This is a genomic window from Bordetella pseudohinzii (assembly GCF_000657795.2).
Classification (GTDB): domain Bacteria; phylum Pseudomonadota; class Gammaproteobacteria; order Burkholderiales; family Burkholderiaceae_B; genus Bordetella; species Bordetella pseudohinzii.
Genome location: NZ_JHEP02000016.1, coordinates 1 through 108,062 on the forward strand (window position 1 = coordinate 1; position 108,062 = coordinate 108,062).

Annotated in this window: 98 protein-coding genes; 59 read left to right on the plus strand and 39 right to left on the minus strand. The window is 68.3% G+C overall.

Going from position 1 to position 108,062, the window contains the following annotated elements; genetic code table 11:
• Window positions 1–292: 292 nt before the first annotated feature.
• The gene (gene yghU, locus L540_RS17875; protein ID WP_043214927.1) at window positions 293–1,159 is read right to left on the minus strand and encodes a glutathione-dependent disulfide-bond oxidoreductase; all 867 of its coding nucleotides are present in this window, start codon (window positions 1,157–1,159) and stop codon (window positions 293–295) included.
• A gap of 99 nt (window positions 1,160–1,258) precedes the next feature.
• The gene (locus tag L540_RS17880; RefSeq protein WP_043214926.1) at window positions 1,259–1,924 is read right to left on the minus strand and encodes an alpha/beta hydrolase; all 666 of its coding nucleotides are present in this window, start codon (window positions 1,922–1,924) and stop codon (window positions 1,259–1,261) included.
• Between the two features lie 242 nt (window positions 1,925–2,166).
• Between L540_RS17880 and L540_RS17885 the strand changes: the two genes are divergently transcribed.
• From L540_RS17885 to L540_RS17915, 7 genes are all read left to right on the plus strand, one after another.
• Window positions 2,167–3,270 carry an NAD(P)/FAD-dependent oxidoreductase gene (locus L540_RS17885; RefSeq protein ID WP_043215582.1) on the plus strand — a complete coding sequence of 368 codons (1,104 nt, stop codon included), beginning with the start codon at window positions 2,167–2,169 and terminating at the stop codon, window positions 3,268–3,270.
• The gene (locus tag L540_RS17890) at window positions 3,251–3,550 is read left to right on the plus strand and encodes a (2Fe-2S)-binding protein (RefSeq protein WP_043214924.1); all 300 of its coding nucleotides are present in this window, start codon (window positions 3,251–3,253) and stop codon (window positions 3,548–3,550) included. Before L540_RS17885 ends, L540_RS17890 begins: the two co-directional genes overlap by 20 nt.
• On the plus strand, window positions 3,547–5,010 hold the full coding sequence (locus tag L540_RS17895; RefSeq protein ID WP_082149685.1) for an NAD(P)/FAD-dependent oxidoreductase: 1,464 nt from the start codon (window positions 3,547–3,549) through the stop codon (window positions 5,008–5,010). The genes L540_RS17890 and L540_RS17895 overlap by 4 nt, the downstream gene beginning before the upstream one ends.
• 135 nt (window positions 5,011–5,145) lie before the next feature.
• Window positions 5,146–5,481, plus strand: a complete 336-nt coding sequence (locus L540_RS17900; RefSeq protein ID WP_043214922.1) for a YcgJ family protein — start codon at window positions 5,146–5,148, stop codon at window positions 5,479–5,481.
• A gap of 103 nt (window positions 5,482–5,584) precedes the next feature.
• Entirely contained in the window at window positions 5,585–6,037 is a 453-nt protein-coding gene (locus L540_RS17905) for a MarR family winged helix-turn-helix transcriptional regulator (RefSeq protein WP_043214920.1), read from the plus strand.
• Complete coding sequence (locus tag L540_RS17910; RefSeq protein ID WP_043214918.1) at window positions 6,034–7,227, plus strand: multidrug effflux MFS transporter; 1,194 nt, start codon at window positions 6,034–6,036, stop codon at window positions 7,225–7,227. The genes L540_RS17905 and L540_RS17910 overlap by 4 nt, the downstream gene beginning before the upstream one ends.
• Window positions 7,228–7,296: 69 nt before the next feature.
• Window positions 7,297–8,391, plus strand: a complete 1,095-nt coding sequence (locus L540_RS17915; RefSeq protein WP_043214916.1) for a branched-chain amino acid aminotransferase — start codon at window positions 7,297–7,299, stop codon at window positions 8,389–8,391.
• Between the two features lie 84 nt (window positions 8,392–8,475).
• On the opposite strand, the gene L540_RS17920 is transcribed toward L540_RS17915, so the two are convergent.
• Window positions 8,476–9,585: an HPP family protein gene (locus tag L540_RS17920; RefSeq protein WP_043214914.1), complete on the minus strand. Its 1,110-nt coding sequence runs from the start codon at window positions 9,583–9,585 to the stop codon at window positions 8,476–8,478.
• A gap of 171 nt (window positions 9,586–9,756) precedes the next feature.
• Between L540_RS17920 and L540_RS17925 the strand changes: the two genes are divergently transcribed.
• The gene (locus tag L540_RS17925; protein WP_043214912.1) at window positions 9,757–10,338 is read left to right on the plus strand and encodes a flavin reductase family protein; all 582 of its coding nucleotides are present in this window, start codon (window positions 9,757–9,759) and stop codon (window positions 10,336–10,338) included.
• Between the two features lie 87 nt (window positions 10,339–10,425).
• Here L540_RS17925 and L540_RS17930 read toward each other — a convergent pair whose 3' ends face one another.
• The 7 genes from L540_RS17930 to L540_RS17960 form a co-directional block, all read right to left on the minus strand.
• Entirely contained in the window at window positions 10,426–11,022 is a 597-nt protein-coding gene (locus L540_RS17930) for a DUF2894 domain-containing protein (RefSeq protein ID WP_043214911.1), read from the minus strand.
• Window positions 11,015–11,671, minus strand: a complete 657-nt coding sequence (locus tag L540_RS17935) for an OmpA family protein (RefSeq protein ID WP_043214909.1) — start codon at window positions 11,669–11,671, stop codon at window positions 11,015–11,017. Before L540_RS17935 ends, L540_RS17930 begins: the two co-directional genes overlap by 8 nt.
• Complete coding sequence (locus L540_RS17940; RefSeq protein ID WP_043214907.1) at window positions 11,668–14,493, minus strand: DUF802 domain-containing protein; 2,826 nt, start codon at window positions 14,491–14,493, stop codon at window positions 11,668–11,670. Before L540_RS17940 ends, L540_RS17935 begins: the two co-directional genes overlap by 4 nt.
• Window positions 14,494–14,503: 10 nt before the next feature.
• Entirely contained in the window at window positions 14,504–15,199 is a 696-nt protein-coding gene (locus L540_RS17945) for a DUF3348 domain-containing protein (RefSeq protein WP_043214905.1), read from the minus strand.
• Between the two features lie 125 nt (window positions 15,200–15,324).
• On the minus strand, window positions 15,325–15,708 hold the full coding sequence (locus L540_RS17950; protein ID WP_043214903.1) for a DUF1090 domain-containing protein: 384 nt from the start codon (window positions 15,706–15,708) through the stop codon (window positions 15,325–15,327).
• Window positions 15,709–15,746: 38 nt separating this feature from the next.
• Window positions 15,747–17,786 (minus strand): FUSC family protein, encoded by a 2,040-nt coding sequence (locus L540_RS21620; RefSeq protein WP_082149687.1) that lies wholly within the window; start codon window positions 17,784–17,786, stop codon window positions 15,747–15,749.
• Window positions 17,783–18,238 (minus strand): MarR family winged helix-turn-helix transcriptional regulator, encoded by a 456-nt coding sequence (locus L540_RS17960; RefSeq protein WP_180961770.1) that lies wholly within the window; start codon window positions 18,236–18,238, stop codon window positions 17,783–17,785. The genes L540_RS21620 and L540_RS17960 overlap by 4 nt, the downstream gene beginning before the upstream one ends.
• A 387-nt stretch (window positions 18,239–18,625) precedes the next feature.
• Here L540_RS17960 and L540_RS17965 point away from each other — a divergent pair, with 387 nt between their 5' ends.
• Together L540_RS17965 and L540_RS17970 are read left to right on the plus strand one after the other, a co-directional pair.
• A complete protein-coding gene (locus tag L540_RS17965; protein WP_082149688.1) occupies window positions 18,626–20,446 on the plus strand; it encodes an ABC transporter ATP-binding protein in 1,821 nt (606 codons plus the stop codon).
• 154 nt (window positions 20,447–20,600) lie between these two features.
• Entirely contained in the window at window positions 20,601–22,070 is a 1,470-nt protein-coding gene (locus L540_RS17970) for an amino acid permease (RefSeq protein WP_043214902.1), read from the plus strand.
• 13 nt (window positions 22,071–22,083) lie between these two features.
• On the opposite strand, the gene L540_RS17975 is transcribed toward L540_RS17970, so the two are convergent.
• Window positions 22,084–22,353 carry a hypothetical protein gene (locus L540_RS17975; protein WP_043214900.1) on the minus strand — a complete coding sequence of 90 codons (270 nt, stop codon included), beginning with the start codon at window positions 22,351–22,353 and terminating at the stop codon, window positions 22,084–22,086.
• Between the two features lie 165 nt (window positions 22,354–22,518).
• Between L540_RS17975 and L540_RS17980 the strand changes: the two genes are divergently transcribed.
• The 3 genes from L540_RS17980 to L540_RS17990 all read left to right on the plus strand — a co-directional run bounded on the left by L540_RS17980 (window position 22,519) and on the right by L540_RS17990 (window position 24,989).
• Window positions 22,519–23,160 (plus strand): hypothetical protein, encoded by a 642-nt coding sequence (locus L540_RS17980; RefSeq protein ID WP_131726020.1) that lies wholly within the window; start codon window positions 22,519–22,521, stop codon window positions 23,158–23,160.
• Window positions 23,161–23,274: 114 nt separating this feature from the next.
• Window positions 23,275–24,264, plus strand: a complete 990-nt coding sequence (locus L540_RS17985; RefSeq protein WP_043214897.1) for a tripartite tricarboxylate transporter substrate binding protein — start codon at window positions 23,275–23,277, stop codon at window positions 24,262–24,264.
• A 17-nt stretch (window positions 24,265–24,281) separates the two neighbouring features.
• Complete coding sequence (locus tag L540_RS17990; protein ID WP_043214895.1) at window positions 24,282–24,989, plus strand: class II aldolase/adducin family protein; 708 nt, start codon at window positions 24,282–24,284, stop codon at window positions 24,987–24,989.
• An 18-nt stretch (window positions 24,990–25,007) separates the two neighbouring features.
• Here the strand turns inward: L540_RS17990 and L540_RS17995 are convergent, their stop codons facing one another.
• A complete protein-coding gene (locus L540_RS17995; RefSeq protein ID WP_043214893.1) occupies window positions 25,008–25,424 on the minus strand; it encodes a VOC family protein in 417 nt (138 codons plus the stop codon).
• A 98-nt stretch (window positions 25,425–25,522) separates the two neighbouring features.
• Between L540_RS17995 and L540_RS18000 the strand changes: the two genes are divergently transcribed.
• From L540_RS18000 to L540_RS18025, 6 genes are all read left to right on the plus strand, one after another.
• Complete coding sequence (locus L540_RS18000; protein ID WP_043214891.1) at window positions 25,523–26,578, plus strand: RNA methyltransferase; 1,056 nt, start codon at window positions 25,523–25,525, stop codon at window positions 26,576–26,578.
• A gap of 135 nt (window positions 26,579–26,713) precedes the next feature.
• Window positions 26,714–27,892 carry a CaiB/BaiF CoA transferase family protein gene (locus L540_RS18005; RefSeq protein WP_043214890.1) on the plus strand — a complete coding sequence of 393 codons (1,179 nt, stop codon included), beginning with the start codon at window positions 26,714–26,716 and terminating at the stop codon, window positions 27,890–27,892.
• A gap of 34 nt (window positions 27,893–27,926) precedes the next feature.
• The gene (locus L540_RS18010; RefSeq protein WP_043214887.1) at window positions 27,927–28,661 is read left to right on the plus strand and encodes a FadR/GntR family transcriptional regulator; all 735 of its coding nucleotides are present in this window, start codon (window positions 27,927–27,929) and stop codon (window positions 28,659–28,661) included.
• Window positions 28,662–28,675: 14 nt separating this feature from the next.
• On the plus strand, window positions 28,676–29,491 hold the full coding sequence (locus tag L540_RS18015) for an enoyl-CoA hydratase (protein WP_043214885.1): 816 nt from the start codon (window positions 28,676–28,678) through the stop codon (window positions 29,489–29,491).
• 139 nt (window positions 29,492–29,630) lie between these two features.
• The gene (locus L540_RS18020; RefSeq protein WP_231584881.1) at window positions 29,631–30,593 is read left to right on the plus strand and encodes a Bug family tripartite tricarboxylate transporter substrate binding protein; all 963 of its coding nucleotides are present in this window, start codon (window positions 29,631–29,633) and stop codon (window positions 30,591–30,593) included.
• Window positions 30,594–30,754: 161 nt separating this feature from the next.
• Window positions 30,755–31,480 carry a pyridoxamine 5'-phosphate oxidase family protein gene (locus L540_RS18025; protein WP_043214882.1) on the plus strand — a complete coding sequence of 242 codons (726 nt, stop codon included), beginning with the start codon at window positions 30,755–30,757 and terminating at the stop codon, window positions 31,478–31,480.
• Window positions 31,481–31,787: 307 nt separating this feature from the next.
• Here L540_RS18025 and L540_RS18030 read toward each other — a convergent pair whose 3' ends face one another.
• Window positions 31,788–33,884: a TonB-dependent siderophore receptor gene (locus tag L540_RS18030; protein WP_231584891.1), complete on the minus strand. Its 2,097-nt coding sequence runs from the start codon at window positions 33,882–33,884 to the stop codon at window positions 31,788–31,790.
• 175 nt (window positions 33,885–34,059) lie between these two features.
• Complete coding sequence (locus tag L540_RS18035; protein WP_048026604.1) at window positions 34,060–35,784, minus strand: SulP family inorganic anion transporter; 1,725 nt, start codon at window positions 35,782–35,784, stop codon at window positions 34,060–34,062.
• Between the two features lie 145 nt (window positions 35,785–35,929).
• On the opposite strand from L540_RS18035, the gene L540_RS18040 reads away from it, so the two are divergent.
• The gene (locus L540_RS18040) at window positions 35,930–37,153 is read left to right on the plus strand and encodes an MFS transporter (RefSeq protein WP_043214880.1); all 1,224 of its coding nucleotides are present in this window, start codon (window positions 35,930–35,932) and stop codon (window positions 37,151–37,153) included.
• Here the strand turns inward: L540_RS18040 and L540_RS18045 are convergent.
• Window positions 37,131–38,015, minus strand: coding sequence for a LysR family transcriptional regulator (locus L540_RS18045; protein ID WP_043214879.1), 885 nt, complete (start codon window positions 38,013–38,015; stop codon window positions 37,131–37,133). The two genes, L540_RS18040 and L540_RS18045, sit on opposite strands and share 23 nt — an antisense overlap.
• Window positions 38,016–38,119: 104 nt before the next feature.
• On the opposite strand from L540_RS18045, the gene argC reads away from it, so the two are divergent.
• The 5 genes from argC (at window position 38,120) to L540_RS18070 (ending at window position 44,508) form a co-directional block, all read left to right on the plus strand.
• Window positions 38,120–39,055: an N-acetyl-gamma-glutamyl-phosphate reductase gene (gene argC / locus L540_RS18050; RefSeq protein WP_043214877.1), complete on the plus strand. Its 936-nt coding sequence runs from the start codon at window positions 38,120–38,122 to the stop codon at window positions 39,053–39,055.
• A 68-nt stretch (window positions 39,056–39,123) separates the two neighbouring features.
• Window positions 39,124–40,524, plus strand: coding sequence for a DUF2252 domain-containing protein (locus L540_RS18055; RefSeq protein ID WP_043214875.1), 1,401 nt, complete (start codon window positions 39,124–39,126; stop codon window positions 40,522–40,524).
• Between the two features lie 236 nt (window positions 40,525–40,760).
• The gene (locus L540_RS18060; protein WP_053073240.1) at window positions 40,761–43,022 is read left to right on the plus strand and encodes a TonB-dependent receptor; all 2,262 of its coding nucleotides are present in this window, start codon (window positions 40,761–40,763) and stop codon (window positions 43,020–43,022) included.
• A gap of 47 nt (window positions 43,023–43,069) precedes the next feature.
• Window positions 43,070–43,813: a tetratricopeptide repeat protein gene (locus L540_RS18065; protein ID WP_043214873.1), complete on the plus strand. Its 744-nt coding sequence runs from the start codon at window positions 43,070–43,072 to the stop codon at window positions 43,811–43,813.
• 11 nt (window positions 43,814–43,824) lie between these two features.
• A complete protein-coding gene (locus L540_RS18070; RefSeq protein WP_043214872.1) occupies window positions 43,825–44,508 on the plus strand; it encodes a Fe2+-dependent dioxygenase in 684 nt (227 codons plus the stop codon).
• Here L540_RS18070 and L540_RS18075 read toward each other — a convergent pair.
• The 4 genes from L540_RS18075 to L540_RS18090 all read right to left on the minus strand — a co-directional run bounded on the left by L540_RS18075 (window position 44,483) and on the right by L540_RS18090 (window position 49,158).
• Window positions 44,483–45,733, minus strand: coding sequence for a TIGR03862 family flavoprotein (locus L540_RS18075; protein ID WP_082149689.1), 1,251 nt, complete (start codon window positions 45,731–45,733; stop codon window positions 44,483–44,485). The genes L540_RS18070 and L540_RS18075 overlap by 26 nt on opposite strands.
• A 50-nt stretch (window positions 45,734–45,783) precedes the next feature.
• Entirely contained in the window at window positions 45,784–46,575 is a 792-nt protein-coding gene (locus tag L540_RS18080; RefSeq protein ID WP_048026606.1) for a DUF2950 family protein, read from the minus strand.
• 2 nt (window positions 46,576–46,577) lie between these two features.
• Entirely contained in the window at window positions 46,578–47,900 is a 1,323-nt protein-coding gene (locus tag L540_RS18085; RefSeq protein ID WP_082149690.1) for a DUF3300 domain-containing protein, read from the minus strand.
• Between the two features lie 97 nt (window positions 47,901–47,997).
• Window positions 47,998–49,158 (minus strand): metallophosphoesterase, encoded by a 1,161-nt coding sequence (locus tag L540_RS18090; protein ID WP_043214868.1) that lies wholly within the window; start codon window positions 49,156–49,158, stop codon window positions 47,998–48,000.
• 98 nt (window positions 49,159–49,256) lie between these two features.
• Here L540_RS18090 and L540_RS18095 point away from each other — a divergent pair, with 98 nt between their 5' ends.
• Entirely contained in the window at window positions 49,257–49,565 is a 309-nt protein-coding gene (locus tag L540_RS18095; RefSeq protein ID WP_043214866.1) for a putative signal transducing protein, read from the plus strand.
• A gap of 31 nt (window positions 49,566–49,596) precedes the next feature.
• Here L540_RS18095 and L540_RS18100 read toward each other — a convergent pair whose 3' ends face one another.
• The 3 genes from L540_RS18100 to L540_RS18110 all read right to left on the minus strand — a co-directional run bounded on the left by L540_RS18100 (window position 49,597) and on the right by L540_RS18110 (window position 52,858).
• Complete coding sequence (locus L540_RS18100) at window positions 49,597–50,838, minus strand: MFS transporter (RefSeq protein ID WP_043214864.1); 1,242 nt, start codon at window positions 50,836–50,838, stop codon at window positions 49,597–49,599.
• 141 nt (window positions 50,839–50,979) lie between these two features.
• Window positions 50,980–51,312, minus strand: coding sequence for a DUF4148 domain-containing protein (locus L540_RS18105; RefSeq protein WP_043214862.1), 333 nt, complete (start codon window positions 51,310–51,312; stop codon window positions 50,980–50,982).
• Window positions 51,313–51,469: 157 nt separating this feature from the next.
• On the minus strand, window positions 51,470–52,858 hold the full coding sequence (locus tag L540_RS18110; protein ID WP_043214860.1) for a GntP family permease: 1,389 nt from the start codon (window positions 52,856–52,858) through the stop codon (window positions 51,470–51,472).
• Between the two features lie 141 nt (window positions 52,859–52,999).
• Here L540_RS18110 and L540_RS18115 point away from each other — a divergent pair, with 141 nt between their 5' ends.
• On the plus strand, window positions 53,000–53,611 hold the full coding sequence (locus L540_RS18115; RefSeq protein WP_043214858.1) for a glutathione S-transferase family protein: 612 nt from the start codon (window positions 53,000–53,002) through the stop codon (window positions 53,609–53,611).
• On the opposite strand, the gene L540_RS18120 is transcribed toward L540_RS18115, so the two are convergent.
• Complete coding sequence (locus L540_RS18120) at window positions 53,596–54,663, minus strand: NAD(P)H-dependent flavin oxidoreductase (protein WP_043214856.1); 1,068 nt, start codon at window positions 54,661–54,663, stop codon at window positions 53,596–53,598. The two genes, L540_RS18115 and L540_RS18120, sit on opposite strands and share 16 nt — an antisense overlap.
• A gap of 17 nt (window positions 54,664–54,680) precedes the next feature.
• Window positions 54,681–55,526, minus strand: a complete 846-nt coding sequence (locus L540_RS18125; protein WP_043214852.1) for a LysR family transcriptional regulator — start codon at window positions 55,524–55,526, stop codon at window positions 54,681–54,683.
• 127 nt (window positions 55,527–55,653) lie between these two features.
• Here L540_RS18125 and L540_RS18130 point away from each other — a divergent pair, with 127 nt between their 5' ends.
• Window positions 55,654–56,610 carry an adenosine deaminase gene (locus L540_RS18130; RefSeq protein ID WP_043214850.1) on the plus strand — a complete coding sequence of 319 codons (957 nt, stop codon included), beginning with the start codon at window positions 55,654–55,656 and terminating at the stop codon, window positions 56,608–56,610.
• A 21-nt stretch (window positions 56,611–56,631) separates the two neighbouring features.
• On the opposite strand, the gene L540_RS18135 is transcribed toward L540_RS18130, so the two are convergent.
• Both L540_RS18135 and L540_RS18140 read right to left on the minus strand, forming a co-directional pair.
• Window positions 56,632–57,120, minus strand: coding sequence for a cupin domain-containing protein (locus L540_RS18135; protein ID WP_043214848.1), 489 nt, complete (start codon window positions 57,118–57,120; stop codon window positions 56,632–56,634).
• Between the two features lie 23 nt (window positions 57,121–57,143).
• Entirely contained in the window at window positions 57,144–58,031 is an 888-nt protein-coding gene (locus L540_RS18140) for a LysR family transcriptional regulator (protein WP_043214846.1), read from the minus strand.
• Between the two features lie 119 nt (window positions 58,032–58,150).
• Here L540_RS18140 and L540_RS18145 point away from each other — a divergent pair, with 119 nt between their 5' ends.
• From L540_RS18145 to L540_RS18165, 5 genes are all read left to right on the plus strand, one after another.
• Entirely contained in the window at window positions 58,151–59,002 is an 852-nt protein-coding gene (locus tag L540_RS18145) for an isocitrate lyase/PEP mutase family protein (RefSeq protein ID WP_043214844.1), read from the plus strand.
• Between the two features lie 34 nt (window positions 59,003–59,036).
• Window positions 59,037–60,002 carry a tripartite tricarboxylate transporter substrate binding protein gene (locus tag L540_RS18150; protein ID WP_043214843.1) on the plus strand — a complete coding sequence of 322 codons (966 nt, stop codon included), beginning with the start codon at window positions 59,037–59,039 and terminating at the stop codon, window positions 60,000–60,002.
• Window positions 60,003–60,109: 107 nt separating this feature from the next.
• Window positions 60,110–61,609, plus strand: a complete 1,500-nt coding sequence (locus L540_RS18155) for an ABC transporter substrate-binding protein (protein ID WP_043214841.1) — start codon at window positions 60,110–60,112, stop codon at window positions 61,607–61,609.
• 14 nt (window positions 61,610–61,623) lie between these two features.
• Complete coding sequence (locus L540_RS18160) at window positions 61,624–63,420, plus strand: gamma-glutamyltransferase family protein (RefSeq protein ID WP_197085669.1); 1,797 nt, start codon at window positions 61,624–61,626, stop codon at window positions 63,418–63,420.
• A 5-nt stretch (window positions 63,421–63,425) separates the two neighbouring features.
• Window positions 63,426–63,830 carry a hypothetical protein gene (locus L540_RS18165; RefSeq protein ID WP_048026608.1) on the plus strand — a complete coding sequence of 135 codons (405 nt, stop codon included), beginning with the start codon at window positions 63,426–63,428 and terminating at the stop codon, window positions 63,828–63,830.
• 68 nt (window positions 63,831–63,898) lie between these two features.
• Here L540_RS18165 and L540_RS18170 read toward each other — a convergent pair whose 3' ends face one another.
• From L540_RS18170 to L540_RS18180, 3 genes are all read right to left on the minus strand, one after another.
• Window positions 63,899–64,459 carry a MarR family winged helix-turn-helix transcriptional regulator gene (locus tag L540_RS18170; RefSeq protein WP_043214838.1) on the minus strand — a complete coding sequence of 187 codons (561 nt, stop codon included), beginning with the start codon at window positions 64,457–64,459 and terminating at the stop codon, window positions 63,899–63,901.
• Window positions 64,460–64,494: 35 nt separating this feature from the next.
• The gene (locus L540_RS18175) at window positions 64,495–66,174 is read right to left on the minus strand and encodes a collagen-like triple helix repeat-containing protein (RefSeq protein ID WP_043214837.1); all 1,680 of its coding nucleotides are present in this window, start codon (window positions 66,172–66,174) and stop codon (window positions 64,495–64,497) included.
• Window positions 66,175–66,465: 291 nt separating this feature from the next.
• Window positions 66,466–68,166 carry a ShlB/FhaC/HecB family hemolysin secretion/activation protein gene (locus L540_RS18180; RefSeq protein ID WP_043214835.1) on the minus strand — a complete coding sequence of 567 codons (1,701 nt, stop codon included), beginning with the start codon at window positions 68,164–68,166 and terminating at the stop codon, window positions 66,466–66,468.
• 437 nt (window positions 68,167–68,603) lie between these two features.
• Here L540_RS18180 and L540_RS18185 point away from each other — a divergent pair, with 437 nt between their 5' ends.
• The 18 genes from L540_RS18185 (at window position 68,604) to L540_RS18270 (ending at window position 85,556) form a co-directional block, all read left to right on the plus strand.
• Window positions 68,604–69,410 carry an MHYT domain-containing protein gene (locus tag L540_RS18185; RefSeq protein WP_043214832.1) on the plus strand — a complete coding sequence of 269 codons (807 nt, stop codon included), beginning with the start codon at window positions 68,604–68,606 and terminating at the stop codon, window positions 69,408–69,410.
• A 138-nt stretch (window positions 69,411–69,548) separates the two neighbouring features.
• A complete protein-coding gene (locus L540_RS18190; protein WP_043214830.1) occupies window positions 69,549–69,761 on the plus strand; it encodes a Flp family type IVb pilin in 213 nt (70 codons plus the stop codon).
• Between the two features lie 144 nt (window positions 69,762–69,905).
• Window positions 69,906–70,394: an A24 family peptidase gene (locus tag L540_RS18195; RefSeq protein WP_231584884.1), complete on the plus strand. Its 489-nt coding sequence runs from the start codon at window positions 69,906–69,908 to the stop codon at window positions 70,392–70,394.
• Window positions 70,355–70,780, plus strand: coding sequence for a TadE family protein (locus L540_RS18200; protein ID WP_231584886.1), 426 nt, complete (start codon window positions 70,355–70,357; stop codon window positions 70,778–70,780). Before L540_RS18195 ends, L540_RS18200 begins: the two co-directional genes overlap by 40 nt.
• A 1-nt stretch (window position 70,781) precedes the next feature.
• Window positions 70,782–71,237 carry a TadE family protein gene (locus L540_RS18205; RefSeq protein ID WP_043214825.1) on the plus strand — a complete coding sequence of 152 codons (456 nt, stop codon included), beginning with the start codon at window positions 70,782–70,784 and terminating at the stop codon, window positions 71,235–71,237.
• Complete coding sequence (cpaB, locus tag L540_RS21915; RefSeq protein WP_043214823.1) at window positions 71,234–72,178, plus strand: Flp pilus assembly protein CpaB; 945 nt, start codon at window positions 71,234–71,236, stop codon at window positions 72,176–72,178. Before L540_RS18205 ends, cpaB begins: the two co-directional genes overlap by 4 nt.
• A gap of 35 nt (window positions 72,179–72,213) precedes the next feature.
• Window positions 72,214–73,557 (plus strand): type II and III secretion system protein family protein, encoded by a 1,344-nt coding sequence (locus L540_RS21920; RefSeq protein WP_048026610.1) that lies wholly within the window; start codon window positions 72,214–72,216, stop codon window positions 73,555–73,557.
• Window positions 73,554–74,894, plus strand: coding sequence for a P-loop NTPase family protein (locus L540_RS18220; RefSeq protein WP_043214821.1), 1,341 nt, complete (start codon window positions 73,554–73,556; stop codon window positions 74,892–74,894). Before L540_RS21920 ends, L540_RS18220 begins: the two co-directional genes overlap by 4 nt.
• 14 nt (window positions 74,895–74,908) lie before the next feature.
• Window positions 74,909–76,273 carry a CpaF family protein gene (locus L540_RS18225; protein ID WP_043214819.1) on the plus strand — a complete coding sequence of 455 codons (1,365 nt, stop codon included), beginning with the start codon at window positions 74,909–74,911 and terminating at the stop codon, window positions 76,271–76,273.
• Window positions 76,270–77,184 (plus strand): type II secretion system F family protein, encoded by a 915-nt coding sequence (locus L540_RS18230; protein ID WP_043214817.1) that lies wholly within the window; start codon window positions 76,270–76,272, stop codon window positions 77,182–77,184. The genes L540_RS18225 and L540_RS18230 overlap by 4 nt, the downstream gene beginning before the upstream one ends.
• 9 nt (window positions 77,185–77,193) lie before the next feature.
• Window positions 77,194–78,192, plus strand: a complete 999-nt coding sequence (locus L540_RS18235) for a type II secretion system F family protein (RefSeq protein WP_043214815.1) — start codon at window positions 77,194–77,196, stop codon at window positions 78,190–78,192.
• Window positions 78,193–78,200: 8 nt separating this feature from the next.
• Window positions 78,201–79,076: a tetratricopeptide repeat protein gene (locus L540_RS18240; RefSeq protein ID WP_197085670.1), complete on the plus strand. Its 876-nt coding sequence runs from the start codon at window positions 78,201–78,203 to the stop codon at window positions 79,074–79,076.
• Window positions 79,077–79,094: 18 nt separating this feature from the next.
• Complete coding sequence (locus L540_RS18245) at window positions 79,095–79,529, plus strand: DUF3613 domain-containing protein (RefSeq protein WP_231584888.1); 435 nt, start codon at window positions 79,095–79,097, stop codon at window positions 79,527–79,529.
• Window positions 79,530–79,537: 8 nt separating this feature from the next.
• On the plus strand, window positions 79,538–81,718 hold the full coding sequence (locus L540_RS18250; protein WP_043214812.1) for a TadG family pilus assembly protein: 2,181 nt from the start codon (window positions 79,538–79,540) through the stop codon (window positions 81,716–81,718).
• A 9-nt stretch (window positions 81,719–81,727) separates the two neighbouring features.
• Window positions 81,728–83,110: a sigma 54-interacting transcriptional regulator gene (locus tag L540_RS18255; protein ID WP_043214810.1), complete on the plus strand. Its 1,383-nt coding sequence runs from the start codon at window positions 81,728–81,730 to the stop codon at window positions 83,108–83,110.
• A 103-nt stretch (window positions 83,111–83,213) separates the two neighbouring features.
• Window positions 83,214–83,909, plus strand: a complete 696-nt coding sequence (locus tag L540_RS18260) for a DUF2968 domain-containing protein (protein ID WP_043214807.1) — start codon at window positions 83,214–83,216, stop codon at window positions 83,907–83,909.
• Between the two features lie 69 nt (window positions 83,910–83,978).
• Window positions 83,979–84,419 (plus strand): DUF1178 family protein, encoded by a 441-nt coding sequence (locus L540_RS18265; RefSeq protein ID WP_043214805.1) that lies wholly within the window; start codon window positions 83,979–83,981, stop codon window positions 84,417–84,419.
• Between the two features lie 147 nt (window positions 84,420–84,566).
• The gene (locus L540_RS18270) at window positions 84,567–85,556 is read left to right on the plus strand and encodes a porin (RefSeq protein WP_043214803.1); all 990 of its coding nucleotides are present in this window, start codon (window positions 84,567–84,569) and stop codon (window positions 85,554–85,556) included.
• A gap of 53 nt (window positions 85,557–85,609) precedes the next feature.
• Here L540_RS18270 and efp read toward each other — a convergent pair whose 3' ends face one another.
• The 3 genes from efp to L540_RS18285 all read right to left on the minus strand — a co-directional run bounded on the left by efp (window position 85,610) and on the right by L540_RS18285 (window position 88,621).
• Window positions 85,610–86,167, minus strand: a complete 558-nt coding sequence (gene efp / locus L540_RS18275; RefSeq protein ID WP_043214801.1) for an elongation factor P — start codon at window positions 86,165–86,167, stop codon at window positions 85,610–85,612.
• 159 nt (window positions 86,168–86,326) lie between these two features.
• On the minus strand, window positions 86,327–87,415 hold the full coding sequence (gene earP, locus L540_RS18280) for an elongation factor P maturation arginine rhamnosyltransferase EarP (protein WP_043214799.1): 1,089 nt from the start codon (window positions 87,413–87,415) through the stop codon (window positions 86,327–86,329).
• 6 nt (window positions 87,416–87,421) lie between these two features.
• On the minus strand, window positions 87,422–88,621 hold the full coding sequence (locus L540_RS18285) for a DUF2863 family protein (RefSeq protein WP_043214795.1): 1,200 nt from the start codon (window positions 88,619–88,621) through the stop codon (window positions 87,422–87,424).
• 163 nt (window positions 88,622–88,784) lie between these two features.
• Here L540_RS18285 and L540_RS18290 point away from each other — a divergent pair, with 163 nt between their 5' ends.
• A complete protein-coding gene (locus L540_RS18290; protein WP_082149693.1) occupies window positions 88,785–89,567 on the plus strand; it encodes a DODA-type extradiol aromatic ring-opening family dioxygenase in 783 nt (260 codons plus the stop codon).
• Between the two features lie 65 nt (window positions 89,568–89,632).
• Here L540_RS18290 and acnA read toward each other — a convergent pair whose 3' ends face one another.
• Together acnA and L540_RS18300 are read right to left on the minus strand one after the other, a co-directional pair.
• A complete protein-coding gene (gene acnA, locus L540_RS18295; protein ID WP_043214790.1) occupies window positions 89,633–92,338 on the minus strand; it encodes an aconitate hydratase AcnA in 2,706 nt (901 codons plus the stop codon).
• A 232-nt stretch (window positions 92,339–92,570) separates the two neighbouring features.
• The gene (locus tag L540_RS18300; protein WP_043214789.1) at window positions 92,571–93,173 is read right to left on the minus strand and encodes a transglycosylase SLT domain-containing protein; all 603 of its coding nucleotides are present in this window, start codon (window positions 93,171–93,173) and stop codon (window positions 92,571–92,573) included.
• A 248-nt stretch (window positions 93,174–93,421) separates the two neighbouring features.
• On the opposite strand from L540_RS18300, the gene L540_RS18305 reads away from it, so the two are divergent.
• Entirely contained in the window at window positions 93,422–95,617 is a 2,196-nt protein-coding gene (locus L540_RS18305; RefSeq protein WP_043214788.1) for a TonB-dependent receptor, read from the plus strand.
• 55 nt (window positions 95,618–95,672) lie between these two features.
• On the opposite strand, the gene acnB is transcribed toward L540_RS18305, so the two are convergent.
• Window positions 95,673–98,264 (minus strand): bifunctional aconitate hydratase 2/2-methylisocitrate dehydratase, encoded by a 2,592-nt coding sequence (gene acnB, locus L540_RS18310; RefSeq protein WP_043214787.1) that lies wholly within the window; start codon window positions 98,262–98,264, stop codon window positions 95,673–95,675.
• A 130-nt stretch (window positions 98,265–98,394) separates the two neighbouring features.
• Here acnB and L540_RS18315 point away from each other — a divergent pair, with 130 nt between their 5' ends.
• Together L540_RS18315 and L540_RS18320 are read left to right on the plus strand one after the other, a co-directional pair.
• A complete protein-coding gene (locus L540_RS18315) occupies window positions 98,395–99,027 on the plus strand; it encodes a 3'-5' exonuclease (protein WP_180961707.1) in 633 nt (210 codons plus the stop codon).
• A complete protein-coding gene (locus L540_RS18320; RefSeq protein WP_043214786.1) occupies window positions 99,014–99,361 on the plus strand; it encodes a nucleotide pyrophosphohydrolase in 348 nt (115 codons plus the stop codon). Before L540_RS18315 ends, L540_RS18320 begins: the two co-directional genes overlap by 14 nt.
• Here L540_RS18320 and L540_RS18325 read toward each other — a convergent pair.
• Window positions 99,358–99,648 carry an antibiotic biosynthesis monooxygenase family protein gene (locus L540_RS18325; protein ID WP_043214783.1) on the minus strand — a complete coding sequence of 97 codons (291 nt, stop codon included), beginning with the start codon at window positions 99,646–99,648 and terminating at the stop codon, window positions 99,358–99,360. The genes L540_RS18320 and L540_RS18325 overlap by 4 nt on opposite strands.
• Window positions 99,649–99,832: 184 nt before the next feature.
• Here L540_RS18325 and L540_RS18330 point away from each other — a divergent pair, with 184 nt between their 5' ends.
• Both L540_RS18330 and L540_RS18335 read left to right on the plus strand, forming a co-directional pair.
• Entirely contained in the window at window positions 99,833–100,714 is an 882-nt protein-coding gene (locus L540_RS18330; RefSeq protein ID WP_043214781.1) for an EamA family transporter, read from the plus strand.
• Complete coding sequence (locus L540_RS18335) at window positions 100,711–101,481, plus strand: sulfite exporter TauE/SafE family protein (protein ID WP_043214778.1); 771 nt, start codon at window positions 100,711–100,713, stop codon at window positions 101,479–101,481. Before L540_RS18330 ends, L540_RS18335 begins: the two co-directional genes overlap by 4 nt.
• 12 nt (window positions 101,482–101,493) lie before the next feature.
• Here the strand turns inward: L540_RS18335 and L540_RS18340 are convergent, their stop codons facing one another.
• Window positions 101,494–103,875 (minus strand): DUF3772 domain-containing protein, encoded by a 2,382-nt coding sequence (locus L540_RS18340; protein ID WP_043214777.1) that lies wholly within the window; start codon window positions 103,873–103,875, stop codon window positions 101,494–101,496.
• 95 nt (window positions 103,876–103,970) lie between these two features.
• Complete coding sequence (locus tag L540_RS18345; protein ID WP_043214774.1) at window positions 103,971–104,891, minus strand: LysR family transcriptional regulator; 921 nt, start codon at window positions 104,889–104,891, stop codon at window positions 103,971–103,973.
• Between the two features lie 225 nt (window positions 104,892–105,116).
• On the opposite strand from L540_RS18345, the gene L540_RS18350 reads away from it, so the two are divergent.
• Window positions 105,117–106,634, plus strand: coding sequence for an acetyl-CoA hydrolase/transferase family protein (locus L540_RS18350; protein ID WP_043214770.1), 1,518 nt, complete (start codon window positions 105,117–105,119; stop codon window positions 106,632–106,634).
• Window positions 106,635–106,665: 31 nt separating this feature from the next.
• Here L540_RS18350 and L540_RS18355 read toward each other — a convergent pair whose 3' ends face one another.
• Window positions 106,666–107,616: a LysR substrate-binding domain-containing protein gene (locus L540_RS18355; RefSeq protein ID WP_043214768.1), complete on the minus strand. Its 951-nt coding sequence runs from the start codon at window positions 107,614–107,616 to the stop codon at window positions 106,666–106,668.
• A gap of 93 nt (window positions 107,617–107,709) precedes the next feature.
• Here L540_RS18355 and L540_RS18360 point away from each other — a divergent pair, with 93 nt between their 5' ends.
• Window positions 107,710–107,910 carry a hypothetical protein gene (locus tag L540_RS18360; protein WP_043214766.1) on the plus strand — a complete coding sequence of 67 codons (201 nt, stop codon included), beginning with the start codon at window positions 107,710–107,712 and terminating at the stop codon, window positions 107,908–107,910.
• Window positions 107,911–108,062 lie beyond the last annotated feature (152 nt).

Here is a 108,062-nt window from a genome sequence, read left to right on the forward strand (position 1 = left end):
GGGTGTCTGACACCGCTGCGCGGGCCGCCGCCAGCCTCGCCGCCATGGCGGAGCCGTTGCCGCGGTGTCAGGCGCCGCCAGGCGCTGCCGGGGATGGCGAGGGCGTGCCACTGGGTGTCTGACACCGCTGCGCGGGCCGCCGCAAGCCTCGCCGCCACGGCGGAGCCGTTGCCGCGGTGTCAGACACCGCCAAGCGCTGCCGGGCATTGCGAGGGCGTGCCGCTGGGTGTCTGACACCGCTGCGCGGGCCGCCGCAAGCTTCGCCGCCATGGCGGAGTCGTTGCCGCGGCACTCAGGCTTTATCCGCCGTCTTGGTATCGAAGTCGCTGGCGTCGTGGCGTTCGCGCAGTTGTTCGGACAGCGGGCCGCGCAGGCGGTTGACGATGCGGCCGCGTTCGACGGCGGGGCGGGCGAGCAGGGCGTCGGCCCAGCGCTGCACGTGGCGGTATTCGTGCACGGCGAGAAAATCGGCCGCGTCATAGAGCCAGCCCTTGATGAGGCCGCCATACCAGGGAAAGACGGCGATGTCGGCGATGGTGTATTGGTCGCCGGCAAGGTATTCGTGTTCGGCCAGGCGGCGGTCCAGTACGTCGAGCTGGCGCTTGGTTTCCATGGTGAAGCGGTCGATGGCATATTCGATCTTCACGGGAGCATAGGCATAGAAGTGGCCGAAACCGCCGCCGACATAGGGCGCGCTGCCCATCTGCCAGAACAGCCAGGACAGGCATTCGGCGCGTTGCGCGGGATCGGCGGGCAGGAAGTCGCCGAATTTCTCGGCCAGGTAGAGCAGGATGGCGCCGGATTCGAACACCCGTATCGGCTTGGCGCCCGAGCGGTCCACCAGGGCCGGGATCTTGGAGTTGGGGTTGACGTCGACAAAGCCGCTGCCGAACTGGTCGCCTTCGCCGATGCGGATCAGCCAGGCGTCATACTCGGCCTGCTTGTGGCCGCGCGCCAGCAGCTCTTCGAGCAGGATGGTGACTTTCTGGCCGTTGGGCGTGCCCATGGAGTAGAGCTGCAGCGGATGGCGGCCCACCGGCAGGGCTTGCTCGTGGGTGGCGCCCGCGATGGGACGGTTCAGGCTGGAGGCGTTGGAGGCGGTGCTGGCGCTGTGCTTGTTCCAGGTCCAGACCTTGGGCGGGAGGTATTCCGTCGTCATGGGTGCGCGTTCCGTTGGGAGGGTGACAAGGGGGATTCTGCCGTGTTTTCCGGCCGGCTTGCCGATTACCCCTACCGCGTCCGCCAGTTTCCGCGGCCTTCAGGCGGCCAGGTGCTGGCGCACCAGGTTCAGCAGCAGGGGCAGGCAGCGGGAAAAAAAGTGGTCCGCGCCCGGCACCACGATGACTGGATGGCCGCTGGGCCGCGCCCAGTCCAGCAGCGGGGCCAGCGGCGCCTGGGCATCGTTTTCGCCATGGATGAGCGCGACATCTTCGGGCAGTTGCGGCGTATCGTAGACGCGCTCGGCCGGCACTTCGCCCACGGGCAGGCCGGCCAGGACCACGCGGTCGGCCGGTGTGCCGGCATCCAGCAGCGCGCGCGCCACGCGGGCCTGGACGTAGGCGCCAAAGGAGAAGCCCACCAGGGCCAGGGGCAGGGCGGGGGCCTGGACGCGCAGGGCGCGCGCCAGGGCCAGGATGTCTTCGCTTTCGCCGTCGCCATGGTCATAGCGGCCGGCGCTGCCGCCCACGCCCCGGAAGGCCGGCCGCAAGGCCAGCCAGCCATCGTCGCGCAGTCCGTGGGCCAGGCGGTGCGGGATCTTGTGGCGCGGGCTGCCGCCCAACAGGGGTTGGGGATGGGTGATCAGGGCGATGCCGCGCGGCGTCTGGGCCGGCGCGTCGGCCAGCACTTCTATGTCGCCGGCCGGACCGGCAAAGACATGGGTTTCGGTCTTGCCGGCGGCAGCGGCGAGGACGGATCCGGGCATGGAGGCTCCATGGATTGAGGCAGCCGCCATGGTAGCCGGCCTCGTGGACGAATTCGACCGCCCACTGAGGCGGGCCATTGAAGACCCAGCCGATCTTGCGGTAGAAACGCATACCCTGCGTGGCGGGCGCCAGCCTGCCGCGCACCCGTTCAATATGAGCAGAGCTGGACATGAGCACACAGGGCAGTCAGAAAGGTTATATCCCGGCCGCCGGCGAGGCAGGCGCCGAGGCCGATGTCATCGTGGCCGGCGCGGGCATGGTGGGCGCGGCCATTGCCTACGGCCTGGCGGGCCAGGGCCAGCGCGTGCTGCTGGTCGATGGCGGCGACACCGACTATCGCGCCGCCAAGGCGAACTTCGGGCTGGTGTGGCTGCAGGGCAAGGGCTACGGCAATCCGGACTATCAGCGCCTGTCGCACCGTTCGGTATTGGATTGGCCGGACTTCGCGCGCGAGCTGCAGGCTGAAAGCGGCATCGATCTGCAATACGAGCGCCAGGGAGGCCTGCATTTCTGCCTGGGCGAGGCGGAGCTGCGGGCGCGCGCCGAGCGCATGGACGCCTGGCGCCGCCAGTCGCCCGAGGCCGGCGATAGTGTCAGCGTGCTGGCGCGCGACGAGCTGCTGCGGCGCTTTCCGGGCCTGGACCTGGGGCCTGAGGTCAGCGGCGCCAGCGTGGGCGAGCTGGATGGGCATGCCAACCCGCTGCGCCTGCTGGCGGCCTTGCAGGCGGTCTTTCTGGCGCGTGGCGGCACGCTGTGGGGCAATGCGCCGGTGCGCGTCATCCGGCCTCTGGACGGCGGCGGCTTCGAGATCGAGGCCGGCGGGCGGCGCGCGCGCGGCGCGCGGCTGGTCATCGCCGCCGGGCTGGGCTCGGCCGCCCTGGGCGCGCAGGTGGGGCTGGCGCTGCCCTTGCGCCCGCAGCGCGGCCAGATCCTCGTGACCGAGCGGCTCGCGCCGCTGCTGCCCGTGCCGGCCAGCAGCATCCGCCAGACCGGCGAGGGCACCGTGATGGTGGGGCTGACCCAGGAAGAGGTCGGCTACGACCTGTCCACCACCACGAACGCGGCCGTGCACATGAGCCGCAATGCCTTGCGCATCCTGCCCGCCCTGGCCCAGGCCAGGCTGGTCCGGCACTGGTCCTGCCTGCGCGTCATGACGCCCGACGGCTGTCCGGTCTATGCGCAATCGCGGCAGTTTCCCGGCGCCTTTGTCGCGCTATGCCATTCCGGCGTCACGCTGGCCGCCTTGCATGCGGGCCGTTATGCCCGCGCCCTGGCGGCGGGCGCCCCGCCTTCCTTCCTCGATGTCTTTCATCATGAGCGCTTCCATGTTCAGAAAGTTGCATGAATCCGGTGCCGCGTCTGTGACGCTCACCATCGACGGCCAGCCCGCGCAGGCCGAGCCCGGCGAGAGCGTGGCGGCGGTGCTGCTGCGCCAGGACGACATGCCGGCCAGCCGCAGCACGCCGGTCAATGGCAGCCCGCGCGCGCCCTATTGCATGATGGGCGTGTGCTTCGAATGCCTGGCCATCATCGATGGCGTGGCCTCCACCCAGTCCTGTATGGTGCCGGTGCGCGAAGGCATGCGCGTCGAACGCCAGCATGGCAAGCGGAGCGTGCGGGCATGACGCGCGAATTCGATGCCGTGGTGATCGGCGCCGGCCCGGCCGGCATGAGCGCGGCCATTCGCCTGCGCGAGCAGCATATGCGGGTGCTGGTGGTCGACGAGCAGCCCGCCCCGGGCGGCCAGATCTGGCGCGCGGTGGAAACCGTGGCGGGCACGCGCACCGGGCGCCTGCTGGGCGATGAATACCGCGCCGGCGCGGCCCTGGCCGAGCGTTTCCGCCAGTGCGGCGCCGTCTACGAGCCGCTGACCCAGGTCTGGCAGATCGAGAGCGGCTGGCAGGTCTATATGACGCAGGGCGGGCGCGCCCAGGCCGTGCGCGCGGGCCAGGTCCTGCTGGCCATCGGCGCGCAGGAGCGGCCCGCGCCTTTCCCCGGCTGGACCTTGCCGGGCGTGCTGACCGTGGGGGCGGCGCAGATTCTGCTCAAGACTTCCAATCAAGTGCCGGCCGGGCCGGTATGGGTGGCCGGCAGCGGTCCCTTGCCCCTGTTGTACATGGCGCAGCTGCTGCGCGCCGGCGGCCGGATCGCCGGCTGGCTGGACACGGCGGCGCCGGGCGCCTGGCGCCGCGCCTTGCCCTGGGCCGGCGCGGCCTGGGCTTCCTGGAGCGAGATCCGCAAAGGCCTGGGCTGGCTGCGCGAACTCAAGGCCGCCGGGGTCAGGCGCGTGCGCGGCGTGACGGCGCTGCGCGCGCTGGGCGAGGGCGCCCTGCGCGAGATCGAATACACGCTGGCCGACGGCAGCCCGCGGCGCGAAGCGGCCTCGGTGCTGCTGTCGCACGAGGGCGTGGTGCCCTCCATCCATATGACGCGCGCGCTGGACTGCGATCACCATTGGGATGCGCGCCTATCCTGCCTGGCGCCCGATCTGGACGATTGGGGCCAGACCAGCCGCGAAGGCGTGTATGTGGCCGGCGACGCGGCCGGCATCGGCGGGGCGCTGGCGGCCTGCGCGCGCGGCGAGCTGGCCGCGCTGGGCATGGCCCAACAGGCCGGGCGCATCACGGCGCGGGCGGCCGGGCAGGCCGCCGCCCCGCTGCGCGAAAAACTGCGCAGCCTGTTGCGCATCCGGCCCATGCTCGATGCGATCTACCCGCCGCGCGCCGGGATCTTCAACCCGCCGGACGAGACCATCGTGTGCCGCTGCGAAGAACTCACGGCCGGCGACATCCGCCGCGCCGCGCGCATCGGCCAGCCTGGACCCAATCAGGTCAAATCCTATACCCGCGCCGGCATGGGGCCCTGCCAGGGCCGCCAGTGCGGCTACACCATTGCCCACATTGTCGCCGCCGAAGAAAAACGGCCGGTCTCGGAAGTGGGTTTCTTGCGCATCCGGCCGCCGCTCAAGCCCCTGACGCTGGGCGAACTGGCCTCGCTGGACATCGGCGGCGACGCGGCGGTGCTGGCCGGCGCGCCCGAGTCGCCGGGCGAAATGCCGGCTGGCGGCGGAGAGCCGCGGCCGTAAGCGCAGGGGGTTGTGGGTTGACCCCTCTGGGCAGGCCGCCGTGCGGCGAGCGGCAGATGCCAGCCATGGGCCGGAGGGTATATTTTGCTGTCCGGCCCCTCCGGGCCATGCCGTTCCCCGCACAAGGAGATCCCCATGAAGATCCCGTTTCTGGTCCTGGCGTTGGCCGCCGCGGCGGCGCAGGCCGCGCCCGCCTTGCGCACGCCGCGGGTCGGTGTGTTGTGCGACAGCTATTTCTGCGCGGACCAGCAGGGGGTTTCCCGCGAGTTGACGCGCAAATACCTGGGCGCCGAGGCCGCCGCCCGCTTGCCGGCGCAAGGCGAATTCGACCGTGGCGCCTTCACTTTTGCCACAGGCCTGTTCTGCGACACCCGGGAGCGCGTGTGCCGCGAGGACCGCTATTTCGGCCCCGACGGCAAGCGCAGCGGGGCCGTGGATCCGGTTCATACCCGGCTGCTGTTTCCCCAATGAAACGGCTCGGTTGGGGGCGGCGCAATTCAACGATGCATCCAGAAGGCATAGGCCTAAATTAATGGAATACAATTAGTTTGTATGCCATCTAATTAAGCCTTCCATGCCTGATTCCTCCTCCGCCGCGGCGCGCTTCGGCTCGCTGCTGTCCCAGGCCGCGCGCAGCTGGCGCCGCGCCGCTGATCGCCGCCTGCTTCCCTTTGGCCTGACCGACGCCACCTGGCTGCCGCTGCTGCGTGTTTCGCGCGCCGGCCGCCCGATGCGTCAGAAAGAATTGGCCGCCTCGCTGGGCCTGGACGGCTCGTCCATCGTGCGGGTGCTCGATGCGCTGGAAGCTGGCGGCCTGTTGGCCCGGCGCGAGGATCCCGAGGACCGCCGCGCCAAGGCGCTGACCCTGACGCCGGCCGGCCAGGCCGTGGTCGAGCAGGTCGAGGCCGTGGCGCGCCAGGTGCGCGAGGTCGCGCTGGCCGATCTGCCGTCCGAGGAGGTCATCCGGGCCTGCGCCCTGCTCGAACGTATCTGCGAGCGGCTGGACGCCGAAGGGGAGGGCGTATGAACACGTCCGTGCCCCGCGTGCAGCTATGGATGCTGGCCGTCTTCACGTTCAGCGGCACGCTGGCCATGCATATCTTCGTGCCGGCGCTCGCCATGGCCGGCAAGGATCTGGGAGCCAGCAATGCTTCCATGCAGATGACGGTCAGCCTCTACATCCTGGGGCTGGCCGGCGGCCAGCTGATCTACGGGCCCTTGTCGGATCGCTTTGGCCGGCGCCCGGTGCTCATGGGCGGCCTGGTCGTCTACACCCTGGCCGGCCTGGCCGCGGCCCTGGCGCCGGACGCCCATGCCCTGATCGCCGCCCGGCTCTTCCAGGCGCTGGGCGGCTGCGCGGGCCTGGTGCTGGCGCGCGCCATCGTGCGCGACACCGCGACCGACAATTCGGCCGCCAAGCGCCTGGCGCTGATGAATATGATGGTGATGATTTCGCCGGCGCTCGCGCCCCTGGTGGGCAGCTTTCTGGCGGCCACGCTGGGCTGGCGCTCCATCCTGGCGGTGCTCTGCCTGCTGGGCGTGGCCAATTTGCTGCTGGCCTGGCGCAAGCTGCCCGAGACGCTGGTCCAGGCCGCGCCGCTGACGCCGGCCAGGCTGCTGCGCGACTATGGCGCGCTGTTCCGCTCGCGGCGCTTCGTGGGCTATACCCTGGGCGGCGGCTGCGCCACGACGTCGATGTATGCCTTCGTGGCGAGCGCGCCCTTTATTTTCATTGACCAGCTGCACCGCCCCGAGCACGAGGTGGGCGTCTATCTGGCCCTCCTGGTCTCCGGCGTGTGGCTGGGCAATGCGGTGTGCGGCCGCCTGCTCAATGTCATCCCCATCGACCGCTTGCTGACGGCCGGCAATCTCTTGAGCGCCGCCAGCGTGCTCACGCTGCTGGGCTGTGTGCTGGCCGGGGTGATGGACACCACGCTCACCATGACGCTGATGTTTATTTTCTGCGTGGGCGCGGGCGCCTGTTCGCCGGCGGCGCTGACGCTTGCCATGAGCGTCAACCCGCAGGTGATAGGCTCGGCCTCCGGCCTGTACGGTTGCACCCAGATGGCCATCGGCGCGATCTGCACCAGCCTGGCGGGCCTGGGCGCCTCGCCGCTGCGCTCGGCCGTGCTGGTGATCGCCGTGGCCTGCGTGCTGTCGCAGCTGGCCTTGCGCATGGCGCAGTCCCGCCCCGGCGACCGCCAGGCCGCACATTGATTTTTACGGCGCCCGCATTGGCGTTATGCTCTGCGAGTCGCGTACCCCTGATGAGAGCTGGAGACAGAAATGAGTCAAGACCAACCCAAATTCCTGCTTGAGCGTCACCCGAATCCGGTGGCGCCCGCCGAGCGCGAGCGCCTGCTCCAGGACCCGGGGTTTGGCCGGATTTTCACCGACCACATGGCCACCGTGCGCTACAGCGCCGACCGCGGCTGGCATGACGCCAAGATCGTCGCGCGCGGCGATCTGAACCTCAACCCCTCGACCCTGGTGCTGCATTACGCCCAGGAGATCTTCGAGGGGCTGAAGGCCTATCGCCTGCCCGACGGCGGCGCGACGCTGTTCCGCCCCGACGCCAATGCGCGGCGCTTTCGTAACTCGGCCGCCCGTCTGGCCATGGCCGAGCTGCCCGAGGACCTCTTCGTCGAATCCGTCGAGGCCCTGGTGCGCCTGGAGCGCGACTGGATCCCCTCGGCCGACGGCGCTTCGCTCTACCTGCGCCCCTTCATGATCGCCACCGAGGTCGCGCTGGGCACCAAGCCGTCGGCCGACTATCTGTACGCCGTCATCGCCTCGCCCGTGGGCGCTTACTTCAAGGGCGGCGGTTCGGCCGTCACCATCTGGGTCTCCGACAACTACACGCGCGCCGCGCCCGGCGGCACCGGCGCGGCCAAGTGCGGCGGCAATTACGCGGCCAGCCTCCAGGCCCAGGCCGAAGGCGCGCGCGAAGGCTGCGACCAGGTGGTCTTCCTCGATGCGGTCGAGCGCCGCTGGGTCGAGGAGCTGGGCGGCATGAATGTCTTCTTCGTCTTTGCCGACGGCTCGCTGCAGACGCCGCCCTTGACCGGCACCATCCTGCCCGGCATCACCCGCGACTCGCTGATCACCCTGGCCCGCGACCTGGGCATGACGGTGCGCGAAGAACCGTATTCCATCGACCAATGGCAGGCAGACGCCAAGAGCGGCAAGCTGGTCGAGTCCTTTGCCTGCGGCACGGCCGCCGTGGTCACGCCCATCGGCCAGGTCAAGGGCCGCAAGCACGGCTTTACCATCGGCACGGGCGGCGCGGGCGACGTCACGCTGCGCCTGAAGGCCGCCTTGCAGGACATCCAGCGCGGCCGCAGCGCCGACAAGCACGGCTGGCTGCACAAGGTGGACTGAAACCGCGCGCCCGGACCGCTTCCCGGAGCGGGGCGATGCGCCAAGCCTGAGCCCGCCGGCTCAGGCTTTTTTATTGGCCGAGACTCAGGCCGCCAGCCGCTGCGGCGCTTCCTGGGCCAGGGTCATCTGGTAGAGGGCGGCGATCAGGTCCGATTGGGTGATCAGGCCCTGCAGGCGGCCGGCCGCATCGAGCACGGGCACGCAATGCAGGCCGTCGGCCATGGGGCGCGCAAGCTCGACGGCGGGCAGGTCGGGCGTGGCGAAAGCGCCTTCGGAGCGCATGCATTCGGCCAGCGCCGCGCCGCGCGCCTGGCCGGCCAGGGCGTCATGCTCGGCCAGGAGGCCCAGGTATGCGCCGCTGGCGGTGTCGACCACGGGCAGCACGCCCAGGCGGTGGCGGCGCATGAGGTTCAGCGCGTGCTCCAGGTTGTCATGGGCGTGGAGGCTGACGACGTCGCGCGACATGATGTCGGCGCAATGGACCCTGCCGTGGCGGCGCGTCGCGGCGCGGGTTTCGGCCGCCAGGACGATGGCCTGCAGATCTTCTTCGCTGATGTCCAGCAATTCGTCGCGGGCCGCCAGGGTCTGGCGCAGGTCTTCGGGGGAGAAGCCCAGGCGTTGGCTGGGAATCGGATCGCGCGTCTGGTGCGGCGTGGCGCTGTCCTGCGGGCGCCGGGGGTAGTGGCGCTTGAGCAGGCCGTTGAAGGCGATGGCGATGCTGACCAGCACCAGGGAGTTGATGCCCACCGGCCAGAGCGCGAAGCCAAAGCCCAGCTGGCTGACGGCGGGGCCGCCCAAGACGGCGGTCAGGGCCACGGCCCCGCCCGGCGGATGCAGGCAGCGCAGCGCGAACATGGCGGCGATGGCCAGGCTGCCGGCCATGGCGGCTGCCCAGGCGGTGTCGGGGATATACAGGGCGCAGGCCACGCCCACCAGGGCGGACACGATGTTGCCGCCCAGGATGGACCAGGGCTGGGCCAGCGGGCTGGCCGGCGCGGCAAAGAGCAGGACGGCCGAGGCGCCCATGGGCGGAACGAACCAGGGACTGGCCTGGCCGAGGGCGTGGCGGCCTATCCATTCGGTGCACAGCAGGCCGAGCAGCGCCCCGATGGCGCCGTAGCATTTTTCGCGGGGGCTGGCCCCCACGGGGACGGGGGCGAAGGCGCGCAACCAGTTGGCGAAGCGGGCAGACAAGACTTTCTCCTCGTGGCCGGCCGGCCACGCGGGGGAGGACTGTAGCATGTGCGCCCAACCCGAATCTGAATAAGCTTATGACGCGCCGGCCGCGAGCTGGCGGGCGGGTCCGCATTTTGGTTCAATCGGCAGGCCGTCCGCGGGGCGGGCGGCCGCTTCCAGGAGCATGCGATGACGTCCTCTCATTTCCGGCCGGTGGCGCTTGAGCACGCCAGCCGCCTCATCAATCACGGCCCCACGGTCTTGATCACCACGCGCCATGGCGCGGTGCGCAACATCATGGCGGCGGCCTGGTCCATGCCGGTGGAGTTCACGCCGCCGCGCGTGTCGGTGGTGATCGACAAGCACACCTATACGCGCGAGCTGATGCAGGCCAGCGGGCATTTCGGCCTGCTGATCCCGGGCGCGGCGCTGGCGGACCTGACCTATGCGGTGGGCAGCGTGTCCGGCCGGCAGGGCGACAAGTTCGCGCGCCATGGCATCGAGGCTTTCGAGGGGCCGGCGCTGGGCCTGCCCCTGGTCGAGGCCGGCATGGCGGCCTGGATGGAGTGCCGCTGGATCCCCGAGCCGCATACCGAGGACGCCTACGATACCTGCTTTGCCGAGGTGTTGAGCGCGGCCGCCGACAGCCGCATCTTCGCGGACGGGCACTGGCATTTCACCGAGGCCAACCGCGAGCTGCACACCTTGCACCACCTGGGCGCGGGCAATTTCGCGGTGGCCGGCACGCCCATCAAGGCGCGCGGGGGCTAGTCAGGCGGGCGCGGCGCTCAGGTGTTCGTGGAGAATGGCCGAGCCGATGGCGATGAGGGCCAGCCCGCCCAGGCTTTCGGCGGGATCTCAGGGCGTGGATGCGGCCCGGCCCGGACGCCGCTTTGCCGGCTTGCCCGCGCTTGCCTTGGGCGTCGGCGCGGGCGCCGTGTTCAGGCGTTCCAGCCAGGACAGGGTTTCCACATAGGCCATGAACTGATGCAGATAGTCGGGCGAGAGCGCGCGCATGTGCGACAGCGCCCGGTGCACCAGGTGGTCGGAGTTCAAGGGGCCGGCGTTCTCCGGCAATTGCTCCAGGGATTGGCGCAGCTGCTGGTCGGCGCTCAGGCGCGTCCAGATGGCGCGGAAGGCGTCCAGCAGCGGCAGCTCGGGGTAGTGCTCGCGCAGCTCGCCGGGCGGCATCGCGGCGCGTTCGGCGATATGCGCCAGCAGGTCGGGCAGCGCGCTGGCGGCCGTGGCGGGCGGCTCGGCCGCGGCCGGCGTTTCGGCCAGGCGGGCATCATAGTCTTCGATGAGGCGCGCCAGCTTGTCTTCGACCACCTGGCGCGCGCCGCCCGTGAGCTGGCCGGCGCGCCGCGCCAGGGCCTCGAGCAGGGCGAAACGCACCGGGTCGGCGCGATGGGCGCCCTGCTCGCGCCAGGCCTGCAGGCGGGCCGCGCTATCCACCCGCGCTGCCTTCGGGCTGGCCGGCGCCGGTCTGGCGCGGCACCGGCGCGATTTCCACGCGGCGATTCTTGGCCCGGCCCTCGGCATCGGCATTGGAGGCCACGGGCTGCTGCGCGCCGAAGGCCGCCGCGAACAGCGTGTTGGCGGGCACGCCGGCCTCGATCAGCGCGCGCGTGACGGTCAGCGCGCGCTGGGCGGAGAGGTCCCAGTTGTCGGCAAAGCGCCGGTTGAACTCGCTGACGGGCTGGTTGTCGGTAAAGCCGCTGACCATCAGCATCTCGTCGCGGTTGCGCAGATAGGCCGTCAGCGGCGCGGCCAGGCTCTTGAGCACGTCGCGTCCTTCAGGCTGGAGCTGGTCGGAATTCAGCGCGAACAGCACGCTGCCGCTGATGCCGATGCGGCCGTCGACCAGGGTCACGCGGCCGGCGGCCAGCGGGCCGGCCAGGGCCTGCTCCAGCGTCTCGCGCCGCTGCGTCTCGGCCTGGCGCTCCTTGACCTCTTCGTCCAGCTTGACCGAAAGCTGCAATTGCAGGCCGATGATGCCCACCAGGATGAGCACGAAGGCGCCCAGCAGCACCGACATCAGGTCGCCAAAAACCGCCCAGGCGGGGGCCGGGGTGTCCGGGCCGGCGTCGAGCTCGTCTCTCATGCGGCCTCGGCGCCGTCGCGGTTGAGCTGCCGCAGTTCATGCATGATCTGCTTTTGCGACAGCAGGGAAAGATCGACGACCTCGCGGGCCTGGGCCACGTAATAGGCCAGCTGCTCATCGCTGCGGGCCAGCGACTTGGCCAGCGCCGATTCGATGCGCTCCAGCTGGGCGACCAGCTTGACGTTGGTTTCGTCGAACAGGCGCACGGCCGCGCCCAGGGCTTCGCCCAGGCTTGCGACCTCGACCGCGCTGCCGGTGACCTGGTCGGCCACGGCGCCCAGCTTGCCGGTCTCGCCTTCGACGTGTTCAGTGAAACGCCGGCCCACGCGCTCGAGCAGTTCGGACGAGGAGGCCACCAGCGCATCCACCGCGCCGCGCTGTTCGTGGCTGGCGTGGTTGATGGCCTTGAGCAGTGTATCCACGGTGTCCAGGAGATGGCCGCGCTCCTGCAGCATGGCGTTGTCGCGCGCCATGCTGTCGGAGAGCTGCTGGCGCAATTCGGCCAGCATGCCGGCGGCGGCCTTGGGCGCTTGCGAGGCGGCTTCCAGCAGGCGCTCGATCTCGGCGATCATGCGCTCGGACTGCGCCGCGGCCTGGGTCGTGAGGCCGCCGACGGCGGCCGAGAAGTTGTCGCAGATCTCCTGCTGACGCGCCAGGGTGCGGTTGCCGGTGTCTTCCCATTCGGCGCGTAGCGCCGCGGCCACGCCGGCCAGCGATTCGGTCCAGGCGGCCAGGCGCGCCTCGTCGCGCGCCGCCAGTTCGCCGTGCAGGCGGCCATGGGCCTGATCGACCGTGGCCAGCAGCGAGGCCGAGTGGCCTTCGAAGCGTTCGGCCGCCGCATCCAGGGCGGCGCGGTGGGCGTCGGCCAGCGCGCCGCTGGCCGCATCGTGGCGCGCCAGGGCTTCGTGCCAGGCCTGGGCCAGTTGCTCGGTGGTCTGGTCCATGCGGGCGGCGACCTGGTCGACCAGACCGGCCGAACGGGTCTCGAACGCCGTCGCGAAGCCATCCAGCGTCTCGCGCAGCCGCGCGGCCAGCTGGGCCTGGCCCTGCGCCTGGTCGGCCAGGGCGGCCTGCCAGCCCCGCAGGGCGCCGGCCGTGCCTTCGGAGACGGCCAGGGCCGCGCCGTCCAGGCGGGCGGCGATGTTGTCGACGAGGCTGCCGGAGCGCGCCTCGAAGGTGGCGCAGAAGTGTTCCAGCGCGGCGCGCAGCCCCTGGGCCGCGTCCTGCTGGCCGCGCTGCTGCTCGCCCAGCGCCGCCTGCCAGGCGCCCAGGGCGGACTGCACATTGCCGGCGATGGCGCCGGCCGTGCCGTCCAGGCGCAGGCCCACGCTGTCGACCAGGGCCGTGGCGCGGCTGTCGAAGCCCGTGCTGAATTGCTCCAGGGCCTGGCGCAGGTCCCCGGTCAGGGCGGCCTGGGCCGTCTGCTGTTCGGCCAGCGCGGCCTTCCAGATGTCGGCCACGCCGGCCGTGGTGGCCGCGACGCTGTCGGTGGTGCTGGTCAGGCGAGCGGCCACGTCGTCCAGCAGGCGGGCCGAGCGGGTTTCGAAGGTGGCGGCAAAGCGGCCCAGCGCGGCGTCGAGCGCTTCGGCCTGGGCGGCCTGTCCCTGGCGCTGCCGGTCCAGCGCCTCGCTCCAGGCCTGGGCGGTGGCCTGCGAGCTGGCGGCCAGGGCCGAGGTGGTGTGCTCCAGGCGGGACGAGACATCGGTCAGCAGGGCCGAGGCGCGCTGCTCGAAGCCGGCGGCGAAGTGTTCCAGCGCTCCGCGCAGGTCCTGGTTGAGCGCCTGGTTGGCCGTGGCCTGGCCGGCCAGGGCCTGGGTCCAGTGGCCGGCCAGGGCCGCGCTGGTGTGTTCCAGGCGCTCGGACAGGCGGTCCATCTGCTGCTGCAGGGCCTGGGTGACGGTGTCGCGCCAGGCGGTGGTCTCGCGCGCCAGCGTCTGCATGGCGCTCTGCACGGCGGGCTGGATGGCCGCGCCGGCGGCCTGGGCGCTTTCGGCCACGCTGTGCGTGAGCGCGGTTTCCACCGAATCGGCCAGCCGGCCGTAGACGGCCTCGGTCTTGCCGTGGAAGGCTTCCTGGCCGGCCAGCAGGCGCTGGTTCAGGGCCTGGCTCTGGCTTTCCATCGCGGCCATCATGGCCGCCAGTCGGTCGGCCAGCAGCGGCAGGGCCTCGGCCTGGCCGCGCAGCAGCTTGAAGCTTTCTTCGCGCTGGTGGGCCAGCGAATAGCCGCGCAGCGTCGTGGCGGCCTTGGTGTCGAGGTATTCGCCGGCCTGCAGGCGGGCGCGGCGGCACAGGGCCGACAGCAGGCCCAGCATGGCCGAGGCCGCGACCCCGGCCACCGAGGTGCCGAAGGCAAAGCCCAGGCCCTTGACCGGCGCGGCCAGCGAGGCGCGCATGGCGGTCAGGTCGGTGGCGCTTTCGAGGGCCAGGCCCGTGCCGCGCAGCGTCGCCACCATGCCCAGGAAGGTCCCCAACATGCCCAAGAGCACCAGCAGGCCCACCAGATAGGGGGTGAGGGCGGGGCCGGGCAGGCCGGCGCGTTCGCCCTCGATGCGCAGCCTGGCCGCATTGCGCAGGCTGGGATGCAGGCCGTCCAGCCAGCTGCCCAGCTGCGCCGGCGCCTCGGCCAGGCCCTCCAGGGCGCGCGTCAGGCCGCGCGTGGCCTGCTGGTAGCGCAGCAGTTCCAGGGCGCCGGCCAGGTAGCAGACCCCGATCAGGGCGGTGATGGACAGGGCCAGCGGATTGCTGCCGATGTAGCCGGCGCCTATCCAGCCGATGGCGGCCAAGCCCGCGAGGAAGACGATGAGGGGGAGGATGCGAGTCATGAGGGCCTGATTAGCGGGCGCGAAGGGCCGCAAGCAGCCCCTCGACCGGTTGTAGTCGAACATCCAGTTCGGCGAGCAATACGCTCTGCATGTCCTTGCGGAAACGCTCTAGCCAGCCGCCCCGGCGGGCGTCGGGCTGTTCCGCCGGCGCGGCCGCTTCGGCCTCGCGCAGGCGGTTGAAATGCTTTTCGAGCAGCCCCGGCACGGCCGCCAGCAGGCTGCGCTCTCGCGGCAGCAGGCCGCGCTCCATGATGGCGTCCATCACGGCCAGCTGCGTGAGCGCCGGCGTGCTGGCCGCCAGCGTGGCGCGCAAGCGCGTGCGCAGGTTGCCGATGCGCGTCTCCATGGTCTGCTGCAGGGCCAGGTAAAGCTGCCGGTAGGTCTTGTAGTCGTCTTCGGCGGGCGCGTCCTTGGCCTGGAACGGCGAGGGGCCGCGCTGCTTGATGTCGCGGGCGATGGCGTTGGACAGGCCGGCGCGCAGCAGGATGAGGTCGCGCTCCTGGACGCGGTCCAGGCGGGCCTCGCCGGGCACGGGCTTGCTGTTGAGCGCCGCGGCCAAGGCGAGGCCGTCGGTCCAGCCCAGCCATTGGCTGAGATGGTCCGACAGGAGTTGGCCGGATTCGGGAACATCGGCGTCGGTCAATCGGGTCAGCAGACGGATGAAAGCCGGTCCGCCGACGCCGGGGCGCCGGGACGATTGCACCATGCAGCAGAACCAAAAAGCCAGGAGTTTACACGCGCCCGGGCGCCGTGCCCGGCCGCGCGCGCGCGATCGAGCCGATAGGTCCGAGCCTGTAGCAATATTTCACAAAAGCCGGGAGGGCGCCGGCTTCAGCGATAGACCTCGGCCCGCGCCTGCTGTAATTCGTGCCTGGCCTCGTCCAGCTTGCGCTGCGCCTTGGCGATGTCCTTGACCTTGCCTTCGGCTTTTTCTTCGGCCAGTTCGGCCTCGCGCTCCTTGACCTTGGCCTCGGCGGCGCGGACCTTGTCCTCGCGTTCGCGCTGCAGCTGGGCGTCATTGCAGTCCTGCGAGGCCGACAGGGCGCGCTCCAGGCCGCGCAGCCGCTGGGTATTGCCGGTTTCACGCGCGTAGGCGATCTCGCGCTCGATGGCCTGCTTCTTGGCCGCGCAGCCGCGCGGCACCTCCTGGGCCTGGGCGGCCGCGCTGCCCAGGCAGAGCGCCAGGGCCAGGGGGGCGTGCTTGATGAATGACATGCCGGCTTCCTCCGCGTCAAAAGCCAAGCATACCGGTCCTAGCCGCGGTAAGGCGGCGCGGCGCCGAAAAACGCCAGCCGCAGACCGGCCAGCGCGGCGAGGATCTCCGTCAGCCCGCGCGCCGGGGGCGCCAGCCTGACCTGGGTCAGGGCGGTGTCCAGATAGCGCAGGGTTTGTTCGTCGGGCCCTTCGCGGCGCTTGCGCCGGGCATCGAACAGGCGCGCCATCGCGCCCAGCAAGTCGTCCATGGCCGCGCGCGAGGCCAGCGGCAGTTCGCCGCGCAGGCGCTGCAGTTCCACCAGATTGACGGCCGCGCCGAACTCGAAACTGGTGCGCAGCGCCCGGGCGCGCACGGCGGGCGCGGTGGCGCTGGCGCGCGGGGCCAGCATGGCCACGCGGTCATACATGCGGCGCGCGAAGGAGTCGCGCGTGAGCGCCACGCGGCCGCGCGCCACCTCGCCGAGTTCGGCCCAGCCGCCGGCGATCAGGCGGCGCACGCTGGTGTCGGGATTCATGGCGCGCACAAAGCTGATGACGATGGTGGGAATGGCGAAGCCGATCACCGAGGCGATGGCCCCGTTCAGATAGGTGTCGAAGACTTCGCTCTGCACGTTGTGCAGGTTCAGCAGCAGGATGCTGTTGGCGATCATGGGCAGCGCGATGCCGAAATGCGCCATCGAGGCCTGCATCATGCCCAGCGGCAGCAGGAACACGGCCAGCACCATCACCAGCAGCGCGAAGTGATGGATCATGGGCAGCAGGCCGAAGAGATAGAGCGCCACGATGAGGGCCGACAGCAGCGTGCACTGCAAAAAAGTCTTGAGCGCCGGCACCGGGTCGTCCATGAAGGACAGGATGCAGGAGCCGACCGAGGCCATCTGCACGGCGAGCACGCCGGAGGGCCAGCCCGTGCCTATCCAGACCAGGGCGCAGAAACCGACGGACAAGGCGGCCGCCACGCCGCAGCGCAGCGCCACGCCATGGTCGCGCAGCTCTCCGCCGTGCAGGTGGCGGGCCACGCGCCGGCGCGGAGCCTCGCCGCGCCGGATGTGGCTCCAGAGGTCGTGCGCGTCCTGGCGCAGCTCGATGAGGCGCTCCAGGCGCATGGCCAGGCTGCCGCGCAGAATGCTTTCCCAGGCCGCCGTGCCGGGCCGGCCGTCGGGCGCGGCCGTGCGCAGGCGGGCGATGGCCGCGCGCAGGGCCTGCAGTTCGGCGGCATCGTCGGCGCCGGCGCGCAGCCAGCGTTCAAGCACCGTGGTCAGCTCGGCGATGTCGGCCGGACGCTGGCCGCCGGCCAGGCTGGACAGCGCCGTGACGCGGTCGGAGATGGCGCCGATGATGGGCAGCATCAGCGACATGCGGTCGTGCAGCACGCGCAGCGCGCCTTCGCCCCCGCGCAGCTGGGGCTTTTCGTAGGCCAGGTGGACAAAGAGGGTGCGCAGCTCGGTCACGCCGGCGGCCAGCTGCTGCATGTCCTGCGGCAGGCGCTTGCGGCCTTCTTCGCCGTGCAGGCTGTCGATCAGCAGCTTGGCCGAGTCGCGCAGCCAGCCCTCGATGCGCATGGCGATCAGGCCGCCGACGTGACGCGGCAGCACCAGATGGCTGACCAGGGTGGCGCAGAGGATGCCCACGGTGATTTCTTCGCAGCGCGCCAGGGCCGTGTCGAACACATTGAGCGGTTCGGTGGCGCTGGCGAAACCGACGATGGCGGCGGTGTAGCCCGCCAGCATGAAGATGTAGCTGCGCGGGCGCCGGTCCAGCATGGAGACGTACAGGCACAGGCCGACCCACAGGGCCAGCACGCCCGACATGAGCAGCGGCGCGTTGACCAGCCGCGGCACGATCAGCACGGCCACGGCCGCGCCGAACAGGGTGCCGATCACGCGGTAGATGGCCTTGGAGGTCAGGGCGCCGGACAGCGGATGGGCAATGATGTAGGCCGTCGCCATGGCCCAGGCCGGCCGCTGGAAATCCAGGCACAGCGAGATGTAGAGCGCCAGCATGGACGCGATGAAATTCTTGGCCGAGAAAATGGCGTCGTTCAGGCTGGGGCGGTAGCTCAAGATGCGCGCGATCATGCTTCGTGGCCTGGCGCGTTGAGGGTTTCGAGCCGCTGCTGCACGGCGCGCAGCACGCGCTCGGCGGTGGCGAGTTCGGCCGGATCGATGCCGCTGACGACTTCGGCGCGCACGCGATCGACGATGCGCGCGATATCGGCCGCCTTGGCCTGGCCCGCGGCCGACAGGGTCACGCAGCGGGCCCGGCGGTCCTCGGGGTCGGCCAGCCGCTCGATGAGGCCGGCGGCCTGCAGCGCATCGATCACGCGCACCAGCGAGGCGCCTTCGATGCCGATCTCGTCGGCCAGGACACCCTGGCGCAGCGGCACGCCATGCACCCGCAGCACCAGGAGCGGCCAGGCGGTTGCCTGCGACAGGCCCTCGACAGCCAGGGCCTGGTCGATGCGCTTGCGCCACTGGCGCCCGCTATTGACCAGCAGGCGCCCGATGGAGGCTGAGGGAGGAGGGGACATGGCGGGCTCGATTATATAGTTAGCATTCTAAATGTTATCATACTAAGCATATCTGTGGTTTCAAAACCACGCGCCCGCTGCGCAACCTCATGGTTTTCCCTGGGGCGCCGCGATAGAATGCGCAATATCGGCGCAACGCCGATGTTTTTGCCCTTTATCACCCTCAACACACAGGGAGGCTGGAAGATGCACAAGCAAGCCCACCCGCGCGTGTTCCCGCGACACGCTTAAGTCGTCGCCCGCGCGGCCTCCGCTCCCGGCTCCCGCCTGGCGCGCGGACCGCCGCAAGCCGTCCCGACCCTCCCGACATCCTGAGCCGCCACAGCCGCGGCCGCCAGCGATTTCCCTTTCTCTATCGAGCGCCGGTCTGAAGGCCGGTTTACCAATATGGCTAGAACCAACAAAGAACGACGTGGCCAGACATTCCGCAATGTGCTGGGATTCACTTTCCGCCATTGGGCCAAGCAGCCCGGGCGCCTGACCATCGTGGCCGTGATGGCCTTGCTGTCGGCCGTGGCCGACGTGCTCACCCCCATGTACGCCGGCCGCCTGGTCGACGCCGTGGCGTCGGGCGCGCCGGGCGATGCAACCGCCTGGCAGGCCGCGCTGACCGCTTTCTGGCTGCTGGTGGCGCTGGGCGTGGGCGGCACCCTGCTGCGCCAGGCGGCATTCCAGAACATCATTCCCTTTACCCTGAGCATGATGCGCGGCATGGCCACCGACGCCTTTCATCGGGTGCAGCGCCTGTCTTCGGACTGGCATGCCAACAGTTTCGCCGGCTCCACGGTGCGCAAGATCACGCGCGGCATGTGGGCGGTCGACCTGCTCAACGACACCCTGCTCACGGCCCTGCTGCCTTCCTTCGTGATGCTGGTGGGCGCGACCGTCCTGCTGGGCCTGACCTGGCCGGTGATGGGGCTGGTGGTGGGCCTGGGCGCGGTGCTGTACATCGGCGTCACCGTCATCATGACGCTGCGTTTCGTGGCGCCGGCCGCGCGCCTGTCCAATGCCTGGGACACCCGCATGGGCGGCGCGCTGGCCGACGCCATCAGCTGCAACGCCGTGGTCAAGGCCTTTGGCGCCGAGGCGCGCGAAGAAACCCGGCTCGAAGGCGTGATCGCCAAATGGCGGGTGCGCACGCGCCGCTCCTGGGTGCGCGCGACCATCAACGGCGGCCTGCAAGGCGCCATGATGACGGCCATGCAGGCGGCCATGATGGGCGCCTCGCTCTACCTCTGGGCCAATGACAAGGCCAGCGTGGGCGACATCACCTTTGCGATGACGATGTTCTTCGTTCTCAAGGGCTATCTGCGCGAAGTCGGCATGGACCTGCGCAATCTGCAGCGCTCGGTCAACGACATGGAAGAACTGGTCATGCTGGACCGCCAGCCGCTGGGCGTGGACGACCGTCCGGGCGCGCGCGCCATCAAGGTGAGCGCGGGCGAGATCCGTTTCGACCACGTCACCTTCCGCTACGGGGCCCAGCAGCGGCCGCTGTATGAAGATTTCTCCATGCGCATCGCGCCGGGCGAGCGCATTGGCCTGGTGGGGCATTCGGGCTCGGGCAAGACCACCTTCATCAAGCTCATCCAGCGGCTGTACGACGTCGACAGCGGACGCATCACCATAGACGGGCAGGACATCGCCCAGGTCAAGCAGGCCTCGCTGCGGCGCCAGATCGCCATCGTGCAGCAGGAGCCCATCCTGTTTCATCGCACGCTGGCCGAGAACATCGCCTACGCGCGCCCCGACGCCTCGCGCGCCGAGATCGAAGAGGCCGCGCGCCAGGCCAGCGCCCATGACTTCATCATGGCGCTGCCCAAGGGCTATGAGACCCTGGTGGGCGAGCGCGGCGTGAAACTGTCCGGCGGCGAGCGCCAGCGCGTGGCCATCGCGCGCGCCTTCCTGGCCGATGCGCCCATCCTCATCCTGGACGAGGCGACCTCCAGCCTGGACAGCGAAAGCGAAGTCCTGATCCAGGAGGCCATGACGCGGCTGATGCAAGGGCGCACCACGCTGGTCGTGGCCCACCGCCTGTCCACGGTGCGCGCCCTGGACCGCCTGCTGGTGATGGACCATGGCAAGGTCGTGGAAGAGGGCAGCCACGACATGCTCATCCGCCGCGAGGGCGGCATCTACCGCCGCCTCTTCGAGCGCCAGGCCCTGGAATTGACCAAGGGCCTGGAGGATGTGCTGCTGGAGGTCTGAGCCCGGCCGCGGCCGATTGCGCCGCGGCCGCGGCTTGAAGTAATGTCGGCCAGGGGCGGGCAGGCTTGGGTTATGCTCGCCGGTTTTCCGGCCGCCTGGCGGCCGCAGCCGGAGGATAGTCTTGACGCCAACGCCTTCCCGCCGGGCCCAGGGCATGCCCGCCGCCTCGGTCAGCACGCCCACGGGCCTGAGGCGCACGCTATCGGCGCGCCATCTTTCCATGATCGCGGTCGGCGGCTCCATCGGCACCGGCCTGTTCGTGGCCTCGGGCAACACCATCGCCCAGGCCGGCCCGGGCGGCGCCCTGCTGGCCTACGGCCTGGTCGGCCTGATGGTCTACTTCATCATGACCAGCCTGGGCGAGCTGGCCGCCAGCATGCCCGTGTCCGGTTCCTTCGCCACCTATGGCGCGCGCTATGTCGAGCCGGGCTTCGGCTTCGCCCTGGGCTGGAACTACTGGTACAACTGGGCCGTCACCGTCGCCGTGGACCTGGTGGCCGCGCAGCTGGTGATGGCCTATTGGTTCCCGGACGTGCCGGGCGTCTATTGGAGCGCGCTCTTCCTGGCCATCACCTTCGGCCTGAACGCGCTGTCGGCGCGCGGGTTCGGCGAGGCCGAGTTCTGGTTCTCGCTGATCAAGGTGATCGCCGTGCTGGTCTTCATCGCCATGGGCGTGCTGATGCTGCTGGGCATCGTGCGCGGCGGCGAAACCGGCGGCTGGCATAACTGGACCGTGGGAGACGCGCCGTTCGCCGGCGGTTTCGCGGCCCTGATCGGCGTGGCCATGGTGGTGGGCTTTTCCTTCCAGGGCACCGAGCTCATCGGCATCGCCGCCGGCGAATCCCGGAACCCCGCGCGCGACCTGCCGCGCGCCGTGCGCCAGGTATTCTGGCGCATCCTGCTCTTCTATGTCCTGGCCATCGGCGTGATCGGCCTGCTGATCCCCTACACCGATCCGCAGCTGCTGCGCAACGAGGTGGGCGATATCGCGGTCAGCCCCTTCGCCCTCATCTTCGACCGCGCCGGCCTGCTGGCGGCGGCTTCCATCATGAACGCCGTGGTGCTGACCTCGGTGCTGTCGGCCGGCAATTCGGGCATGTATGCCGCCACGCGCATGCTGTATGCGCTGGCTCGCGAAGGCAAGGCGCCGGCCTGCTTCGGCCGCGTCTCGGCCCAGGGCGTGCCGGTCATGGCGCTGCTGGCCACGACCGCCATCGCGGCGCTGTGTTTCTTGTCCTTTCTGTTCAGTCCCAACGAGGTCTATATCTGGCTGCTGAACACCTCGGGCATGACGGGTTTCATCGCCTGGCTGGGCATCGCCATCAGCCACTACCGTTTCCGGCGCGGTTATCTGGCCCAGGGCGGCAGGCTGGAAGCGTTGCCCTATGTCTCGCCTTACTTCCCCTTCGGCCCATTGTTCGCCTTCACGCTTTGCCTGGTCATCACCCTGGGGCAGAACTACCAGGCTTTCCTGCAGGACCGCATCGACTGGACGGGCGCGGCCGCCACCTATATCGGCATCCCGCTCTTTTTCCTGATCTGGGGCGGCTATCGCCTGGCCCGAGGATCGCGCTTCGTGCGCTATGCCGAGATGGATTTCCCCATCCGCCGGCGCGAAAGCTGAAGCGCGGCGCGGCTCAGATCTTGCTGCCCTGGGTCACGGCCAGGGCCAGGTGCAGCGTCTCGGTGATGCGCTTCTTGGCCGCGGCCTTGTCCCCGGCCGGCAGGGCCAGGCTCCTGGCCAGATATTGCAGCAGCGAGTCGGCCACGTCTTCCAGGACGCCCAGCGCTTCTTGCGGTTTTTGCTGGCGCATGGCGAACAGCGCGATATGGGCGGCGTTCAGGGCCAGGTCGCCCAGGGCTTGCGGGTCGGTGGCGTTGGCGGGCGGGGTGGCGGATGCGCTCATGGTGTCGGCTCCTGTGGCCAGAGATGCGGCGACGGCGGCGAACGCCGGCGCCAAAAGGCGAGACTATAGGGAAAACGGGTCCGCGGAACAAACCGGCCGCCGCGGGCGCAAGTTCGGCGCGCTTGAGCCGTTATAGACGCGAACGCACTGAACAGGTTGTGGAACGTGGAAATCCTCTGGAAAATCATCCCCGTGCTGGCCGCCGTCGTTGCCAGCGCCAAGATTTTGTACGAGCTGGCCCTGGGTGGCCGGGGCCGCCTGCGCGAGGAGTACCGATTCGCGCATGATTTCATGCAGCAATTGAAGAACGAGCCCGATATGCATCCCTTTGTCAGGGACAAGGGATACCAGGCGATCGCGGGAGACGCCAGCCTGGCGGCCGAAGAGGTCGCCTATCTGCTTTCGCTCGAAAACCCGGGTCGGGCGCTCAGGGACTATGCCTTGGGTCGTCCCTATCTTGAACATCTTACGGCACAGGGCAATCTGCGCCTGGATTTCCGGCCCGAGTATAAGAGCGCATATGCACGGGGGTGGCGCAAGCTGCTCTACAGTGCCCTTTATTTCGGGCTGGCTTCGACGACGTTTGCGCCGCTCTATTTTTCCGCGGCGCTCGGCATGAGCGTCATGCAGTCCCTGGCCGTCTTCCTGGCCAGCATACCGATTTTCTTCTGGCTGGCGCGCATGGCCCTTACCGCGGCGGTGCGTGTGCACCGCGCGGAAAAACTGGTGAAGAACCAGGCCAGGCACAGCCAGCGCATCGTCATTGCGCCGACGCGGCCCGCCAGCGCCAGGCTGGTGGTCAAGTAGGCGCAGCGCCCGACATACGGATCTTCGTATGGATAATAAGAAAATATGATTTGAACCGGCATGGCTGTGTCCACATAATGGCCGCACTCTAATAATTCCCATGCGGAGACAAACATGCCCACAGCCAAGCTGCTGCGCGGGGCAAAGCACGCCCTTGCTCTTGCCCTTCTGAGCGCGCTCGCGCCGGCCCAGGCCGCCGACGCCTATCCCAGCCGATCCATCACCATCGTCGTGCCCTTTGCCGCCGGTGGCGGCGCCGACGTGGTGGCGCGCCTGATGGCCGCCAAGCTGCCCGCCCATCTGGGCGGCCAGACCGTCATCGTGGACAACAAGGCGGGCGCCTCGGGCAATATCGGCGCCGGCCAGGTCGCGCGCGCGCCGGCCGATGGCTATACCTTTCTGCTGACCAACAGCACGCTGACCATCAACGCGGCGCTGAACATGCGCGGCACCCCCGATGTGCGCAAGACGCTGGCGCCGGTGTCGCTGCTGGTGAGCGCGCCCGTGGCCCTGGGCGTGAACCAGGCCGTGCCGGCCAAGACCGTGCCGGAGCTGGTGGACTACATCAAGAAGAATGGCGACCGCCTGAGCTACTCCTCCTGCGGCAACGGCACGCCGCAGCATTTCACCGGCGAGTCCTTCAAGCAATCGGCCAAGCTGGACATCGTGCATGTGCCCTACAAGGGTTGCGCGCCGGCGGTCAATGACGGCCTGGGCAACCAGGTGCCCATCCTCTTTAGCACCATCCCCAATCTGGCGCCGCATGCCGACGCCGGCAAGCTGCGCCTGCTGGCCGTGGCCTCCGCCAAGCGCGTCTCCTTCATGCCCGACATCCCGGCCATCGCCGAGACCCCGCCCTTCGGCCAGCTGGATATCTCGGTCTGGTTCGGTCTCTTCGCCCCCCAGGGACTGCCCCAGGATGTGAAGGAAAAGTTCGAGAAGGCCGTGACCGCCACCATGGCCGACCCGGCGGTGCAGAAAGAATTCCGCGACCGCTATTACGAAATCGAGAAGACCGGCTCGGCGGCGATGGCCGAGCAGATCGGCAAGGACCTGAGCATGTACGATGCGCTGTCCAAGCAGTCCGGCATCACCCTCGAATAAAGTTGCAAGGAAAGACCATGAACGCAGAAATCAAGCGCTGCATCGACGATCTGGTCGTCGCCAACCGCGTGCTGGCCCGCTTCGGCGTGCTGGACGGCTTCGGCCACGTCAGCGTGCGCAATCCCCAGGACCCCACGCGCTTCTTCCTGTCGCGCTCGCTGGCGCCCGAGCTGGTCACCGCCGAAGACATCATGGAGTTCGGCATGGACTCCGAGGTGGCCGGCGCCGATGACCGCAAGCCCTATCTCGAACGCTATATCCACGGCGAAATCTACCGCGCCCGCCCTGATGTGAACGCCGTCGTTCACAGCCACTCGCCCTCGGTGATTCCCTTCGCGGGCTCTTCGGTGCGGCTGCGGCCCATCTACCACATGGCGGGTTTCCTGGGCGGCGGCGCGCCGGTGTTCGACATCGCCTGCTGCTTCGGCCATACCGACATGCTAGTGCGCAACCGCGATCACGGCCGCGAACTGGCCAAGACCCTGGGCGACGGCCATATCTCGCTCATGCGCGGCCACGGTTTTGTCGCCGTCGGCCCGGGCATTCCCACCGCCGTCTACCGCGCCGTCTATACCGAGATGAACGCCGGCATGCAGCAGAAAGCCATCGGCCTGAACGGCGACATCACCTTCCTGACCGCCGAAGAGGCGCGGCTGGCCGACGAGATGATGGCCGGCGTGATGAACCGGCCCTGGGAGCTCTGGAAGAAAAAGGCGTTCGACTGAGGCCGGCCCCGGCCGCCTTCACTGGGGCCACTCGGGATTCCAGACGATTTCCCAGAGATGTCCATCGGGATCCTGGAAGTAGCCGGAATAGCCGCCCCAGAATGTGTCGTGGGGCGCCTTGACGATCGTCGCTCCGGCCGCGCCGGCCTGGGTGATGATCCGGTCGACTTCGGCCTTAGCGTTGACGTTATGGCCCAGCGTCATCTGCGTCGGGTTGAACGGCGCTGCCGCCAATCCGGTGTCATGCGCCAGGCTTGCGCGCGGCCAGAGCGCCAGGCGCAGGCCGGGCTGCAGGTCCAGGAAGACAACGGCGCCGTATTCGAACTCGGCGCCGATGATGCCGTCGGTCGGAAGGCCCAGGCCATCGCGGTAAAAACGCAGGGAGGCCTCAAGGTCTTCAACGCCGAGCGTGATGACGGTAATTTGTGGCTTCATGGGGGTGTCTCCATTCCAGTGGCCAGTGTATCGCCGCCGCATCCGGCGGCCCCGCGCCAGGCAGGCGCCCCTGGGCGGCAGGGTAAAATCTCTTCCCCATGCGCTTTTCCGACTTCGACCAACGCCTCGCCGCCTGCGGCGCCTTGCCCGTGCATCGCGGCCGGCTCGTGCGCGCCTGGCTGCAAGGGCAGGCGCTTGACGCCGGCACGCGGCGGCAAAGCTCCGAACACTTCCTGCCGCTCGCGGTGCGCGGCGCCATGCCCGCCCTGACGGCGGAGCTGGCCGGCCTGGCGCGCGTGCGCTCCGAACACGCCGGCAGCGATGGCTCGCGCCTGCTTGTCGAACTGGCCGACGGGCAGATGGTGGAAAGCGTGCTGCTGCCGCGCGGCGGGCTGTGCGTGTCCACCCAGGTGGGCTGCGCGGTGGGCTGCCGCTTCTGCATGACCGGCAAGAGCGGCCTGATCCGCCAGATCACGAGCATGGAGATCCTGGCCCAGGTGGTGCTGGCGCGGCGCCTGCGCGCCGTGAAAAAAGTCGTCTTCATGGGCATGGGCGAGCCGGCGCACAATCTCGACAACGTGCTCGAGGCCATCGACCTGCTGGGGGCCGAAGGCAATATCGGCCACAAGAATCTCGTGTTTTCCACCGTGGGCGATCCGCGCGTGTTCGAGGCCTTGCCGCGCCAGCGCATCAAGCCCGCGCTGGCGCTGTCGCTGCACACGACCAAGGCCGCGCTGCGCGAACAGCTGCTGCCGCGCGCGCCTAAGCTTGCGCCGCAGGCGCTGGTCGAGCTGGGCGAGCGTTATGCGCGCGCCACCGACTATCCCATCCAATATCAATGGACGCTGCTCAAGGGCGTCAACGATGGCGACGACGAGCTCGATGCCATCGTGCCGCTGCTCAAGGGCAAGTACGGCGTGCTCAACCTCATCCCCTTCAACAGCCTCGAAGGGGATGACTACCAGCGCCCCGATGCCGAACGCATCCGCGAGATCGTCCGCCAGCTGCACCGTAGAGGAGTGCTGGCCAAGGTGAGGAATAGCGCCGGGCAGGACGTGGACGGCGGCTGCGGCCAGTTGCGCGCGCGCGCCGTCGGCGCGGCGCGGACGGTCGAGCTGCGCCGCAGGCCCGCGGCCAGGCCGCAAGCCGTCTAGGCCGGGCGGTCCATCCGGCGGGGCAAGGGCGCAAGGCGGCCTGCCGCGCCGACCTCGGGTTCTTCCCAATATTCCAGCGGCGCTGCCGCAAAGTAGGATGTCCAACATCCAACAACTAGATGATGAGACAGCCCCATGATGTTTTCTCCCCTCAAGCGCTTTGTGGTCCTGGATCTGTCGCGCGTGCGCTCGGGGCCGGCGGCGGTGCGGCAGTTCGCCGATTGGGGCGCCGATGTGATCAAGATCGAGGAGCCCAGCGAGGTCAAGGACGACAAGCCGGGCGGGGCGGCCAAGTTCAGCGATTACCAGAACACGCATCGCAACAAGCGCAGCCTGACGCTCAATCTCAAGCATCCCGAGGGCCGGGCCGTCTTCCTGGAGCTGGTCAAGCGCGCCGATGTGCTGGTGGAGAACTACCGGCCCTCGGTCAAGGCCAAGCTGGGCATCGACTATGCATCGCTGTCGCGCATCAATCCGGGCCTGGTCTACGCCAGCATCTCGGGCTTTGGGCAGGATGGCCCTTATGCGGACCGTCCCGGGCTGGACCAGATCGCCCAGGGCCTGGGCGGCTTGATGTCGGTGACCGGCGAGGCCGACCGCGGCCCGATGCGGGCCGGCATCCCCGTGGCCGACCTGAGCGCCGGCCTGTTCGCGGCCATCGGCATCCTGATCGCGCTGCTGGACCGCGAGCAGACCGGCAAGGGCCGCTGGGTGCAGACCTCGCTGCTGCAGTCGCAGATCTGGATGATGGATTTCCAGGCCACGCGCTGGTTGATCGACGGCGAAGTGCCCGGCCAATCGGGCAATGACCATCCGACCAGTTCGCCCACCGGCGTCTATCCCACCGCCGACGGCTACATCAATATCGCCGCCATGGGGTCGAGCATGTTCACGCGGCTGTGCGAGGTGCTGGAGCTGCCGGCCCTGGCCGAGGATCCGCGTTTCGCCTCGGCGGGGCTGCGGGTGGAGAACCGCGCGGCGCTCAATGCGCAGATCGTGGCGCGCACGCGCCAGCGCGGCAGCGCGGAATGGATAGAACGCCTGAACGCGGCCGGCGTGCCTTGCGGTCCCATCTTGAGCATGGATGGCGCCTTCGAGAACGAACAGGTGCGGCATCTGAACGTGACGCGCCGGGTCAGCCATCCGCAGCGCGGCGAGATCGATATCCTGGCCCAGCCCGTCATCTTCGGCGACACCGAGCCCGGGCCGGTGACACCGGCGCCCGAAACGGGGGCGCACACCGATGACATCCTGCTGTGGCTGGGCTTGGACGAGGCGGCGCGCGGGCGTTTGCGCGCCGTCGGCGCTGTGTGACACCATCGGGGCTTTTGCTTCCATCAGGATTCCCATGGCAACGTCCGCGTCCGACACGCTGTTCGGCAGTCTCAACCGGCCCGAGAACCTGGCCGATGAGATCGCGCAGCAGATCCGCCAGAAGATACTCAGCCAGGCTTTCGAGCCGGGAGAGCGCCTGCCCACCGAGTTCGAGCTGGCCCAGCGTTTCGGGGTCAGCCGCAATGTGGTGCGCGAGGCTATCGCGCGCCTGAAGCTGTCGGGCTATGTGGAGACGCGGCGCGGGGTGGGCAGCTTCGTGGCCGCCGGCGGGCAGGCCAACTTCGAGATCCTGCCCGAGGACCTGCTGCGCGCCGAGGCGCTGGAGCAGATCTACCAGCTGCGCGTGGAGATCGAGGCCGGCGCCGCGGCCCTGGCGGCCCAGCACCGCAGCGACGCCCAGCTTGAAGCCCTGCGCGGCGCGCTGGCCCAGGTGGACGCCGCCCGCGAAGACTGGCGCCAAGGGGCCGACCGGGCGCTGGACTTCCACATGGCGGTCTGCCAAGCCAGCAACAACCCCTATTTCGTGCGGCTCTTGTCGCTGTTCGGCCGGGCCATCGGCGATGCGGTGCGCACGCTGCGCTATGGCAGCACGGGCACCGGGCGCATGGCCGAGGTCGAAGCGGAACACCACCGGATTTTCGACGCTATCGCCGCGCGCGATAGCGAAGGCGCCCGCGCGGCGATGCGCGAGCATTTGAGCAACGGCATGCTGCGCCGGCAGGCGCAGCTGCGCACACGCAGCGATTGATCACGAGACAGCCCATGGATAGCCAGCGCATTTTGCAGGATCGCATCACCGACAACCTCATCGTGGAAAAGCGGGGCGCGGCCGGGTGGATCACGTTCAATGATCCGGCGCGGCACAATGCCGTGTCCTTCGCGATGTGGGAGGGGATCCCGATCGCCCTGCGGGCGCTGGCCGAAGATCCGGCCATCCGCGTGGTCGTGCTGGCCGGCGCGGGCGAGCGCGCCTTTGTCAGCGGCGCCAATATCTCGCAGTTCGATACGCTGCGCTCGGGCGAGGAGGCGGTGCAGGCCTATGAGCGCGTGGCCGAGGCCGCCCAGCTGGCCCTCTATGACTATGACAAGCCCACCATCGCGCGCATCAAGGGCTATTGCATTGGCGGCGGGCTGAACATCGCGCTGTGCTGCGATCTGCGCGTCGCTTCGGAAGACAGCAGTTTCGCCATCCCGGCCGGCAAGCTCGGCCTGGGCTATCGCATGACGGCCATCCGCAATCTGGTCACCGCCGCCGGGCCGGCCCGCGCGCTGGAGATTTTCCTGACGGCGGCGCGTTACACGGCCGCCGAAGCCGCGCAGCTGGGGCTGGTGCACAAAGTGGTCCCGGCCGGCGAGCTGGACCAGGCCCTGCGGACCTATCTCGACCAGATCGGCGCCAATGCGCCGCTTACGCTCATGGCCGGCAAGAAGATGATCCGCCAGATGCAGCAGCTGGGGCCGCAGGTCGACATGCGGGCCATGAACGAGCTGGTGCTGGCCTGCTTCGAGAGCAATGACTACCGCGAGGGCCGGCGCGCCTTCGCCGAAAAACGCGCGCCGGTGTTCACCGGCAGCTGATTCCGCCTTTGGCAGTGTGTTGTTTGATGCCGGCCTGGCCGGCAGGACCGCGTGCGCCCGCCACGCGGCGGGCGCGCGCGCCCATCGCGGGACGCCGGGCCGGGCGTGGCGGCCAACAAAAACAATGACGGAGACCTTCATGAAAAAAGCCCTGGCAGCCCTGCTGCTGACAACCGCCCTGCCGGCCGCCCAGGCCGCCTATCCCGAGCAGCCCATACGCATCGTCATCGGCTATGCCCCCGGCGGCACCACCGATATCCTGGCGCGCGCGCTGGCCGAACAGCTGGGCAAGACGCTCAAGCAGTCCATCATTGTCGAGAACAAACCGGGGGCGGCGGGCAATATTGCCGCGGCCTCGGTGCAACAGGCCGCGCCCGACGGCTACACGGTCTTCATGGCCACGGTGTCCAGCCACGGCATCAATCCCGCCTTGTACAAGAAGTCGCTAGGCTATGATCCCGTGGGCGGCTTTGTGCCGGTCGGCATGGTGGCGGCGATCCCGCTGGTGCTGGTGGCCAACCCCAAGCTGCCCGCCACCGATGTGGCCGGCCTGGTGGCGCTGGCCAAGTCCAAGCCGGGCGAGATGAACTATTCATCAAGCGGCAATGGCTCGCCCGTGCACCTGGCCGGGGCCATGTTCGCGCAGCAGGCGCATCTGGACATCGTGCACGTGCCTTATCGCGGCGGCTCGCTGGCCAACACCGCCGTGATGACGGGCGAGGCGCAGTTCAGCTTCGCCACGCTGCCTGGCGCCATGCCCCAGGTCAAGGCGGGCGCGCTGCGCGCCCTGGCCGTCACCACCCGCGAGCGTTCGCCGCAGCTGCCCGATGTGCCGACGGTGGCCGAAGCGCCGGGCTTCAAGGGTTATGAAATCAACACCTGGAACGCGCTGCTGGCGCCCAAGGGCACGCCGCCCGAAGCCATCGCCACGCTTAACGCCGCCCTCAAGCAGGCCATGAGCTCGGACAAGCTCAAAGCGCATTTCCAGCGCGAAGGCGCCACGCCGGTCTCCAGCACCCCGGATGAACTCGCCGGCTTCATCCAGGCCGAGCTGGCCAAATGGGCCGAGGTGGTCCAGAGCGTCAATATCCGGGTGGACTGAGGTCTTGCGCGCTGTCGGTCCGGATCTTATGCCGGCAGCGCGCGCTCGATGCGCGGCAGCTGCCGTTTTTTTGCCCGTGCTTGCCAAAATATGTATAAAACTGGATCTGGAATCAACCAGCCCCTGGCGCGCAGAATACCGCATCCCACACGGAGAAAAACATGACCGCCGCCCATCCCGCCAGCTATCCCGTCGATGACATCAACCGCGCCAAGCGCCGCTACGACCGCGCCGCCTATGACCACGCCACCGTGCATGCCCTGCTGGACACGGCGGCCCTGTGCCACGTGTCATATGTGATCGACGGCCAGCCCTATTGCACGCCGACGCTGTTCTGGCGCGACGGCAACCGGCTGTACTGGCATGGCTCCAGCGCCAGCCGCATGCTGCGCAATCTGTCCGAAGGCGAGCCGGCCTGCCTGACCGTCGCCCACCTGGACCGCCTGGTGCTGGCGCGCTGCGGTTTCAACCACTCGGTGGACTATCGCAGCGTCATGGCCTTTGGCCATGCGCGCCTGGTCGAGGAGGGCGAGGAAAAGCAGCACGCCCTGGCCATGATGGTCAACCGCCTCTACCCCGGACGCACGGCCGGCCTGCGCGCCTCTCATCCCCAGGAGCTCAAGGCCACCTCGGTGGTCTACATGGATATCGAGCGCGCCTCGGCCAAGGTGCGCGACAAGGGTGTGCTGGACGACGAGGAGGATTATCCCTTGCCCATCTATGCCGAATCCATTCCGGTGCTGACCGTGCTGGGCCAGCCCCAGCCCTGTCCGCGCCTGGCGCCCGGCGTGGCGCGGCCGGCCGGGCTGGACGGCTACCAGGCGGGCCGGCGCCTGGACGAGGTGCTGGTCCAGGCGCATGCGGCGACCTTCGGGGCCGACAACTGACGCCGCCCTAAATCGCGTCGCGCGCCTGCCGTTAAGCCTACGTCAGAGGCCCGCTTTGGCCTCGCGTTCACAAAGGCTGTCATGACCGGCATTTCCGTCCTGACGGCAAGCATGCGCACGCCGCTTGCCGATTCTGCGCTGACGCCAAGCGCGTCAGCGCCCGTCCCGTCCATCGAGAGCCAGGATGGCGTGCGCGTGGCCCTGGGCGTGCTGGTAGATCGGGCGGGTGGGTCCGGCAGGTGTCAGACACCGAGCGGCACTCCCTCACGCGCCAAGCCGACGCTTGTCGGTGTCTGACACCTGGGGGTTAGAACTTCACGCTCGCGCTCAGGCTGTAGGTGCGCGGGTCGCCGGGCTTGATGTATTCGGGCGTCTGGTAGAGCCAATAGCGTTTGTTGGCGAGGTTGTTGATGCCGGCGCGGAAGGTGGTTTCGTAGCCGGCGATGCGGGTGTCGTAGGTGGCGCCGATGTTGAGCAGGGTGTAGCTGTCGACCTGGATGTCGTTGGCCTGGCGCAGTTCGGTCTTGCCGGTAAAGCGCAGGTCGGCGCGCAGTTTGAGGCCCGGCAGCTGCGGCACGCTGTAGGCCAGTTGGGCGGCGGCCACGAAGCGCGGGGCGCCCGCGACGCGGTTGCCGTTGTAGCGGGTGCCTTGGCGGTACTCGCTGTCCAGGAACATCAGGCTGCCGCCGAGGTTCCAGTTCTTGGCCAGCCGGGCCGAGGCGGCCAGTTCCAGGCCCTGGTAGCGCGACAGCCCGTTCTGTTCCAGGCGCGCGCGGCCGCTGTCCGGATCCACCACGGGGTTCTCGGCTTTTTTCTCGATGCGGAATAGCGCCGCGGTGGCGGCCCAGTCGTCCTGTTCGGTCTTCAGGCCGAACTCATACTGCTTGCTCTTGAGCGGGTCGAGCAGCGCGCCCGCGTTGGTATAGGTGTTGCCCACCACCGAACCGGCTTCCAGCGATTCGATATAGCTGGCATAGGCCATGGTGCGCGGCGTGAGGTTGTACATCAGCGCCAGCGTGGGCGTGAGCACGCCGTTCTTGTCGTACTCCGAAGTCCGGGCGCCGTCGGCGCCCAGGCCCTTCTGGCTGTAGTCGGTCAGGCGCAGGCCGGCCAGCAGGGACCAGCCATGCGTCAGATCCACGGTGTCGCTGGCGAAGACGGCTTTTTGGGTGATTTCGGCGGCGCGGTACAGCGACATATTGCCTTCGCTGTAATAGGCGTTGCGGTTGCGCGCATAGAGGTTGCCGCCGCCGACCGAGCCATAGAAATAGTTCGAGGAATAGTCGTTCTTCTGTTTCTGCCAGGACGCGCCCACCACGATCTGGTGCGCGAGCGCGCCGGTGTTGAAGCGGCCTTCCAGCATGGCGCGCCACTGGTTGTAGCCATAGGCTTCGCCATAGTCCGAGCGCTGGTCGTCGTAGTTGCCGGCGCTGTCCTGCAGCGCCAGCACGACCTCGTTGCGCCGCGTCTCGGTGGTGCTGTAGCTGTAGTTGGTGCTGACCGACCAGTCGTTGTTGATCTCGTATTTGAGGCCGGTGTTGTAGTAGCGGAAGTGGTTCTTGATGTACGAGCCCTCGCCCACCAGGGCGTCGTCGTCCTGCCGCAGCGGCGAGGGCAGGCGGGTGCCGGCCAGGCCGAAGGTGTTGATGGTCGGGTCCTGGCCTATGGTCTTGCGGTCCTGGTAGATCGTCTGGAAGTCCCAGCTCAGTTTGTCGCTCAGGCGCGCATCCAGCGCCAGCGAGGCCGAGTCGCGATAGAGCGAGCCATCGTTATAGGTGCCGCCCTCTTCGTGGGTGGCGTTCAGGCGGTAGCCGAAACGCTCATCCGGGCCGCCCCGGCCGCCCAGGTCCAGATGCTCATGGATGAGGCTGTTGGACAGCACGCCGATGTCGATGCTGCGCAGGGGCTCGTCGGTGGGCTTCTTGGTCACGTAGTTGATCATGCCGCCCGGCGAGCCAAAGCCGTACATAAAGCCCGTGGCGCCTTTGAGCAGGTCGATCTGCTCAAGCTGTTCGTAGGGCAGCACCGTGACATAGGTCGGGAAGGGATTGCCGTCGATGCGGAAGGAGTTCTGCCAGTCCAGCGGCAGGCCGCGCACGGTCAGATAGCTGGCCCAGGCGCCCGAGGATGCGCCGTTGTCATTGACCGAGGCGTCCAGGGCGAAGACATCGCCCAGCTTGGTGATCTGGCGCTCTTGCAGCTCGGCATTGCCCACGACCGTGGTCGAAAACGGCGTTTCGAGCTGGCTGCGGCTGCCCAGGGCGCCGGTGTTGACGGGCGCGCGCAGGTTTTCCAGGTCATCTTCGGCGGCGGCGGCCTTCACCGAGACGGCGGGCAGCTGGGTGACGTCCGCGGTCTGGGCATGGGCCGATGCGCCCAGCGCCAGGGCCAGTGCGGTGGGAATGAGTCGGGGCGAGGGCAAGACCTTTCTCCTGCGGAGTCTTTCAAAGGATGCGATCCTATATGCAAATGGGATTGATTTGCAATAAAGATTTGAAGCAGGAGGCGAGATTGCGCCCAACATCCCCTTAACATCGCCGAAAATCCGCGACCGGGTGAGGCGGGCGCGCCACAGTTGCTCAGGCCGGTTCGCGGTCTTCCCAGTCCACCCAATCGATCTGGTGGCGGTCGAGATAGACGCCCACGGCCTCGTCCACGGTGGTGAAGAAATAGGCATCGAAGCGCGAGTAGAGCTCGAAGCGGCGCAGCTTGTCCTTGACCGGGTCCTTGAGTTCGGCGAAGCAAAGCTGCACCTGGCGCTGGCGCAGGGTTTCATCCAGGCCGGCGAGCATATCGGCGGCCGTGATGTCCACGCTGGTGATGGGCTCGGCGGCGATCACCAGCCAGCGCGGCGGGGTGGGCGAGGCCTGCAGCGCGCGCAGCACGGCGGTCTGGAAGCCATCGGCGTTGGCGAAAAAGAGCGGCGCATCCCAGCGGAACAACACCAGGCCGTCGATCCGCCGCGCCTTGGGATGGCGGCGGATGTCGTGGTAGCCCTTCATGCCGTCGACACGGCCGAGCACGGTGTGATAGGGGCGCCAGCCGTCCCACAGGAATTCGATCACGGCCAGCACCACGGCCAGGCCGATGCCGGTGATGGGGCCGGCCATGACCACGCCCAGCGAACAGCCCACCGAAAGCCAGCATTCCCAGGGCTGCATGCGGTGGAGGCGCAGCAGCTCACGGAAGGAAAACAGCTTGCAGACCGCGGCGATCACCACGGCGGCCAGGGCGGCCTGGGGCAGGTCGCGCAGCAGGCCGGGCGCCCAGACCAGCAGGGCGGCCACCGCCAGCGCGCCCACCACCACGGCCACCTGGCTGCGGCCGCCGGCCGCTTCCAGCACGGGCGTGCGCGAAGCGCTGCTGCTGATGGGAAAACCCTGGAACAGGCCGGCCATGATGTTGGCCGCGCCCAGGGCGGTCATTTCCTGGTTCTGGTCCACCCGCATGTCCAGGCGCGCGGCATAGCTGCGCGACAGCACGGCGGTTTCGGCCGAGGCCAGAAAGGCCACGGCCAGTCCGCCGGCGATGATGGGGCCCAGGTCGCTCCAGCCGATGACCGGCCAGGCAAAGGCCGGCAGCCCTTGCGGCAGCTCGCCCAGCACGGCCACGCCTTGGCGCTCCAGCCCGAAGCCCGCGGTGGCCGCGAGGGCCGCGATGACGGCGACCAGGATGGCGGGCACGCGCGGCCAGCGCGCCAGCAAGGCGATGATGGCCAGCGTGCCCAGGCCCACCAGCAGGCTGGGCGTATGGATGCTGCCCGCGGCGCGCAGCAGGGCCGCCAGGCGTTCGGGCGTGTTGTCGATCTGGCCCAGCGAGATGCCGGCCAGGGCAGGCAGCTGGCTGATCAGCACGGTGAGCGCGATGCCGTTCAGGTAGCCATGGCGGATGGGCGTGGACAGCAGGTCGGTGAGAAAACCCAGCCGGGCCAGTCCGGCGACGATGCCCGCGATGCCGGCCACCAGGGCCAGGGCGCCGGCCAGCGCCACGGTGCGCTGCGGGTCGCCGGCGGCCAGCGGCACCACGACCGACAGGATGACGCCGGCCAGGGAAGAATCCGGGCCGATCACCAGGATGCGGCTGGGTCCCAGCAGGGCGTAGACCAGCAGGGGCACGATGGTGGCGTACAGGCCATGGATGCCCGGCAGGCCGGCCGCCACGGCATAGGCGATGCCTACCGGCACCAGCATGGCCGCCAGCACCAGTCCGGCCGGGATGTCGTGCCGCAGCGATTGCGGCCGGTAGGCCGACAGCAGGGTCAGTCCGGGCAGCCACCGCTGCCCGCGCTCGCGCAGAGAGGTCATGGCGGCTAGCTTGCCACAGTTCCCGCGCGCCGGGGGCCGCGTCGGCGCCGCCGGCCGCAAGCTTCCACCGGCGTCGAAGCATCGGCGCCTGGCGCGCGCCACAATGCGCGCCTGTTCATGCGCCATGGCGCGCGGGAGAGGGGATATGCAGGCGTCGAAGTTCTTTGGCGGCACCGTGGTGCGCGCCGCTTTCGTGCTGGCGATGTTCGGCTGGGGAGTGGGTTTTTATGGGCCGCCCATTTACCTGGCCGAGATCGTGGCCACCCGTGGCTGGCCGCTGACACTGGTGTCGGCGGCGGTGACGGTGCATTTTCTGGCCGGCGTGCTGGTGGTCGCGCGCCTGCCCCGGCTGTATGCGCGCATCGGCCTGGCCCAGGTCACGGCCGCCGGCGCCCTGCTCACGGCGCTGGGCGTGCTGGCCTGGAGTCTTGTGCGCGAGCCCTGGCAGCTGTTCGGCGCGGCGCTGTTGAGCGGGGCGGGCTGGGTCACGCTGGCCGCTGTCGCGGTCAACGCCATCATCGCGCGCTGGTATGCGCGCGGCCGTCCGGCCGCCCTGTCCAAGGCCTATAACGGCGCCAGCCTGGGCGGGGTGGTGTTTTCGCCCTTGTGGGTGGCCCTGATCGGCCTGTGGGGGTTCCGCGTGGCCGCGCTTGTCGTGGGCGCGGCGATGGTGCTGGTGGTGGGGGTGCTGGCGCGGCGGGTATTCGCGTTCACGCCGCAGCAGCTGGGCCAGGAGGTCGATGGCGCGCCGCCCGCGCAGGCGGCGCCGCAGCCGGCGTCCGCCGCCTTGGTGTTGCGGCATGACCGCCGCTTCATCACGCTGGCGTTGAGCATGGCCCTGGGCCTGTTTGCCCAGATCGGCCTGCTGGCGCATCTGTTCAAGCTGGCGCAGCAGCCCCTGGGCGCGCAGGCGGCCGGCTGGCTGATGGGGTCGGCCACCGCCTGCGCCGTGGCCGGCCGCTACCTGGGCACGGCCGCGCTGGCGCGTCTGCCCGACCGCCGCCGGGTGGCGGCCGCCAGCTATCTGGCGCAGGCCTGCGGCGCGGCCCTCCTGGCGGTCTCGGGCTTCGAATCGGTGCCGCTGCTGTGCCTGGGCGTGTGGTGTTTCGGCGCCGGGATAGGCAACGCCACCTCTTTGCCGCCGCTTATCGCCCAGCAGGATTTCGCCAGCGGCGACGTGGCGCGCGTGGTGGCCGCCATCGTCGCCATGTCGCAGGCCGCCTATGCCTTCGCGCCCCTGGTGTTCGGCGCGGTGCAGCTGCTGCCGGGCGGGCCGGCCTGGCTGCCGCTGCTGGCCCTGGCGCTGCAACTGGCCGCCGCGCTGCTGCTATGGCGCGGCCGCGCCTTCACCGTTGCCGCAAGGACGTGAGGGCGTCCAGGACATGGCGCGTGGCCGCCTCCATCGCGCCGGCGCGATGGGCGATGCCCAGCGGGCGCCACAGGGCCGGCCGCAGGGGGCGCATGGCCACCCGCGCATCCGGCGGCGGCGCGGTGGCCTCCTGCGGCAGCAGGGTCGCGCCATAGCCGGCCGCCACCAGGCTCTTGATGGCGTCGTTGAAGTTCAGGTGGATGCGCGCCCGGGGCTGCAGGCCCGCCGCGCCAAACCATTCGCTGGTGATGCGCGACAGCCGGGTGGTGGCGTCGTTGAGGATAAGAGGACGTTCGGCCAGCCATTGCGGCGTGATGCGGGCCGGGGGCCGCCAGGCCGAAGGCACGAAGGCCATGACGGGATCGCGCCGCCAGGGCAGCACGGCCAGGCCGGGCGCCGGCGCCTGCGGCAGGGCGACCAGGGCGATGTCCAGCGTGCCCAGGGCCAGGCGGGCCAGGCTTTCCTGGGAGGTCAGGACGGCGACCTGGACATCGATGCCGGGGTGGTCGCGTCCCAGGGCTTCCAGCGCCTGGGGCAGCAGATGGGCGATGGCGCCGGTGGAGGCGCCCAGCCGCACCCGTCCCGCCAGGCCCAGCACCTGGCGCTGCACGTCATCCAGGGCCTGGTCGGCCTCGGCCAGCAGCCTGCGCGCGCGCTCGAGCAGGGTTTCGCCGATGGCGGTGGGCCGGACCTGGCCGCGCTGGCGCGTGAGCAGCGGCGCGCCGATGCGGGCCTCCAGCTCGGCGATATGCAGGCTGACGGTGGGAGGAGCCAGGTGCAGCGCGCGCGCCGCCTGCGCGAAGCTGCCGAGATCGGCGATCGCCACCAGGGTGCGCAAGCGGTCCAGGCTGATTTCGCGCATGGGGTCTTCCTTCAGGAAAACTGAATCTGATGGTTATGAAATTCAACTTTTCCTAGTTTATGCCATGGCCGAAGATAAGCGCATCCGACACCGAGGCATGCACCATGACCCAAGCTCTTGTTTTCATCGATGGCGACCAAGGCACGACCGGCCTGCAGATCCATGAGCGCCTGCGCGGGCGCGACGATATGCGCATCCTGACCCTGCCGGCGGCCGAGCGCAAAGACAGCGCCCGCCGCGCCGAGGCCATCAATAGCTGCGATATCGCCATCCTCTGCCTGCCCGATGCGGCCGCGCGCGAGGCGGTGGCCGCCATCCGCAATCCCGCCGTGCGCGTGCTGGACGCCAGCTCGGCGCACCGGCTGGGCGAGGGCTGGGAATACGGTTTCGCGGAATGGCGGCCGGGCCAGGAAGGGCGCATCGCCACGGCCAGCCGGGTCAGCAATCCGGGCTGTTATCCCACCGGCGCGATCGCGCTGCTCTCTCCCCTGGTGGCCGGCGGCTGGGTTCAGGCCGATTATCCGGTCACGGTGCACGCCGTCTCGGGATATTCGGGCATGGGCCGCGCGGGCGTGGACGAATACGAAGGCCCGGACGCGGATAAGGCGCTGCCCTATGCGGCCTATGGCCTGACGCTGGCGCACAAGCACACGCCCGAGATGCAGCGCTATGCCGGCCTGGCGGCGCGGCCCGTGTTCACGCCGGCCTATGGCGCGTATCGCCAGGGCATCGTGCTGACCATAGGCCTGCAGCGCCGGCTGCTGCCGGCCGGCGTGGACGGCGCGGCCCTGCGCGCCAGCCTGGAGCGCCACTATGCGGGCAGCCGCTATGTCCATGTGGTGCCGGCCGAGGCGGCGCCCGAGCGGCTGGATCCGCGCGTGGCCAATGACAGCAATCATCTCTATCTGCATGTCTACGAGAACGCCGAGCATGGCCAGGTCCTGCTGGCGGCGGTGTACGACAACCTGGGCAAGGGCGCCTCGGGCGCCGCGGTGCAAAACCTGGACCTGATGTTGCAAGGCGGCCGCCAGCGCCGTTGACTTCCGCCCGGCCGCGCTCTAGGCTTGGCTCGCAAGTCCCGCCAGGCCAGCGCATACGGGGAGAGGCGATGTCGACGTCCAGCAGGCAGGAGCAAGGCAAGGCATTGCGCGCCAAGGTGGGCCGCGCCGATCAGGCGGTCTTGGGCAAGCTGGACCGCGATCCGGTCGCGCTGCTCAAGCTGAGCAGCGAGGGCCGCGTGCCCCGTCTGGCGCCGCTGCGTTTCGGGCGCATGCTGGCCTCGCCGCTGGCCTTTTTTCGCGGCAGCGCCATCATCCAGGCCCACGACCTCGCGCATACGCCCCACAGCGGGCTGACGATGCAGATCTGCGGCGATGCGCATCTGTCCAACTTCGGGGGCTTCGCCTCGCCCGAGCGCACGCTGCTCTTCGACCTGAACGATTTCGACGAAACCGCGATCGGCCCCTGGGAATGGGATCTCAAGCGCCTGTGCGCCAGCCTGGTCGTGGCGGCGCGGCACCTGAACTACAAGCGGCCGGTCGCCGAGGCGGTGCTGCGGCAAGCCGTGCTCGACTACAGCGCCCAGATGAAGCGCTATGCCGGCATGGGCACGCTGGAGATCTGGTACGACCGCATCCGCTTCGAGGATCTGATGGCCGAAGCCGCCGATGGCGACGTCCGCCGCCGCATCCAGCGCGCCATGGAAAAAGCCGCCGGGCGCACGGGCGATGCCTTGCTGCCCAAGCTTTCCATGGACGTCAATGGGCGGCGCGTCCTGCGCGATGAGCCGCCGGCGCTGTTTCACGTCCGGGGCAAGAACACCTTGTTCACGGCCCAGGACGATTGGCTCAAGTTCAAGGACCACGCCGCGGTCCTCGGGCAGTATTTCAAGGACTATCTGCAATCGCTGGCCACCGACCGGCGCGAGCTGTTGAGCCATTTTTCGCATCATGACGTGGCCTTCAAGGTGGTGGGCGTGGGCAGCGTGGGCACGCGCTGCCTGGTTCACCTGATGATGGATCCCATGGGCAAGCCCATGTTCCTGCAGAGCAAGGAGGCCGGGCGTTCGGTGGTTTCGCGCTACTTCAAGGCGCGGAGGATGCGCCACGAAGGCCAGCGCGTGGTCCATGGCCAGCGCCTCATGCAGGCGGCCAGCGATCCTTTCCTGGGCTGGGCCAAGGGCCCCAATGGCCGGCATTTCTACGTCCGCCAGCTGCGCGACATGAAATGGTCGGCCCAGGTCGAGCTCATGCCCGAAGCGATTCTGCAGGCCTACGGCGGCCTCTGCGGCCGGGTGCTGGCGCACGGCCATGCCAAGGCCGGCGGCCAGGCGCCGGAGCTGGCCGGCTATCTGGGCAGCGGCGAGCGCATGGCCGATGCCTTGACGCGCTACTCGCTTGATTACGCCGACCAGGTCGAACGCGATTACGAGGCGTTCGCGCAAGCCTGCCGCAAGGGCGCGTTGGAAGCGCGCACCGACGCCGACATGGAAGCGGACTTCCGCATCTGAGGCGGATCCCTTCCGCCCGTCCCTGAAGGGGCGGCCCCTCCCGGGTATCTCCCACCCAAAAAAAACGGTTGCACGCGCAAATTTTCAGGTTGTTGTCAGAAACCTGGGCGCGGCCGAGCTTTTCTTGTTGCTATTACACGACAAGCGCCCTGGCGGCTCACGGATTGGCAGTCATTCTCATTAGAATTCCGGCCTGCGAATAAGAATGATTAACATCACATTTCCGGAGAAGTAGCGTGTCAGACGCGCAGAGCCAATCTTCCTCTTCCACGGTCTGGGCGGGCAGCCTGGCCACGGCCATTGTTTCGCCGGCCTTCCTGATGCTGCCGCAGGCCGCCCTGGCGCAGGAATCCAGCGTGCCCCAGCTGGCCCCGGTGCAGGTGCAGGGCGAGGCGGAATCCTTCGATGTGAAGGACTCCGCTTCGTCGAAGTTCACCGCGCCCTTGCTGGATACCGCCAAGACGGTGCAGGTCATCCCCCAGCAAGTGATCGAAAGCCAGGCCGCCGCGTCGCTGACCGATGTGCTGCGCAACTCGCCGGGCATCACCTTCGGCGCGGGCGAGGGCGGCAACCCCTTGGGCGACCGTCCATTCATCCGCGGATATGACGCCCAGTCGAGCACCTTCATCGACGGCATGCGCGATATCGGTTCGACCTCGCGCGAAGTCTTCAACCTGCAGCAGGTCGAGGTCATCAAGGGCGCCGATGGCGCCTTCGGCGGCCGCGGCGGCGCGGGCGGCACCATCAACCTGATCAGCAAGACCGCTCAGGCGAGCGACTTCACCAATGCCTCGCTGGCGATCGGCACCGATGATTACTATCGCGGCACCATCGACTCGAACTGGAAGCTGGGCGAGACCAGCGCCTTCCGCCTGAACCTGATGTACCACGACCAGAATGTGGCCGGCCGCGATGCGGTCGATTACAACCGCTGGGGCGTGGCGCCGACCTTCTCCTTCGGCCTGGGTACGCCCACCCGCGTGACGCTGAGCTACTACCACCTGCAATCCGACGACACGCCGGACAGCGGCATCCCCTACAAATATCCCAGCTCCAAGATCAAGCCCGACGGCAGCTATCTGGGCGTGACCCGCACCGGCCCGGCCAATGTCGACCGCGACAACTTCTATGGCCTGACCAGCGACTACCGCAAGACCCAGACCGATATGGCCACGGTGGGCATCGAGCACGACATCACCGACCGCCTGATGCTGCGCAACACCACGCGCTACACCTATAGCAAGCAGCGCTACGTGGTCACGCAGCCCGACGACAGCCAGGGCAATGTGCTCAACGGCCTGGTCTGGCGCCGCGCCAACACCCGCGTCAGCGACGTCGAAACCATCGCCAACAATACCGAGCTGACCGGCAAGTTCGATACCGGCTCGCTCAAGCACAGCTTCTCCATGGGCCTGGAGCTGTCCTCGGAAGAGGGCAAGAAAGACGCGCTGGCCGTCAATCGCGGCACCGGCGCCGTCTGCGCCAAGGGCGCGGGCGCGCCCTCGGGCTACAACTGCACCAGCCTGTGGTCGCCCAATCCCCATGATCCCTGGGTCAATACGCTCGATGGCGGCGCGGTGGGCGATCCGACCCGCTCCAAGACGGTCACCAAGGCGCTCTATGCCTTCGACACCGTGGAGTTCAACAAGAACTGGCTGGGCAACGTGGGGCTGCGCGTCGACGACTACGACACCAAGTTCACGCAGAACAAGGCGGCCAAGAACGCCGTGGTGCGGCGCGACGACACGCTGTTCAACTACCAGCTGGGCCTGATCTACAAGCCGGTCGAAAATGGCAGCTTCTATGTGTCGTATGGCACGTCGTCCACGCCCGCCAATGCCTCCATGGGCGAGGGCAGCGAAAGCCAGAGCCTGACTCCGGGCCGCGGCGGCGTGGGCCTGAACGCGGCCGACCTCGCGCCGGAAAAGAACAAGACCTACGAAATCGGCACCAAGTGGGATGTGCTGGACCGCCGCCTGACGTTGACCGGCGCCTTGTTCCGCATCGAGACCACCAATGCGCGCATCACCGAACCGGATGGCGATTACGCCATGGCCGGCAAGAAAAATGTGCAGGGCCTGGAGCTGGGCTTCTCGGGCGCGATCACGCCCAAGTGGCAGGTCTACGGCGGCTACACCTACATGAAGTCCAAGATCAAGGACGATGGGGTGGCGACCGACAAGGGCAATGCCTTCCCCAACACCCCGGAGAACGCCTTCAGCCTGTGGACGACGTATGCGCTGCTGCCGCAGCTGACGGTCGGGGGCGGCGCCTATTACGTGGACAAGCAGTACGGCAATGCCGCCAACACCACCTATATCCCCTCGTACTGGCGCTTCGACGCCATGGCGGGCTACGAGTTCAGCAAGAACCTGAACGTGCAGCTCAATATCTACAACCTGTTCGACAAGCAGTACTACGACAAGGCCTATGCCGCGCACTACGCCAACATCGCTCCGGGGCGCTCGGCCATCCTGACCTTCAACGTCAAGTACTGAGCGGAAAGGCGCCGGCCGGGCCGCCAGGCCAGGTCGGCGCGCTCGATATGATCACCACGCAAGACCTCAACGCCGTCACGCCCGGGCAGTTCGCGGCCATCCTGGCCGGCCCGCCCGAAGAGGCGCTGGCCTGGATGCGCGCGGCGGCGAAGGCCGGCGTGACCGAGGCCCAGGCCGTGCTGGGCCAGATGCTGCTCGACGGCCATGGCCAGGCGCGCGACCCGGAGGAAGCGCTGCAATGGTTCCAGCGCGCCGCGCGCAGAAACCACCCCATGGCGATGAATATGCTCGGCCAGTGCCACCAGCATGGCTGGGGCCTGCCGCCCAATGCCGTCATGGCCGCCTATTGGTTCCGCCTGGCCGCGCAGGCCGGGCTGGACTGGGGCATGTACAACTACGCCACCGCGCTGGCCCTGGGCCAGGGCGTGGAGCGCGACCGCAAGGCGGCCTTGGCCTGGCTGAACCAGGCGGCCGAGCTGGGCCATGCCAAGTCGCTCAACATCCTGGGCGGATTTCACGAAGACGGCTGGGAAGTGCCGGCCGACGAGGACGCGGCGCTGGCGCTGTACCGGCGCGCGGCCGAAGGCGGTGATTTCCGCGGGCATTTCAATCTGGCGCGCCTGCTGGCCAGGCGCGGTCGGATCGACCAGGCCCTGGAAAGCCTGGACCGCGTGCCCGAACATGCCACGCCGGCCTTTCTGGCGCAGGCGGCGGACTTCCTGCTGGCCAGCGGCGATGCGCGGCTGCGCGCCAAGGGCCAGGCGTTCAGGGCTATGCTGCGCACTGGATAAGGAGAAACTTCATGCTGCTGCATCTTGCCTCGGTATTGACCAAGGCGCAGGTCGCGCAGGCCCGCGCGCGCATCGATGCCGCGCAATGGGTCGATGGCAACGTGACTTCGGGCGCGCAATCGGCGCTGTCCAAGCACAACGAGCAATTGCCCGAGAACGCGCCCGAAGCGCGCGAGGTCGGCCAGATGATCCTGGATGCGCTGGGCCGCCATCCGCAATTCATGTCGGCGGCGCTGCCATTGAAAGTCTTTCCGCCGCTGTTCAACCGCTACCAGGGCGGCCAGCAGTTCGGCAACCATATCGACAATGCCGTGCGCCAGCTGCGCGGCACGGATTTCCGCATCCGCACCGACCTGTCGGCCACGCTCTTCCTGGCCGAGCCGCAGGACTATGACGGCGGCGAGTTGTCCATCGAGGACAGCTTCGGCGTGCAGCGTGTCAAACTGGCCGCCGGCGACATGGTGCTCTATCCGGCCAGCAGCCTGCATCATGTCACGCCGGTGACCCGGGGCGCGCGCGTGAGCGCGTTTTTCTGGATACAGAGCATGGTGCGCGCCGACGCCGACCGCGCCACCCTATACCAGCTGGATCAGTCGGTGCAGCAGCTGGCGGCCGAGCGCGGGCAGAACGACGCGGCGGTCGTGCAGCTCACCGGCATCTATCACAACCTCATCCGCCGCTGGGCCGAGCTGTAGCCAGGTCGGCCAGCAGGCCCAGGGCGGCGGCCTTGCCGCTGGCCATGCAGGCGGTCAGCAGATAGCCGCCGGTGGGAGCTTCCCAGTCCAGCATTTCGCCGGCGCAATAGACGCCCGGCAGCGCCTTGATCATGAGGCTGGCCGTGAGCGCCTCGAAGCGCACGCCGCCGGCGCTGCTGATGGCTTCGTCGATGGGACGGGGCCGCGTGAGCCGGATGGGCAGGGCCTTGATGCGGCGGGCCAGCAGATCGGGGTCATCGAAGTCGGGCAGGCATTCGCGCAGCAGCGCGGCCTTGACGCCCTTGAGGCCCAGTCGGCTTTGCAGATGGCTGGACCAGGAGCGCGCGCCGCGCGGATGATGCACGGCCTGGGCCACCCGTTCGGCGCTCCATCCCGGCAGCAGGTCCAGCCAGGCCGTGGCCTGGCCCTCGGCCGCGATGCGGTCGCGCAAGGGCGCCGACATGGCATAGACCAGGCTGCCTTCGATGCCCTGGGCGCTGATCACGCATTCGCCCAGCCGGCCCGGCGCGGCTTCGTCCAGCGACAGCGCCACGGACTTCAGGGGCTGGCCGGCATGGCGGTCGATGAAGTGGCGGCTCCACGCCACATCGAAGCCGCAGTTGGCCGGCAGCAGCGGCGTGACTGCCACGCCGCGCGCGGCCAGCGGCGCCAGCCACGCGCCGTCCGATCCCAGGCGGGCCCAGCTGGCCCCGCCCAGGGCCAGCAGCACGGCGTCGGCCGAGGTCTGGACCAGGCCTTGCGGGGTAGCGAAATGCAGCTGCCTCGGGCCGGCCGGCATGGCCTCGGGCCAGCCCAGCCAGCGGTGGCGCATATGGAAGCGCACGCCCTGGGCGCGCAGCCGGGCCAGCCAGGCGCGCAGCATGGGAGCGGCCTTCATTTCCTTGGGGAAGACGCGGCCCGAGCTGCCCACGAAGGTCTCCACGCCCAAGCCGTGGGTCCAGTCGCGCAGCGCCTGGGGGCCGAGCAGCTCCAGCCAGGGGGCGATCTGGTCGGCGCGCGCGCCATAGCGGCCGATGAAGGCCGGCGGGGCCTCGCTATGCGTCAGGTTCAGGCCGCCGCGGCCGGCCAGCAGGAACTTGCGGCCCACCGAGGGCATGGCGTCATACAGGTCGACCTGGGCGCCGCCCAGCGCCAGCGTCTCGGCCGCCATCAGGCCGGCGGGGCCGCCGCCGATGATGGCAATGCGCAAGGGAGAGTGAGACATGAAGAAAGAAATGCCGGCTGTTCAGGCCGGCATTGTCGCACGCGGCGGCTTCAGGGCAGGGGCGTCCAGTCCGCGCCCGTGGCTGTGCCGGGCCGGCCGGGCTGCGGACTCTGGCGTATGCCCTGCGGTCCGGCGATGAAGCGGTGCACGCCCGTGACGCCGAAGCGCGCCGGCCAGGCCGCCACGCGATAGCCCTGGCCGTCTTCGCCCGGCAGGATGGCGTAGCGATAGCCGTAGTAGGCGGCCCGCAGCGGCGTGTCCGGCCCCATGACCAGGGCCTCGATGCCCAGCGGGCTGGGCGGGGCATTGTCGGCCGAGGGCCAATACAGGCCGTCCTGCTGGCCGCGCCGGCTCACCAGGCGCTGGGCGTATTGGCCGCCGTGCTGGCTGGCATAGCTTTGCTGGGCAGCCTGGATGGCGCGCAGGGTTTCGATGGCGCCGAGCTCGTTGCGGCCGATTTCGCGGCGGCGGATCTCGGGCGCGGCCGCCTTCAGGTCAAAGCGCCATTGGCCCTTGTTCTCGGCCAGCGGAATAGGCAGGCGCCAGCGCGAGGGGCCCACGTCCATCCAGGCCCGGCCATCGGCATCGCGCGCCATCTCGTGGCTGTGCGACCAGGCGGCCAGGAAATCATAGACATCGTCATCATCGATGTCGTTGGGCAGGACCTGTTTGTAGTGGGCGCCCAGGATGCCGCCCAGCGCGGCGCGGTCGCCGGTCGACAGGGCCCGCACCAGGGCGTCGCCGGCGGCTTCGGGCGAGGCGTAGCCCGTCTGGGCCTGTGCGGCCGGCAGGGCCAGCGATAGCGCCAGCAGGGCCAGGACTTTCCGTGTGGATGGGTTCATGGTTATCTCCGGCCCCTGCCGAGATGGGCGCCGCCGCGCTGCATATGGAAGGAAGATTGCGCCGCGCCGCCGCGTTCGAGCTGGCCGCGCATGGCTTCGCCATTGCCCGCGCCCCGGAAGGCCGAGGAGCGGTTCATGGTTTCGGCATGATGCTGGGCGTTGCGTTGGTCCATGCGCTGGCGCTGCTCGGGACTCAGCTGCGCCTGCCCGGCGCGCGGGCCGAAGCCGCCGTCGTGGGCGCGCGCCTGGCCGCCCTGGCCCATGCCGGCTTCGCCCGCGCGGCCCGGGCGCTGCACCGCGTGTCCCGGTATGGATTGGCCCGTGCGGTTCTGGAAGGCTTGCGCGGCGCGCTCGCGCTCGGCATCGCGCCCCTGCATGGCCGGACGGCCCGCGGGCGTGGCGCCGCCGGGGCGGCCAGCCTGGCGCGCGGCATCGAAGCGCTGCGCCACTTCCGGGTTGCGATAGGGCACGTTGCCCCGGTTGGCCGGGTTGTGCTGCCAGGCGGCGCGGCCGTTGGCATTGGGCGGCGGCGGGGGCATGCGATGGCCGGGATTGATGTTGTTGTAGCGGTTCACATTGATGTCGACATCGTAGTGCCCCCAGTTCATGCCGCCCCACAGCGAGTTCACCGCGGCCACGCCCAGGCCGAATCCGATGCCGCTCACCAGGGCGGTGGCGAAGACCGAGCCGGGCGGCGGCGGGTAATAGGCGGGCGGATAGGCCGGATAGGGCCAGGCGCCGTAGACCACGGTGGGGTTGTAGCTGGGCACGTAGACCACCTGCGGATTGGCCGGCGCGATGCTGATGACCGTGGTGTTGCCGGGCCCGGACTGGGTGCTGACCGTCTGCTGCGGCGTGCTCTTGAGCGTGCCGGCCTGCTTGGCTTGCGCGCGCAGGCGCTGGGCGGCGTTCATCACGTCGTCGGGCTGGGCCAGGAAGGCGTCGCCCACCGAGGCGACCCATTGCGGCTGGCGGCCCATCATGTCCAGCACGGAAGGAAATGCCGCCAGCGATTTGACACTGGGATCCCAGCCCTGGTCTTGCACGGCCTTGACGGCGGCGTCGCCGGACAGCGACGTGTGTTGCGCGGACCAGGCGGCCGCGGCGGCCACATCGGCCGGATAGGTGGCCGCCATCAGGATCTGGGACAGCAGGGCATCGGGGTAGAGCGCGATCGGCGCCAGCATCTGGTCCAGCTGGGCGCGGTCCAGCTTGGCCGAGGGCGCCTGGGCGGCGGGCGCGGCCTGGGCCCAGGCCGCTGGCGGCGGCGCCGCGATGAGACAAAGCACCCACAAACCCGCCAGCAAACCAGAACGTGCACGCATCGCAGCCTCCGCCGTCAGGCAAGAACATTAGGGGGCCGCCCGGCGGCCCTGCGGTCATGCTTGGGTTCGCCCATTCTCGCGGGAAATCCGCCGGATTTCAAATCGCCCGGACCAGGCGGACCAGGCTGATTTCGGAAGGGGCGGCCAGCCGCATGGGCGGCCCCCAATAGCCGGTGCCCCGGCTGGTGTAGACCCAGAGGCCGTCCTGCCGGTGCAGGCCGGCCGTGAAGGGCTGCTGCAGGCGCACGAAAAACCCCCAGGGGAAGAACTGGCCGCCATGGGTATGGCCCGAGAGCTGCAAGGTATAGCCCAGCGGCGCGGCGGCCAGGGCGCTGCGCGGCTGGTGGGCCAGCAGAAGCTTGACCGGAGCACCGGCCGGCGCGCCGCGCAGGGCCTTGGCGGGGTTGCTGCGCTGGCCGGGGTCGAAGGCGCCGGCGCCGAAGTCGGTGACGCCGGCCACCACCACCTGCCGGCCCTTGATCGTCAGCGCCACATGCTCGTTGAGCAGGACTTTCAGGCCCAGCCGGCGGAACTCGGCGATCCAGGACGCCGCGCCCGAGTAGTACTCGTGGTTGCCGGTCACCAGATAGACGCCGCCGGGGGCGCGCAGCCCCGCCAGCGGCCGGGTGTGCGGCGCGAGCTGCGCCACGCTGCCGTCGACCACATCGCCGGTGATGGCGATGATGTCCGGTTGCTGGGCGTTGACCGCGTCCACGATGGCCTGCACATAGGGCGCCTTGATGGTCGGACCCACATGGATGTCGCTGATCTGCGCGATGCGCAGGCCGTCGAGCTCGGGCGGCAGGCCGGCGATGGGCACATCGACCTGCGTCACGCGCGCCAGGCGCCGGGCATTGAAGAAGCCCAGCGCGCTGCCGGCCAGGGCCAGGAGGGGCACGGCCAGGGCCGTGCCCTGCCGCCACCGCGCCAGATCCGGCCAGCCGGCGGCCAGCCGCAGCAGGCCGCCGGCCGCCAGCGTCGCGTCGCGCAGCACGGTCAGCACGAAGAGCGAAGAGAAAAACCCCATGGCCAGAAAGCCCGCCCAGGCCAGGCGGTCGGCCCAGGGCGGGCGTCCCGAAGAGCGGCTGAGCATGCCCAGGGGGATGAGGAGGCAGGAGGCGATGAGCACCAGGGCCGCGCCCGCCCGCCAGGCCGGGCCTAGCGGGGCGTCGGGGATCAGGCGGATACCGACATAGACATGGGCCAGCGCGCCCAGCGCCAGGAAGCGGATGAAGAAAGAGGACTTGCGTAGCGCCACATTGGCTCCGGGGAGTACGCGGACGGGATAGGCTAACCCATCCCGTTCTTGGACGGCCGGCCTAAAATCGGCTTTTCCCATCCTGCGAAGGCCCGTCCATGCATAGGCTTGTCCGCGCTCCCAGTCTGTTGTTGGCCCAGCATTGGCTGAACCTGCTCAGGCAGGCCCGCGTGGCCGCCGAGCTGCACAACCGGCATTTGCAGGGCGCCTTGGGCGAGATTCCCGTCGATCAGTGCGGTCCGGAAATCTGGATCGAGCGCGAGGCCGACCGCGAATTGGCGCTGCGCCTGATCGGCTTGTCGCCGGCGGCCGAAGCGCCCGCCCTGTCCTGGGCCTGCCCGGACTGCGGCGAGCGGCTGGAGCCGCAGTTCAGCGCCTGCTGGCGCTGCGGCGCCGACCGCTCCTGAGGGCTTGCCGGCATGACCGTCTGGCGTCCTGTCAGGCCGGCGCGCTGAGCGACTTCAGCTTGCGCAGTTCCGGAAACCGCCACATCCACAGGCCGGCCACGGCCATGGTGCCCAGGCCGCCCAGCACCACGGCCGGCACGGTGCCGAAGAGGGCGGCCGTCAGGCCCGACTCGAATTCGCCCAGCTGGTTGGAGGTGCCGATGAACAGCGTGTTGACGGCGCTGACCCGGCCCAGCATGTCATCGGGCGTGTTCAGCTGCACCAGCGAAGAGCGCACCACCACGCTGATCGAGTCCGCCGCGCCCAGGACGACCAGGGCGCCCAGCGACAGCGGGATGGAGGTGGACAGGCCGAAGACCACGGTGGCCAGGCCGAACAGAAAGAGGGCGCCGAACAGCAGCCGGCCCACATGGCTGCCCAGGGACAGCCGGGCCAGGGCCAGCGACATCAGGGCCGCGCCCACGGCGGGCGCGGCGCGCAGCGCGCCCAGGGCCCAGGGTCCGGCGTCCAGGACATCCTTGGCGAACACCGGCAAGAGCGCGGTCGCCCCGCCGAGCAGGACGGCGAACAGATCCAGCGACAGCGTGCCCAGCAGAATGCGCCGGCGGGCGATGAAGCCGATGCCGGCAAACAGCGTGCGCCAGGTGGTTGGCGCCTTGCGCGCCGGCGTCCGATCCGTGCGCACGCGCAGAATGCATACCAGGCCGAAGAGATACATCACCGACGCGGCGCAATACACCCAGCCCGCGCCGATGCCATAGCCGATGCCGCCCAGGGCGGGGCCCGCGATCTGCGCGATCTGGTTGGAGGAGGCCGACAGCGCGGTGGCGCGCGGGATCCACTCGCGCGGCACGATGGCCGGAATCAGCGTCGGCAGGGTGGGCGCTTCGAAGGCGCGCGCCGAACTGATCGCCACGACGGTGAGATAGACCAGGGCCTTGCCGCCGAAACCCTGCAAGGCCGCCGCCGCCAGCAACAGCGTGGCCGCCGCTTCCAGCGCCATGCAGATGGCCACGATGCGCCGGCGGTCGTAGCGGTCGGCCACATGGCCCACCAGCAGCGTCAAACCCATCATGGGAAGGAATTGCGCCAGCCCGATCAGGCCCAGGTCCAGCGCGCTGCCGGTCAGGGCATAGATCTGCCAGCCCACGGCCACCGAGACAATCTGGTAGGCCAGCGAGGTGCAGAAGCGCGCGGCGAGAAAACGCCGGAAGGCGGGGCGGGCGAGCGGTGCGTCGGGGAGAGAAGCGTCGGCGGAGCGGGCCGTGGACATGAGGGGCGCGGCTAGGGTGGGGTGGCCGGGCCACCGAAGGCGACGATTGTAAGGACAGCCCGCTGACGCCGGCCTGGACGCGCCCGGTTCGGTCCCTGGTTTCCACGGCCCCGAGCGCCGTGTCCAGGGAGCCGGGCCGGCTTATTCACCGGCGGGAGGGTAGTCCTCCTGGTCGCTTCCCATCATGCCCATATGGCGGGCCCGGTCCATGTCATCGACGACTTGCTGGCGCGAGGCCGTCGGGTTGGCCAGGATGGGGGGAGGATAGTCTTCCTCGCCGAAACCGTACTGGCCATTGGCCTTGGCGGCCTGCAATTCATCCTGGACCTGCTGGGCGCTTTTGGCGGGCGGCGGCGTGTAGTACACCTTCCAGTCGCCGCTGCGGTCGCGCTCATAGTGGGCATCGGCGGCCTGGGCGGCCGCGCCTGCGCCCAGGGCGGCACAGACAAACAGGGTAGTAGTCAGGATCTTCATGAAAAAGCCTCCTTCGCTTGCGGCGGCCCGGGCGGGCCGCCTCATCGGCCTTGTGGGCCGATCCTGTCATGGGCTTTTGACCGCGCGCTGGCCGCGCAAGTTGCAGCAATAAACAGGGGAGGATTCCCGCAGTTGTCACCGATCGTAAGAGGACGGATCAGAACGAGCCGAAAAGCGTCCCCAGCACGATCACGGTGACCAGGGCGGTGACCGGCATCAGGATGGTGACGGCGGCGATATCGCCATATGACTTGCGGTGGGTCAGGCGGCAGATGGACAGCAGGGTGATGATGGCGCCGGAGTGCGGCAGGGTGTCCATGCTGCCGGAGGCCAGCACCGCCACCCGGTGCAGCAGTTCCGGGCTGATGCCGGCCTGCTGCGCCATGGCCAGGTAGTCGCCGCCCAGCGTGGCCAGCGCGATGCTCATGCCGCCCGAGGACGAGCCGGTGATGCCGGCCAGCGTGCCCATGGCGATGGCCTCGGAGATCAGCGGATTGTGCGGCGCGACCTGCAGCACGGCGTCGCGGATGACGATAAAGCCGGCCAGGCTGGCGATGACCGCGCCGTAGCCCACTTCGGAGGCGGTGTTGAACAGCGGCAGCATGAAGCCGAACACGCCCTTGTTGACCGAGTCGCGCAGCGAGACCCAGTGCTTGAGGCGCAGCGCGATCAGCACGACGCAGGCCGTGGCCAGCGCGATGATCAGCGACCACAGGCCGGTGACCCGCTGAGGCTCCAGGCCGGCGTAACGCTCGCTCATGGCGCTGAAATCCATGTGCGGAAAGATGCCGTAGGTGAACAGGGCATTGATGCCGATCACCAGCAGCAGGGGCAGCACGGCCAGGACCAGCGGCATGCCGGGATGATCGCCCTCGTCTTGCGGCGCGGACGGCTCATCGTGCTCGCCATAGCCTTCGCCCGCGCGCGCGGCGCTCGCCGCGCGGCCGCGCAGCCAGGCCATGCCGGCCAGGAGCATGATGGCCGCGGCGATCAGGCCCAGCCCCGGCGCGGCGAAGACATTGGTGCCGAAGTAGGGGATGGGAATGGCGTTCTGGATGGACGGCGTGCCGGGCAGGGCGGTCATGGTCAGGGTGAAGGAGCCCAGCGCGATCGAGGCGGGGATGAGCCGCTTGGGGATGTCGGCGTCGCGGAACAGGGCCACGGCGATGGGATACACCGCGAACGCCACCACGAACAGCGACACGCCGCCATAGGTCAGCACCGCGCAGGCCAGCACCACGGTCAGGATGGCGTGGCGGGTGCCGAGCTTTTCCTTGATCCAGCGCGCGATGGCATGGGCGGCGCCGGAGTCGGCCATCAACTGGCCAAACAGCGCGCCCAGCAGGAAGATGGGCAGGAACTGGACGACATAGCTGCCCAGGGCGGTCATGAAGGTCTGCGTATAGGCCGGCAGCAGCACGGCCAGGTCGCCGGAGAGGATGACCGCCAGCGCGGCCATGATGGGCGCGAGGATCAATACGGTCACGCCGCGATAGGCGAAGAACATCAACAGCAGCAGCGAAATGACAATGGCCAGCGTTCCCATCGGTGGATTTCCCTTGAAGCGTGAAGAGATGCCCTTGCATGGTAGCAGCCGGCGGTTGCGCCCGCGCCAGGCCGCAACGGTATCTGTCGTTATCCCGGCCGCCGCCGTAGACTGGCGTTTTCAATCTGGCGGCGGATAGGCATGCGTATCCTGGGCAAGGCTTCTTCCATCAATGTGCGCAAAGTCCTGTGGGCTTGCGACGAACTGCGCGTGCGCTACACGCGCGAAGACTGGGGCTCGGGGTTCCGGGCCCTGGACGAGCCGGGTTTTCTGGCGCTCAACCCCAATGCCCAGATTCCGGTCCTCGTCGATGGCGATTTCGTGCTCTGGGAATCCAACAGCATTCTGCGCTATCTGGCCAACCAGTATGAGGGCGCCTGGCTATACCCGGCCGCGCCGCGCGAGCGGGCGCGGGTGGATCAATGGATGGACTGGCAGGCGACCGACCTGAACTCGGCCTGGCGCTACGCCTTCATGGCCCTGGCGCGGCGCGCGCCGGCCTTCCAGGACGCGGCGCAGATCCGCGCCTCCTGCCTAGCCTGGTCACGCGCCATGGGCGTGCTGGAGGCGCGCCTGGCCGACACTGGCGCCTATGTGGCGGGGGCGGCTTTCAGCCTGGCCGATATCGTGATCGGCCTGTCGGTGCTGCGGTGGCGCGCGACCGATTTCGACCGGCCGGCGCTGCCGGCCGTCGAGGCCTATTGCGCCAGGCTGGCCGAGCGGCCCGGCTTCACGGCCTACGCCGAAGCCTGAGCCCGGCGCCATTCCTCGGCCAGCGCCGCCACCAGCTCGGCGGCGGGCAGGCCGCGGGACAGGGCGGCGGCCTGGCCGGCCCATTGCGCGGCATAGCCGTGCTCGCCCTTGGCTTTGGCTGCCGCGTTCAGCGCCTTGCCGGCATCGTAGGTCATGGGGTAGTCGGGCGCGGGCGGGGTGCCGGCGGCTTCGCCGAACTCGGTAAAGCGGTTGACGACGCTGCGCGCCAGCCGGCCGGAGATGGCGCGCGTGAAGGCGGTGGCCACATGCTCATGGCCCAGCAGGGCCTGGCGGTAGGCGGCGTCGGCCGAAGACTCCGGGCAGCTGATGAAGGCCGTGCCCAGCTGGGCGGCCTGGGCGCCCAGGGCCAGGGCCGCCGCGATGCCGCCGCCATCCATGATGCCGCCGGCCGCGATCACGGGCCGCTGCAGGCGGGCCGCCAGCAGGCGGGTCAGGGCCAGGGTGCCCAGGCGCTCGTCGCGCGGCGTGTCATCGAAGGTGCCGCGATGTCCGCCCGCCTCGATGCCCTGCGCCACGATGGCGTCCACGCCGGCCTCGGCGATGCGGCGCGCCTCGTCGGGCTGGGTGGCCGTGGCCATCAGATAGATGCCGGCGGCGCGCAGGGCGTCCAGTTTCTTGCGCGCCGGCAGGCCGAAATGCAGGCTGACCACGGCCGGGCGCGTCTCCAGCAGCATCTGCAGCATCTCTTCGTCGGTCTGAAAACTGGTGTAGATCTCCTTGAGCGCGGCGGGCGGCGCGGCGCCGAATTCGGCAAAGCGCGGGGCCAGCGCCCGCAGCCAGGCGGCCTCGCGCGCCGGGTCGGACACGGCCGGGCGATGGCAGAAAAGATTCACCGCGAAGGGGCGCGAGGTCAGCGCGCGCGTTTCATCGATGGCTTTGCGCGCGGCCTGCGCATTGCCCGCGCCCAGGCCGAGCGCGCCCAGGCCGCCGGCATTGGAGACGGCGGCGGCCAGGGCAGGGGTGCTGACGCCGGCCATGGGCGCCTGCACGAGCGGCAGCGCCAGGCCCAGGCGGGAGGTGAAATCGTTCATGGGGAAACTCCGTAAAGTCAGTCGCGCAGCGCCCCGAGCAGCGCTTGGTAATTGGCGCTGTCATGGCCTTCGCGGCGGATGAGAAAACAATGGGCCGGGCCGATGACGCGCGTCGGCAGGGACGCCGGCTGCAAGGCCAGCACCGAGCGCGGCAATACGGCCATGGCCGAGCCTGCCATCACGCAGGCCAGGATGGCGTGATAGGAGGCCAATTCCAGCATCTGCAGCCGGGCCGGGTCCGTGCCCGCCTCGCGCAGCCATTGTTCGGCGCGTTCGCGATAGGCGCAGCCCCGCGCGAAAGTGGCCAGGGCGCGTGGCTCGGCGCCGCCGGGCGGCATGACCAGCAGCAGTTCTTCGGTGAACAGATATTCGCCATGCAGCCCCGCGCCCAGCGCGCCGACGTCGGCGGGCCGTTCGGCGGCGGGGTGGGCGACGATGGCGCAGTCCAGCGCGTGGCTGGCCACGGCGTCGGCCAGAAAGCGCGTCGTGCCGGTGCGCAGCTGGATGTCCAGGTCCGGCCAGCGGCCATGCAGGCGGGCCAGCGGCGCGGGCAGGCGGCTGGCCGCCGTGCTTTCCATCGAGCCCAGGCGCAGGCGGCCGCCCGGCTCGGCCGCGCTCAGGGCCTGTTCGGCTTCCTGGGCCAGGTCCAGCAGGCGCACGGCGTAGGCGGCCAGGGTCTGGCCGGCGTCGGATAGCTGCATGCGCTTGTTTTCGCGCGTGAACAGCGCGCGGCCCAGGCGGTCTTCCAGCTGCTGGACGCGGGTGCTGACATTGGACGGGACGCGATCCAGGGCCTGGGCCGCCCGCGTCACGCTTTGTTCGCGCGCCACCGCCAGGAAGATGCGCAGATCGGAGAGTTCCATGCGGGGTTCCTTGTGCTGCCGGCCAGCATAATACAAATTCTTTTTCAGAGAACAAAATACTAGAATAATTCTTTTTTTGGAAATTCATGGCCGGCGGCGCTATCATCCAGGGAACCGAGGAGGGCTCATGCAAGACTGGCTGACCGCGCTTCCCAAGGCCGAATTGCACATCCATCTGGAGGGGTCGCTGGAGCCCGAGCTGCTGTTCGCGCTGGCCCAGCGCAACGGCGTGCGCCTGCCCTGGCCCGACATCGATGCGCTGCGCCAGGCCTACCGCTACCAGAACCTGCAGGAATTCCTCGACCTCTATTACCTGGGCGCCCAGGTCCTGCGGACCGAGCAGGATTTCTACGACCTGACCTGGGCCTATCTGCTCAAGTGCGCCCAGCAGGGCGTGAGCCACACCGAGCCCTTTTTCGATCCCCAGACCCATACCGACCGCGGCGTGCCTTTCGAAGTGGTGCTGGCCGGCATACAGGCCGCTCTTGCCGACGGGCGCCGGCAGCTGGGCATCAGCAGCGGCCTCATCCTCAGCTTTCTGCGCCACCTGCCCGAGGCTGCCGCCATGCGCACGCTGGAGCAGGCCCTGCCGCACCGCGACGCTTTCGTGGCGGTCGGCCTGGACAGCAGCGAGGCGGGCTTTCCGCCGCGCCTGTTCGAGCGGGTGTTCGCGCGCGCCCGCGCCGAAGGCCTGCCGGGCGTGGCGCACGCCGGCGAAGAAGGGCCGCCGCACTACATCTGGGAAGCGCTGGACCGGCTCAAGGTCAAGCGCATCGACCATGGCGTGCGCGCCTGGGAAGACCCACGCCTGATCGATCACCTGGCCGACCAGCAGATCCCGCTGACCGTCTGCCCCCTGTCCAATGTGCGGCTGCAGGTCTTCTCCCACATGGGCGAGCACACCGTGCTCGACATGCTGGACCGGGGCCTGAACGTCAGCGTCCATTCCGATGATCCGGCGTATTTCGGCGGCTATGTGCTGGAGAATTTCATCGCCTTGCGCGATCACCTGGCGCTGACGCCCGAGCAGGCTCGCAAGCTGGCCGACAACAGCCTGGCCGCGGCCCTGGCGCCGCGCGCTTGAGCCAGCGCCGCCGCGCCCGGTTCAGGCCCCGCCAGCGCCCAGCCGGCGTATCAGCGCCTCGTGCGAGGAATAGGCCCGCAGCAGCGCCGCGGTGTCGCCCAGCTCAAACTCGCTGAATTCAAAGCCCGGCGCGACCGTGCAGCCCACCAGCGCATAACCGGCGGGATCGGCCAGCTCGGCGCCGAACCAATTGCCCGCGCGCACCACGGCCTGGAAAGCGGTCTCGCCCGGCGTGGCGCCCAGCCGGTGCGTCACGAGGCCGCCCTGGGCCTGCAATTCGTGCACGCGCAATTCGCTGCCGGCATAGAAATGCCAGATTTCATCCGACTGGATGCGGTGCCAGGCGGAATACGCGCCATCGCACAGCAGGTAGTAGATGGCCGTGCCGGCCGCGCGGCTGGCGCCGTCGCCGCGGCGCACGGTTTCGGCGGCGCGATAGGTTTCGCGGTAATAGCCGCCCTCGGGGTGCGGGATGAGCCCCAGGCGGCGCACGATGTCTTCAGGGTTCATGGCCGTATCCGCCGGCAAAGCCTTTATTCTGCCGCGATATCGAGCAGGCGCAAGAGGTTGTCCACGACCGCCGAGCGTCGGCCATGGCGGATGGCCAGGCCCAGCACCGCGCGCGGCCAGTCCAGCTCCAGCGGCAGGTAACGGATGCCCCGGGCGCGCATATGCCGCATGGAGGCCGGCACGACGGCCACGCCGATGCCGGCGGCCACCAGGTTGACGGCCGACGAGAGCTGCGGCGCGCGCTGGCGGATGGCGGGATTGAAACCGTGGCGGCGGCAGGCGGCGATGATGTCGGCCGACAGGCCATAGCCTGACTTGCGCGAGTAATCGATGAAACGCTCATGGCGCAGATCGGCCAGCGTGAGCCGCTTGCGGGCGGCCAGGGCATGGCCGGCGGGCAGGGCGGCGATCAGGGTCTCTTCGGCCAGCGGCAGATAGCGGATCGCGCCGGACAGGGCAAAGGGCGGCCGCACGAAAGCGGCGTCGAGATCGCCGGCGGCCACGCGCTTGACCAGGGATTCGCTCTGGCTTTCATCCAGGCGCAGCTCTACATCGGGATGGCGCTGCTGATAGCCGCCGATGGCCTGGGTGACCGTGTCATTGAAAGAGGCCGATTCGGTGAACCCCAGCCGCAGCACGCCGACCTCGCCGCGCGCGGCGCGCCGGGCGATATCGCCGGCCTCGGCCACGCGCGCCAGGATGTCCTCGGCGCAGGGCAGAAAGGCGCGGCCCGCGTCGCTCAAGGCCACGCCCCGGCCCACGCGGTCAAACAGGGGAGTGCCGATTTCGCGTTCGAGTTCGCGGATCTGCTGGCTCAGGGGCGGCTGCGCCATGCCCAGCAATTCGGCGGCCCGGGTGAAATGCTGCGTCTGGGCCGTCACCACGAAGTACCGCAAATGCCTCAACTCCATTGCCTGAATCCATACTTTAAAGGTACTGGTAAGTCATTTTCCATATATTAGACATTTGGATTGAATCTGACCATCATGGCGACCCCTGGGGCCGCGGCCCGCATGCAAGGAGTTTGCTGATGAAACCCACCCAACAACTGCGCCAGGCCCTGTCGGCCGGCAAGACCCTGGTGGCGCCTGGCGCCTATGACGGCATGTCGGCCCGCCTGGTCGCCATGGCCGGCTTCGAGGCGGTCTACGCCAGCGGCGGCGCCATCGCGCGCGCCGCCGGCTATCCCGACCTGGGCATCCTGAGCTTTACCGAAGTGCTGGACCGCATCGAGAAAATCGTCGAGGCCAGCGGCCTGCCCGTGGTGGCCGATGCCGACACCGGCTTCGGCGGCTCGGCCAATGTCGAGCGCACCGTGCGCGCCTTCGAGCGCGCGGGCGTGGCGGCCTTCCATATCGAAGACCAGTCTTTCCCCAAGCGTTGCGGCCATCTGGATGACAAAAGCCTGGTGGACGCTGACGAGATGTGCCTGAAGATCCGCATCGCGCGCCAGACCCTGGCCGATCCCGATTGCCTGGTGATCGCGCGCACCGACGCGATTGCCGTGGAGGGCTTCGAGGCCGCCATCGCGCGCGCCGAGCGCTATGTCCAGGCCGGCGCCGACATGATCTTCGTCGAGGCGCCCGAGACGCTCGAACAGATCCGCGAGATCGCCCGCCGCCTGCCCGGCCCCAAACTCATCAATATGTTCTACGGCGGCAAGACCCCGCTGGTGCCGATCGACGAACTGTCGGCCCTGGGATACCAGCTCGCCATCATTCCTTCGGATCTGCAGCGCGCCGCCATTCATGCCATGCAGAAGACGCTCGCCCAGATCCGTGCAACCGGCGATTCCAGCGCGTTGGCCGAGGAGCTCACCAGCTTCAAGGAACGCGAGGAAATCGTGCAAACGCGCCGCTATCTGGCGCTGGACGCGCTGTAGTCCGCGCGTTCTTGTTTTTAGAGGAGACACTCCCATGAAACCTTCGTTCAAGGCCGCCGCCGCGCTGGCCCTGGCCGGCCTGGCCTTCGGCGCCCAGGCCGCCGAATGGCCCGCCCATCCGATCACCTTCGTCGCGCCCTTCTCGGCCGGCGGCGCCAATGACCTGGTGGCCCGCATCATCGCCAAGGCGGTGGGCGCCGAGCTCAAGCAGAACATCATCGTCGAGAACCGGCCAGGCGCCGGCGGCGTGGTCGGCTCGGCCCATGTGGCCCGCAGCGCCCCCGATGGCTATACCTATCTGGTCGGCAGCAATGGCACCGTCACCAACAGCCTGATCCGTTCCGACCAGCCCTATAAGGACGAGGAACTCACGCCGGTGGCCCTGTTGTCGGTCACGCCCTCGGTCATCGTCACCAGCCCCGACAATCCCGCCAAGGACCTGAAGGAATTCGTCGCGAACGCGCGCGCCAAGAAGACCGACCGCATCACTTTCTCGACGGCCGGCAACGGCAGCACGCCGCACTTCGTGGCGGTCATGATGAAGGAGGCCACCGGCCTGCCGGTCGAGCCTATCTCGTACAAGAGCGGTTCGGAAGGCGTGACCGCCGTGGTCGGCAAACAGGTCGACGCCACCTCCGAGGCCAGCATCGTCACGCTGCCCCTGGTCAAGTCGGGCAAGCTCAAGGCCCTGGCCACCACGCTGGACAAGCGCATGGCCAGCGCGCCGGATATTCCGACGACCAAGGAGGCCGGTTTCCCCGGCATCCTGATCGGCCACTGGGCCGGCCTGTACGCGCCGGCCGGCACGCCAGCCGACGTGATGGACAAGATGAACGCCGCCGTCAACCGGGCGCTGCAGACCAAGGAGGTGCAGGACGCGCTCAAGCAGAGCAGCATCGAGCCGGGCGGCGGCAGCCGCGCCGAGTTCAGCGCCTTTGCGACCAACGAGCGCGCCCGCCTGGGCGAGGTGGTCAAGCAGGGCCATATGCGCGGCGACTGAGCGGCCCTCGTGGCTTGCCGCAACGCAAAAACGCCGGGCACGTCCCGGCGTTTTGTCTTTTTTCACAAGAGTAGAATGGCCGGCAATGTTTCTAGGGGGAAACCTATATGTCCAAACTCCGTCTCGCCCTGGCCATCGCCGGCCTGGCCGCCACCACCGCCGTTTCGGCACAAACCCTGCGCATCGGCCTGCAGGATGATCCCGATGTGCTGGACCCCGCCCGCGCGCGCACCTTCGTGGGCCGCATCGTGTTCGCCTCCCTGTGCGATCGCCTGGTGGACATCACGCCCGACCTGAAATTCGTGCCCCAGCTGGCCGAGTCCTGGTCCACCTCCGAGGACGGCAAATCGCTGACCTTCAAGCTGCGCAAGGGCGCCGTCTATCATGACGGCACGCCCATCGACGCGGCCTCGGTCAAGGCCAATCTCGAGCGCGCCATGACCCTGCCCGACAGCAACCGCAAGAGCGAGCTGTCCTCGGTGGGCAGCGTGGAAGCGCCCGATGCCCAGACCGTCGTGCTGCGCCTGAAGGACGCCGACGCCTCGCTGCTGTCGCAGCTGTCCGACCGCGCCGGCATGATGATTTCGCCGGCCTCCTTCGACAAGGATCCGGGCAGCAAGCCCGTCTGCTCCGGTCCCTACCGCTTCAAGGAGCGTGTCCAGAACGACCGCATCGTGCTGGAAAAATTTCCGCAATACTGGGATGCGGCCAGCTACCACTTCGACCAGCTGGTCTTCACGCCCATCCCCGATTCGACCGTGCGCCTGAACAATCTGCGCGCCGGCGGCCTGGACATCGTCGAGCGCATCGCGCCCACCGATGCCGATGCGGTCAAGAACGATGCCAAGCTGACCCTGGCGCCGGTCACCGGCCTGGGCTTCCAGTCCATCGCCGTGAACATCGCCAACGGCGCGCGCGCCGATACGCCCCTGGCCAAGGACGCGCGCGTGCGCCAGGCGCTGGACCTGGCCATCGACCGCGATGTCATCAACCAGGTCGTGGGCCAGGGCATGTTCCAGCCGGCCCACCAGCCCTTCCCGCCGGCCAGCTTCGCCTATGACAAGCGCGTCGAGCACGCCGGCCGCGATCCCAAGAAAGCCCAGGCCCTGCTCAAGGCCGCCGGCCTGGACCGCGTGAAGTTCGAGCTTACCTACGGCAACAACACCACCATGCAGCAGGTGATGGAGCTGATCCAGGCCATGGGCGCCGAAGCCGGCTTCGACATCACCCTGCGTCCGCTGGAGTTCGCCGCAGTCCAGGCCGCCCTGGCGCGCGGCGATTTCCAGGTCGGGCAGACCGGCTGGTCCGGCCGCGTCGATCCGAGCGGCAATATCCATCAGTACGTCAGCTGCAAGGGCAATCTGAATGACGGCCGCTTCTGCGACGCCGAGATCGACAAATGGCTCAACGAAGCCCGTTCGATCGCCGACGAAGGCAAGCGCCGCGCGCTCTACAGCCAGGTGCTGCAGAAGATGACGGCCGAGCGTCCGCAGATCTATCTCTTCTACCTGCCTTGGATTTTCGGCGTGCAGAAGACGATCGACGGCTTTGTCGCCTACCCCGATGGCCTGATCCGCCTGAAGGACGTCAAGGTGGCCAAGAAATGATCATGGACACGCGCATGTTCACGACCCGCCCGGAGATCCTGGGCAGCTTCGGCGTGGTGACCTCCACGCACTGGCTGGCCAGCGCCAGCGGCATGAGCCTGCTGGAGCGCGGCGGCAATGCTTTCGATGCCGCGGTGGCCGCCGGCTTCGTGCTGCAAGTGGTCGAACCCCACCTGGTGGGTCCGGCCGGAGAAGTGCCGGTGCTGTTTCACGCCGCGCGCACGGGCAAGACCGAGGTGCTTTGCGGCCAGGGCCCCACGCCGGCCGGCGCCACGCTGGAGCACTACCGCGGACTGGGGCTGGACCTCATCCCCGGCAACGGTCTCCTGCCGGCCGTGATCCCGGGCGCCTTCGACGCCTGGATGCTGCTGCTGCGCGACCACGGGTCCATGCGCGTGCGCGATGTCCTTGAACCGGCGATCTTCTACGCCGAATCCGGCCATGCGCTGATGCCCCGCATCAGCAACACCATCGCCGGCCTGAAAGACTTCTTCCAACAGCATTGGCCGACCACGGCCGAGGTCTACCTGCCCGGCGGGCAGGTGCCGGCCGCGGGCAAGTTGTTCCGCAACCCCGCGCTGGCGCGCACCTGGCGCCGGGTGCTGGAGGCGGCCGAGGCCGCGGGCAATGAGCGCGAGCGCCAGATCGACGCGGCGCGCGACGCTTTCTACCGGGGCTTTGTCGCCGAGGCCATCGACCGCTTCGCCCAGACCGAAGTCATGGACGAAAGCGGCCGCGCGCATCGCGGCGTGCTGCGCGCCAGCGACCTGGCCGGCTGGTCGGCCAGCTACGAGGCGCCGCTGACCTACGACTACGGCGAATACACCGTCGCCAAGGCCGGCGCCTGGAGCCAGGGGCCGGCCTTTTTGCAGACCCTGGCCCTGCTCAAGGGCACGGACCTGGGCGCGCTGGGCGCCAACAGCGCCGCCTTCATCCATCGCGTGACCGAGGCCATGAAACTGGCTTTCGCCGACCGCGAGGTCTATTACGGCGATCCGCGCTTTACCGAGGTGCCGCTCGACGTCCTGCTCTCGGATGCCTATAACGATGCGCGCCGCGCCCTCATTGGCGAGGCGGCCTCGCATGAATTGCGGCCCGGGCAGGTGCCGGGTTTCGAGGCCCAGCTGGCGCGCGTGATGGACACGCTGTCGCGCCTGTCCAAGGTCACGCCGGTGGGCGCGGCCGGCAGCGAGCCCACTCTGGCCGACATGCGCGCCTCGGTCAAGCGCGGCGACACGACCCACGTGGACGTCATCGACCGCTGGGGCAATATGGTGTCGGCCACGCCTTCGGGCGGCTGGTTCCAGTCCTCGCCCGTCATCCCGGAGCTGGGCTTCGGCCTGAACACGCGGGCCCAGATGTTCTGGCTGGAGCCGGACCTGCCCTGCTCGCTGGCGCCGGGCAAGCGGCCGCGCACCACGCTCACGCCCTCGCTGGCGCTGCGTGGCGGCAAACCGTATATGGTGTTCGGCACGCCGGGCGGCGACCAGCAGGAGCAATGGCAGTTGCTGCTCTTCCTGCGCCACGTGCACCATGGCCTCAATCTCCAGGAGGCCATCGACATGCCCATGTCGCATACCCAGCATTTCCCGACCTCTTTCTACCCGCGCGACCGCAAGCCGGGCCATCTGGCGCTCGAAGCCAGCTTCGGCGCCGAGGTGATCGACGACCTGCGCGCGCGCGGCCACCAGATCGAGGAAGTGCCAGCCTGGAGCGTGGGCCGCCTGACGGCCGCCACGCGCGACGCAGACGGTCTCCTGCACGCCGCGGCCACGCCGCGATTGATGCAGGCCTACGCCATCGGCCGTTAGCCGCCATGGCCGGACGCCATCCGCTGTTCGAACCGCCCCGGAAAAAGACGCGCGCGCGCCTGAATTCCCTGGCCTGGGTGTTCGAGCCGCTGGAAGACGAGCCCGGCTATGCGCGGCGCAAGATGTTCGGCTGCGACGCCGCCTATCTGGACGGCCTGCTCTGTCTGGTTGTCGCGGACCGGGCGGAGCCCTGGAACGGCCTGCTGGTCTGCACCGCGCAAGACCAGCATGCCAGCCTCATGGCGCAGATGCCGGCCTTGCGGCCGCATCCCGTGCTGGGCAAATGGCTGTATCTGCCGCAAGACCACGAAGACTTCGAGTCGCTGGCCAGCGCCATCGTCATGGGCGTGCGGGCGCGTGACGGGCGCATCGGCGTGGCGCCCAGGCGGCGCGCGCGCAAGACGGCGTAGCCGCCCGTCATAAAAAAGGCCGCCCCGCCGGCGGCCGTTGTCAGGTCCTCTCGCGGGGCGGCCCGGTCTCAGTTTTCCATCATGTCGCGGCCGCTGCGGGCCTGCAGCCACTGCTGCGTGTCGTGACGCAGGCTGCGGACATACTGCAGCAGGAAGGCCTGCACCGCGCGCATCTGCTGCGCGTCGAACTGCCGGCTCAGGAAGTGCACCTCCTCCAGGACGGCCTGGCGGGCCTGGACCAGCGCCTTGCAGCGCTCGGCGATGGGGCGGATCACGATGATGCGCCGGTCCAGCGGATGCCGCCCTCGCTGGATAAAGCCCGCGGCTTCCAGACGGTTGATCAAGGCCGTGGCGCCGCCCCAGCTGATTCCCAGCAGTTGGCCGAGCTGGCCGGTCGGCAAGGCATCCAGTTCCTGAACCAGCTCCAGGGCCTTGAGCTCCGTGATGGACAGGCCGAGTTTTTCGGCGACCGCGGCCTGCCTGGCCGCGGCGTACACCGCCAGTTGCTGGCTCAGGATCGCCGCGATGTCGGCGATGGCGCCGGCCTGGGGAGCCGGCGGCTCCCCGCTGGCGCCGAACTCGGCATCGTTGTGGCGTTCTTCGGTGACGATACGGGCTGCTTCGAACATGGCGTCGCTCCGGGAGGGTTGCTCGTTCCGGGGGATTACTTCTTGCCGCCCAGGCCGCCCAGCACGCCGCCGAGCAGACCGCCGTTGGTCGCGCCGGTGGCCGTGCCGCCTGTCGTGCCTGCGGTAACCCCGCCCAGCAGTCCGCCGAGCAGGCCGCCGCTGGCCGCGCCGCCGCCGGTCGAGCCGGTGCCGCCGGTCGCGCCGCCGGTCACGGTGGCCACGGTCGTGGTCACCGTGTTGACCACGCCGCCCACCAGGCCGCCGCTGGCGCCGCCGCCCAGCACGCCGCTCAGCGCGCCGCCGTTGGCCGCGCCGCTGGCTGCGTTATTGGCCGTGCCGGTCGCTCCGGCGAGTACGCCGCCCAGCAATCCGCCATTGGCCGCGCCCCCGGTCGAGCCGCCGCCCGACGCGCCGCCGGTCAGACCGCCCAACAGGCCGGCATTGCCGCCCGTGCCGCCGGCCGCGCCTCCCGTCAGGCCACCCACCAGGCCTGTCACGGGCGAGAGCAGGCCGCCGTTGGCATTACCGCCGGTCACGCCGCCCAGCACACCACCGGTGATCGGCGAGAGCAGGCCGCCGTTGCCGGCCAGGCCGCCGGTCAGCGAGGCGACCGCGCCGGTGGCGTCCTTCAGCACCGCGCCGAGCGGATTGGGGTTGTGGGCGTCGGCCTTGACCAGGCCGCCGGCATGCGCCACCGCATTGCCCACGCCTTGCAGCACGCCGTTCAGACTGCCGACCGGCAGCCCGCCGCCGAGATTGCCGCCGGCGCCGGCGATGGTGCCGCCCACGCTGGTGAGCAGGCCCGAGACCGGCGTGCCCAGGGTGGTCGTGGCGCCCACGGTCTGTGTCAGGTTGGTCACTGTCGCGGCGATCGGCGCCGCGGTCGGATCCAGCCCGGCGCCCACGGCGCTCAGGGCCGGCTGCAGGCCCAGCGGCAGCACATTGTCCGCGGCCTTGCCGGTATTGTTCAGGGCGGGTTCCAGCAGGGGACCCTTGGATTGGCCCAGCACACCGCCGGTCAATCCCGTCACGGTTTGGGTCACGGGCTGCAGCAGGCCCCCGTTGCCAGCCAGGCCGGCGGTGAGGGCGCCCACCGCTCCGGTGGCGTTCGTGGCCACGGTGGTCAGGGGATCGGGGTTCTTGGGGTCGGCCACCAGCAGGCCGCCGACACTGCTCACGGTGTCGCCCAGGCCGCTGACCAGGCCGCCGACGCCGGTGCTCAGGCCGCCGGGCAGGCCGGTGCCGGACAGGGTGTCGCCCAGACCGCCGACGGTATCGCCCACCGACCTCGTCGTGCGGGCCAAGGGCTGGCCCAGGCCCGTCGCGCTGCCGACGGTCTGGGTCAGGTTCTCGACGGTGTCCACCACCGGCTTGACCGTGGGATCCAGCGCTTTGCCGACCCCGCCCAGCGCGGCCGATGTATTCAAGGGCAGGACATTATCGACCGCGCCGCCGGTGCCGCCCAGCGTGGCTTGCAGCAGACCGGCCGTGGTCGTATTGGTCGGGGGATTGGTGGGCGTGTCTCCGCCTCCGCCGCCTCCACCGCCACCACCTCCAATATCACCGCCGCCGCCCAGCCCCAGGCCGGCGGCGCTGGCGGAACGGTGGCTGCCGCCGCCGCCGCCGCAAGCGGTCAGGGCCGCCAGCATCACGGCGCTCATCACGGAAAGCGCAAACCGGGTGGTCTGGCGGCGATTTTGAGTCTTCACTTGCATGATGTGCTCCTTTGGATGGGAAGTCAGGCCGTTTGCCGCCCGATGCCTTTCCCTACGCAGGATTCATGCCAAGTTTTTACGGATTATCCCTGATGCCGGAATTTTGTTCCGTCATGGATTATAAAAATCCATAAATATCAACTAGTTATGAATGAAACTGGAGATTTCTCGCCAAAATGAAAGGCCTGCTTTTTGCGAAAGCAGGCCGATTGTGAATGTTGTTTTTCCACGAAATTCGTCGGGTGTTACGGGGAACGTTACGTGCGGCGTTACGTAACGCCGGAACGTTTTTTATAAGGCGTCGTAGAACAAAGAGTAGTTGGCGTTGAAGCGAAGATCGCGGTCGCGGTCATTCAGGGTGGCCGCGCCGACGGGCTTCGCAATATTGAAATCGAACAGATAATACTTATCGTCCGTCACCCGGAAACCCAAGGCCACAGAGGAGAGATGCTTGGGATTGACGGGCTTGAGCGCCGCGTTGTTATACCAACTGCGGGCGTAATCGACCATGACGTAGGGCTGCAAGGCCCGCAGATACTGGTAGCCGATATTGAAACGCCGGTTGACTTCGGCCGACAGGCCCAGGCCCTTGTCGCCGCTGATCTCGCCTTGCGGATAACCCATGCCGTAGCGCCAGCTGCCGAAGGACACTTGCTCGGAAGTGGGCAGGATATCGCTGCTGTACTGGCCCGCGCCGCTGAACACCAGGCCGAACTGGGCCGGCAGGGTGAAGGCCTGGCGCGCGCTCAGGTTCCATCGCGTGAAATCCAGGTCGGTGGGGGGCGTGGCTTCGTAGCCATAGTTGCTGGTGACCTTGGCCCGCGCGCCCATGCTGTCAAAGCCCTTGGAGACGCTCAGGGTGGCGTCGGTGGAGCGTTCCGGCAGCACGTCCAGGTAGCGCAGCTCGGCCGTGGCGGCGCGCACGCGCGAGTCCTCGCGCAGCCATTTGTCGGTGTGGCGCAGGTCATAGCGGTCCTTGGCGTTGGTGGCGTACACCCCCAGCGTGCCGGTAAGCGAGCGCCGGTTGTTCAGCAGGATGGGGTAGCTCACCCCGACGCCTATCCTGTCGGTCGTCACCTTGCGCTCGAAGCCCAGGTATTGGATGGCGTCATCCTGGGGCCGGGCTTCATAGTGATAGCCATCGACCTTGACGGACCAGCCGTCGTTGCCCACGGGGATCCGGACCTCGCCGGCGAAGTACTTCACATCATCGGTATTGAGCGGGATGCTGGCCGTCAGGCGCACCTGCTCGCCCAGCGGCGTGAGGCTGTTGGAGCCCACATTGACGATGGGCTGCATGCCGGTGCCCATATCCGCGATGCCGCCATTGCCGGTGAACTTCTTGCGCGTGGCCGCGAGGCTCAGTTCGGTGGCGCCGTTGGCGCGCTTGGGCAACTCCAGCGCTGGCGTGAACGATACGCCTGGCACGGTGCGCATCAGATTGAGCACGCGCTCCAGCGTGGCCTGCTTGAGCGGTTTTTCCTGCAATAAAGGCTGGGCCAGGCTTTCCAGTCTTTGTCGGGCATTACCGATATCGCCGTCGATGCGGACATTGTCGATATAACCCTCGACCACGGTCACCACGACCAGGCCATTGGCAAAATCCTGGTTTTGCACCAGGGCAAAAGAAAGCGGATAACCGCGCTCCCGATAAAGCGCCGTGATTTTATCGACCTCGGCCACCAATTGCGCGACGGTTATATCCTTGCCGGCCAGGGGCGTCAGAAAAGCCGCAACTTCCTCGAAGGGGAGGGTCTTGACGCCCGACACATCGAAATGTCGCGGAACAATATGTTGCGCCAGCCGGGCGGCCACCGCCTGCTGTTCCGGCGTGGGCGCGACCGGCGTGGGCGGCGCCGCAGTCGGGGGGCGCTCGATCTGCGGCAGCGCGTCCACGGGATTGCCTCGCAGCGGCCCGTCGGCCCAGGCCGTGGTGATGCCCAACGAGAGGCTCAAGGGGATCAGCAAACTGCGATGGACGGAATGCTTCATCGATGCGGCTTGACGGATAGGGCGCTCGGGCGCCGGATAGTTTTCAGTTCGTTACGGGCTCGATTTTGGTTGCATCTTGCCAGCAAGCCATCGGGGCAGCAATCCTGAACAAACCCCCATGAATTTAGATTGCGTTTATTGCACCGCCAGGCCCGACAAGAGGTCGGCACGGGCAGATTTTGCCGCTTTTTTGCTAAAAAATTCCATTTATTGCCAGATTTATGAATATCGGTTGCATTTCTCATGTCGCAATATTACGAATGTTCGGGAAAACCCTGATGTAAAGCGAATGTTAATAGATAAGACTAGATAAACATTTCAAAACAAAAATTTCAGTATTCCTCGGCTGAATCAAAACCGCAGTTCTGGGTTAACAGGGTGCGCGCAAATGATTAGGTTTCTAATAGTGCGCGTTGCGCATTGACCGCGGAGTCGACATGAATCCCGGAGACGTGGTTCCGCTCTCGTTCCAGATGGCTCTGGTGATTTTGTCGTTTGTCGTCGCTTTTCTGGGAGCCTATGTCGCATTAAGCGCGGCAGCCAGAATCCGCTTGAGCGTGCAGTTTGGAGACAGCTGGCGGGGTTTTGTGGTGGTGGGCGCGGTCGCGATGGGCGGCATTGGCATCTGGGGCATGCATTTCATCGGCATGCAGGCGCAGGACCTGCCTTTCGACGTGAGCTACAGCCTGGGACCGACACTGTTGAGCGCGCTGGTGGCGATCTGCTTTTCCGCCGTGGCCTTTCTCTATGTGGGAGGCAGGCCGTTTTCGCTGATGCGCTGCCTGGTGGCTGGCGTGACCGTGGGCCTGGGAGTCGCGGCCATGCATTACATCGGTATGAGCGCCATGCGCATGCCCGCCTTCTTTCGCTGGAATAGTGCGCTGGTCGCGCTGTCGGTGCTGATCGCCATTCTTGCCGCCACGGTGGCGGTGTGGCTCGCATTCAATGTGCAGCGCGAGTGGCAGCGGGTGGCCGCGGCGGCGGTGATGGCGGTGGCGATCTGCGGCATGCACTACACGGGAGCCGCCGCCGGCATGGTGGTGTGCCGTGCGCCGCTGGACCCTGCCGAGGCCGGGCTGGTGGGCGGCGCCTCCTTGCCCTATGTGGCCTTCGCCGGGGCCTTGGCGATCCTGATCGCCATGCGCTGGCAGATGCACCGCAGCTACAAGGACTATCAGTTGCGCATGGCGGCGCGCGTCGATGATCTTCTGGGAGGCGGTTCGCGCCCCGCAGGGCCGGCCTGACAACAGGCCGGGTAGACAGATGTTGAGAAGTCGTAGGGATTGACCCGCTCCGGGCGTGCCGGGGGGGCAATGGCAGCGCCCGGGTGCCGCGGCGTTTTTTCAACCTGTAGTACCTGTATTTCGCTTTTGGAGGTGTCTATGTTTGCGCAACTTTCTGCTTTCTGGCGCGACGAAGACGGCGCGACCGCGATTGAGTATGGCCTGATCGCGGGCCTGGTCGCGGTGGCGATCATCGGCGGCCTGACCATACTGGCTGGCGGCCTGAACGGCCTGTTCGAACGCATCAATACCGCCTTGACCAGCGTCGCGCCGGCTGGCGGCGGCGGTGGCGGCGGGAACACCACTCAGTAACCATTCTGCTTCAAGCGATGAAGGCCCGAGGGTCTTCATCGCCGCGGTTTCGTCCGGAGTCTTCGCGCGCTTCGGGCATGTCTCGCCTTGATGCCGTTGATCAACGACGGGAGTCTTACCTTGTTGAAGGAGAATGCGTGGTGGATGGCTTGGCTCGCCTTCAACGCTGCGGTCGTCGTCTACGACCTGGGCTGGCGGCGCGTGCCCAACTGGCTGGTGTCTATCGCCGCCTTGGCCCAGCTGGGCTGGCTGGCCTGGCACAGTCTGGGCGGCGGTTGGCCCGCCAGCGGCCCGCGCGCCTGGCTGGACGCGATCTTGCCGTTTGCCATCGGTTTGTTGTTCATCGTGTTCTGGCGCTTGCGTCTCATGGGCGCGGGCGACGTCAAATATCTCGCCGTCCTCGGTTTGTGGCTGGGGTTTCTTCCCTGGCTGACGGTGCTGCTCCTGGCCAGCATCCCGGCGGGCATCCATGCGCTGTGCCAGGCGCTGGCCGTGCTGCGCAACCCCGGACGCAAGCGGCGCGGCGTGCCCTACGCGGGCTATCTGGCCCTGGCCGCGCTCAGTCTGGCAGCTATGCCGTCGAATTCGCCCTGGTGTTCCTGGTGTTCTTCCTGGTTGTCTACGGCATTCTGACCTGGGGCCTGATCTTCGTGGCGCAGCAATCCCTCAATCATGCGGCCCAGGAGGGCGCGCGCATGGCCTTGCAGTGGCAGGGCGCCAACGCCATGGGTCCGCGCGCGCTGCGCGCCCGCGCCGAGGCGCTGCGCCAGCTGTCCTGGGTGCAGAGCATGGGCAATGCCGATGCCGCCATCGCGGTCTGTGGAGCGAACGGGCTGTTGCAGGGCGAGGGCGCCTGCAGCGGCGCCGCCCTGGATCCCGACCAGATCGAGGTCCTGGTGCGCTACCCCTATCTCGCGGGCCCGCTGGTGCCGGTGCTGCCTGGGGTGCTGCCCTGGCTGCCGGCGCAATTGACCGCGCGCGCCTCGGTGCGGCTGGGCGGTCCGGTGGCGGGAGGCTGAGATGCGGCGCAGCTTTCATCAGCGCGGCGCGGCGGCCATCGAGTTCGCCATCACCCTCTTGCTCATGCTCATGCTGGTGGTGGCCATCGCCGGCTATGGCGCCTGGTTCTGGGCCCAGCAGAAAGTCACCAAGGCGGCCGGCGAGGGCGCCCAGGCCATGCTGCAGACCGGTTTCCGGACAGGCGTGGCCAATCTTGGCGCGGCCTGCGCGGCCGCGCGCCAGGAGGCCGCCTGGATGACCATCAGCTGTAATACTCAGGTCCAGCCCTGCGCCTGGACCACGGCCACGGGCGCGGCCCCGCGCTGCGCGCGCGTGTCGGTCTCCTATCGCGCCGACACCTGGCCGCTGCTGGCCACCATGAATTCCCTGGTCAACGTCTTTTCTTCTCGCCCCTGGTTTCCCAGCACCCTCAATGCCTGGGCCGTTGTGCAGATTCCGCAGGATGTGACGCCATGAACAGTCTGACCAAAGTCGCCGCCGTCTTCTTCCTCCTGGTGGCCCTGGTGCTGGGCTATCTGGCGGTCCGTCTGGCGATGCGCGATGCGCCGCCGCCGCCGTCCCCGCCCGTGGCGCAGAGCGCGCCCCAGCAGGCCGAGACCCGGGTGCCCGTGGTGGTGGCGAAGGAAAACCTCGACGCCGGCGCCCGCTTGAGCGAGACCATGCTCAAGGTCGAGCAATGGAAAGTCGCGCCCGAAGTCGCGGTGGCCGACCCCGGCCTCGTGACGGGCCGCATCCTGCGCGAAAAAGTGGTGGCCGGCCAGCCCGTGGGTCCCTATGTGCTGGCCATCGGCCTGGCCTCGCACCTGGAGCCGGGCGAGCGCGCTGTCACGATCGCCGTCGACGAGATCGCCGGCGCGCAGAACCGTATCCGGCCGGGCGACCTGATCGATGTCTTCATGCTGATGGAGCGCGGCGCCGAGGTGCAGGGCTCGCAGATGCGGCTGCTGCAGTCGCGCGTCAAGGTGCTGGCCTATGGCCGGGATTCGGTCGACGGCCCGGCCGAGCCCGACCACGCGGCGGGCGCGGGCTCCGGCAACCCGGCGCCGGTGGCGCGCAATGCCATGCTGGCCGTGCCCGTGGCCAAGGTCAACGAGCTCTTGCTGGCCGCGCGTGCCGGGAAACTGCAGCTGGTGCTGCGCTCGCCCGCCGATGAGGCCGTTCCCGATCCCGCGCTCTTCCCGGCCCGCACGCCGGTCCTGGCCACGCGCGCCAACCTGACGCCGGAACAGAAGGCGGCCGCGCAGGATGGCGTCAACCTGGCTTTCGCCGGCGACGGCCTGACCCAGCTGGCCGGGCCGACGCCGCCGCCCCAGCCGCCCGCGCGGCCGCAGGCTTCGGGCGGGGGCCGCAGCGTCGAGGTGTTGCGCGGCTCGACCGTGCAGAACGTGGCCTATTGATGACCGTCCTTCCAGACCTATCCGTGAAAACGCGCATGACGACAGTACGCAACGCAGGAAAATGGACGCTGCTCACGGCCGTGCTGGCCCTGCCGCCGGCCCTGCCCGTCCAGGCCCAGAAGACGCCGGCGCCCGCCGCCGCGCCCAGTCCCGCCGCGGCGGGCGAGATCGTGGTGGCGGTCAAGGGCCAGGAGCCTTTGCGCCTGGCGGCGGCGCCTGCCCGCATCGCCGTGGCCGATCCCGAGGTCGCCGACGTCAAGGTGCTGCCGGCCGGGCCGAACCGGGCCGGTGAAATCATCATCATCGGCCGCAAGGCCGGCACCACCGAGCTGCGCGTCTGGGCGCGCGGCCAGCGCGATCCCCAAGTCTGGGTGGTGCGCGTGGCCACCGATGTGCAGGCGGCGCTGGCCACGCGCGGCGTGCAGCCGGGCGCCTTCGTGGACATGGCCGGCGGCACCGGCCTGGTCAGCGGCGTGGCGCCCTCGGCCGAAGCGCATCGCGGCGCGGTCGAGGCCGCCGGCGGCGACAAGAATGTGGTGGATGTCTCGCAGATCAACACCAGCGGGGTGGTCCAGGTCGAAGTCAAGGTGGTCGAGGTGTCGCGCAGCGTCATGAAAGACATCGGCGTGAGCTTCAATGCCGGCGGCTCGCGCTTTAGCGGCGGGGTGAACCTGCTGCCCAATCTGGCGGGCGGCTTCATGGGGTCCATCAGCTATAGCAGCCGCGATTTCAATGCCACGCTGCAGCTGCTGCAAAGCAATGGCCTGGCGCGCGTGCTGGCCGAGCCCACGCTGCTGGCCCTGTCCGGGCAGAGCGCCAGCTTCCTGGCCGGCGGTGAAATCCCCGTGCCGGAATCGGGCGGCCTGGGCACGCAGAACGTGACCTACAAGCCTTTCGGCATCGGCCTGACCGTCTCGCCCACCGTGATCTCGCGCGAGCGTATCGCGCTGAAGGTCGCGCCCGAGGCCAGCGAGCTGGACTACGCCAACGGCACGACCATCGTGAATTCCAACAACTCGACCACCATCATCCCGGCCCTGCGCACGCGGCGCGCCGACACCATGGTCGAGTTGGGCGACGGCGAGAGCTTCCTGATCAGCGGCCTGGTCTCGCGCCAGACCAAGGCCAACGTCAGCAAGATCCCGCTCTTGGGCGACCTGCCCATCATCGGCTCATTCTTCCGCAATGTGCAGTACTCGCAAGAGGATAACGAACTGGTCATCGTCGTCACCCCCCGTCTGGTCCGGCCTATCGCGCGCGGCGTCACCCTGCCGCTACCCGGCGCGCGCCAGGAAGTGACCGACTCCGGCTTCAATGCCTGGGGGTATTACCTGCTAGGCCCCATGGGAGGCCAGCAAATGCCGGGTTTTTCACAGTGAACGATATGAAGACTCACGCCCAAGAATGGGTTGGCCTGGACAAGGCCAATTGCTTCCTGTTCTGCTCAAGCGACAACGGCGTGGCGCAGCAGCTGGGACAGGCCGTGGGCGACCTTGGCCTGCTGACCCAGGAATCGCCCGCGCTGGACGTGCTGGCCCAGCGCCTGGCGGAAATCAATCCGCAGGTCGTGTTCCTTGATTTCACGGGCGGCCAGGCCGACCCGGGCAAACTCCTGATCGCCGCCGACTTGGCCCGGGTGCTCATGCGCGTGGCGCCTTCGCTGCCGCGCGTGGCGGTGGGCTATCTTTCGCAGCCCGACGGCGCCATCGCGGCGCTGCGCGCCGGCGTGAGCGATTTCGTCGATCCCTCCATCTCGCCCGACGAGGTCAGGGCGGTGGTGCAGCGGCTGATCGCCAATCGCCGCCAGGCCGACGGCGGTGGCGGCGCGCATCGCAGCGTCCTGGTGCTGGGCGCGCGCCCGGGCGTGGGCGCGAGCACCCTGGCCGTGCATGTCGCCGGCCTGGCGCAGCAGCATCTGGCGCAGGCCGCGCTGGCGCGCCAGAATGCCCAGGGCGCGAAGTCGCAGGCCAAGGGCGAGCTGATGGCCGCGCAACTGCCGCTCAATGAGCGGGTCTGCGTGCTGGACCTGGGCTGGCCCATCGGCGACTGCCTGCTCTATCTCAACATCAACAGCGACTTCGATTTCGCCGAGGCCGTGCGCAATCTGCGCCGGCTGGACGGCACTTTGCTCGGTTCGGCCATGGCCCACACGCCGGCGGGCATCAGCGCCATGGCGCTGCCGCGCGACGTGGCCCAGGTGCGCGCGCTGTCTCCGGCCGATTCGCTGTCGCTGTTCGAACGCCTGCGCCAGCACTATGGTTTCCTGGTCACCGACGCGGGCGGTTTTTCCAATCCCGAGTTCGTCGCCAAGCTGGCGCGCAGCTCCCAGGAGATCTGGCTGGTGACCGATCAGAGCGTGAGTTCGCTGGTCTCGCTGGCTGGCGTGCTGCAGGAGCTTGAGCAGCAGCATGTGCAGCGCGAAACCATCAAGCTGGTGGTCAACCGCTACGACGAGCGCTACGGCATGACCTCGCTGCAGATCGCCGAACGCTTCGGGCTGGCGCTGGCCGGCACGCTGCCGGACCGCACCCTGCCGCTGATGCTGTGCACCAACCAGGGACGCCTGCTCTACCAGCAGGCCGAGCGGGATCTGTATGTGAAGGCCGTGCAGAGCCTGGTCGACCGCATGCTGGCCGAACGCATGGCGCCCGGCGCTCGCCAGGGCTGGCTGGCCGCCTGGCTGCCCGGGGTCCACAAGCGCATGATGCCGCACTGAAGGAATCGCCCACCATGATCATGTCGGCATCGATGGAATTCGGCAGCGGCCAGGAGCCGGATGAGTTCGCCAGCTCGCAGCGTTTCCAGGACGTCAAGAGCCAGGCCTACGAGCACCTGCTCTCGCGCATCGAGGAGCTGGGCGCCGAATTCGGCCGCTGGACGCGCGCGGCGATCCAGGAATTCGTGGAGATCGAGGTCGCCAGTTTTGCGCGCATGCGGCGGCTGGCGATCAACGAGGCCGAGCTGGCCCAGATCAGCAGCTCGCTGACCAAGGAGCTGGCCGGGCTGGGGCCGCTGGAAGATCTGCTGGCAGATCCCGCCGTCGAGGATGTGCTCATCAACGGCTACAACAACGTCTTCGTCTCGCGCCGCGGCGTGCTGGCGCGCGAGAGCCTGCGTTTTACCGACAACCAGCATGTGCTGCGCATCGTGCGGCGCATCCTGGCGCCGCTGGGCCGGCGGCTGGACGAGTCCAGTCCCATGGTGGACGCGCGCCTGCCCGACGGCGGCCGCCTGAATGTCGTGATCGAGCCTCTGGCCGTCGACGGCCCCATGGTGTCCATCCGCAAATTCCGCCAGGATCCGCTCAAGCCGAACGACCTGCTGGTGCTGGGGACCTTCAACGAGGAGATCCATCGTCTCCTGAACCTGGCGGTCAAGCACCGTTGCAACGTGCTGGTCTCGGGCGGGACGAGCTCGGGCAAGACCTCGCTGCTCAATGCGCTGGCCTTCTTTATTCCGGAGAGTGAGCGCGTCGTGACGGTGGAAGACACCGCCGAGCTGTCGCTCAACCACCCGCACGTCGTGCGGCTGGAGTCGCGCCAGGGCGGTTTTGACGGCGCGGGCGCGATCACCATCCGCGACCTGATCCGCAACAGCCTGCGGATGCGGCCCGACCGCGTGGTGGTGGGCGAAGTGCGCGGCGCCGAGGTCATGGACATGCTCCAGGCCATGAATACCGGGCACGAAGGCTCCATGGCCACCATCCACGCCAATTCGCCGCGCGAATGCCTGTACCGGATCGAGATGTTGGCGGGTTTCGCGGGCTTTCAGGGCAGCGAGGACAGCCTGCGGCGCCAGATCGCCAGCGCGCTGGACTTCATCGTCCAGATCGGCCGCCTGCCCAATGGCAAGCGGCGCGTCATCTCGGTGACCGAGGTGACGGGCATGGGCGACAACGTCATCGCCACGCAGGAACTCTACCGTTACGAGTCCTATGTGACGCCGGACGGCGAAGACAAGGACAACTGGGTGAGCCTGGGCATCAATCCTCACACGCCCAAGCTGGCGCGCGCCTGGACCGAAATGCGCGCATCGCTGGCGCCGGACGACCCCGAGTCCACGGGCGGCGGCGGTTTCTGGGGCAGGCGGCGATGACGGCGGCCCTGATCCTGCTGGGCGCGGCCCTGCTGCTGGCGGCCGCGGCCTTTGTGCTGCTGCGCCGCGCCAGCGCGGGCGCGCGGCGCACGGCCAGCTCGGCCTTTCTGGCGTCGCGGCTTGACGCGGCCGCCGACCGGGGCGCGGCCGAACGGCTGCTGCGTCCCATACGCATGGGCGGCAATGCCTGGGCCCGAATGCTTCTGCTGGCCGGCGAGCGTTCGGACGGCAGGCTCTACGCCTTCTTGCTGCTGCCGCCGCTTTTGGCTGGCGGTCTGGGCGCGGCATTCGGCGGCCCGGCCTCGGCGGCGGCGGCCTTCGCGCTGCTTGCGCTGCTGGGTATTTTCCGGCTCTGGCGCAAGGCCGACAAACGCCGGCGCCGCATGATCAACCAGCTGCCCGGCTTTCTGGACGGCGTGGTGCGGCTCATCACGATAGGCAACAGTGTCAACGCCGCCTTCCAGGGCGCCATGACGGCCGTCGATGACCCTCTGCTCGAAGTGCTGGAGCGCGCCGACGCGCTGACGCGCTCGGGCAAGGACCTGGACAGCGCACTGCTCATCGTCTCGCGGCAATACGGCCTGCAGGAACTCTTCCTGGTGTCGTCGGTGATCGCGCTGGCCCTGCGCTTCGGCGGGCGCAGCGAGCAGGTGCTCGAACGCATGGCGGCCTTCATGCGCGATCTGGAACAGGCCCGCGACGAACTGGTGGCCTTGTCGGCCGAGGTGCGTCTGTCGGCCTGGATCCTGTCCTTGCTGCCCATCGGCCTGGCGCTGTTCATCATCATCTTCAACAACGACCTGTTCATGAATATGTGGCGCGACCCGGTGGGCTTCAGGATGCTGATGGGCGGCCTGGGCCTGCAGATCGCCGGCAGCTATTGCCTGTTCCGCATGGCGCGGGGGGTGTAAGGAGCGTCGATGGAAGCCATGCTCAACGATTCCGGCGCCCGCTGGTTCCTGATCAGCGCCGTCATCGCCATGATGATAGGCTGCCTCATCGTCAGCGTGGCGGTGTTCGTGCGCATCGGCCGGGCCGACCGCAATCGCGCCGTGGTCGACCGCGCGCTGGCCGCGCGCGACGGCGTCGCGCCGCCCGCGCCGCACATCCCCAAGGGCGCCCGGCAGCGCGCCGCGGCCGTGACCGAGGCCGCCAGTTCGGCCGGCCTGAAACTCGGGCGGGGCAGGCTGGGAGAGTCGCTGCTGGCCGCCGAGGACCGCCGCCTGGCCGAGCTTTGCTTTCTGGAGCAGTCCGGCCGCGCCAAGGGTCTGTTCATCATCGCCCGCGCCGTGCTGGCGCTGCTGCTGCCGCTGCTGGCCTGGCTGTCGCTGGACGACCTGCTGGGCGGCCGCGGCTTCCTGGTCTGGTTCATCACGGTCTTCCTGGGTTTTGCCCTGGGCTGGATGCTGCCCAAGTGGTGGCTGATGCGGCGCTGGCGGCAGCGGCGCAAGGCGGCGGGAAGCGAGCTGCCGCTGCTGATCGACTTGATGCGGCTGTTGCAGGGTGTGGGCCTGTCGGTGGACCAGAGCATCCATGTGCTGGTGAGCGATTTCCGGACGGTGATGCCGGTGCTGGCCTCGGAGCTGCGCTATTCGGCCGACCTGTATACACGCGGGCGCAGCCGCGAGCAGTCGCTGGGCCGGCTCGCCGTCGACTACGAGAACGATGATCTCACCGCCATCTGCCGGCTCATCGTGCAGGTGGACAAGCACGGCGGCGCGGTGCAGGAGCCGCTGGCCCGCTTCAGCGAGCGCGTGCGCGACCGCCGCAAGCTCGATCTCAAGGCCCATGTGGCGCGCCTGACGGTCAAGATGACCGGCGTCATGGTGCTGACGCTGCTGCCGGCCTTGTTGATCGTGACCGGCGGCGCCGGATTCCTGGCGGTGATACGCGGCCTGTCGCGCATCAATGGAGGCTAGACATGAGGATGGGCAGACTGATGGCGGCAGGTTGGGGGCTCACGCTCCTGGGCGCCTGCGCCAGCACCAACGTGGACACGGCCTGGCAGCTGATGCAGCAACAGCAGCAGGAGCAGGCCTTGATGCAGCAAAAGAGCGAGGAGGCCGAGCGCCAGCGCGCCATGGCTTCGCGCCCGGCCATGGCCCTGTCGGTGATCCGCGAGGCCCAGCAAAGCGGGCGTTATTTTGCTTCGCTGGCCTATCTGGACGCCTACCGCCAGACCTATGGCGAGACGCCCGAAGTGCAGGTCATGCGCGCGGACGCCTTGCGCATGACCGGGCAGGGCGAGGCCGCCGAAAAGCTCTACCGCGGCCTGCTGTCGGGCGAGCAGGCTCCGGCGGCCTGGCATGGCCTGGGCCTGCTGGCCGCCGGCCGCTCGGATTTCCCCGGGGCCGTCGACGCCCTGGCGCGCGCGGCCGCCTTGCGGCCGACCGATGCCCAGTATCTGGGCGACCTGGGCTATGCGCGGCTGCGGGCCGGCGATCTGCAGGGCGCGCGCCTGCCGCTGGGCCAGGCCGCCGAGCTGGATCCGGGCAATGCGCGCGTCCTGGGCAACCTGGCCTTGCTGCTGGTGCTGCAGGGCGAAGAGGGCGGGGCGCAGCAGGTCATGACGCGGGGCCAGCTGAGTCCCCAGGCGCGCAACCGCGTCTATCAGCTGGCCGCGGAGATCCGCCGCCCGGCGGCGGTCTCGGCCAATAGCGGGCCGGGCGCGCCCGGCGGACCCGTGGTGCGGGCCGTTCCCGCGGGCCCGCCCGCTGCCCCGGCCGCCGAGCCCGCCAGCGCGATCCCCATGGTGCAGCGCCCTTTGCTGGACCGCTTGGGCAATCCCCCATTAGTGCAATAACGCCGACGGAGGTCCGACGTGTCCCGATCCCTGAAATACTGCCTCCTGCCGGCCCTGCTGACCTGCGCCCTGGCCCATGCGCAAACCCAGGCGCCGCTGACCGGCGGGGCCGCCGTGAGCGCGCCCGCGGCGAACCCGCCCGCCGCCGCGCCGGTCGCCAGCGGCGAGCCCGCCGCGGCGCCGCCCGTGGTGCGCCAGGTCGATGCGCCCGCGGCGCCGTCCGCGCCCGCCGCCTTTGTCGAGGAAAACCCCGGCGACGTCACCCGGGCGCTGATGGAGGCCCAGGCCGACGGCCGCCGCGCGGGGCCGGGACTGCGCCTGCAGGGGCCCGTGGCCACGGCGGCCTGGCGGCGCTATCTCAAGAGCTTCGAACACCCGCTGCCGCAGTGGTTCGAGAGCGGCGCGACCAGCGGCAAGAGCGGCTCGGGCGGCGGCCTGGGCATGAGCCAATAGGCCCGATCATGCATGGGCGCAGCCGAGCCTGGCGTCAACGCGGCTCCATCCTGGTGTCGGCCGCGCTCATCATCCTGGTCGGCATCATCCTGCTGGGCGGCGCCCAGCTGGGCTATTTCTATTACGTCAAGCGCGAGCTGCAAAAAGCCGCCGACCTGGGCGCCTTGACGGCCGCCCAGGTGCTGGACGGCACGACCTGCACCTGGGCCAGGACGGCGGCCACGGCCAATGCGCGCCAGAACCTGGGCAGCTATGCGGCGGCCCTTTCGCCGCCCCAGGTCGATTGCTATCGCTGGGACCCGGGCAATGCCGCGCTGGCGCCGCGCTATGTGCGCGCGCCCGGCGCCGGCGAGCGCCTGAACGCCGTGCGGGTGCAGCTCTCCCTGCCCGTGGCGGCGCTCTTTCCCTATGCCACCTCCCGCAATCTGGAGGCCGAGGCCGTCGCCGCGCGGCCGGCCGAGCCCGTGGCCGCGTTCTGGGTCGGCACGACGCTGGCGGCGACCCAGGCCGGCGTGCTGACCAACCTGCTCAAGCAGGTCGGCCTGGACCTGAGCGGCACCTCGCTGGCCGGCTATGACGCCGGCCTGGCCACGGCCAAGATCACGCCGGCCGGCCTTTTGCAGCAGCTGGGCATCCCGGTGCCGGCCGATATTTCGCTGGGCGACTTCAATCAATTGCTGGCCGCCAATACGCGGCTGCTGGGCGACGTCCTGAATGCCGTGGTCACGGTGGCCGGCCGCCAGGAACTGCTGGCGGCCAATGTCGGCCTGCTCAATGCCGTCCAGAGCAAGCTGGGCGTGTCCAACCTGAATCTGCGGCTCGGTTCGGCGGGCAACCTCTCCGGCCTGTTCGCCAATATCACCGGGCCGGACGTGGGCTCGGCGCTCAATGCGCAGCTCAACGCCCTGGATGTGCTGGCCACGGCCATCGGCGTCGGAAGCAAGGGCCATGCCGTCGAGGTCGGCCAGTCCCTCACGGTGCCCGGCCTCTTGACCATCAGCGCCAAGGCCAGCGTGATCGAGCCGCCTTCGATCGCCATCGGCGGCGTGGGCGCCCAGGCCTATACCGCCCAGGTGCGCGCCTTCGTCCAGATCAGCACGCCCAACAAACAGCCCGTCTCCCTCCTGGGCAATCTGGTGAGCTTCAACCTCAATATCCCCCTGACCGTGGACGTGGTCTCCGGCAAGGGCACGATCACCAGCCTGTGCACGGCGCGCGATGCGCAGAGCCGCGACCTGGCGACGGTGCGGGCCGACGCCGCGCTCATGCGCATGTGCATCGGCGGCCCGCCGGCCGGGGCCGACGCCAATTGGCCGTTTTCCACCCAGTACAGCTGCGATGACAGCTACGCCAGCCAGCAATTGCTCAACCTGTCCGTCCTGGGCGTGAGCCTGGCCAATCTCAACACGGCCAAGGTCAATGTCGCGGCGCTGCCGTCCACCGGGCAGGCCGATTTCTATGCCGGCCAGACCCAGACCCTGCCGCCGGGCGGCAACCCCCTGGCCATCGGCGCCACGGTCAAGAATCTCACCGACGCCCTGCTGGGCCTGGTGGTGGGCAGCGGCCTGAACAATAGCTCGCTGCTCAACGCGACCAACCAGGGCAAGGTGCGCGACCAGCTCGCGCAGCAGCTCTGGGACGGCACGGCGACGTCGGTCTGCTCGGCCAACACCCCCAGCTGCCGCGGCAACCGCCTGACAGCGGCGCTCAACCAGGTCAAGGACGCCTCCTCCGGCCTGGGCGGTTTCCTGGGCGGCCTGACGGGATCGACGGTCAATATCCTCGGCAGCCTGCTGACGCTCAATATTCCGGGTCTGCTGCAAGGCGTGGGCAGCCTGGTCAACGGGGTGCTGGGCGTGGTGGGAGGGCTGCTCAATGGCTTGCTGGACGTGCTGGGGCTCAATAGCTGCAGCGGCTATATCGCGGGCAGCGAAGCCGGCTGCCTGAATCAGCTCAAGAGCGCCTTGAGCACCACGCCCAATAATGCGCCCGGGGCCGGCAATGCATCCAATGCGGTCACGGCCCTGGTGGGCCTGCTGCTCAAGATCCTGCAGCCGGCGCTGGACGCCGTGGGCGTCTCGGTGCTGCAGCCGCTGATCAACAATACGCTCGGCCTGAAGCTCGGCCTGACCGATGTGCACATGCTATCCGTGGATTGCGACGGGAAAGGAGTACAGCTTGTCTACTGAGAGGGTGTCATGAGCGAAGCGCGGCTCAACGACGGCCTGGACGTCTATGTGTGGGAGGGCAGTTCGGATATTGCCCTGAGGACCGAACACGCCCTGACGGGCTACGACGCCACGGTCATCCACGCCGATGCCTCGGCCACCTCGCTGCCGCAGGATCGCGATGCGACGCGCCTGGCGGTGGCCGTGGTGTCCGTGACCATCATGGGCGATGGACGTTTTTCCAGCGACTGGCTGGCCACGCAAGGCATCCCCGTGATCTGGGTGGCCGGGGAGGAGCGCAGCCATGACCGGCGCTTCTATCCCCCCGAGTACTCCTACACCCTGCCGCTGGCCTTCAGCGGCGCCGAACTGCGCCGGCTGTTGTTCCGGGTGGCCGGCATCGCCCAGAGCGCCACGGCGCCCGATGGACCCAGGCCGACGCCGGCCCTGGTGGCCGAGTCGCCGGCCATGCGCAATCTCCTGGCCGAGGCCGGCATGTTCGCCGACTGCCGCTCCAATGTGCTTATCCATGGCGAGACCGGCGTCGGCAAGGAGCGCATCGCGCGCCTGCTGCACGACGCGGCGTCCTGGTCGGCCGGGCCCTTCGTGGCGGTCAATTGCGGCGCCATCCCGGAAGGCCTGTTCGAGGCGCATTTCTTCGGCCACGCCAAGGGCGCCTTCACCGGCGCGGTCGGCGCGCACAAAGGCTATTTCGAACAGGCCCATGGCGGCACGCTGTTCCTGGACGAAATCGGCGACCTGCCGCTCTATCAGCAGGTCAAGCTGCTGCGCGTGCTGGAGCAGAACACCGTGACCCGGCTGGGTTCGGCCGTCGAGGTGCCGGTGGCCTTCCGCCTGGTGGCCGCGACCAACAAGGACTTGCGCGCCCTGGTCGCCGAGGGCGATTTCCGCGCCGACCTGTATTACCGGCTGGCGGTCATCGAGCTGCGCATCCCCAATCTGGAGTCGCGCGGGCCGGCGGAAAAGCGCGCGCTCTTTTCGGCCCTGCTGCGCCAGCACGGGGTCCAGGACGAGGCGCCGGCCTGGCTCCTGCAGCGCGTGGAAAGCCTGCGTTTCCCCGGCAATGTGCGCGAGCTGTCCAATCTGGCCGAGCGCGTGGCCATCGTCAGGCGGCAGTTGCAGGGCTGGGACCCCGGCCGCCTGGAGCGCATCCTGGACGGGCAGGGCGCGGGCGCGGCGGCCGGCGGCGCCCCGGCGGCGGCCGCCGCGCTGACCGAGGCCGAGCGGGCCGAGCGCGAGCGCATCCTGGCCGCGCTGGAAAGCCATGGCTGGCGGCGCCAGGATACCGCGCATCATCTGGGCATCAGCCGCAAGGTGCTTTGGGAAAAAATGCGCAAGCTGCGGCTGGGCGAAGCCCAGGGCGAGGCGGTTGACGGGATGGCCGATCTATAACGCGGGAAAAACGGTATTTCCCCCCCGGGTTTTCTGGGGGGAAACTGATACGAATATTCTCGATTAGTTGCTATAGTTCGGTACTCACCGCATAGGGGAAGGAATGAAGATCGATATCCTGGGGAAAGGCGCGCGCCTGGCCATGGCCGGCACGATCCTGTCCGCGCTGGCCGCCTGCGCCACCACCCAGCCGGAAGCCGAGCGCCCGGTGGTGCAGCAGGTCGAAAACAAAGACGCCGCCACGACGCCCGTGACGCCTCCGCCGCCCCCTGCGCCCGCGCCGCGGGCCGGTTCCACCGCGACCGAGCTGCAGGGGCTGATCCAGTCCCGCCAGGTATCGGAATTGCGCACGGCCTATAACGGCAGCTACGGCGCCAGCCTGTTGTTCAAGCCCGACGATCAAACTTATTTCGTCGCGCTGTTCCAACAAAAAGACTTCTGGCGCGTCGTGAAGACCCAGAGCTCGGCCCAGGCGGAAGCCACGTATCGCAGCTTCGTCACCCGTTCCGCCGAGCTGGCCGATATCGAAATCCGGCGCATCCGCCTGCAGGCCGAGTACAACAAGGCCGAGCAGCAGTTGGCGGCCCGCAATGCCGAGCTGGCCGCCTTGCAGGCCGACCAGGCCTTGCGCCAGGAGCAGGAGCAGCAGGTCGCGGCCCGCCAGGCGCAATCGCGCCAGGAGGCCCAGGCGCTCAACGACCAGAACAAGGACGTGCGCGAGCAGTTGCGCAAGCTGCAACGCCAGATCGACAGCCTGCAGGCCGAGCAGATGCGCCTGAACGCCCCGCGGCGCAAGTAAGGGGAGGCGCCGGCCGGAGCGGCTTTTCCAAGCCCTTGTTTTTCCGGCCGGATTCCCCATCTATCCGGCATGGCATTGAAAGTTTTCGATCTCCAATGCGAGCACGGCCATGTGTTTGAAGGCTGGTTTGCTTCGCATGACGACTATGACGCCCAGCAGGCCCGCGGCCTGCTGACCTGTCCTGTCTGCGCCTCGGCCGCGATCACCAAACGCCTGTCCGCGCCGCATCTCAATGTCGCGCATCTGCATCAGCCGGCGCCCGCGCCCGCCCCCGCCCCCGCCCCCAACGCCCTGCAGGCCGAAGTCATGCGCAAAGTGCGCGAGCTCATCCGCCAGACCGAGAACGTCGGCGCGGGCTTTGCCGCCGAGGCCCGGCGCATCCACGAGGGCGAGGCCGCCGAGCGCCCCATACGCGGCACCGCCACGGCCGACGAACGCGCCGAGCTGGCCGAAGAGGGCATCGAAGTGCTGTCCCTGCCGGCCTTTCTGGACGACGACCAGCTGCAATAGTCCCCCGCCTTTCCTGGCCGGGCCCGGACTGTAATCCCACTTTCCATTCTGCTTTCCTTTTTTCCGGTATTCGCCGCGGAAATCGCGGCGCTCCCGCGCGCGCCCGCACATTGCCTGCCGTCGGCACAGGCCGCAGAGGAGACCAGAATGAAGAAGACATTCGCCGCCGTGCTGGCGGCCGTGGTGTGTCCCGCCGCCATGGCGCAGTCGTCGTTGACGCTGTCCGGCGTGATGGACATGGGCATGAGCTATCGCAGCGGCGACGCCCAGAGCCGGATTTCCACGCGATCGGGCGGCCAGTCCGTGTCGCGCTGGACGCTGCGGGGCAGCGAAGATCTCGGCGGCGGCATGACGGCGTTTTTCAACCTGACCAACGTCTTCAATGCCGGCACGGGCAAGTCGGCGTTCGATGGCCGCCTCTTCAATGGCGCTGCCTACGTCGGTCTGCGCGCTTCGGCGGGCGAACTGCGCCTTGGGCGCCAGGCCGTTTTCGGCGGGGCCTGGGGCAGCCTGGATGCGGGCTTCGATGGCGGTTGGGCCGGCGCTGGCGACCTGGTCATGCCGGCCGGGCATGGCGACGTGGGGCCCAGCGCCATCGTCGACAAGCTCGTGAGCTACCGCTCTCCCGCGCTGGGGCCTTTCAAGCTCGGCCTGGGTTACAGCTTTGGCGTGTACGAGGCCGCCGAAGCGAAAGACGTCCGGCGCGACCATCTCTACACCGCCGGCCTGCGTTACGAAGAAGGCCCATGGTCGGCCGGCCTGACGGTCGATGGCCTCTTGCCGCGCGACGCGGAAACCCGCCGCCGCACGCGCAACCACCAGGCGACCCTGGCCTACCAGCAAGACCGTTTCGGCGCCAGCCTGGGGCTTGCCTGGCTGGTCAATGCCAACCGCGGGCCGGTCGCCGACCTGCGGCATTACTCGGCCATCGCGGCCGGCATGCATGTCGGCCTGGGGGCCGCCTCGACGCTGCGCCTGGCCGTGCAGCGCGCCGCCGCCCTGGATTTCTACAGCCTGGCGGCCGGCTACCAATACGATCTGTCCAAGCGCAGCAATCTTTACTCCTATGTCATCCATCGCCACGGCGGGCCGTTCGGACGCCAGATCTGGACGGCCGGCCTGCGGCATCGTTTCTGAGGCCCAAAAACAAACGCCCACCGGGAGGTGGGCGTTTGCGGCGCGTCGCGTGCTTAGTTGACGCGGCTGCGATACTCGTTGGTGCGCGTATCGATTTCGATCTTGTCGCCGATGGCGCAGAACAGCGGAACCTGCAGTTCGTAGCCGGTGTTGATCTTGGCGGGCTTGAGCACCTTGCCCGAGGTGTCGCCGCGAACGGCCGGCTCGGTGTAGGTGATTTCGCGGACCAGGATGGTCGGCAGTTCGACCGAGATGGCGCGGCCGTCGTAGAACACCACTTCAACCGGCATGGCTTCTTCGAGGTAGTTCAGGGCGTCGCCCATGCTTTCGGCCTCGATCTCATACTGGTTGTAGTCGGCGTCCATGAAGACGTACATCGGGTCGCCGAAGTAGGAGTAGGTGCACTCCTTGCGTTCCAGCAGGACGATGTCGAACTTTTCATCGGCCTTGTAGACAGACTCGCTGGCCGAACCCGTCAGCAGGTTCTTGAACTTCAGCTTGACCACGGCGGCGTTACGGCCGGACTTGTTGTATTCGGTCTTCTGGACCACGAGCGGGTCCTTGCCGACCATCACCACGTTGCCGACTCGCAATTCCTGAGCGGTTTTCATCGATTAAAACTCCGGGGGGTAAAGTGCGCGCTCGCCGTGCGTGCGCCTGAGCGGAGTTAACCATCTATGCGCGCCCCGGGAGGCTGTCAAAAAAGATCCTTGCAAGCGCCTGGGATACACGGGCGGGCCGGCCGGCAGACTCGCAGAAAACTCTCTATTCTAGCGCGTCTTGGTCAATTCCGCGCAGAAATCCGCAAGTGTGTCCCCTAAATCAGGGCGCGCGGCAAAGCCGGCGTCCCAGTCGCGGGCGGCCTGGCGCCATGCCTCCCAGGACGGACCCCGCAGGGCGGCCAGCAAGGTGGCGTGCCAGTCGGCGCCGGGCCGGGGCTCGTTCCAGAGAGAAAACAAGGCCCGGGCGGGGGCGGGCGCGGGGTAGCGCGCCAGCCAGGCCTGGAGTTTTTCCAGGTGGACGTTCTCTTCCTGGGGGTAGATCTGCCAGACCAGGGGGCGCGCCGCCCAGGCGGCGCGCACGAAAGAATCTTCGCCGCGCACGAAATTGATGTCGGCGCACCACAACAGCCGGTCGAAATCCGGCTGGCTGACAAAGGGCACGCGGGCGACCTGCAGCGCCGCGCCGGCGGCGTCTTCCAGGCCCGGGGCCACGCCCTGGGGCACGAGCAGCAGGGTGGGCGCATCGCCCAGGGCCGCGGCCAGCTCGCGGTAGGGCGCCTGCGGGTAGCAGAACAGGGTCAAGGTCCGGCTGTCCGGGTGGGCGCGCGCCACGCCCAGGCCGCGCAGAAAATCCGCTTGGGCGGGGCGGCTGGCCTGGAAGGCGTCGCGCGCCGCCGTCAGGCCGGGCTCGCGTATCAGCCCGCCCGTGGCGGGCGTGAAGCCGGGGAAGAAAAAGTGCTTCACCAGGCCGTCAGGGCGCTGCGAGGGCAGGCCATGGCAGCTTTCCACCCAGTCCTCGGCGCTCAGGTATTCCAGATTGATCCAGGCCGGCGGCGGCTGGCGCTGCCGCATGGCCTGGACAAAACCGGCCGGCGGATCGCAGGCAAACGCCTCGATCACCACATCGCCGGGCGTCAGATCGGGATGCTCGCCCCAACGGATGATGTCTATGCCCAGCAGCTGCTGGCGCTCGGCATGCGGATCGACCTCGGGCTGCAGGCGGGCAAAGGCCCGCAAATCATCGACCCAGAGGCGGATCCGCCAGCCGCGGCCCTGGCGCAGCCGCCGGGCCAGACGCCAGCACACGCCGATATCGCCGTAGTTGTCGACCACGCGGCAAAAGATATCGGCGCGCATGGCGGCTTAGTGGAACTTGGCCGGCACGGCCTCGGCGTCTTCCGGCAGTTCGGCATGCACCAGCACGCCCAGGGGATCGGGGAAGTAGGGCGCGCCGCAATCGTCGCAGAACTCGGCCTGCAGGCGGCCGGGGATGCGGCGGATCTCGCTCACGCCGTATTCCTTGAGCAGGGCGGCGATCTGGTCGGCCACGTCGGGCGCTTCATCGTCGGCCTGTTCTTCCTCGCGGCCGTACACCGGCCAGACGCAGCCGTAGTACACATCGTTGCTGTTGCGCGGCGTGAAGCCGATGCGGTATTCCTCGATGTGCTCCTGGCCGCAGGCCGCGATCACGGCGCGCAGCTGGTCGGCGGACAGATTGGTGGCGCCCTCCAGCCAGCTGACCGCGGCGCGCAGCGACAGCGGCCGCACGCGGCGGTCGGCTTCGCGGTTGCTGACGTAATAGGCGTCGGGCAGCAGGCACTCCAGGCCGCAGCCCGGCAGCAGCGTCGCCAGGGTGGGCATGGCCTGTTCCGACCAGCGGGCCAGGCAGGCATCGCGGCTGGCTTCGGCATCCTCGGGGCGTTCCTGCCAGCGGAAAATCGGCGCATGCTCGGGCACCGCCACGGCGGCGACCAGATAGCGCGTGTCGGCCAGCATATTGGCCGTCTCGGCCTCGGCGTCGATGATGGTGCGCGTGGGCGCGCCGCCCAAGGCCTGGCCGGCCAGGCGCTGCATCCATTGCGCGGTTTCGGCGAAGCTGCGCGGCATCTGGTCTATGCTCACCAGGTGCGGCAGCAGCGCCACGCGCGCGTCGCTCGCCAGCACATGCCCATGCAGCTGCGCCAGCAGCGCCTGCTGCGCGGCGGCCGGGATGGGGCCGGTGGGGATGGCGTAGCGCGTCCAGGCCACCACGGGCGCCACCAGCAGCAGCACGTCATGGCGCACGCCGTTCTTGTCGGCCTTCATCGACTCGGACAGCGTTTCGGCCTGCTCGATCAGCACTTCGTAGGCGCCGATATCCTGTTGCGCCAGGTGGTCCAGGGCCGCTTCCAGCGGCCCGTCGCTGCTTGGGCGCAGCAGCTTGCCGATCGCCTCGGCGAGCTGGGCTTCCCAATAGAGGTCCTCGAGCCGGCTGCCCGAGCGGTTCAGGGCCTGGGCAAGGCTGACCAGCCGGGTGGCATCGCGGTTCAGGCGGGGAGCGGTGGTGCTGCGGGTACGGGCCATGACTTCGTCGGGTCAAAAGATGCGTAACAGCGTAGTTTACCGCTCCCGACGTCCCGCCTCCTCAATTGTTGCCAATTCCGGAATGGTTCATGTGCGGATATGGGCTTTATTGCCAAAGCCCGTGCGCGCACAATGACATCATTCTCTTTCGGAAGGTACTGCCATGTCCTGGCCTGTTCTCTTCGTTTCCCATGGTTCTCCCATGCTGGCCGTCGAACCCGGACGCACCGGCCCCGCGCTGGCGCAGTGGAGCGCCGCCCAGCCGGCCAAGCCCGAGGGCATACTCGTGGTCTCGCCCCATTGGATGGGGCATGGCCTGGCCGTGTCCACCCGCGACCGTCAGATTGCCTGGCACGACTTTGGCGGCTTCCCGCCCGAGCTGTATCAGCTGCAATACAGCCCCGCGGGTTCGCCCGAGCTGGCCGCGCGCGTGCGGCGGGTGCTGGCCGCCGCGTCCATCGACGCCGCCGACGATGCCCGCCGTCCGCTGGATCATGGCGCCTGGGTGCCGCTGCGTTATCTGTATCCGCAGGCGGATGTGCCCGTCGTGCAGCTGGCGCTCGATGTCGGACGCGATGCCCGCGCCCAGTACGAGCTCGGCCAGGCCCTGGCGCCCTTGCGCGATGAGGGCGTGCTCATCATCGGCTCGGGCTCGCTCACGCACAATCTGCGAGATGTCCGCATGCCCCAGGCGGCGCCGCCCAGCGCCTATGTGCCGGGCTTCCAGCAGTGGTATGCGGACCGCCTGGCCGAAGGCGATCTGGAGGCGCTGTTCGATTGGCAGGCGCGGGCGCCGGGCGCGAGCCAGGCGCATCCGCACGACGACCACCTCATGCCGTTCTACGTCGCGCTGGGAGCTGGCGGCCTGCCCGCCCGGCGCCTGAACGACGAGATCAGCTATGCGGCGCTGGCCATGGACGCCTACCAGTTCGGCAAGGCGGACTGAGGCTTTTCCTCCGCGCCAGACAAAACGCCCCGGGAGACCGGGGCGTTTTGCTTGCCAGGCGCCGATCAGGCCGCGAGCAGCTGGCGCAGCACGAAGGGCAGGATGCCGCCGTGCAGGTAGTAATCCACCTCGATGGGCGTGTCGATGCGCAGCAGCAGGGTGACTTCCTGCTTGCTGCCGTCCTTGCGATGGATGGTCAGGGTGACGTCCTGCATGGGCTTGATGCCATGCTCCAGGCCAGAGATATCGAACGTCTCGTCGCCGCGGATGCCCAGCGATTGCGCGCTGTCGTCGCCCTTGAACTGCAGGGGCAGCACGCCCATGCCGACCAGGTTGCTGCGGTGGATGCGCTCGAAGCTGCGCGTGATGACCGCCTTTACGCCCAGGAGTTGGGTGCCCTTGGCGGCCCAGTCGCGCGACGAGCCCGTGCCGTACTCTTCACCGCCGAAGACGACCGAGGGCGTACCCTGGGCCACGTACTTCATGGCGGCGTCGTAGATGGACATCTGTTCGCCCGTGGGCTGGAACAGGGTCTCGCCGCCTTCGAAGCGGCTGCCGTCGGCGCGCGGCGGGATCATCAGGTTCTTGATGCGCACATTGGCGAAGGTGCCGCGCATCATGATCTCGTGGTTGCCGCGGCGCGAACCGTAGCTGTTGAAATCGGCCTTGAGCACGCCATGGTCCTTGAGCCACTTGCCCGCCGGCGAGCTTTCCTTGATGGAGCCGGCCGGCGAGATGTGGTCGGTGGTCACCGAGTCGCCGAAGATGCCCAGGGCGCGGGCGCCCTTGATCACCGGGATGGCGCCCGGCGCCATGCCGAAGTCCTCGAAGAAGGGCGGCTCGGCGATATAGGTCGATTCAGGCCAGTTATAGGTGTCGCCGGTCACGCCCTTGATGTTCTCCCACAGCTTGCCCGGATTGCTCTTGACCTGGCTGTAGTTGGCCTTGAAGGCCTCGGGATTCATGGCGTACTTCAGCAGCGCGTCGATTTCCTCGGTCGAGGGCCAGATGTCGCCCAGCCAGACATCGCCATGCTTGCCCTGGCCGACCGGCTCGGTCATGAGGTCGCGCGTCATGGTGCCCGCCAGGGCGTAGGCCACGACCAGGGGCGGCGAGGCCAGGAAGTTGGCCTTGATGTTGGGATGGATGCGGGCCTCGAAATTGCGGTTGCCCGACAGCACGGCCGCGCAGACCAGATCATTGCCGGTGATGGCTTCGTTCAGGTCGGCGGCGAGATCGCCGGCATTGCCGATGCAGGTCGTGCAGCCATAGGCGGCGATGTCAAAGCCCAGTTTTTCCAGGTAGGGCAGCAGGCCGGTCTTGGTCAGGTACTCGGTGACCACGCGCGATCCGGGCGCCAGCGAGGTCTTGATGTGCTTGGGGACCTTCAGGCCGGCTTCGACCGCCTTCTTGGCCAGTAGGCCCGCGGCCAGCAGCACGCTGGGGTTGGACGTATTGGTGCACGAGGTGATGGCGGCGATCAGGATGTCGCCGTTCTTCAGCTTGGTGCCGGCGCTGGTCGTGAAGACTTCGGACAGCTTCTGGGCGGGCTGATTGAAGCCGTTTTCGGCGATGGGCTTGGAGAACAGGTCGATGAAGGTGTTCTTGACGTTGCCGATCTCGATGCGGTCCTGCGGGCGCTTGGGGCCGGCCAGGGACGGCGCGACGGTGGACAGGTCCAGCGTCAGCAGCTTGCTGAAGCCGATATCGCTGGCCTTGGGCACGCCGAACATCTTCTGGGCCTTGAAATACGCCTCGAAGGCGGCAATCTCGGTCTCGCTGCGGCCCGTGCCCTTGAAGTAATCGATGGTGCGCTCGTCCACCGGGAAAAAGCCCATGGTCGCGCCGTACTCGGGCGCCATATTGCCGATGGTGGCGCGGTCGGTCACCGACAGGCTGGCCGTGCCCTCGCCACAGAACTCCACGAACTTGCCCACCACCTTCTCGCGGCGCAGCATCTCGGTGATGGTCAGCACCAGGTCGGTGGCGGTCACGCCGCCGCGCAGCTTGCCCTTGAGTTCGACGCCGACCACATCGGGCGTCAGGAAATACACCGGCTGGCCCAGCATGCCGGCTTCGGCCTCGATGCCGCCCACGCCCCAGCCGACCACGCCGATGCCGTTGATCATCGTGGTGTGGCTGTCGGTGCCCACCAGCGAGTCGGGGTAATAGACGTCGTTTTTCTTGTCATAGTGCACGCCGCGCGCCAGGTACTCCAGGTTGACCTGGTGCACGATGCCGAAACCCGGGGGCACGACGCCGAAAGTGTCGAAGGCCTGCATGCCCCACTTCATGAACTGATACCGCTCGCGGTTGCGCTGGAATTCCAGCTTCATGTTCAGGTCGAGCGCGTTCTTGGTGCCGAAATAATCGATCATGACCGAGTGGTCCACCACCAGATCGACCGGCACCAGCGGCTCGATGCTCTTGGGCGACTTGCCCATCTTCTCGGCCACCGAGCGCATGGCGGCGATGTCGGCCAGCAGCGGCACGCCGGTGAAATCCTGCAGCACCACGCGCGCGACCACGAAGGGGATTTCTTCTTCGCGCTTGGCATTGGGCTGCCAGTTGGCCAGCTGGCGGATGTGCTCCTCGGTCACCTTCTGGCCGTCACAGTTGCGCAGTACCGACTCAAGCACGATGCGGATGGACACCGGCAGGCGCGAGACATCGATGCCCAGGGACTTGCCCAGCGCGGGCAAGGAGTAGTACTGACAGGTCTTCTTCCCGATCTTGAAGGTCTTCAGGGTGTCGAACGTGTTGTGCGGCATGATGAACTCCAGTTGTGTGACCGCGTAAAGCCGCCATTTTCTGGCGATTCTGCGCGTTTGTCATGATAGGGCGGGCTCGGGCCCGCATCGCCTTATGTCTTGTATCTTATATAAGACCTGGGGGGCGGTCAAAAGTTCGAGCGCCGGCAGGGCTGTGCGGCCTTCCCTGTCCCTCGCTGTCTATTATTACCAAGTTTCCATGACGCGCGGCTTGCTGCCGCGCAAACCGCGGCTAGAACAGCCAGCCGCCGCGGCCCAGCTCGCGCTCGCATTGCTTGTACTGCGCGCCGAAGCGCTCGGCGCGGGCCTGCACCTGGCGCGCCACCCGCTGCAGCCAGGCTTTGCGCTCGTAGCTGCGGTTGCGATAACCGGTCCAGCCTTCGTGGTAATTCAGGTATTGGCCATAGGCGTCCCATTTGGAGACGCCGTTGATGCGCTGGGTCTTGCTCATATACCAGCCCATGAAGTCCAGCGAGTCGGCGAAGTTGTCGCGGCTGGAGAACCAGCCGCCCGCCTCGCGCTTGTAGTCGCTCCAGGTTTCGTCCTTGGCCTGGGCATAGCCATAGGCCGAGCTTACCCGGCCCCAGGGGATGAAGCCGAGGAAGTAATAGCGCGGGGGCAGGGCGTCATGCCGGAAGCTGGATTCCTGGTACATCATGGCGATCGGCACCTGCACCGGCGCGCCCCATTTTTCCTGGACTTTCAGCGCGGCATCATGCCAGTCGGGTTTTTCGCGGAAGATGGCGCAGATGTTTTCCGGGTCGCCGGGCGGGCGCGTGCTGGCGCAGCCCGCGAGCGCGAGCAGGCAGAGCAGGAGGGCCAATCGTGCGGGCATCTTTCCACAAGTCGTATCCGTGAATGTCATCGGAATTCTAAGTGTTAATCCGCGCGGCCGCCGGCTTGCCCATGCCGGATGGGCGGATCGCCCTGTTGCGGCCTTGCGACGGCTTGCAACGAAAATAGGCCTACAAATGAGAATCATTCGTCATATTGGTTAATATCGGTCCAGGCCGGCATCGTATCGGCCCGGCGCGGCCCTGGCGGGCGCGTCCCCGGACAACTTGATTCAACACGGACGAAGCAATGAAGAAACTCCCCCGCGCCGCCTATCTGGCGGCTGCCCTGCCCTGGAGCGCCCTCCAGGCCCAATCGGCCCCGGCCGCCGACGCCTCCGTCACGCTGGGCTCGATCAAGGTCGAAGCCAGCGCCGACGCCTCGGCCGCGGGTCTGGCGCCCGCCTTCGACGGCGGGCAGGTCGCCACGGGCAGCCGCGCCGGCATCCTGGGCACGCGCGACAATCTCGAAACGCCGTTTTCCATGACCAGCTACACCAGCGAGCTGATCAAGGACCGCCAGGCGCGCAGCGTGGCCGACGTCCTGCAGAACGACCCGGGGGTGCGCATCGCGCGCGGTTTTGGCAACTTCCAGGAGTCATACTTCATCCGGGGCTTCATCCTGAGTTCCGAGGACGTGGCCTACAACGGCCTGTACGGCCTCATGCCGCGCCAATACATCTCGTCGGAGTTCTTCGAGCGCGTCGAGGTGCTGCGCGGCGCCTCCAACTTCCTGACGGGCACGCCGCCCACCGGCGGCGGCGTCGGCGGCGCCATCAACCTGGTGCCCAAGCGCGCGCCCAACGAGCCGCTCACCGAATTCACCACCGGCATCTCCTCCGGCGGCACGGCGCAGCTCTCGGCCGATATCGCGCGCCGCTTTGGCCCCGGCGACAGCACCGGGATCCGTGTCAACGTCGGCCAGCGCGGCGGCGAGAGCGGGGTCGATGGCGAATTCGGCCGCACCACCTCGGCCCTGGTCGGCCTGGATTGGCGCAATGACCGGGCCCGCCTGTCGGCCGATGTCGGCTATCAGTTCAACCGTATCAAGCGGGGCCGGCCCAACGTCACGCTGGCCGGCGATGCGGCCTCGGTGCCCGATGCGCCGCATGCCGGCAGCAACTATGCCCAGGACTGGAGCTATTCCAATGAGCGCGATGTCTTCGGCACCCTGCGCGGCGAGTACGACCTCAGCGACCAGCTGACGGCCTATGCCGCCTATGGCCATCGCGACAGCAAGGAAAAGAACTCCCTGGCCAATATCAACAACGTCGATGCCTCGGGCAACGGCCGCTTCTACCGCTTCGACAATGCCCGCAAGGACACGGTCGACACCGGCGAAATCGGCCTGCGGGCCAAGCTGGCCACGGGACCGGTCAAGCATGACATGGTGCTGGCGGCCTCCTACTTCGAACTGGAGAAGAAAAACGCCTACGCCATGGACTACACCAACACCACGGCGACCAATCTCTACAGTCCGGTGCGCATTGCCCAGCCCGCTTTCAGCGCCAAGACGCTGTTCGGCAACGATCTGGGCGACCCGGCCTTGAACGGCCGCGTGCGCATGACCAGCGTGGCCGTGGGCGATACGCTGGCGATGCTGGACGACCGTGTGCTGCTGACGCTGGGCCTGCGCCATCAGCGCCTGTACAGCCGCGACTTCGCCTACAACACGGGTGTGGGCTCCAAGGCCTACGATGAAAGCCGCAATTCGCCGGCCGCCGGCATCGTCTGGCGCGTCACGCCCGAGGTCTCGCTGTATGCCAACTATATCGAGGCCCTGACCGCGGGCGACACCGCGCCGGCCTATGCCAACGGCCTGCCCGTAACAAACGCGGGCGCCATGCTGCGCCCCTATGTGTCCAAGCAGAAAGAAGTGGGCATCAAGGTCGAGCGCGACGGCATTGGCGCTGGCCTGGCCTATTTCTCGACCGACAAGCCGCGCGCCTATGTCAATGCGCAGCAGACGTTCACGGAGTCGGGCAAGGATCGCCACCAGGGCGTCGAACTGACCTGGTACGGCCAGCTCACGCCCGGCGTGCGCGTGCTGGGCGGCATGACCTGGCTGGACGCCAAGCAGCGCTCCACCGGCAGCGCCGCCACGGACGGCAAGCGCGTGATCGGCGTGCCGGATTACCAGGCCAACCTGGGGGTGGAGTGGGATATCCCCGGCGTGGACGGTCTGACGGTCGACGGCCGCTTGGTGTACACCGGCGCTTCCTACGTCGATTCGGCCAACACCCTCAAGGCGCCCGGCTGGACCCGCCTGGACGCCGGCCTGCGTTATTCGACCGAGATCAGCGGCCACACCGTCATCTGGCGGGCCCGCGTCGAAAACATCGCCAACCGCGATTACTGGGCCTCGGTGGGCGGCTACCCCGGCAATGGCTATCTGGTGCTGGGCGCGCCGCGCACCTTCACCCTCACGGCCAGCATGGCCTTCTGATCCCTTACCCAAAAAAAAGCCCGCACATGCGTGCGGGCTTTTCGGGCTTGCCGGTTTAGACGGCGACCGAGTCGGCCACGTCCTTGTAGTCGGCGATCTGATCGAAGTTCAGGTATTTGTAGATCTGTTCGCCACTCTTGTTGATGACGCCCATATCCGCCAGATACTCTTCCTTCGTCGGGATGCGGCCCAGACGCGAGCAGATGGCCGCCAGCTCCGCCGAACCCAGGTAGACATTGGTGTTCTTGCCCAGGCGGTTCGGGAAGTTGCGGGTGCTGGTCGACATGACGGTCGCGCCTTCGCGCACCTGGGCCTGGTTGCCCATGCACAGCGAGCAGCCCGGCATTTCGGTGCGGGCGCCGGCGGTGCCGAAGACGCCGTAATGGCCTTCTTCGGTCAGCTGCTGGGCGTCCATCTTGGTCGGCGGAGCCACCCACAGCTTGACCGGGATGTCGCGCTTGCCTTCCAGCAGCTTGGACGCCGCGCGGAAGTGGCCGATATTGGTCATGCAGCTGCCGATGAACACTTCGTCGATCTTGGCGCCGGCGACTTCCGACAGCGTCTTGACGTCGTCGGGATCGTTCGGGCAGGCGACGATGGGTTCATGGATGTCGGCCAGGTCGATTTCGATCACGGCGGCGTATTCGGCGTCGGCGTCCGGCTCCAGCAGCTTGGGATCGGCCAGCCAGGCTTCCATGGCCTTGATGCGGCGCGAAATCGAGCGCTCATCTTCGTAGCCATTGGCGATCATCCACTTGAGCATCACGATGTTGCTGTTGATGTACTCGATGATCGGCTCTTTGTTCAGACGCACCGAGCAGCCGGCGGCGGAACGCTCGGCCGAGGCGTCGGAGAGTTCGAAAGCCTGTTCGACCTTCAGGTCCGGCAGACCTTCGATTTCGAGGATGCGGCCGGAGAAGATGTTCTTCTTGCCCTGCTTGGCGACCGTCAGCAGACCCTGCTTGATGGCGTACAGCGGGATGGCGTTGACCAGATCGCGCAGCGTCACGCCGGGCTGCATCTTGCCCTTGAAGCGGACCAGCACCGATTCCGGCATGTCCAGCGGCATGACGCCCGTGGCGGCCGCGAAGGCCACCAGGCCCGAGCCGGCCGGGAAGGAGATGCCGATGGGGAAGCGGGTGTGCGAGTCGCCGCCGGTGCCCACGGTGTCGGGCAGCAGCATGCGGTTGAGCCAGGAGTGGATCACGCCGTCGCCCGGGCGCAGCGAGATGCCGCCGCGGGTGCTGATGAACTGCGGCAGCGTGTGGTGCGTCTTGACATCCACGGGCTTGGGATAGGCGGCGGTGTGGCAGAAAGACTGCATTACCAGATCGGCCGAGAAGCCCAGGCAGGCCAGGTCCTTCAGCTCGTCGCGGGTCATGGGGCCGGTGGTGTCCTGGCTGCCCACCGAGGTCATCTTCGGCTCGCAGTAGGTGCCCGGGCGCACGCCCTGGCCTTCGGGCAGGCCGCAGGCGCGGCCGACCATCTTCTGGGCCAGGCTGAAACCGCGGCCGCTGTCGGCCGGGTTGGTGGGCAGGCGGAACAGCGTCGAGGCCGGCAGGCCCAGCGCTTCGCGGGCCTTGGCGGTCAGGCCGCGGCCGATGATCAGCGGGATGCGGCCGCCGGCGCGCACTTCGTCAAACAGCACATCCGACTTGACCTGGAATTCGGCGATGACTTCGCCGTTCTTCAGGGCCTTGCCGTCGTAGGGGCGCAGTTCGATGACATCGCCCATCTCCATCTTGGAGACATCCAGCTCGATGGGCAGGGCGCCGGCATCTTCCATGGTGTTGTAGAAGATGGGGGCGATCTTGCCGCCCAGGCACACGCCGCCGAAGCGCTTGTTCGGCACGAAGGGGATGTCTTCGCCGGTGAACCACAGCACCGAGTTGGTGGCCGACTTGCGCGAGGAGCCGGTGCCGACCACGTCGCCCACGTAGGCGACCAGGTGGCCTTTGTCCTTCAGCGACTCGATGAACTTGATCGGACCGCGCTTGCCGTCTTCCTCGGGCTGGAAGGCCGCGCCTTCGCGCTTGTTCTTCAGCATCGCCAGGGCGTGCATGGGGATGTCCGGACGGGTCGTCGCATCGGGGGCGGGCGACAGATCGTCGGTGTTGGTTTCGCCGGGCACCTTGAAGACCGTGATGGTCAGGCTCTGGGGCACTTCGGGGCGGCTGGTGAACCATTCGGCGTCGGCCCAGCTTTGCAGCACGGCGCGCGCATTGGCGTTGCCCTTGTCCGCCTTTTCCTTCACGTCATGGAAGGCGTCGAACATCAGCAGCGTTTTCTTCAGGCCGTTGGCGGCAACCGTGCCCACCTCGGCGTCGTCCAGCAGATCGATCAGCGGGCCGATGTTGTAGCCGCCGAGCATGGTGCCCAGCAGTTCGGTCGCCTTGGCGCGGCTGATCAGCGCACACGATTCCTTGCCCAGCGCGACGGCGGCCAGATAGGAAGCCTTGACCTTGGCGGCGTCGTCCACGCCGGCCGGGACGCGATGCGTCAACAGCTCCAGCAGGAACTGTTCCTCGCCAGCGGGCGGATTCTTCAGCAGTTCGATCAGGTCGGCGGTTTGTTGGGCGGAAAGCGGCAGCGGGGGGATGCCCAGCGCGGCGCGTTCAGCCACATGTTGGCGATACGTTTCCAGCATGAGAAGCCTGCGTAGTGTCGGTTGGTGGGAAGTGTGGGCATTTTAGAACCAACCGGCGGCCGCAAGCAAATGTCTTATATCTTATATAAGACCTGTGGTCTGCGCGCCACGCCGGCCGGGCCGCCCTACAATGGCGGCTTTCTTTGTTCGGCCGGGGTTGGACTTGCCATATTTTCCTGCGCAGCGCCGTCGCGCGCCCGCCAGCGACACCTCCCGCGCCCTGGCGGCGCTGGGCGGAGAATTCGTGGTCGCCGACTTGGAGACGACCGGATTGTCGGCCGCCTCCTGCGAAATACTCGAGTTCGCCGCCGTGGCGGTCGATATCGAGGGGCGGATCACGCGGGAGTACAGCCAGGTCGTGCGCATCAGCGGCAGCGTGCCCAGCTTCATCGCCCGCTTGACCGGCATATCGCAGCAAGAGGTCGTCCAGCACGGCCAGCCCATCGAGCAGGCTTTCGGGGCTTTCCGCGAATTCGTCGGCGCCGCGCCGGTGTTTTTCCACAATGCGGCTTTCGATACGCGCTTCCTGCTCGCCACCTCCCGGCGCTGCGGCCTGCCGTTCGACAACGAGACCTATTGCACGCTGATGCTGGCGCGCCGCGCCTGGCCCGAGCTGCCCTCGCACAAACTGGGCATCCTGGCCGAGCACTTGGGCGCGTCCACCCCCACCCACCGGGCCCTGGCCGACGTGCGCACCACGGTGGCCGTCGCCCTGGCCGCGCGCGCCCGCCTGGCCGCCGGGAGTTCCCATGTCGGACCTTGAATCGATCAAGCTGGCCCTGCGGCGTTTTACCGCCGAGCGCGAATGGCAGCCCTTCCACACGCCCAAGAACCTGGCCATGGCCCTGGCGGGCGAGGCCGGCGAACTGGTCGCGGTTTTTCAGTGGCTGACCGAAGCGCAGTCGCGCGCCCTGGACGAGCGCCAGCGCGAAGCGGCGATGGACGAAATCGCCGACGTCCAGATGTATCTGGTGGCCCTGGCCGACCAGCTGGGCGTGGATATCGCCCAGGCGGTCGAGCGCAAGATGGTCAAGAACGCCGCCAAATATCCCGCCGAGGCGTTTCGCGGCAGCGCCCGCAAATACAACCAGGACTAGATGATCTGGGCCTCGTGATGGACCTGGGGTGGGGCGGCGAAGTACTCGCCCACCAGCCGGCGCCACTCCTGGAAGTTCGCCGAATTGCGGAAATCCACCATATGGTGGTCCACGGTCTCCCATTGCACCACCAGGGTGTAATCCTGCGCCGACTCTTCCCAACGATGCAGCTCCACGCCGTGACAGCCCTTGGCGCGCAGAAACAGGGGCACGGCCGCCTTGACGCCGGCCTCGAAGGCGGCTTCCTGGCCGGCCTTGACGCGAATACTGGCAATTTCCTGGATCACGACAGATCTCCCTGAAAGGCGGCCTGCGGGCCGCGGGTCCGGCCATCCTAGCGTGAACCCGGCATCGCTGCCTATGGGGCGCCTCGCCAAGGCTTGCTGAACGCAGGCTGAAAGCCTCGCCAGCGAGGGGGGCGGCACTTCTGTACACTCGGTTCCTTTCTCACCCGCCGCCTGCCGCGCCGCCATGCCATTCACCCATTTGTTGCTGGCCCTGATCGTGGTCTTCATCTGGGGCACCAACTTCGTTGTCATCAAGTGGGGACTGGCCGACTTTCCGCCCTTTCTGTTCGCCGCCTTGCGCTTTGTGCTCTGTGTCCTGCCCTGGCTGTTTTTTTTCCGGCGCCCCAAGGTGTCATGGTCGGCCCTGGCCGCGGTGGGGGTCCTGCTGGGCGCGGGTCAATTCAGCCTGCTCTATTGGGCCATGCAGGGCAGTATTTCGCCAGGCCTGGCATCCCTGGTCGCGCAATCGCAGGTGTTCTTCACCATCATGCTGGCCGTGATGCTGACCGGCGAGCGGCCGCGCGCGGCGCAATATGCCGCCCTGGGCCTGGCCGTGGCCGGTTATCTGCTCGTGGCCTGGCATAGCGTGGCGGATCCCGCCGCCGCCGTCACCCTGGGCGGCCTGGGCCTGGTGCTGGCCGCCGGCCTGTGCTGGGCCTGCGCCAACACCGTGGTGCGCGGCGTGGGCCGGGTGAACATGGGGGCCTTCATGGTCTGGAGCAGTGTGTTCGCCATTCCGCCGGTGCTGGCCATCAGCCTGGCCGTCGAAGGGCCGGCGCGTATCGCCGACGCTCTCGCCCACGCCAGCTGGCCGGGCTGGGCGGCCGTGTTCTGGCAGGCCGTGGGCAATACCGTCGTCGGCTTCGGCGCCTGGAACTGGCTGCTGGTGCGTCATCCGGCCGCGCTCGTCACGCCGCTGGCCCTGCTGGTGCCCGTGTTCGGCATGCTCTCGTCCACGCTGCTGCTGGCCGAGCCCCTGCCCGCGTGGAAAATCCTCGCGGCCCTCCTGGTCATGGGCGGGCTGGCCTTGAACATCCATGCCGGCCGGCGCGGAGCGCGCGCATGACGCCGACCCAGCATCTGCTCTTTCTGCTGGCCGTCGCGGTGGCGACCTATGCCCAGACCATGACGGGCTTTGCCTTCGGCCTGGTGCTGCTTGGCCTGTCCAGCCTGTTCGCGCTGGCGCCGCTGCCCGATATGTCCAATACCGTCAGCATCCTGACGCTGATCAATGCCCTGGTGGCCATCGGCCGCAGCCGGCCCCATGTGGACTGGACCCTCTTGCGGCCCGCCCTGATCAGCAGCCTGATCGGCGTGGGCCTGGGGGTCGCGGCCCTGGATCTCATCCATGGCCGCATGTCGGTGATTCTGCAATGGCTGCTGGGACTGACCATCCTGGTCTGCGCCTTCATGCTGGTGATGCAGGCCCGCCAGCTGGCCCGCGTGTCGCGCAAACCGGTTTTCGTCTTTTTCGGCATTATTTCCGGCCTGCTGGGCGGCCTGTTTTCCAGCGCCGGGCCGCCCATGGTCTACCAGCTCTACCGCCAGCCCCTGCCGCTGGCCGTCATCCGCAACTCGCTGCTGGTGATTTTCGCGGCCAATGCCGTCGTGCGCCTGAGCCTGGTGACCTGGCAGGGCAGCATCCACGCCAATACCCTGTGGATGAGCCTGGAAGCCTTTCCCATCGTGGTCGTCCTGACCTGGCTGGTGCGCCGCTTTGCGTCGGCCGATTCCATCAAGACGGTCAAGCGCATGGTCTTCGTGCTCTTGATCGCGGCCGGCTTGGGTCTGTTCGTGCCGGCCTCGCGCACCCTGCTGAACATGGTCTTCTAGCGGGCGCAGCGCCTATTGCGGCGCGGCCGCGCTGGTCTCGGGCGGACGCGGCGGCTCGGCGCCGGGCTCGGTGCGCAGCAGCATGGTGCTGGGCGGCGCCATGTCCAGGCCCGCCCCGGCCAGGCGGCCGAGAATCTCGAACAGCAGGGCGCTGCGCACCCCGTAGGCCGAGCGCGGCGAACTGACATAGCCCTTGGCGTTGAACATCAGGTGGCCGTTGTCGATGCCGTCCAGGAACACATTGGGCGCGGGCGCCTCCAGGATGTCCTCATGGGCGCCGAAAGCCTCCAGCATGATCTCGCGCACCCGCTGGGCGTCGGTCGACAAGGGCATGGGCAGCTTGATCTGCACCAGGCCGAGCGGATTGGCGTGGGTCACATTGCGCACGGTCTTGGTGATGAACTCGGAATTCGGCACGATGACCGTCGAGCGGTCGCTCATCTGGATTTCGGTGGCGCGCACATTGATGCGCTGGATGTCGCCCTCGATGCCGCCCAGCGAGACCCAGTCTCCCACCTTGACCGGCCGCTCGGCCAGCAGGATGAGGCCGGACACGAAATTCTGCACGACGGCCTGCAGGCCGAAACCTATCCCCACCGACAGCGCGCTGGCGATCCAGGCCACGCGCTCCAGGCCTATGCCCAGCGCCGACAGCGCCAGGGCGACCGAGATCACCACGCCCGCATAGCCGAACAGCGTGGCGGCCGAGCTCTGCATGCCCGGGTCCAGCTCGGTGGTGGGCAGATAGCGGGTCGACAGCCAGCGCTTGAGCAGGCGCACCGACAGCAGCGCCAGCGCCAGGACCAGCAAGGCCTGCGCGACGGCGCCCGGGCGGATCTGCACCTCGCCGATCTGCAGGCCCTTGTACAGCTGGTCCAGGCGGTGCAGCAGGTCGGCGGGCGCTTCGCCAAACGGGGCGAGCAGGAGCACGGCGGCGACCAGGATGGCCATCAGCCGGCCGACGCCGGACAGCAGCACGGCGGCCTGGCCGCGCAAGCGGGTCTGCAACGTGGGCGGTTCGTCCTTGACCGGCCCGCCGACCAGGGTGGTGAAACCGTCATCGATCAGGACCGACGCCAGATAGGTCGTGGCGAAGACAACCACGGTCCACATGGCCTGGCGGACCAGGAAACTGCCCAGCGCCGCGTAGCCGGTCAACAGCGCCAGCAGGCTCAGGGCCAGCACGATCCAGGCCACGGTGTTCAGGGCCGCCAGCCAGAACGGCCGGGCCGGCGGCGTTTCGCTCAGGCCGCGCCGCAGCCGTTCGGCCCGCGTCAGCGCCGCCATCAACGCCAGCGCCATGATGCCCGCCGCCAGGCTGTTCAGCGCGATCGTTCCGGTCAGGCTGGCATTGATCAGCACCGGCAGGCGCTCGGCCAGCCAGGCGGCCACCACCAGCACGCCCAGCGTCAAGGGCAGCCAGCGCAGGCCGTCGGCGATGGCGTCGGGCAGGGGCGGCAGGCGCCATGAGGGCCGATGGATGGACAGCAGGGCATAGCCCAGGCCGGCCACGAAACCGCCGAAGGCCGCCATCTCCACCAGGCTGGTGAGCAGGGTCTGTGTGTCGTCGGCGACCTCGCCGTGCCAAGTCAGGCCGATCACGGCCAGTTCGGCCACCAGCGCGGGCGTGACGGTGGACAGCGCCACGACGGCGACCGCCAGCACCGAGCGCCGCAGGCGGCCGGCCGGCACGCGGGTCGCGGTCAGTTTCAGGAGCAGGCGGCCGGTCCAATAGCGCAGCCCCACCACGGCGGCCACCAGCAGGATGAGCGCCGTCCAGACCCAGGACGGCGTGCTGCCGATCATGTTCTTGATGTCGTCGAACAGATCGTCCAGCCGCGCCAGGTCGCGCGGCAGCTCGCCGCGCAGTTCGGACCAGAAGCCCGACGACAGCAGCGAGCCGCGGCGCTCGCCCAGCCGGGCCTGGAACTGGGTGCGCCGCAGGGCCGAAATCTGTTCGGCGGTCTGCGCGGCCTCGACCGACAGCAGGCGCGCCAGCTTGAGCTGGGCGTCGAGATTGCGGTTGTTTTTTTCCAGTTGGGCGCGCTGCGCGGCGACGTCCGGGGTGTCCTTGCCCCCGGCGGGCACCGGGCCGAGTTCGGTCAGCCGCGCCGCGACGCTGGCCTGCTGAGGCGCCAGCGCCTCGGCGATGGCGTCGGCCTGGGTCTGGATTTCCAGGGCCTGGCCGCGGCGCTTGACCAGCACATCGTCGTTGGTTTGCTCATCCAGGTCTTTGCGTAGCGCGTCGATGTCCTTGCGGGCTTGGGACAAGGTGGCCTCGGCATCGGCCACCGTCGCCGGCGGTTGGGCCCAGGCCGCGGCGCCCAGCGCCAGCCACAGGACGACGAACAGGCGCATGCAGATCGTGCGCCAAAAATAAAGGGTCGGATTCATTATCAATGCTCAATGACTGAGCCAGCATAGCAAGCGCCAGGCTGCGCCGTGCAACAAGACGCCCGGGCGGTGCAACAAGACATGTCGGGCGCAGTTTACGCCTGCGCGGCCGCCTGGGCGCGAGACCGGCCGCGCGTGCCCAGCACGGACTCGCAGACCTCCAGCCAGGCGCGGGCCGCATAGGAAAGATAGCGGTCGCGGACCCAGATATGGCCGACCTCCCATTGCACGCCGGACCGCGCCAGCCGCGCCGTGCTCAGGCCGCGTGTTTTCAGGCGCTGCACCAGCGGTTCGGGCAGGATGGCCGTGCCCAGGCCCGAGCCGGCCATCGCGGCCAGGAAGTCCCAGTGCGCGCTCTGCGCGGCGACCTGGGGCTCGAAGCCCGCGGACTCGCAGGCCTGGCGCAGCCGCCGCGTGAGCGCGAAGTCTTCCGTGGGGATGAGCAGCGGCACCTCGCGCAGCGCGCCCAGGGGCAGGGTGGCCTTGCCCGCCCAGGCGGCATCGGCCGGGCCCACGGCCCAAAGCGGATAGCTGCCGAAACGCCGGGCCTGCAGCGGGCCCGGCGCGGCCACTGGCAAGACGGTGGCCCCCACTTCGAGCTCGCCGGCGGCCACCAGTCTTTCGACGGCCTGGCCCGTGCCTTCGCGCAGGCTGAGCCGGATCTGGGGATGACGCTCCCGGAAGCGCTGCACGACGGGAATGAAGAGCAGATTGATCATCGGCGGGATCCCGACTTCGAGTTCGCCGCGCTCCAGGTCCACCGCCTGGCGGACCTCGGCGCTCAATTGGCGCATGGCGCCCAGGATATGCAGGCCGCGCTCGTAGACGATGCGCCCGGTGTCGGTCGGCCTGGCCGTATGGCCGTCGCGGATCAACAGCGGCGTGCCGACCTCGTCCTCCAGCTGCCGGATCATCTTGCTGACCGTGGACTGGGTGACGAACAGTTTCTTGGCCGCCTGCGTGAAGCTGGCGCAACTGACGGTCTCTACGAAATAGCGCAGCGCGCGGACGTCCATAAGCGGTAATGATGAAAAAAACGACTGATTTTGATGATTTTAAGTCATTACGAGATTCTTCTGCACATTTCTATACTCCGTTCAACACGTCGTCGGCCGGCCAGAAGCCCGTCGATGGCGAATCGGAAAACGCCGCGCAAGACGGTGTCCAGGCATGTGGAGACCCTGACTGTCAGCAACGTGCCGTGGGCGCGCGTCGGCCGGCACCAGAAGTCTGGAGACACCATGGACCTCGATCGTATCCGTCACGCCGGCCTGCGCTCGCGTGTGACGACTGCCCAGGCCGCCGCCGAACTGATCCAGAACGGCATGACGGTCGGCATGAGCGGCTTTACCCGGGCCGGCGACTGCAAGGCCGTGCCGGCGGCGCTGGCCGAACGCGCCGAAAAACATCCCCTGCAGATCACGCTGATCACCGGCGCTTCGCTGGGGCACGATACGGACAAACTGCTGGCCGAGGCCGGCGTTCTGGCGCGCCGCCTGCCTTTCCAGGTCGACACCACGCTGCGCCGCAAGATCAACCGGGGCGAGATCCGCTTCATCGATCAGCATCTGTCGGAGACCGCCGAACAGCTGCGCGCCGGCCATATTGGCCCGGTCGACGTGGCCATCATCGAGGCGGCCGCCATCACCGAGGACGGCGGCATCGTGCCGACCATGTCGGTGGGCAATTCGGCCTCCTTCGCGGAACAGGCCGGCATCGTGATCATCGAAATCAACGAAAGCGTGCCGGCCGCGATCGAAGGTCTGCACGACATCTATGTGCCCGCCGCCCATGGCCGGCGCGAACCGCTCGCGCTGGTCGCGCCCGACCAGCGCATCGGCGGCACGGCCATCCACGTCGATCCTGAAAAGATCGCGGCCATTGTGTTCACGCGCGCGCCGGACAGCCCCTCCAATGCCCTGCCGCCTGACGAAGAAACCGGCCAGATCGCCGGGCATATCGTCCGCTTTCTTGAGGGCGAAGTGGCCGCGGGCCGTCTGACGCCGTCGCTGCTGCCCCTGCAGGCCGGCATCGGCACCATCGCCAACGCGGTGCTGCATGGCTTTGGCGAAGCCGCCTTCGAAGGCATGACCATGTATTCCGAGGTGCTGCAGGACAGCGCCATCGCCCTGCTCGACAGCGGCAAGCTCGCTTTTGCTTCGGCCTCGTCCATCACGGTGTCGCAGCCGGTCTACCAGCGCCTGCTCGACAACATGGCGCACTATCGCGACCGCCTCGTGCTGCGTCCGCAGGAAATCAGCAACGCGCCCGAGATCGTGCGCCGTCTGGGCATCATCGCCATCAATACCGCGCTGGAGTTCGACATCTACGGCAATGTGAATTCCACGCATGTGGGCGGCACGCACATGATGAACGGCATCGGCGGCTCGGGCGACTTCGCGCGCAACGCGCACCTGGCCATCTTCGTCAGCAAGTCCATGGCGAAAAACGGCGATATCTCCAGCGTGGTGCCCATGGTGGCCCATGTCGATCACAATGAGCACGATGTCGACATCCTCGTGACCGAATGCGGGCTGGCCGATCTGCGCGGCCTGGCCCCGCGCGAGCGCGCGCAGGCCATCATCGACAACTGCGTGCATCCCTCCTATCGTCCCGCGCTGCAAGACTATTTCGACCGCGCCTGTCAGCGGGGCGGCCAGACGCCGCATCTGCTGGAAGAAGCCTTCTCCTGGCACCAGCGCTACAACGAAACCGATTCGATGCGCCAGCCTCTGCCCGCGGCCAGGCGCGTGGCCTGATCGACGTCTCCGGAGCGCCTTGCGCGCGCTTTCAAGGGCCCGACGGGCCCTTTTTTTGCGCCGGTTTGCCTGCGTTGGCCGCCAGCTCCGCGCGGGCCAGGGCGATTTCTTCCCGCAGCCACAGGCGCAGGGCCGCAAGCGGCGGCCAATCCTGCAGGGCAGGGCGGCAGACCAGATGGTAGGTATACCGCTCCTCATAGGGAATCGACATGGGGAAAAGCCGCAGCAGCCGACCGTCGCGCAGCGCGTCCGCGGCCAGCAATTCGCGCGCCAGCGCCAGGCCAAGGCCCTGTTCGGCCGCCTGCAGCAGCAGGCCGGCGTCATTGAAGACGGCCACGGGCGTCACGCGGGCAGCGACGCCGCAGGCCTGGAACCAGGCTTCCCATAGCGCGCGCTCGCCCAGCAGCGGCTCGGTCACGATGCGGGCGGGGGCGGCGCCCGCCAGGCGCCTGGCCGTGGCCGGGGAGGCCACCACGACCAGGCGCATGGGAACCTGGAACAGGGGCTCGGAAACGACGCCCGGCCACAGGCCCTCGCCATAGCGCAGCGCGGCATGGAAATCCTCTCGTTGCAGGTCGACCAGGTTCTGCGAGGCTTCGATCTCCAGCGAAATATCCGGATGGCGCTGGCGCCAGCGCGCCATGCGCGGCAGCAGCCAGCGCTGGGCAAAAGATGGCAGCACGCTCACCCGCAGGCGCAATGCGCCCTCCTGCGCCGCGGCGGCGGCCGCCAGGGCGCTTTCGTCCAATTGCGCCAAGGCCGGCGTGACGCCGCGCAGCAAGGCCGCCCCGGCCGCATTCAGGCGCAGGCGGCGGCCCTGCCGGTCGAAGAGGGCGAAACCCAGCTGCTCTTCCAGATGCCGGATCTGCTGGCTGATGGCGCTATGCGTCAGATGCAGGCGTTCGCCGGCGGCGCGCAGATTCTGCAACTCCGCGACGACACGAAAGACCGGCAGGGTGTTCAAAGGCAGGCGGCTGGGCATATTGGTTAGCTTAACTTACCAATATGGCAAAAACAATGCGATTCCGTCCAAACGCCTGGATGGCTACGCTGAACAACATCTTGAGGAGCCATCATGAACGACAGCACATTGCCCGCCCCGGCGATCAGGCCCGGCATCTGGCGCCTATGTCTGGCCTGGCTGCGGGGGCAGGGCGCCTCCGTGGAGGAGCTGGACAGCCATATGCTCAAGGATATGGGCTTGCAGGCCTCCCTGCAGCACGATATCGAGCGCCTGCGCTTCCTCCAGGGGACGCATCATCCGCAGATCTGGTGAACTGTTCTATCTATATAGGTAGATGCGGGTTCCGCCATGGCCTAGGGCTATCCCTGTCAGGGCAACTACCAGTGCTGTTTTGACAGTTCAAAAAAGCGTGCTATAGTTCGCCCCCTCGCAACACAGACAGCAACGCAGACGCGGCGCGGTAG

What these genes read in the sequence shown, in the direction of transcription:
- yghU (WP_043214927.1), bottom strand. Translation starts at nt 1,159, where the DNA reads ATGACGACGGAATACCTCCCGCCCAAGGTCTGGACCTGGAACAAGCAC.
- L540_RS17880 (WP_043214926.1), bottom strand. Translation starts at nt 1,924, where the DNA reads ATGCCCGGATCCGTCCTCGCCGCTGCCGCCGGCAAGACCGAAACCCAT.
- L540_RS17890 (WP_043214924.1), top strand. Translation starts at nt 3,251, where the DNA reads ATGTTCAGAAAGTTGCATGAATCCGGTGCCGCGTCTGTGACGCTCACC.
- L540_RS17895 (WP_082149685.1), top strand. Translation starts at nt 3,547, where the DNA reads ATGACGCGCGAATTCGATGCCGTGGTGATCGGCGCCGGCCCGGCCGGC.
- L540_RS17900 (WP_043214922.1), top strand. Translation starts at nt 5,146, where the DNA reads ATGAAGATCCCGTTTCTGGTCCTGGCGTTGGCCGCCGCGGCGGCGCAG.
- L540_RS17905 (WP_043214920.1), top strand. Translation starts at nt 5,585, where the DNA reads ATGCCTGATTCCTCCTCCGCCGCGGCGCGCTTCGGCTCGCTGCTGTCC.
- L540_RS17910 (WP_043214918.1), top strand. Translation starts at nt 6,034, where the DNA reads ATGAACACGTCCGTGCCCCGCGTGCAGCTATGGATGCTGGCCGTCTTC.
- L540_RS17915 (WP_043214916.1), top strand. Translation starts at nt 7,297, where the DNA reads ATGAGTCAAGACCAACCCAAATTCCTGCTTGAGCGTCACCCGAATCCG.
- L540_RS17925 (WP_043214912.1), top strand. Translation starts at nt 9,757, where the DNA reads ATGACGTCCTCTCATTTCCGGCCGGTGGCGCTTGAGCACGCCAGCCGC.
- L540_RS17935 (WP_043214909.1), bottom strand. Translation starts at nt 11,671, where the DNA reads ATGAGAGACGAGCTCGACGCCGGCCCGGACACCCCGGCCCCCGCCTGG.
- L540_RS17940 (WP_043214907.1), bottom strand. Translation starts at nt 14,493, where the DNA reads ATGACTCGCATCCTCCCCCTCATCGTCTTCCTCGCGGGCTTGGCCGCC.
- L540_RS17945 (WP_043214905.1), bottom strand. Translation starts at nt 15,199, where the DNA reads ATGGTGCAATCGTCCCGGCGCCCCGGCGTCGGCGGACCGGCTTTCATC.
- L540_RS17950 (WP_043214903.1), bottom strand. Translation starts at nt 15,708, where the DNA reads ATGTCATTCATCAAGCACGCCCCCCTGGCCCTGGCGCTCTGCCTGGGC.
- L540_RS21620 (WP_082149687.1), bottom strand. Translation starts at nt 17,786, where the DNA reads ATGATCGCGCGCATCTTGAGCTACCGCCCCAGCCTGAACGACGCCATT.
- L540_RS17960 (WP_180961770.1), bottom strand. Translation starts at nt 18,238, where the DNA reads ATGTCCCCTCCTCCCTCAGCCTCCATCGGGCGCCTGCTGGTCAATAGC.
- L540_RS17965 (WP_082149688.1), top strand. Translation starts at nt 18,626, where the DNA reads ATGGCTAGAACCAACAAAGAACGACGTGGCCAGACATTCCGCAATGTG.
- L540_RS17970 (WP_043214902.1), top strand. Translation starts at nt 20,601, where the DNA reads ATGCCCGCCGCCTCGGTCAGCACGCCCACGGGCCTGAGGCGCACGCTA.
- L540_RS17975 (WP_043214900.1), bottom strand. Translation starts at nt 22,353, where the DNA reads ATGAGCGCATCCGCCACCCCGCCCGCCAACGCCACCGACCCGCAAGCC.
- L540_RS17985 (WP_043214897.1), top strand. Translation starts at nt 23,275, where the DNA reads ATGCCCACAGCCAAGCTGCTGCGCGGGGCAAAGCACGCCCTTGCTCTT.
- L540_RS17990 (WP_043214895.1), top strand. Translation starts at nt 24,282, where the DNA reads ATGAACGCAGAAATCAAGCGCTGCATCGACGATCTGGTCGTCGCCAAC.
- L540_RS17995 (WP_043214893.1), bottom strand. Translation starts at nt 25,424, where the DNA reads ATGAAGCCACAAATTACCGTCATCACGCTCGGCGTTGAAGACCTTGAG.
- L540_RS18000 (WP_043214891.1), top strand. Translation starts at nt 25,523, where the DNA reads ATGCGCTTTTCCGACTTCGACCAACGCCTCGCCGCCTGCGGCGCCTTG.
- L540_RS18005 (WP_043214890.1), top strand. Translation starts at nt 26,714, where the DNA reads ATGATGTTTTCTCCCCTCAAGCGCTTTGTGGTCCTGGATCTGTCGCGC.
- L540_RS18010 (WP_043214887.1), top strand. Translation starts at nt 27,927, where the DNA reads ATGGCAACGTCCGCGTCCGACACGCTGTTCGGCAGTCTCAACCGGCCC.
- L540_RS18015 (WP_043214885.1), top strand. Translation starts at nt 28,676, where the DNA reads ATGGATAGCCAGCGCATTTTGCAGGATCGCATCACCGACAACCTCATC.
- L540_RS18020 (WP_231584881.1), top strand. Translation starts at nt 29,631, where the DNA reads ATGAAAAAAGCCCTGGCAGCCCTGCTGCTGACAACCGCCCTGCCGGCC.
- L540_RS18025 (WP_043214882.1), top strand. Translation starts at nt 30,755, where the DNA reads ATGACCGCCGCCCATCCCGCCAGCTATCCCGTCGATGACATCAACCGC.
- L540_RS18035 (WP_048026604.1), bottom strand. Translation starts at nt 35,784, where the DNA reads ATGACCTCTCTGCGCGAGCGCGGGCAGCGGTGGCTGCCCGGACTGACC.
- L540_RS18040 (WP_043214880.1), top strand. Translation starts at nt 35,930, where the DNA reads ATGCAGGCGTCGAAGTTCTTTGGCGGCACCGTGGTGCGCGCCGCTTTC.
- L540_RS18045 (WP_043214879.1), bottom strand. Translation starts at nt 38,015, where the DNA reads ATGCGCGAAATCAGCCTGGACCGCTTGCGCACCCTGGTGGCGATCGCC.
- argC (WP_043214877.1), top strand. Translation starts at nt 38,120, where the DNA reads ATGACCCAAGCTCTTGTTTTCATCGATGGCGACCAAGGCACGACCGGC.
- L540_RS18055 (WP_043214875.1), top strand. Translation starts at nt 39,124, where the DNA reads ATGTCGACGTCCAGCAGGCAGGAGCAAGGCAAGGCATTGCGCGCCAAG.
- L540_RS18065 (WP_043214873.1), top strand. Translation starts at nt 43,070, where the DNA reads ATGATCACCACGCAAGACCTCAACGCCGTCACGCCCGGGCAGTTCGCG.
- L540_RS18070 (WP_043214872.1), top strand. Translation starts at nt 43,825, where the DNA reads ATGCTGCTGCATCTTGCCTCGGTATTGACCAAGGCGCAGGTCGCGCAG.
- L540_RS18075 (WP_082149689.1), bottom strand. Translation starts at nt 45,733, where the DNA reads ATGTCTCACTCTCCCTTGCGCATTGCCATCATCGGCGGCGGCCCCGCC.
- L540_RS18080 (WP_048026606.1), bottom strand. Translation starts at nt 46,575, where the DNA reads ATGAACCCATCCACACGGAAAGTCCTGGCCCTGCTGGCGCTATCGCTG.
- L540_RS18085 (WP_082149690.1), bottom strand. Translation starts at nt 47,900, where the DNA reads ATGCGTGCACGTTCTGGTTTGCTGGCGGGTTTGTGGGTGCTTTGTCTC.
- L540_RS18095 (WP_043214866.1), top strand. Translation starts at nt 49,257, where the DNA reads ATGCATAGGCTTGTCCGCGCTCCCAGTCTGTTGTTGGCCCAGCATTGG.
- L540_RS18100 (WP_043214864.1), bottom strand. Translation starts at nt 50,838, where the DNA reads ATGTCCACGGCCCGCTCCGCCGACGCTTCTCTCCCCGACGCACCGCTC.
- L540_RS18105 (WP_043214862.1), bottom strand. Translation starts at nt 51,312, where the DNA reads ATGAAGATCCTGACTACTACCCTGTTTGTCTGTGCCGCCCTGGGCGCA.
- L540_RS18110 (WP_043214860.1), bottom strand. Translation starts at nt 52,858, where the DNA reads ATGGGAACGCTGGCCATTGTCATTTCGCTGCTGCTGTTGATGTTCTTC.
- L540_RS18115 (WP_043214858.1), top strand. Translation starts at nt 53,000, where the DNA reads ATGCGTATCCTGGGCAAGGCTTCTTCCATCAATGTGCGCAAAGTCCTG.
- L540_RS18120 (WP_043214856.1), bottom strand. Translation starts at nt 54,663, where the DNA reads ATGAACGATTTCACCTCCCGCCTGGGCCTGGCGCTGCCGCTCGTGCAG.
- L540_RS18125 (WP_043214852.1), bottom strand. Translation starts at nt 55,526, where the DNA reads ATGGAACTCTCCGATCTGCGCATCTTCCTGGCGGTGGCGCGCGAACAA.
- L540_RS18130 (WP_043214850.1), top strand. Translation starts at nt 55,654, where the DNA reads ATGCAAGACTGGCTGACCGCGCTTCCCAAGGCCGAATTGCACATCCAT.
- L540_RS18135 (WP_043214848.1), bottom strand. Translation starts at nt 57,120, where the DNA reads ATGAACCCTGAAGACATCGTGCGCCGCCTGGGGCTCATCCCGCACCCC.
- L540_RS18140 (WP_043214846.1), bottom strand. Translation starts at nt 58,031, where the DNA reads ATGGAGTTGAGGCATTTGCGGTACTTCGTGGTGACGGCCCAGACGCAG.
- L540_RS18145 (WP_043214844.1), top strand. Translation starts at nt 58,151, where the DNA reads ATGAAACCCACCCAACAACTGCGCCAGGCCCTGTCGGCCGGCAAGACC.
- L540_RS18150 (WP_043214843.1), top strand. Translation starts at nt 59,037, where the DNA reads ATGAAACCTTCGTTCAAGGCCGCCGCCGCGCTGGCCCTGGCCGGCCTG.
- L540_RS18155 (WP_043214841.1), top strand. Translation starts at nt 60,110, where the DNA reads ATGTCCAAACTCCGTCTCGCCCTGGCCATCGCCGGCCTGGCCGCCACC.
- L540_RS18160 (WP_197085669.1), top strand. Translation starts at nt 61,624, where the DNA reads ATGTTCACGACCCGCCCGGAGATCCTGGGCAGCTTCGGCGTGGTGACC.
- L540_RS18165 (WP_048026608.1), top strand. Translation starts at nt 63,426, where the DNA reads ATGGCCGGACGCCATCCGCTGTTCGAACCGCCCCGGAAAAAGACGCGC.
- L540_RS18170 (WP_043214838.1), bottom strand. Translation starts at nt 64,459, where the DNA reads ATGTTCGAAGCAGCCCGTATCGTCACCGAAGAACGCCACAACGATGCC.
- L540_RS18175 (WP_043214837.1), bottom strand. Translation starts at nt 66,174, where the DNA reads ATGCAAGTGAAGACTCAAAATCGCCGCCAGACCACCCGGTTTGCGCTT.
- L540_RS18180 (WP_043214835.1), bottom strand. Translation starts at nt 68,166, where the DNA reads ATGAAGCATTCCGTCCATCGCAGTTTGCTGATCCCCTTGAGCCTCTCG.
- L540_RS18185 (WP_043214832.1), top strand. Translation starts at nt 68,604, where the DNA reads ATGAATCCCGGAGACGTGGTTCCGCTCTCGTTCCAGATGGCTCTGGTG.
- L540_RS18190 (WP_043214830.1), top strand. Translation starts at nt 69,549, where the DNA reads ATGTTTGCGCAACTTTCTGCTTTCTGGCGCGACGAAGACGGCGCGACC.
- L540_RS18195 (WP_231584884.1), top strand. Translation starts at nt 69,906, where the DNA reads ATGGCTTGGCTCGCCTTCAACGCTGCGGTCGTCGTCTACGACCTGGGC.
- L540_RS18205 (WP_043214825.1), top strand. Translation starts at nt 70,782, where the DNA reads ATGCGGCGCAGCTTTCATCAGCGCGGCGCGGCGGCCATCGAGTTCGCC.
- cpaB (WP_043214823.1), top strand. Translation starts at nt 71,234, where the DNA reads ATGAACAGTCTGACCAAAGTCGCCGCCGTCTTCTTCCTCCTGGTGGCC.
- L540_RS21920 (WP_048026610.1), top strand. Translation starts at nt 72,214, where the DNA reads ATGACGACAGTACGCAACGCAGGAAAATGGACGCTGCTCACGGCCGTG.
- L540_RS18225 (WP_043214819.1), top strand. Translation starts at nt 74,909, where the DNA reads ATGATCATGTCGGCATCGATGGAATTCGGCAGCGGCCAGGAGCCGGAT.
- L540_RS18230 (WP_043214817.1), top strand. Translation starts at nt 76,270, where the DNA reads ATGACGGCGGCCCTGATCCTGCTGGGCGCGGCCCTGCTGCTGGCGGCC.
- L540_RS18235 (WP_043214815.1), top strand. Translation starts at nt 77,194, where the DNA reads ATGGAAGCCATGCTCAACGATTCCGGCGCCCGCTGGTTCCTGATCAGC.
- L540_RS18240 (WP_197085670.1), top strand. Translation starts at nt 78,201, where the DNA reads ATGGGCAGACTGATGGCGGCAGGTTGGGGGCTCACGCTCCTGGGCGCC.
- L540_RS18250 (WP_043214812.1), top strand. Translation starts at nt 79,538, where the DNA reads ATGCATGGGCGCAGCCGAGCCTGGCGTCAACGCGGCTCCATCCTGGTG.
- L540_RS18255 (WP_043214810.1), top strand. Translation starts at nt 81,728, where the DNA reads ATGAGCGAAGCGCGGCTCAACGACGGCCTGGACGTCTATGTGTGGGAG.
- L540_RS18260 (WP_043214807.1), top strand. Translation starts at nt 83,214, where the DNA reads ATGAAGATCGATATCCTGGGGAAAGGCGCGCGCCTGGCCATGGCCGGC.
- L540_RS18265 (WP_043214805.1), top strand. Translation starts at nt 83,979, where the DNA reads ATGGCATTGAAAGTTTTCGATCTCCAATGCGAGCACGGCCATGTGTTT.
- L540_RS18270 (WP_043214803.1), top strand. Translation starts at nt 84,567, where the DNA reads ATGAAGAAGACATTCGCCGCCGTGCTGGCGGCCGTGGTGTGTCCCGCC.
- efp (WP_043214801.1), bottom strand. Translation starts at nt 86,167, where the DNA reads ATGAAAACCGCTCAGGAATTGCGAGTCGGCAACGTGGTGATGGTCGGC.
- earP (WP_043214799.1), bottom strand. Translation starts at nt 87,415, where the DNA reads ATGCGCGCCGATATCTTTTGCCGCGTGGTCGACAACTACGGCGATATC.
- L540_RS18285 (WP_043214795.1), bottom strand. Translation starts at nt 88,621, where the DNA reads ATGGCCCGTACCCGCAGCACCACCGCTCCCCGCCTGAACCGCGATGCC.
- L540_RS18290 (WP_082149693.1), top strand. Translation starts at nt 88,785, where the DNA reads ATGTCCTGGCCTGTTCTCTTCGTTTCCCATGGTTCTCCCATGCTGGCC.
- acnA (WP_043214790.1), bottom strand. Translation starts at nt 92,338, where the DNA reads ATGCCGCACAACACGTTCGACACCCTGAAGACCTTCAAGATCGGGAAG.
- L540_RS18300 (WP_043214789.1), bottom strand. Translation starts at nt 93,173, where the DNA reads ATGCCCGCACGATTGGCCCTCCTGCTCTGCCTGCTCGCGCTCGCGGGC.
- L540_RS18305 (WP_043214788.1), top strand. Translation starts at nt 93,422, where the DNA reads ATGAAGAAACTCCCCCGCGCCGCCTATCTGGCGGCTGCCCTGCCCTGG.
- acnB (WP_043214787.1), bottom strand. Translation starts at nt 98,264, where the DNA reads ATGCTGGAAACGTATCGCCAACATGTGGCTGAACGCGCCGCGCTGGGC.
- L540_RS18315 (WP_180961707.1), top strand. Translation starts at nt 98,395, where the DNA reads ATGGCGGCTTTCTTTGTTCGGCCGGGGTTGGACTTGCCATATTTTCCT.
- L540_RS18320 (WP_043214786.1), top strand. Translation starts at nt 99,014, where the DNA reads ATGTCGGACCTTGAATCGATCAAGCTGGCCCTGCGGCGTTTTACCGCC.
- L540_RS18330 (WP_043214781.1), top strand. Translation starts at nt 99,833, where the DNA reads ATGCCATTCACCCATTTGTTGCTGGCCCTGATCGTGGTCTTCATCTGG.
- L540_RS18335 (WP_043214778.1), top strand. Translation starts at nt 100,711, where the DNA reads ATGACGCCGACCCAGCATCTGCTCTTTCTGCTGGCCGTCGCGGTGGCG.
- L540_RS18340 (WP_043214777.1), bottom strand. Translation starts at nt 103,875, where the DNA reads ATGAATCCGACCCTTTATTTTTGGCGCACGATCTGCATGCGCCTGTTC.
- L540_RS18345 (WP_043214774.1), bottom strand. Translation starts at nt 104,891, where the DNA reads ATGGACGTCCGCGCGCTGCGCTATTTCGTAGAGACCGTCAGTTGCGCC.
- L540_RS18350 (WP_043214770.1), top strand. Translation starts at nt 105,117, where the DNA reads ATGGACCTCGATCGTATCCGTCACGCCGGCCTGCGCTCGCGTGTGACG.
- L540_RS18355 (WP_043214768.1), bottom strand. Translation starts at nt 107,616, where the DNA reads ATGCCCAGCCGCCTGCCTTTGAACACCCTGCCGGTCTTTCGTGTCGTC.
- L540_RS18360 (WP_043214766.1), top strand. Translation starts at nt 107,710, where the DNA reads ATGAACGACAGCACATTGCCCGCCCCGGCGATCAGGCCCGGCATCTGG.